The 115,343-nt window shown below is 33.3% G+C and carries 103 protein-coding genes (2 of these 103 running past the window's edge); 33 read left to right on the top strand and 70 right to left on the bottom strand.

Annotated features, from left to right (window positions below; all coding sequences use genetic code 11):
• The 8 genes from OZP06_RS01170 to OZP06_RS01135 all read left to right on the top strand — a co-directional run.
• Positions 1–385, top strand: the 3' portion of a protein-coding gene (locus OZP06_RS01170; protein WP_281239289.1) for a heavy metal translocating P-type ATPase metal-binding domain-containing protein. Its footprint begins 1,994 nt before the window's first position; 385 of the gene's 2,379 nt are visible here — the last part of the coding sequence; the start codon falls outside the window, past its left edge; the stop codon is at positions 383–385.
• A gap of 117 nt (positions 386–502) precedes the next feature.
• Positions 503–682 (top strand): cbb3-type cytochrome oxidase assembly protein CcoS, encoded by a 180-nt coding sequence (ccoS, locus tag OZP06_RS01165; protein ID WP_269223305.1) that lies wholly within the window; start codon positions 503–505, stop codon positions 680–682.
• Positions 683–744: 62 nt separating this feature from the next.
• Positions 745–2,922, top strand: a complete 2,178-nt coding sequence (gene ccoN / locus OZP06_RS01160) for a cytochrome-c oxidase, cbb3-type subunit I (protein ID WP_269223304.1) — start codon at positions 745–747, stop codon at positions 2,920–2,922.
• A 12-nt stretch (positions 2,923–2,934) separates the two neighbouring features.
• A complete protein-coding gene (locus OZP06_RS01155; RefSeq protein ID WP_269223303.1) occupies positions 2,935–3,102 on the top strand; it encodes a CcoQ/FixQ family Cbb3-type cytochrome c oxidase assembly chaperone in 168 nt (55 codons plus the stop codon).
• A 27-nt stretch (positions 3,103–3,129) separates the two neighbouring features.
• Entirely contained in the window at positions 3,130–4,068 is a 939-nt protein-coding gene (locus OZP06_RS01150; protein WP_269223302.1) for a cbb3-type cytochrome c oxidase N-terminal domain-containing protein, read from the top strand.
• A gap of 201 nt (positions 4,069–4,269) precedes the next feature.
• Positions 4,270–5,688, top strand: coding sequence for a cytochrome c oxidase accessory protein CcoG (gene ccoG / locus OZP06_RS01145; RefSeq protein ID WP_281324120.1), 1,419 nt, complete (start codon positions 4,270–4,272; stop codon positions 5,686–5,688).
• Between the two features lie 68 nt (positions 5,689–5,756).
• A complete protein-coding gene (locus OZP06_RS01140; RefSeq protein ID WP_269223300.1) occupies positions 5,757–6,215 on the top strand; it encodes a FixH family protein in 459 nt (152 codons plus the stop codon).
• Positions 6,216–6,325: 110 nt separating this feature from the next.
• Positions 6,326–7,027, top strand: a complete 702-nt coding sequence (locus tag OZP06_RS01135) for a sulfite exporter TauE/SafE family protein (RefSeq protein ID WP_269223299.1) — start codon at positions 6,326–6,328, stop codon at positions 7,025–7,027.
• Between the two features lie 210 nt (positions 7,028–7,237).
• On the opposite strand, the gene hemN is transcribed toward OZP06_RS01135, so the two are convergent.
• The 8 genes from hemN to OZP06_RS01095 all read right to left on the bottom strand — a co-directional run bounded on the left by hemN (position 7,238) and on the right by OZP06_RS01095 (position 17,300).
• A complete protein-coding gene (gene hemN, locus OZP06_RS01130) occupies positions 7,238–8,602 on the bottom strand; it encodes an oxygen-independent coproporphyrinogen III oxidase (protein ID WP_269223298.1) in 1,365 nt (454 codons plus the stop codon).
• Positions 8,603–8,725: 123 nt separating this feature from the next.
• Entirely contained in the window at positions 8,726–9,199 is a 474-nt protein-coding gene (locus tag OZP06_RS01125; protein WP_269223297.1) for a hypothetical protein, read from the bottom strand.
• A gap of 102 nt (positions 9,200–9,301) precedes the next feature.
• Complete coding sequence (locus tag OZP06_RS01120; RefSeq protein WP_269223296.1) at positions 9,302–9,649, bottom strand: hypothetical protein; 348 nt, start codon at positions 9,647–9,649, stop codon at positions 9,302–9,304.
• A 199-nt stretch (positions 9,650–9,848) separates the two neighbouring features.
• The gene (locus OZP06_RS01115) at positions 9,849–11,861 is read right to left on the bottom strand and encodes a DUF349 domain-containing protein (protein WP_269223295.1); all 2,013 of its coding nucleotides are present in this window, start codon (positions 11,859–11,861) and stop codon (positions 9,849–9,851) included.
• A gap of 254 nt (positions 11,862–12,115) precedes the next feature.
• Entirely contained in the window at positions 12,116–12,865 is a 750-nt protein-coding gene (locus OZP06_RS01110) for a shikimate dehydrogenase (protein WP_281239297.1), read from the bottom strand.
• Positions 12,865–14,262, bottom strand: a complete 1,398-nt coding sequence (locus OZP06_RS01105; protein ID WP_269223294.1) for a tetratricopeptide repeat protein — start codon at positions 14,260–14,262, stop codon at positions 12,865–12,867. The genes OZP06_RS01110 and OZP06_RS01105 overlap by 1 nt, the downstream gene beginning before the upstream one ends.
• Before the next feature lie 186 nt (positions 14,263–14,448).
• Positions 14,449–15,627 carry an aspartate aminotransferase family protein gene (locus tag OZP06_RS01100; RefSeq protein WP_269223293.1) on the bottom strand — a complete coding sequence of 393 codons (1,179 nt, stop codon included), beginning with the start codon at positions 15,625–15,627 and terminating at the stop codon, positions 14,449–14,451.
• A gap of 101 nt (positions 15,628–15,728) precedes the next feature.
• Positions 15,729–17,300, bottom strand: coding sequence for an OstA-like protein (locus OZP06_RS01095; protein ID WP_281240356.1), 1,572 nt, complete (start codon positions 17,298–17,300; stop codon positions 15,729–15,731).
• Positions 17,301–17,641: 341 nt separating this feature from the next.
• Between OZP06_RS01095 and OZP06_RS01090 the strand changes: the two genes are divergently transcribed.
• Entirely contained in the window at positions 17,642–19,513 is a 1,872-nt protein-coding gene (locus tag OZP06_RS01090; protein WP_281239298.1) for an alpha-amylase family protein, read from the top strand.
• A gap of 56 nt (positions 19,514–19,569) precedes the next feature.
• Here OZP06_RS01090 and OZP06_RS01085 read toward each other — a convergent pair whose 3' ends face one another.
• The 7 genes from OZP06_RS01085 to rsfS all read right to left on the bottom strand — a co-directional run bounded on the left by OZP06_RS01085 (position 19,570) and on the right by rsfS (position 25,149).
• A complete protein-coding gene (locus OZP06_RS01085) occupies positions 19,570–20,346 on the bottom strand; it encodes a superoxide dismutase (protein ID WP_281239299.1) in 777 nt (258 codons plus the stop codon).
• A gap of 13 nt (positions 20,347–20,359) precedes the next feature.
• Positions 20,360–20,626, bottom strand: a complete 267-nt coding sequence (locus OZP06_RS01080; RefSeq protein ID WP_269223291.1) for an acyl-CoA-binding protein — start codon at positions 20,624–20,626, stop codon at positions 20,360–20,362.
• Positions 20,626–21,279: a phosphatidylserine decarboxylase family protein gene (locus OZP06_RS01075; protein ID WP_269223290.1), complete on the bottom strand. Its 654-nt coding sequence runs from the start codon at positions 21,277–21,279 to the stop codon at positions 20,626–20,628. The genes OZP06_RS01080 and OZP06_RS01075 overlap by 1 nt, the downstream gene beginning before the upstream one ends.
• Complete coding sequence (locus OZP06_RS01070; protein ID WP_269223289.1) at positions 21,269–22,120, bottom strand: phosphatidate cytidylyltransferase; 852 nt, start codon at positions 22,118–22,120, stop codon at positions 21,269–21,271. Before OZP06_RS01070 ends, OZP06_RS01075 begins: the two co-directional genes overlap by 11 nt.
• Position 22,121: 1 nt before the next feature.
• Positions 22,122–22,724 (bottom strand): LUD domain-containing protein, encoded by a 603-nt coding sequence (locus tag OZP06_RS01065; RefSeq protein WP_281239300.1) that lies wholly within the window; start codon positions 22,722–22,724, stop codon positions 22,122–22,124.
• A 112-nt stretch (positions 22,725–22,836) separates the two neighbouring features.
• On the bottom strand, positions 22,837–24,762 hold the full coding sequence (gene ftsH, locus OZP06_RS01060; RefSeq protein WP_269223288.1) for an ATP-dependent zinc metalloprotease FtsH: 1,926 nt from the start codon (positions 24,760–24,762) through the stop codon (positions 22,837–22,839).
• A 15-nt stretch (positions 24,763–24,777) separates the two neighbouring features.
• Entirely contained in the window at positions 24,778–25,149 is a 372-nt protein-coding gene (rsfS, locus tag OZP06_RS01055; RefSeq protein WP_269223287.1) for a ribosome silencing factor, read from the bottom strand.
• Positions 25,150–25,244: 95 nt separating this feature from the next.
• Between rsfS and OZP06_RS01050 the strand changes: the two genes are divergently transcribed.
• Complete coding sequence (locus tag OZP06_RS01050) at positions 25,245–25,973, top strand: biotin--[acetyl-CoA-carboxylase] ligase (protein WP_269223286.1); 729 nt, start codon at positions 25,245–25,247, stop codon at positions 25,971–25,973.
• A gap of 52 nt (positions 25,974–26,025) precedes the next feature.
• On the opposite strand, the gene OZP06_RS01045 is transcribed toward OZP06_RS01050, so the two are convergent.
• Both OZP06_RS01045 and pyrE read right to left on the bottom strand, forming a co-directional pair.
• On the bottom strand, positions 26,026–26,418 hold the full coding sequence (locus OZP06_RS01045; protein WP_269223285.1) for an SRPBCC family protein: 393 nt from the start codon (positions 26,416–26,418) through the stop codon (positions 26,026–26,028).
• A 73-nt stretch (positions 26,419–26,491) separates the two neighbouring features.
• Complete coding sequence (gene pyrE, locus OZP06_RS01040; protein ID WP_269223284.1) at positions 26,492–27,133, bottom strand: orotate phosphoribosyltransferase; 642 nt, start codon at positions 27,131–27,133, stop codon at positions 26,492–26,494.
• Positions 27,134–27,140: 7 nt separating this feature from the next.
• Between pyrE and OZP06_RS01035 the strand changes: the two genes are divergently transcribed.
• Positions 27,141–27,746 (top strand): NUDIX domain-containing protein, encoded by a 606-nt coding sequence (locus tag OZP06_RS01035; protein WP_269223283.1) that lies wholly within the window; start codon positions 27,141–27,143, stop codon positions 27,744–27,746.
• A 4-nt stretch (positions 27,747–27,750) separates the two neighbouring features.
• Here the strand turns inward: OZP06_RS01035 and OZP06_RS01030 are convergent, their stop codons facing one another.
• Positions 27,751–29,481 (bottom strand): M14 family metallopeptidase, encoded by a 1,731-nt coding sequence (locus OZP06_RS01030; protein ID WP_269223282.1) that lies wholly within the window; start codon positions 29,479–29,481, stop codon positions 27,751–27,753.
• A 125-nt stretch (positions 29,482–29,606) separates the two neighbouring features.
• Between OZP06_RS01030 and OZP06_RS01025 the strand changes: the two genes are divergently transcribed.
• Together OZP06_RS01025 and OZP06_RS01020 are read left to right on the top strand one after the other, a co-directional pair.
• The gene (locus OZP06_RS01025) at positions 29,607–30,959 is read left to right on the top strand and encodes a DEAD/DEAH box helicase (protein ID WP_281324119.1); all 1,353 of its coding nucleotides are present in this window, start codon (positions 29,607–29,609) and stop codon (positions 30,957–30,959) included.
• A gap of 270 nt (positions 30,960–31,229) precedes the next feature.
• A complete protein-coding gene (locus OZP06_RS01020; protein ID WP_281239305.1) occupies positions 31,230–31,670 on the top strand; it encodes a hypothetical protein in 441 nt (146 codons plus the stop codon).
• A gap of 185 nt (positions 31,671–31,855) precedes the next feature.
• Here OZP06_RS01020 and OZP06_RS01015 read toward each other — a convergent pair whose 3' ends face one another.
• The 3 genes from OZP06_RS01015 to OZP06_RS01005 all read right to left on the bottom strand — a co-directional run bounded on the left by OZP06_RS01015 (position 31,856) and on the right by OZP06_RS01005 (position 34,141).
• Positions 31,856–32,434: an alkylphosphonate utilization protein gene (locus OZP06_RS01015; protein WP_269223279.1), complete on the bottom strand. Its 579-nt coding sequence runs from the start codon at positions 32,432–32,434 to the stop codon at positions 31,856–31,858.
• A 193-nt stretch (positions 32,435–32,627) separates the two neighbouring features.
• Positions 32,628–33,092 (bottom strand): pantetheine-phosphate adenylyltransferase, encoded by a 465-nt coding sequence (coaD, locus tag OZP06_RS01010; protein ID WP_281239306.1) that lies wholly within the window; start codon positions 33,090–33,092, stop codon positions 32,628–32,630.
• A 77-nt stretch (positions 33,093–33,169) separates the two neighbouring features.
• On the bottom strand, positions 33,170–34,141 hold the full coding sequence (locus OZP06_RS01005) for a D-alanine--D-alanine ligase (RefSeq protein ID WP_269223278.1): 972 nt from the start codon (positions 34,139–34,141) through the stop codon (positions 33,170–33,172).
• A 351-nt stretch (positions 34,142–34,492) separates the two neighbouring features.
• On the opposite strand from OZP06_RS01005, the gene OZP06_RS01000 reads away from it, so the two are divergent.
• Positions 34,493–35,110, top strand: a complete 618-nt coding sequence (locus OZP06_RS01000; RefSeq protein WP_281324118.1) for a PASTA domain-containing protein — start codon at positions 34,493–34,495, stop codon at positions 35,108–35,110.
• The gene (locus OZP06_RS00995) at positions 35,100–36,140 is read left to right on the top strand and encodes an RluA family pseudouridine synthase (RefSeq protein ID WP_269223275.1); all 1,041 of its coding nucleotides are present in this window, start codon (positions 35,100–35,102) and stop codon (positions 36,138–36,140) included. The genes OZP06_RS01000 and OZP06_RS00995 overlap by 11 nt, the downstream gene beginning before the upstream one ends.
• A 66-nt stretch (positions 36,141–36,206) precedes the next feature.
• On the opposite strand, the gene OZP06_RS00990 is transcribed toward OZP06_RS00995, so the two are convergent.
• From OZP06_RS00990 to OZP06_RS00980, 3 genes are all read right to left on the bottom strand, one after another.
• The gene (locus OZP06_RS00990; RefSeq protein WP_281324117.1) at positions 36,207–36,737 is read right to left on the bottom strand and encodes a hypothetical protein; all 531 of its coding nucleotides are present in this window, start codon (positions 36,735–36,737) and stop codon (positions 36,207–36,209) included.
• 186 nt (positions 36,738–36,923) lie between these two features.
• Complete coding sequence (locus OZP06_RS00985) at positions 36,924–38,339, bottom strand: adenosine deaminase (RefSeq protein WP_269223273.1); 1,416 nt, start codon at positions 38,337–38,339, stop codon at positions 36,924–36,926.
• 205 nt (positions 38,340–38,544) lie between these two features.
• Positions 38,545–39,822 carry an MFS transporter gene (locus OZP06_RS00980; protein WP_281324116.1) on the bottom strand — a complete coding sequence of 426 codons (1,278 nt, stop codon included), beginning with the start codon at positions 39,820–39,822 and terminating at the stop codon, positions 38,545–38,547.
• 437 nt (positions 39,823–40,259) lie between these two features.
• Here OZP06_RS00980 and OZP06_RS00975 point away from each other — a divergent pair, with 437 nt between their 5' ends.
• From OZP06_RS00975 to nagB, 13 genes are all read left to right on the top strand, one after another.
• Positions 40,260–40,871: a sigma-70 family RNA polymerase sigma factor gene (locus OZP06_RS00975; RefSeq protein WP_269223270.1), complete on the top strand. Its 612-nt coding sequence runs from the start codon at positions 40,260–40,262 to the stop codon at positions 40,869–40,871.
• Positions 40,872–40,999: 128 nt separating this feature from the next.
• Complete coding sequence (locus OZP06_RS00970) at positions 41,000–42,169, top strand: FecR family protein (RefSeq protein WP_269223269.1); 1,170 nt, start codon at positions 41,000–41,002, stop codon at positions 42,167–42,169.
• A 178-nt stretch (positions 42,170–42,347) separates the two neighbouring features.
• A complete protein-coding gene (locus OZP06_RS00965; protein WP_281324115.1) occupies positions 42,348–45,995 on the top strand; it encodes a SusC/RagA family TonB-linked outer membrane protein in 3,648 nt (1,215 codons plus the stop codon).
• 102 nt (positions 45,996–46,097) lie between these two features.
• Entirely contained in the window at positions 46,098–47,564 is a 1,467-nt protein-coding gene (locus OZP06_RS00960) for a RagB/SusD family nutrient uptake outer membrane protein (protein ID WP_281324114.1), read from the top strand.
• A gap of 179 nt (positions 47,565–47,743) precedes the next feature.
• On the top strand, positions 47,744–48,673 hold the full coding sequence (locus tag OZP06_RS00955) for a dihydrodipicolinate synthase family protein (protein ID WP_281324113.1): 930 nt from the start codon (positions 47,744–47,746) through the stop codon (positions 48,671–48,673).
• A gap of 7 nt (positions 48,674–48,680) precedes the next feature.
• The gene (locus OZP06_RS00950; protein WP_281324112.1) at positions 48,681–49,865 is read left to right on the top strand and encodes a galactose oxidase; all 1,185 of its coding nucleotides are present in this window, start codon (positions 48,681–48,683) and stop codon (positions 49,863–49,865) included.
• A 100-nt stretch (positions 49,866–49,965) separates the two neighbouring features.
• A complete protein-coding gene (locus OZP06_RS00945; protein WP_269223259.1) occupies positions 49,966–51,198 on the top strand; it encodes an MFS transporter in 1,233 nt (410 codons plus the stop codon).
• A 135-nt stretch (positions 51,199–51,333) separates the two neighbouring features.
• Positions 51,334–53,442: a GDSL-type esterase/lipase family protein gene (locus tag OZP06_RS00940; protein WP_281324111.1), complete on the top strand. Its 2,109-nt coding sequence runs from the start codon at positions 51,334–51,336 to the stop codon at positions 53,440–53,442.
• A gap of 96 nt (positions 53,443–53,538) precedes the next feature.
• Positions 53,539–54,726, top strand: a complete 1,188-nt coding sequence (locus OZP06_RS00935) for an AGE family epimerase/isomerase (protein ID WP_269223256.1) — start codon at positions 53,539–53,541, stop codon at positions 54,724–54,726.
• A 72-nt stretch (positions 54,727–54,798) separates the two neighbouring features.
• Positions 54,799–55,917, top strand: coding sequence for an N-acetylglucosamine-6-phosphate deacetylase (nagA, locus tag OZP06_RS00930; RefSeq protein ID WP_269223255.1), 1,119 nt, complete (start codon positions 54,799–54,801; stop codon positions 55,915–55,917).
• A 17-nt stretch (positions 55,918–55,934) separates the two neighbouring features.
• Positions 55,935–56,087: a hypothetical protein gene (locus OZP06_RS00925; RefSeq protein ID WP_269223254.1), complete on the top strand. Its 153-nt coding sequence runs from the start codon at positions 55,935–55,937 to the stop codon at positions 56,085–56,087.
• Between the two features lie 16 nt (positions 56,088–56,103).
• Positions 56,104–56,487, top strand: coding sequence for an EamA family transporter (locus tag OZP06_RS00920; protein WP_269223253.1), 384 nt, complete (start codon positions 56,104–56,106; stop codon positions 56,485–56,487).
• Positions 56,488–56,627: 140 nt separating this feature from the next.
• Complete coding sequence (nagB, locus tag OZP06_RS00915; RefSeq protein ID WP_281324110.1) at positions 56,628–58,565, top strand: glucosamine-6-phosphate deaminase; 1,938 nt, start codon at positions 56,628–56,630, stop codon at positions 58,563–58,565.
• Between the two features lie 82 nt (positions 58,566–58,647).
• Here nagB and OZP06_RS00910 read toward each other — a convergent pair whose 3' ends face one another.
• A complete protein-coding gene (locus tag OZP06_RS00910; RefSeq protein WP_269223252.1) occupies positions 58,648–59,163 on the bottom strand; it encodes a GNAT family N-acetyltransferase in 516 nt (171 codons plus the stop codon).
• A 161-nt stretch (positions 59,164–59,324) separates the two neighbouring features.
• Here OZP06_RS00910 and yaaA point away from each other — a divergent pair, with 161 nt between their 5' ends.
• On the top strand, positions 59,325–60,083 hold the full coding sequence (gene yaaA / locus OZP06_RS00905) for a peroxide stress protein YaaA (RefSeq protein WP_281324109.1): 759 nt from the start codon (positions 59,325–59,327) through the stop codon (positions 60,081–60,083).
• 283 nt (positions 60,084–60,366) lie between these two features.
• On the opposite strand, the gene OZP06_RS00900 is transcribed toward yaaA, so the two are convergent.
• The 27 genes from OZP06_RS00900 to OZP06_RS00770 form a co-directional block, all read right to left on the bottom strand.
• Positions 60,367–61,950, bottom strand: coding sequence for a DHA2 family efflux MFS transporter permease subunit (locus OZP06_RS00900; RefSeq protein WP_269223251.1), 1,584 nt, complete (start codon positions 61,948–61,950; stop codon positions 60,367–60,369).
• 251 nt (positions 61,951–62,201) lie between these two features.
• Positions 62,202–63,281, bottom strand: coding sequence for an HlyD family secretion protein (locus tag OZP06_RS00895; RefSeq protein WP_269223250.1), 1,080 nt, complete (start codon positions 63,279–63,281; stop codon positions 62,202–62,204).
• Positions 63,282–63,296: 15 nt separating this feature from the next.
• Entirely contained in the window at positions 63,297–64,616 is a 1,320-nt protein-coding gene (locus OZP06_RS00890) for a TolC family protein (RefSeq protein ID WP_269223249.1), read from the bottom strand.
• Complete coding sequence (locus tag OZP06_RS00885; protein WP_281324108.1) at positions 64,606–65,232, bottom strand: TetR family transcriptional regulator; 627 nt, start codon at positions 65,230–65,232, stop codon at positions 64,606–64,608. The genes OZP06_RS00890 and OZP06_RS00885 overlap by 11 nt, the downstream gene beginning before the upstream one ends.
• A 226-nt stretch (positions 65,233–65,458) precedes the next feature.
• On the bottom strand, positions 65,459–65,932 hold the full coding sequence (locus OZP06_RS00880) for a GyrI-like domain-containing protein (RefSeq protein ID WP_281324107.1): 474 nt from the start codon (positions 65,930–65,932) through the stop codon (positions 65,459–65,461).
• A gap of 10 nt (positions 65,933–65,942) precedes the next feature.
• On the bottom strand, positions 65,943–66,395 hold the full coding sequence (locus OZP06_RS00875; protein WP_281324106.1) for a GNAT family N-acetyltransferase: 453 nt from the start codon (positions 66,393–66,395) through the stop codon (positions 65,943–65,945).
• Between the two features lie 19 nt (positions 66,396–66,414).
• On the bottom strand, positions 66,415–67,176 hold the full coding sequence (trpA, locus tag OZP06_RS00870; RefSeq protein WP_269223247.1) for a tryptophan synthase subunit alpha: 762 nt from the start codon (positions 67,174–67,176) through the stop codon (positions 66,415–66,417).
• 56 nt (positions 67,177–67,232) lie between these two features.
• Entirely contained in the window at positions 67,233–67,553 is a 321-nt protein-coding gene (locus OZP06_RS00865; RefSeq protein WP_269223246.1) for a gamma-glutamylcyclotransferase family protein, read from the bottom strand.
• A gap of 187 nt (positions 67,554–67,740) precedes the next feature.
• On the bottom strand, positions 67,741–68,922 hold the full coding sequence (gene trpB / locus OZP06_RS00860) for a tryptophan synthase subunit beta (protein WP_269223245.1): 1,182 nt from the start codon (positions 68,920–68,922) through the stop codon (positions 67,741–67,743).
• Positions 68,923–68,945: 23 nt separating this feature from the next.
• The gene (locus OZP06_RS00855) at positions 68,946–69,560 is read right to left on the bottom strand and encodes a phosphoribosylanthranilate isomerase (RefSeq protein WP_269223244.1); all 615 of its coding nucleotides are present in this window, start codon (positions 69,558–69,560) and stop codon (positions 68,946–68,948) included.
• A 146-nt stretch (positions 69,561–69,706) separates the two neighbouring features.
• On the bottom strand, positions 69,707–70,492 hold the full coding sequence (trpC, locus tag OZP06_RS00850) for an indole-3-glycerol phosphate synthase TrpC (RefSeq protein WP_281239335.1): 786 nt from the start codon (positions 70,490–70,492) through the stop codon (positions 69,707–69,709).
• Between the two features lie 75 nt (positions 70,493–70,567).
• Entirely contained in the window at positions 70,568–70,936 is a 369-nt protein-coding gene (locus OZP06_RS00845; RefSeq protein ID WP_269223242.1) for a four helix bundle protein, read from the bottom strand.
• A gap of 13 nt (positions 70,937–70,949) precedes the next feature.
• Positions 70,950–71,942: an anthranilate phosphoribosyltransferase gene (gene trpD / locus OZP06_RS00840; protein ID WP_269223241.1), complete on the bottom strand. Its 993-nt coding sequence runs from the start codon at positions 71,940–71,942 to the stop codon at positions 70,950–70,952.
• Between the two features lie 73 nt (positions 71,943–72,015).
• On the bottom strand, positions 72,016–72,864 hold the full coding sequence (locus OZP06_RS00835) for a c-type cytochrome (RefSeq protein WP_269223240.1): 849 nt from the start codon (positions 72,862–72,864) through the stop codon (positions 72,016–72,018).
• Between the two features lie 30 nt (positions 72,865–72,894).
• Positions 72,895–73,461 (bottom strand): aminodeoxychorismate/anthranilate synthase component II, encoded by a 567-nt coding sequence (locus tag OZP06_RS00830; protein ID WP_281324105.1) that lies wholly within the window; start codon positions 73,459–73,461, stop codon positions 72,895–72,897.
• Positions 73,462–73,531: 70 nt separating this feature from the next.
• Positions 73,532–74,932, bottom strand: coding sequence for an anthranilate synthase component I family protein (locus OZP06_RS00825; RefSeq protein ID WP_281324104.1), 1,401 nt, complete (start codon positions 74,930–74,932; stop codon positions 73,532–73,534).
• A 323-nt stretch (positions 74,933–75,255) separates the two neighbouring features.
• On the bottom strand, positions 75,256–75,822 hold the full coding sequence (locus OZP06_RS00820; protein ID WP_269223239.1) for a YceI family protein: 567 nt from the start codon (positions 75,820–75,822) through the stop codon (positions 75,256–75,258).
• A 296-nt stretch (positions 75,823–76,118) separates the two neighbouring features.
• Entirely contained in the window at positions 76,119–77,396 is a 1,278-nt protein-coding gene (locus OZP06_RS00815; RefSeq protein WP_269223238.1) for a hypothetical protein, read from the bottom strand.
• Positions 77,397–77,665: 269 nt separating this feature from the next.
• Complete coding sequence (locus OZP06_RS00810) at positions 77,666–78,121, bottom strand: MarR family transcriptional regulator (protein WP_269224526.1); 456 nt, start codon at positions 78,119–78,121, stop codon at positions 77,666–77,668.
• Positions 78,122–78,287: 166 nt separating this feature from the next.
• Entirely contained in the window at positions 78,288–78,854 is a 567-nt protein-coding gene (locus tag OZP06_RS00805) for a YceI family protein (protein ID WP_269223237.1), read from the bottom strand.
• Between the two features lie 50 nt (positions 78,855–78,904).
• The gene (locus tag OZP06_RS00800; RefSeq protein WP_269223236.1) at positions 78,905–79,537 is read right to left on the bottom strand and encodes an NAD(P)H-dependent oxidoreductase; all 633 of its coding nucleotides are present in this window, start codon (positions 79,535–79,537) and stop codon (positions 78,905–78,907) included.
• A 12-nt stretch (positions 79,538–79,549) separates the two neighbouring features.
• Positions 79,550–80,005, bottom strand: coding sequence for a MarR family transcriptional regulator (locus OZP06_RS00795; protein ID WP_269223235.1), 456 nt, complete (start codon positions 80,003–80,005; stop codon positions 79,550–79,552).
• Positions 80,006–80,266: 261 nt separating this feature from the next.
• Positions 80,267–80,452, bottom strand: coding sequence for a DUF2892 domain-containing protein (locus OZP06_RS00790; protein WP_269223234.1), 186 nt, complete (start codon positions 80,450–80,452; stop codon positions 80,267–80,269).
• Between the two features lie 21 nt (positions 80,453–80,473).
• A complete protein-coding gene (locus OZP06_RS00785; RefSeq protein ID WP_269223233.1) occupies positions 80,474–80,779 on the bottom strand; it encodes a hypothetical protein in 306 nt (101 codons plus the stop codon).
• 56 nt (positions 80,780–80,835) lie between these two features.
• Entirely contained in the window at positions 80,836–84,081 is a 3,246-nt protein-coding gene (locus tag OZP06_RS00780) for an efflux RND transporter permease subunit (protein WP_281324103.1), read from the bottom strand.
• A gap of 114 nt (positions 84,082–84,195) precedes the next feature.
• Complete coding sequence (locus tag OZP06_RS00775) at positions 84,196–85,314, bottom strand: efflux RND transporter periplasmic adaptor subunit (RefSeq protein ID WP_281324102.1); 1,119 nt, start codon at positions 85,312–85,314, stop codon at positions 84,196–84,198.
• Between the two features lie 188 nt (positions 85,315–85,502).
• The gene (locus tag OZP06_RS00770) at positions 85,503–86,813 is read right to left on the bottom strand and encodes a TolC family protein (RefSeq protein ID WP_269223231.1); all 1,311 of its coding nucleotides are present in this window, start codon (positions 86,811–86,813) and stop codon (positions 85,503–85,505) included.
• A 360-nt stretch (positions 86,814–87,173) separates the two neighbouring features.
• Between OZP06_RS00770 and OZP06_RS00765 the strand changes: the two genes are divergently transcribed.
• The 4 genes from OZP06_RS00765 (at position 87,174) to OZP06_RS00750 (ending at position 98,895) form a co-directional block, all read left to right on the top strand.
• Positions 87,174–89,192 (top strand): histidine kinase dimerization/phospho-acceptor domain-containing protein, encoded by a 2,019-nt coding sequence (locus tag OZP06_RS00765; protein WP_281324101.1) that lies wholly within the window; start codon positions 87,174–87,176, stop codon positions 89,190–89,192.
• Between the two features lie 292 nt (positions 89,193–89,484).
• Entirely contained in the window at positions 89,485–92,784 is a 3,300-nt protein-coding gene (locus OZP06_RS00760; protein ID WP_281324100.1) for a PAS domain S-box protein, read from the top strand.
• Between the two features lie 545 nt (positions 92,785–93,329).
• On the top strand, positions 93,330–96,638 hold the full coding sequence (locus OZP06_RS00755) for a chemotaxis protein CheB (protein WP_281324099.1): 3,309 nt from the start codon (positions 93,330–93,332) through the stop codon (positions 96,636–96,638).
• 106 nt (positions 96,639–96,744) lie between these two features.
• On the top strand, positions 96,745–98,895 hold the full coding sequence (locus OZP06_RS00750) for a PAS domain-containing hybrid sensor histidine kinase/response regulator (RefSeq protein WP_269223224.1): 2,151 nt from the start codon (positions 96,745–96,747) through the stop codon (positions 98,893–98,895).
• 74 nt (positions 98,896–98,969) lie between these two features.
• On the opposite strand, the gene OZP06_RS00745 is transcribed toward OZP06_RS00750, so the two are convergent.
• The 18 genes from OZP06_RS00745 to OZP06_RS00660 all read right to left on the bottom strand — a co-directional run.
• Positions 98,970–99,875 carry an IS1595 family transposase gene (locus OZP06_RS00745; RefSeq protein ID WP_269222159.1) on the bottom strand — a complete coding sequence of 302 codons (906 nt, stop codon included), beginning with the start codon at positions 99,873–99,875 and terminating at the stop codon, positions 98,970–98,972.
• A gap of 128 nt (positions 99,876–100,003) precedes the next feature.
• On the bottom strand, positions 100,004–102,250 hold the full coding sequence (locus tag OZP06_RS00740; protein WP_281324098.1) for a multiheme c-type cytochrome: 2,247 nt from the start codon (positions 102,248–102,250) through the stop codon (positions 100,004–100,006).
• Positions 102,251–102,397: 147 nt separating this feature from the next.
• Positions 102,398–102,613 (bottom strand): hypothetical protein, encoded by a 216-nt coding sequence (locus tag OZP06_RS00735; protein WP_269223221.1) that lies wholly within the window; start codon positions 102,611–102,613, stop codon positions 102,398–102,400.
• 70 nt (positions 102,614–102,683) lie between these two features.
• Complete coding sequence (locus OZP06_RS00730) at positions 102,684–103,808, bottom strand: ABC transporter permease (protein ID WP_269223220.1); 1,125 nt, start codon at positions 103,806–103,808, stop codon at positions 102,684–102,686.
• A gap of 160 nt (positions 103,809–103,968) precedes the next feature.
• Positions 103,969–105,075 (bottom strand): ABC transporter permease, encoded by a 1,107-nt coding sequence (locus tag OZP06_RS00725; RefSeq protein WP_269223219.1) that lies wholly within the window; start codon positions 105,073–105,075, stop codon positions 103,969–103,971.
• 142 nt (positions 105,076–105,217) lie between these two features.
• Positions 105,218–105,958, bottom strand: coding sequence for an ABC transporter ATP-binding protein (locus OZP06_RS00720; RefSeq protein ID WP_269223218.1), 741 nt, complete (start codon positions 105,956–105,958; stop codon positions 105,218–105,220).
• Between the two features lie 147 nt (positions 105,959–106,105).
• The gene (locus tag OZP06_RS00715; RefSeq protein ID WP_281324097.1) at positions 106,106–107,002 is read right to left on the bottom strand and encodes an ABC transporter ATP-binding protein; all 897 of its coding nucleotides are present in this window, start codon (positions 107,000–107,002) and stop codon (positions 106,106–106,108) included.
• A 113-nt stretch (positions 107,003–107,115) separates the two neighbouring features.
• Positions 107,116–107,994 (bottom strand): HlyD family efflux transporter periplasmic adaptor subunit, encoded by an 879-nt coding sequence (locus OZP06_RS00710; RefSeq protein ID WP_269223217.1) that lies wholly within the window; start codon positions 107,992–107,994, stop codon positions 107,116–107,118.
• Between the two features lie 70 nt (positions 107,995–108,064).
• Positions 108,065–109,318: a TolC family protein gene (locus tag OZP06_RS00705; RefSeq protein ID WP_269223216.1), complete on the bottom strand. Its 1,254-nt coding sequence runs from the start codon at positions 109,316–109,318 to the stop codon at positions 108,065–108,067.
• Positions 109,315–109,908, bottom strand: a complete 594-nt coding sequence (locus tag OZP06_RS00700; RefSeq protein ID WP_281324096.1) for a TetR/AcrR family transcriptional regulator — start codon at positions 109,906–109,908, stop codon at positions 109,315–109,317. Before OZP06_RS00700 ends, OZP06_RS00705 begins: the two co-directional genes overlap by 4 nt.
• A gap of 158 nt (positions 109,909–110,066) precedes the next feature.
• The gene (locus OZP06_RS00695; RefSeq protein WP_281324095.1) at positions 110,067–110,261 is read right to left on the bottom strand and encodes a DUF6132 family protein; all 195 of its coding nucleotides are present in this window, start codon (positions 110,259–110,261) and stop codon (positions 110,067–110,069) included.
• The gene (trxA, locus tag OZP06_RS00690) at positions 110,258–110,560 is read right to left on the bottom strand and encodes a thioredoxin (protein ID WP_281324094.1); all 303 of its coding nucleotides are present in this window, start codon (positions 110,558–110,560) and stop codon (positions 110,258–110,260) included. Before trxA ends, OZP06_RS00695 begins: the two co-directional genes overlap by 4 nt.
• Positions 110,557–110,760 (bottom strand): hypothetical protein, encoded by a 204-nt coding sequence (locus OZP06_RS00685; RefSeq protein WP_269223213.1) that lies wholly within the window; start codon positions 110,758–110,760, stop codon positions 110,557–110,559. Before OZP06_RS00685 ends, trxA begins: the two co-directional genes overlap by 4 nt.
• 141 nt (positions 110,761–110,901) lie before the next feature.
• The gene (locus OZP06_RS00680; protein ID WP_281324093.1) at positions 110,902–111,759 is read right to left on the bottom strand and encodes a methyltransferase domain-containing protein; all 858 of its coding nucleotides are present in this window, start codon (positions 111,757–111,759) and stop codon (positions 110,902–110,904) included.
• 3 nt (positions 111,760–111,762) lie between these two features.
• Positions 111,763–111,966, bottom strand: coding sequence for a DUF2892 domain-containing protein (locus OZP06_RS00675; protein WP_281239362.1), 204 nt, complete (start codon positions 111,964–111,966; stop codon positions 111,763–111,765).
• A gap of 394 nt (positions 111,967–112,360) precedes the next feature.
• On the bottom strand, positions 112,361–113,776 hold the full coding sequence (locus OZP06_RS00670; protein ID WP_269223211.1) for an MBL fold metallo-hydrolase: 1,416 nt from the start codon (positions 113,774–113,776) through the stop codon (positions 112,361–112,363).
• A gap of 80 nt (positions 113,777–113,856) precedes the next feature.
• A complete protein-coding gene (locus OZP06_RS00665; protein WP_269223210.1) occupies positions 113,857–114,645 on the bottom strand; it encodes a sulfite exporter TauE/SafE family protein in 789 nt (262 codons plus the stop codon).
• A 239-nt stretch (positions 114,646–114,884) separates the two neighbouring features.
• Positions 114,885–115,343 carry the 3' portion of a Crp/Fnr family transcriptional regulator gene (locus OZP06_RS00660; protein ID WP_269223209.1) on the bottom strand. The gene runs 168 nt beyond the window's last position, so 459 of the gene's 627 nt are visible here — the last part of the coding sequence; the start codon falls outside the window, past its right edge; its stop codon occupies positions 114,885–114,887.

Here is a 115,343-nt window from a genome sequence, read left to right as displayed (position 1 = left end):
GGAGTTTATAAAAGCACTGCAAGAGCAAGGTAAAAACGTTATGATGGTTGGAGATGGGCTTAATGACGCTGGGGCTTTAGCGCAGAGTAATGTTGGGGTTTCAATATCAGAAAATGTCAATGTTTTTTCGCCTGCTTGTGATGCAATTTTGGATGCCAAAGAATTTGAAAAATTGCATTATTTTTTGAAATTATCAGAAAAAGCTATCACGACAATCAAAATGAGTTTTACATTGTCATTATTGTATAATGTTGTAGGACTTTCTTTTGCAATAACAGGAAATCTTTTGCCACTGGTTGCGGCGATTATTATGCCGTTGAGTACCATTACGATAGTGAGTTTTGTAACGTTAATGAGTAATTATTATTCTCGAAAAATAAAATAGTTTAACAGGGAATTATATCTTATTTTTTCATATTTTTAACATATCAGATTAAATATGATAATTGTCATTTTTTATAAAAAGTGATACCTATAATTTTGTTAACTTAATATTAATAATATGAGTGTTATCTATTTGCTTATTGCCGTTAGCATTTTTGTTGCCATTGGTTTTTTTATTGCATTTGTTGTAGCTGTAAAATCAGGGCAATTTGATGATGACTACACCCCTTCTGTGCGAATGCTTTTTGATGATGAATTGATTAAAACTTCCCAAAAGAAATCAGAAATTAAAAGTTAAATTACTCTTTAATCTTTTATAAATTTACCAATTTTAAACAACTTTAAAAACAATTATAAATTATGGAAATGGAACAATTTTATTACGACAACAAAATTGTAAAGAAGTTCATTTATGCTACCATACTATTTGGAGTGGTGGGGATGTTAGTAGGTCTGATTTTGGCCACAATGTTCCTTTTTCCAAACATGACCGAAGGTATTTCGTGGTTGAGTTTTGGTAGATTGAGACCTTTACATACTAATGCAGTTATTTTTGCCTTTGTTGGTAATGCAATGTTTGCAGGTGTATACTATTCGCTTCAACGATTGTTGAAAGCCAGAATGTATAGCGACTTTTTAAGTAACCTTAATTTTTGGGGTTGGCAATTAATTATAGTTGCAGCTGCTATTTCACTTCCGTTGGGGTATACTACTTCAAAAGAGTATGCTGAATTAGAATGGCCAATAGATATAGCTATTGCATTGATATGGGTAGCTTTTGGAATCAATATGATTGGTACCATGTTAAAAAGAAGAGAGCGTCATTTGTATGTTGCTATTTGGTTTTATTTAGCAACATTTATAACAGTTGCTGTATTGCATATTTTTAATAGTTTAGAATTGCCAATTTCTGCTTTAAAAAGTTATTCTGTTTATGCAGGAGTTCAAGATGCTTTAGTACAGTGGTGGTATGGTCATAATGCGGTTGCCTTTTTCTTGACAACACCATTTTTAGGTTTAATGTATTATTTTGTTCCAAAAGTTGCCAATCGTCCAGTATATTCTTATCGTTTGTCAATCATTCACTTTTGGTCTTTAATATTTTTATATATCTGGGCAGGTCCTCACCATTTATTATATTCTGCTTTACCTACCTGGGCACAAAATTTAGGAGTTGTATTCTCAGTAATGTTGATTGCTCCATCTTGGGGAGGTATGATCAATGGTCTTTTGACATTGAGAGGTGTTTGGGATAAAGTTCGAGAAGAACCTGTATTGAAGTTTTTTGTAGTTGCAATGACCGGTTATGGTATGGCTACTTTTGAAGGGCCAATGCTTTCTCTTAAAAATGTAAATGCAATTGCACACTATACCGATTGGATTATTGCTCACGTTCACGTAGGAGCGTTGGCTTGGAATGGTTTTATGGCATTTGGTATTATTTATTGGTTAATCCCAAGGATGACAAAAACAACTTTATATTCTACCAAATTAGCTAATTTTCATTTCTGGATTGGTACATTAGGTATTATATTGTATGCATTACCAATGTATTTAGCAGGTTTCTTACAAGCATCTATGTGGAAACAATTTAATCCTGACGGAACTTTAACGTATGGTAATTTCCTTGAAACGGTTACTCAAATTATGCCAATGTATTGGATGAGAGCTGTTGGTGGTACTATGTATCTTACTGGAATGCTGACATTGGTTTATAACATTATTCAAACCGTACGTGCGGGAGAAGAAGTAGAAGACGAATTGGCAGAAGCTCCAGCTTTACAAAGCATTAGTGCTGGAAGACTTAAAGGAGAGAAATACCATTCTTGGTTGGAAAGAAAACCAATTAAAATGGCGGTGTTTGCAACTATTGCAATCTTAATTGGTGGTATTATTCAAATTGTACCCACTATTATGGTAAAATCAAATATACCAACTATTTCTAGTGTTAAACCTTATTCTCCTTTAGAATTAGAAGGTCGTGATTTATATATCCGCGAAGGTTGTGTGGGATGTCACTCTCAGTCTGTACGTCCATTCCGTAGTGAAGTAGAACGTTATGGACCTCAATCCAAAGCGGGAGAGTTTGTTTATGATCATCCATTTTTATGGGGATCTAAACGTACTGGTCCAGATTTGTTAAGAGAAGGTGGGAAATACAATGACAATTGGCATTTTAATCACTTTTGGAGTCCGCAAAGTATATCTGCAGGTTCTATTATGCCTAGCTATAAATGGTTGTTTGACAATAAAGCATTGGATATTTCAATGACAGAAAAGAAAATGAAAGCAATGGTTACACTCGGTGTCCCTTATAGTGATGCTCAAGTAGCTAATGGATTAAAAGATTTAAGAACTCAAGCCATTGCGATAGAAGAAAGTCTAAAAAATGATCCTGACTTTGTAAAAAGTTATGAAGATAGCAAGAAAAAAGCAATTGCTAGAGGTGAGAAATTTGTACCAATGAATGAAAGAGAAATTGTAGCTTTAATCGCTTATATACAAAGATTGGGTACTGATATTAAAGTAAAACAATAATAGAGTAAAGATATGTTTGAACAAATAAAACACAATATGGAAACCATTTCGGGTGTCGAAATTTTTCCAATACTATCGTTACTTATTTTCTTTTCCTTTTTTATCGGATTGGGTATTTGGGTATATTCATATAAAAAAGAGACTATAGACGAAATAAGTCAAATCCCTTTAGAAGATTAAATTGTACAATTTAAAAATAAATAGATAATGAAAAAATTAGTTCCACCTTATATAAGAGTTCTTTTCATCTTTTTCATCGTTCTTGGAGCGATGGAGTATTTTATCGATTCAGGTGATCGTCCTGCTTTTGTTAAATATCCAATGGTTGCCGTCTTTTTGTTTGTGTTTCTTTTCCTTTTGATAGCAATTGAAACTACTTTGACTGCTGTAAATACCATCATGTATCAGTTAATGTCTGATGAGGAGAAAGCAAACAAGGCTTATGAAGATAGTTTAAGTTTAAAAGACAAAAGTTGGTATAAAAACATAATGCAACTTTTGACAAAAACAGTACCTGTTGAAGACGAAAAACAACTATTGATGGATCATGATTATGATGGAATCAAGGAATTAGATAATAATTTACCACCATGGTGGGTATATTTATTTTATGCTTGTATTGTTTTTGCCGCTGTTTATTTAGTTCGTTTTGAAATTTTGGGTGCACCTGATCAAGAAACTGAATTGAAAAATGAAATGGCTCAAGCTAAAATTGAAGTAGCAGAGTATATGAAAACAGCACCAGATTTGATGGACGAGAATTCAGTAACATTATTAACGGATCCTGCAGATTTAGATAAAGGTAAAGCGATTTTTGCAACTAATTGTGTAGCTTGTCATAGAGCTGATGCTGGTGGACAAATTGGACCTAACTTAACAGATGATCATTGGATATTAGGAGGTGGAATAAAAAATTTATTTCATACAATAACAAATGGAGGTCGTGACGGTAAAGGAATGATTGCATGGAAAGGAACTTTAAAACCAAAAGAAATTCAGGCAGTTGCCAGTTATGTTATTTCATTAAAAGGTAGTAATCCAAAAGATCCAAAAGCACCAGATGGTGAAATTTGGGTTGATGATAAAGCTTCAACTAGCGCTCCTGCAGCAGTTCCCGCGACAGATAGTACAAAAGTAAAAATATAAGTATTATAATTTAAAAGCTCTGTCAAAGTTAATAACTTTGACAGAGCTTTTATTCTATTAAATAGGATTATAGTAATTGCAAATTCATTGTAATTACTCAAGTTTCAACACTGATTTTGTATGTTATTTTTGTTGAAATTGGTTAAAATAGAATTTATGTATTGCATGAAACACTAATTATTTTAATAAAAAAAACAAAAAATGTCAAGTAATCTAGACGAATCTTTTAGAGACACAATAGGGACAATTGATAAAGAAGGACATAGAAAATATATTTATCCCAAAAAACCTTCTGGTAAGTTTTATGAATATAGAAAATGGGTTAGTTATTTTTTATTAATCATTTTAATAGCCAATCCGTTTATAAAAATTAATGGCAATCAGTTTATGATGTTCAATGTATTGGAACGTCGTTTTAATATTTTTAGTTTTCCATTTTGGCCTCAGGACTTTTATATTTTTGTTTTGTTTATGGTCATTGGGGTTGTTTTTGTAATTCTTTTTACGGTTATATTTGGGCGTATTTTTTGTGGTTGGATTTGTCCACAAACGATTTTTTTGGAAATGGTTTTTCGTCGAATAGAGTATTGGATTGAAGGCGACAGAGGAGCACAAATCCGATTGGATAAACAAGAATGGAATAGTGAAAAAATCGGAAAGAAAACCCTAAAATGGTTTGTGTTTCTGGTTATATCATTTATGATAGCCAATGTTTTTTTAGCTTATCTTATAAGTAGCGATGAATTATTTCGTTTAATTAAAGATGGACCTTTGTCTCATTCGAGTACCTTTATTTCTTTATTGATTTTTACGAGCGTTTTTTATTTTGTATTTGCATGGTTTAGAGAACAGGTTTGTATTATAGCTTGCCCTTATGGAAGATTACAAGGGGTACTGTTAGACAAAAAATCGATAAATGTGGTTTATGACTTCGTTCGTGGTGAAAAAGAGCAAGGAAGAGCTAAATTTAATAAGCAAGAAGATCGTGCAAAGACTGGAAAAGGAGATTGTATTGATTGTAAGCAATGTGTAAACGTATGTCCAACAGGAATTGATATTCGCAATGGCGTACAATTAGAATGTGTCAATTGTACCGCTTGTATTGATGAATGCGATTCTATAATGGAAAGCGTTGGTTTGCCTTTAGGACTGATTAGATATGCTTCGGAAGATGAAATAGAAACCAAAGCTAAATTCAAGTTTACCGCTAGAATGAAGGGGTATACTGCTGTATTGGTTATTTTAATTGGAGTGCTAACAGGGTTATTGTTTTTAAGAACCGAGGTTGAAGCTACTATTTTGCGTTTGCCAGGTCAATTATTTCAACACAAAGGGGATAATATTAGTAATATTTATACCTTTAAGATTATAAATAAAACAAATCATGATATTAATGATTTACATTTTGAATTGGTTGGTATAAAAGGTGCTTTAAAAGTTGTTGGAGTTCAAGAGTTAAAAGTTGCCAAACACGGGATGTCAAGTGGTACTTTGTTTATCGAAATCAGTAAATATTTATTGGAAAGTGATAGGACTACTGTAGAAATTGATCTTTATGAGGGTAATAAAAAAATAGAGACTACTCATACTAATTTTTTGAGTCCTCGAAGTTTTGATTAGACTAAACTACTAAGGGGAAATTAGCATGGGTAATAAAAAAGTAAAATAGAATTTTAATAAAAAATAGAATGAAAATTAATTGGGGAACTTATATCGTGATTGCTTTTGCTTTGTTCATAAGTTTTATTATGTACTTTGTTGTAAAGGTTCAAACGGATAGTAAGTATGATAATGATTTGGTTGTAGAAGAATATTACAAACACGATGTGCATTTTCAAGACGAAATGGTGCGCATCCAAAATGCTCATGATTTAAAGGTTAAACCTATTATTACGGTCAATACCAAAGGGGTTACAATTGTTTTTCCTGCAGATTTTTCTCCAAAAGAGATAACAGGAACTGTTGCTTTTTATCGTGCTTCTAATAAAAAGTTTGATTTTCAACTCCCACTTGTGTTTACAGATGCTGCATCAGTGTTTGTTTCTAATGATAAACTTATTGGTGGTGAATGGAACATTAATATGGAATGGAAATATAAAGGGAAATCATATTTGACTAAAGAGAAAGTTTATATAAAAACGCCCTAATCCCAGAATGATAAATTAATTACAGTAATTCAATAATTCAAAATATGATTTAGAGATTTGAAGATAGTATTTCACTTCATGCCTCTAACATCTAAACTTTTTACCTCAAAATGCTTTATACTGCCTTTTTATTTGGTTTAATCAGTAGTTTTCACTGTATTGGAATGTGTGGTCCTATAGCACTGATGCTGCCTGTTGCCCGAAATAATCCTGCTAAAAAAGTTATTCAAATTAGTATCTATCATTTGGGAAGATTGATGGCTTATGGTAGTATTGGATTGATTTTTGGAATGTTGGGTAAAGGATTCTTTTTGGCTGGTATTCAACAGCAATTATCAATTTTTATCGGAATTGCTATGATTCTTATCATTCTTATTCCCGAAAAATTATTGTCTAATTATAATTTTTCGAAGCCGGTTTTCAAAGTGATTTCTAAAATTAAGCAAAATCTGGGAAGTCATTTTAAGAGTAAAAGTTATAAATCACTTTTTATTATTGGTTTATTAAATGGTTTTTTGCCTTGTGGAATGGTTTATGTAGCCTTGTTTGGCGCAATTGCTATGCAAAGTGCTGGTTTTGGAGTCTTGTATATGTTGCTCTTTGGATTGGGAACTGTACCACTTATGAGTTCTGTGGTTTATATCAACTCGTTACTGACCATTTCTGTACGGAATAAAATTCAAAAAATTGTTCCAATCGTTGGTGTGATAATAGGAATTTTATTTATTCTTAGAGGTTTGGGGCTTGGGATTCCTTATGTCTCGCCTTCAAATATGAATTTATTTATACAAGAAAAAGCCAATTGTCATTAATTGGCTTTTTTTTTTGATTTTTTTTGGTCTTGAAAAGATAAATTGATCATCGTTTGCACTATTGCGTGAGGGATAGAGCAAGGCGCCATGCGCTCGTGATAGCCCGACCAGATTGTGCAAAGGGGCTGAATAAGCGGTATTGAATATATGCCCCTTTGCACAATGTGGTCACGCCCAAAATATTCTTGATGCAAAATTAATTGCCTTTCTTTAAATTGTCATAGAAAACAATGCAGTATCTGGTGCTTTTCGTTTAAGTCTTAAATCAAATGCCATACAGATATTTCGAACATATGGTTTCCCTTTTTCGGTAACTTGGATATTTTTATTTCCGATTATCAATAAACAGTCATTTTCCATTTCTTTGAGTTGTATAAGAATTTCTGGAATTTCTGGAAAATAGTTTGCTGAATCTGTCCAAGCGGTTTCAAAATGGCACATTAAGTTCAAAATATGTTTTCTGATGATAAGATCTTCAGATGTTAATAGATGACCTCTATAAACGGGCAGTTTATCCTTTTCTAGCATTTGGTAATAATCTTCTAAATTTTTGACATTTTGAGCAAAACTATACCAACTGTCACTTATTGATGAAACTCCTAAACCAATCATTAATTGAGTTTTTGAAGAACTATATCCCATGAAGTTTCTATGTAATTCTTTGTTTTTAAAAGATTGGTATAAGCTGTCTGATTTTAGCGCGAAATGATCCATACCAATTTCGTAGTATTCATTTTCAAAAAGTAACTCTTTTCCAATTTCGTATAATTTTCTTTTGGTATCGTCTTTCGGAATGTCTTCATCATTAAATCCACGTTGCCCATTGCCTTTTATCCATGGTACGTGTGCATAACTGTAAAAAGCCAATCGATCGGGTTGAAGGGAATTTGTTTTTTCGATAGTATCGATAATGTCATCAATTTCTTGAAAAGGCAAGCCAAAAATGATGTCATGTCCAATTGATGTATAGCCGATTTCTTTTGCCCAAAATGTAACTTTGGCTACATTATGAAAAGGCTGAATTCGATTTATTGCTTTTTGAACTTTTTGAGAGTAGTCTTGAACACCAAAGCTCACTCTTCGAAATCCTAAATCATACAATTTTTGCAAATGCGCATGAGTGGTATTATTCGGGTGGCCTTCAAAACTAAATTCATATCCTTCTGCTTTTTCGGCGAGAGCCAGTATTCCATTAATTAAGTCCTCTAAACTTTTTAACGAGAAGAAAGTCGGGGTTCCACCACCTAGATGAATTTCTTTGATCTTAGGTTTTTTGCCTAAAATTTCGCAATAAAGGGACCATTCTTTTAAAACGGCTTCTATATACGTATTTTCTACGTTGTGATTTTTGGTAATACGTTTATTGCATCCACAAAATGTACATAAACTTTCGCAAAATGGCAAGTGAATATACAAGCTGATACCTTCATTGTCGTTACTTTCTTGGAATGATTTTTTTAGAGTTTCTATCCAATTGTCATTAGTAAATCCTGACTCATTCCAATAAGGAACCGTAGGATAACTAGTATAACGTGGCCCGGGAACATTGTATTTTTGAATAAGTGAGGTTTTCATAAAAATCTGTTTTAGATATAAGTCAAAATTAGTGTGACTTTTTAAAGATTAAAATGATATTTATCATGTTAGTTAATAGCTAAATACAAACAAAGAGGTATTGTAGTGCCTCTTTGATGTTTTTTATGATATGGATTTATTGATTAAAGTGACCCATTTTTTAGCTAAATTTTGATCTTCATACAAGCAATTAAAATCGATATAATGGTTTTCGATGTTGTAAATTGGTATCAATTCTTTTTTCATTGTAGTTTTGTAAACTAGTTCAATTTCAATTTTTGAGGTGATATGTGTCTTTTCTTGTTTGTTTTCGATCATATTACACAAAAGAATATTTTTTAGATCTACAAAATAAGATGTTTCTTCTTTATAACTAAAATCTATAAACAGAAATCCTTTTTTCTTTTGATCGATGGCTAAAATCTTCTTGTTTTGTGTTTCAGTTAATTCAAAATTATAATAATTGTTTTGACTGTGTTGTTTCTTTATTTCTTTTATTTTTGCTCTGTTCACTATGTTGGAACGAAATACTAAAGTTAACGGAATACCTATTAAAACTGTAATTATAAGGCCTATTATGGTTACGGAAGTGTCCATGTTTTTATTTTTTAAAATTATATAATGATTTGTTCACCTGTTTCAATTAGAATCAGGTATAGTAAAAGTTTTTACTTATTAAAACGGAACCATAATATTAAATCACCAAAAATAATGGAATGGGAAGAGTAAAATTGAAACCTTTATGCATCTGTCAATGTCTTGGTCTGATAAAACTATATTAAGATTATTTCCTTTAGAACAGATGAAATATGGAGATACTAAATTGCAGTCATTTATTCCAATACGAATTCTGGTAGTATGACTTTGGTCTACTGAGCCTTTATCAATAGAGGGTTGAATGAAATGTGAAGAACTTAAACTTTCTTTATTAAAAGTAGTGCTATTATCGTTTTGAAAAGAGGGAGTATCGTATTGATTCGCACTGAATGCAAAATTGAACTGGATGAATAGTCCAATTAATACGGTAAATTTCCAGAAAGTTTTCATTTTGCAAATGTAGAGAATTGCTTTTTGATAGGGTTTTAGATTGTGATAAATGTAAGTTAAAGTTATGCGTAGTGATGGCTGTAATGCCACTTTATGTTTCAAGTTTTCTAATTTCTAGCGGTATTAACGGCATAAAAAAAGCCTCATACCATTGTGGTTGAGGCTTATTAATTGTATTTTTAATCAAGTAAATTTTAATCTACTCTTGATTTAAATTTCTTATTTGTTTTAGTTTTTCTTTCCAAACATCTAAACTTTCTTTGTGAATAGCAATGTTTTTTCGAACTTCTAGAACAATTGAATTTTCTTTTTTTGCGTTTCTAGTATTGGTAAAAAATTGAATGTTATTCTCTAATTGGAAAATTTCATTTTGTACTTCTTCGATTTTACGCATTAAGAAAATTTTCTCATTATCGAGTTTTCTAATATCATTGCTTTCTGACAGATGATCCATTCTGTTGGAGAAACGCATCATTTCGGTATCTTTTTTGCTTAGGCTTAATTTTTCGAATAAAGCATCTAGAATTTTATTAAACTTTCCTTCAATATGTCTTCTTGGGAAAGGAACTTTTCCAAAATTTTTCCAAGTTTCAATATGCAATTTGATGGCGTCTAAATCGGTCTTGTGGTCACCAGTTAATTGAAATTCTCTTAATGTATCCAGATAAGTTTTCTTTTTATCAAAAGCTTCAACTTCATCAACGTTTTCAATATTTTTGTGTTCTTTTAATTTATCGAAATAGTGATTACACGCTTCTCTAAATTCATTCCAAATTTTATCAGAATATTTTCTTGGTACATGGCCGATTTTTTTCCACTCTTCTTGAATTTGCTTCATGATAGGAGTAGTAGATGCAAAATCTTCACTTTCTTGTAATTCTTTGGCTTTTTTTACCAAAGCAATTTTTTTGTTTAGATTGTCGTTTTGATCTTTTTTGATATCCTTATAAAAAGAGTTTTTAAAAGTATTAAAATTTCTTACAGCGGTTTTGAATGCAGCCCAAGTAGTTTCATTAACTTCAGAAGGAACTTTACCAGCAGCAAAAAAAGCAGATCTTAATGCTTCAACTTTTTCGATTTGGGCCAACCATTGTGTGTGTGCATTTACTTTTTCGGTAGCTAAAACTTCTATTTTGGCAATGATTTCTTTTTTCTTTTCTAGATTTTCTAATTCAGTACCTCTTAAGTTTTCGAACAAAACTTCACGCTTATCATGCATTTTTTTTGTCAATTCACTAAATTGATTCCAAATTTCATCGCGAAATTCTCTAGATACAGGTCCTATATCTTCTTTCCAAATTCGATGTAAATCTTGCAATTCTCGGAATGCCTTGTTGATGTCTGCTTCGTGTAGCAACTCTTCAACACGAGTTATTATTTTTTGTTTAAGCTCTAAATTATGTTTGAAATCAATATCTCTGGCCTCTCTATCCAAGTGTAAATAATCATAGAAATTTTCTACATGAAAGTGATAGTTGTTCCATACATGATTGTATTTATCTTTTGGAATAGATCCTGCATTTTTCCAACGTTCTCTCAATTCATTAAAATGATTTAAGGTGTCTTTGATGTTGGCTTGAGGATTTATTAATTCTTTTAATTCTTCTACAATTGCCAATCGTGTCTCCAAGTTGGATTTCAAATTGTTTTGAAGACTTTTAAAATGAATATTTTTATTGTCTTTATAGATTGTATAATATTGATCGAACTTAGATTTTAAAGGGAAATGATACTGAAATTCTTCATTAGGGTCTTGATTTTCCTGATTGAATTCTTCTCTTTTTTCTTCGATAAGATGATTGTATTTTGCTAAAAAAGCTTTGCGAATTTCTTCAACATGATCTTTTATAGACATTACTTTTTCATTAGTAACCAAATTTTTCAATTCGTCAACTAATGTTTCCATTGGTAATGATTCATAATCAAGCATCGGAATATCATGGCGATTTTTCAGGGTTTCATCTTCACTTTCTTCCGCATTGGTCTCGGCAATAGCATTTAAAACATTTTGTTTTTCATTAATTGCGTCTTCATTAGTTGTTACTGCTTCAGCATCAGGATATACCGTATTTTCTTCTGCTGCAACATCAGTGATTTCACTTTCTTCAGTTACAGGAGTTTCAGATTGGATTGCTTCTTGCAACTCATTGGCCATTTTTCCGTCTGTCTCATTTTCTTGAAGAGACAGGTTTTCGTTCTTTTCTTCTAACATTTTGTAAATGTTTAAGGTTTCTATTTATTGAATGCGAAAGATAGTAAAGGTGTGTCAAAATTCAAAATAAATCGTTTGATTATAGTCTAATTATTGTGTAATTACTTTTTTTATGGTTGTATTTTGGTTATTTTCTGGTTTTAGGCCTTTTTATTTTATCTTGTTTTGATATTTTTGCTCAATGTGATCATGCAAAAGCCCTCAAATTGGAACTCCAATCTGAGGGCTTTTAGGCTAATTATAATGTGAATCTTTTATTTATTCCAAATCTTCCAGGCTTTTTCGGCCTGAAAAATAAGCATATCCAAGCCATTTTTAATTTGAGCACCATGTGCTTTGGCTTTGCTTAAAAATTGGGTTTCTGCTGGGTTGTATATTAAGTCGTAAGCAATGTGTTTTTCTGTAAAGTATTCATAAGGAATAATCGGAAATAAATCAACTTTTGGACTCGTTCCAACAGGTGTACAATTGATTATTATTTGGTAATTGTCAAATGTTGTTGCGTTGATACGTTGGTAGTCAATACAGTTTTCTTTGGCTTCTCGCGAAACAAAAGTATAAGCAATTTCCAATTGTTCTAAGGCAAAAGCTACCCCTTTTGAGGCGCCTCCAGTACCAAGTATTAAAGCTTTTTTGTGATGCGGCTGTAATAAGGGCTCTAAAGATTTTTTGAAGCCATAAAAATCGGTATTATAGCCTTTTAGTTTTCCTTTTTTGGTGAATTTTATAGTGTTTACTGCTCCAATTTGTGTTGCATTTTTGGATAATTTATCCAAAAATGGAAGTATGGCTTCTTTGTAAGGAATAGTGACATTGAGACCGTTAAGATCTGTGTTATTTTTTCTTAATTCAGTAAAATAATTAATTTCAGGAATATCGAAGTTTTCATAAGTGCAACCTTCAAAATGTTCTTTACTGAATTTATCAGTAAAATATCCTTTTGAAAAAGAATAACTGATATTACGACCTAGTAAACCAAAACGTTTTTTTAAAACTTCAACCATTATTGTTTTTTATGTTTTTCAATATAATTTTGTACCATTTTTTTCTCCCAAACCACAGGGAATAATTCTTGCAATAAAATCATATTTTCTGTATTCAAGCGCAAAGCATTGCTTAAATGGAATTTTGCTTTGATATTTTTTGAAAGCATAAAATTCAATCCAGCCAAACGATATTCAATTTCATTTTCTTCCGGAAAGTACTCAGATGCCTGAAATAAAGTTTGGATGGCGCTTTCAAATTCACCTAAAAATTGAAGAATATCCACCCAAAACAACCAAGTATCTAGTTGGTAGTCACCAAATTCTACTGCTTTTCTGTATCCAAATTCGGCTTCCTCAAAGAAGTTCATTTGTTTGTTTATTGCCGCATATCGCTTCCAGTACATTTTGTTTTGATTGTCTATTGCCAAGGCTTTATTAACAAAAAACAATGCTTTTTGAAAGTTTTTTTGGCGTACATAAAAGTCGGTAATTGCAATCCACCCTTTGTCAAGAAGAGGGTCTTCATGTACGGTTTTATTAAAGTATTTTAATGCCAATACTTTGTTGCCTAGCTTTTCATAGCACTTTCCTATTCGGAGCAAAGCATACGATGTGGCATCATCCAATTCGATGGTGCGGTTATAGCTCTCTATGGCAAGATCATATTTTTTTAGGCGTTCCAAAGCTTTGGCTTTTTCCATAAAAGCACCAAGGAATTCATCATCAATTAATGTGGCATAATCAAAAGCTCTAATGGCATTTTCATGTTCTTTTACACCATAATACAAGCGTCCCAATTGATGCCAAGCAATCTCACTGTATGGATTCTTGTCAATGTATTTGTTTAAATAAACGATGGCGTCTTGATTTTGATCCAAAAATTCAAAACAATACACTACATTGTATAAAGCGGATTGATCTTCAAAATCTTCTTCAAGACATTTGATGAAACTTTCTTTAGCCAATTCGAGATTGTCCATGAATAGATATTCCATACCAATTAAATTGTATACATCAGCATAGTCATCGGTATATTTTAAAGCGATCTTAAGCATTTCAACTGCTTTTTCATGCTGATCTCTTTTGGAGCAAATATTTGCTTTCTGGATGTATATTTCTTCGTTGGTAGGTTCAATTGCATACAACTCGTTCAATAGTTTTTCGGCAATTTCGAGTTTGTCATCATAAATAAGCATTTCTACTTGAACTAATTTTAGGCCGCTGGATCTTGGATGTTGTTCCAGAGCTAGCTTTAAAGCTTTTTTGGCCAATGCAGACTTGCCCATATCGAGATAATGAAGAATGATTTCTTCAAATTCTTCGGAGTCAAAAAAGAGCACTTTGTTGGTTTTCAACATGGACTCAAATTTGGATAGGGATAAGTTATAATCTTCTTCTTCGTTGCTTAATTGCATACTGTGTGTTTTTAAATTATCCTAGATTAAAATTAGGAAAACGTATTGTTGTTATGAGGAAGAAATTTATATGTTGTGAACAATTTAATTAACAGTTTTATAATGCCAATATCAATTTCAATGGCAATTTTTAAATATATTTAAATTTATTTAAAGTTTAAAATCAGCACTCTGCATTCTAAAATCTTAAACCATCTCGTTCATTACTTCAAGAATAATAGCACAACCTTCTCGAATTTCTTCTTCTGAAATGGTTAATGGCGGTGTAATTCGGATGGCACAACCTTCAAAAAGGAGCCAAAATAATATTAATCCTCTATCTTGACATTTTAATATCACTTCATTTGTGATCTCAGCATTGTCAGTCATGGCCGCTAGCATCAAACCTTTTCCTCGTATTTCTTTTATCAAAGGATGTACCAAAAGGGTTCTAAAGAGTTTTTCTTTCTCTAAAGCTTCTTGCATTAGATTGGTTTCAGTTAATTCTTTCAAAGTTGCCAAACAAGCTGACGCAATGACAGGGTGTCCTCCAAAAGTCGTAATGTGTCCTAATTTTGGATTTTCGGTCAATAAATCCATCATGGCTGATGAAGCAGTGAATGCACCCACTGGCATTCCACCACCCATTCCTTTTCCCATAACCACGATATCTGGAACGACATCATAATTCTGGAAACCTAATAATTTTCCTGTTCTCCCAAAGCCGGGTTGAATTTCGTCAAGAATCATCATTGCGCCTACTTCGGTACAACGAGCTCTTACTTTTTTTAGAAAATCATTTTCGGGCTCAATAAAACCAGCTCCTCCCTGAATAGTTTCAAGAATGATTCCAGCGGTTTTTGTTGTTATTTTTAGTAAATCGGCTTCATTGTTAAAGGTAATGAAATCAACATCGGGAAGTAAAGGACGAAAAGCCTGTTTGCGTTCTTCAAAACCCATAACGCTCATTGATCCCATGGTGTTTCCATGATAGGCATTATGGCATGATATAAGCTGGCTTCTTCCTGTAGTTCTTTTGGCAAGTTTTAAAGCTCCTTCGATGCCCTCTGTACCCGAATTGACTAAATATGTTTTGTCTAATGGAGCAGGTAGGAGAGAGGCCATTAATTTGCAATATTCAACAGCTGGGCTTTGCGAATATTCGCCATAAACCATAACATGCGAATATTTGTCCAATTGATCTTTTATGGCATCATTGACTCTCTTGTTTTGATGGCCAAGCGTACAAGCTGAAACTCCCGCCACAAAGTCTAAATATTTTTTGTTGTTGGTATCGTATATATAAGAACCAATTGCATGCGAAACCTCCATACCCAAAGGATAAGGTGAAGTTTGTGCTTGGTATTTAATAAAATCGGGATTCACTTTTTTGAAGATTTAAGGTTTGAAAAGTTTAAATAGTTTAATGAGAGGACTGAATACTGTGACTGACCACTAAAAACTGACCACTGACCACTGCTCACAGATTACTTCTTCGATTTCTTCTTGTCATAATTCAACGTTTCTTTACGAATTTTCATAGGAATATTTTTCTTAGCGCTGTCTTTTATCGTGGCCTCAATAACTTTGAGTTCTTCGGCATTTTCTTCTTCGCTAAAAACATCATCTTTGGATTTTATCCGTTCCTCTCCTCGCCAATTAAGACCCCGAAGCGTTCTCGCATTTTCTGGCAATTCTGATTCTGGATAAATATCACCATCAACTTGATTGAAAAACGTAATAGTTTCTATAGCAGTTTTGTCAAAAAGAATATTTATTTTGCTGCTAACATTTTTGTTGATACCAATAAGTTCGTTGGCGTCATTTCGCATATAATAAATCACTTCGGTGTTTTTTATAATATCCACATCATGCAGTTTTCCATCTTGGAATTTTCCAAATAAATTTTGCCCTTTTACCTGATTGAATCCTGTTCCAATAGTATCTTTAGAGACTATAAAAGTGTTATTGAGTACTTTTAGCGAATCTAGCTTTTGAGTATTATTGTCACCAATTAAGTGCATTAAATCACCTGTAATTTGGCTTTCGCCATTCCATAATATTGGGTTCCCAATTAATTTTGTTAAGGCTGTTTTGGAACTCGAATGAATAGAATCGCATTTTCCACTCATATCTGTTTTGTAAAAGCGAACATTATTAAAGGCTCGAATAATTCGGTTACCTTCTTTGCCTGTTACCATTAGTTTTTTTCCATGAATATAAACGGAGTCATTGTCTACAAAATTTACGGCCAAAGCTCTTTTGGTTACAAACATCGAGTCTTTCTTTTTGTATAATTCGGCATAATGCCCTCGAATAACTCCTCGATTGATGGAGTCCGTTATTTTGACATTTCGTGTAGCAGAGGCAAATTCTTTGTTTCGATCATAATACAGACTATCTCCTTTTATCACCCTATCATCATATCGTATGTAGGATTTGTTTAGAAAATGAGCTAGATTTTTTTTGGTATCATAAAAACCTTTTTCGGTATAAATATAATTGGCTTTACTGGTAATGGTTGAAGGACCAAAAAGATAAGAATGCCCCGAATTACTGTAATAATCCAAATGATTGGATTTGATTTCGTAGGTTTTATTCGTAAGAGTCACAGCAGTCAAAAACTGAAATTTTTTCTGAGCCACATAATACCGTCCAGACTTACTTTTTAGTGTGTTGTCTTTGTTAATTATAGTTCCTTGTGTATTGTAAAATACTTCTTGAGTGTTTCTGTCAAAATTAATAGTGTCTGTTGCTAATGTTGCATCAGGCGAACTCATTACAGGATTACCTGTAGCAAATGCTTTCTTTAATTCGCCACTGTATTCAGCATAGTTACTATTCAAATAAAGTGTGTCTCCTTGTACTAATTGTACATTTCCAAAAGCTTTTAAATAATTTTCTTTTTGAAAAAAATAGGCTTTGTTACAAGTTAAAATTACACCATCATGGCTCACTCTTACATTTCCTGTAAGTAAAAGAGCATCTGGTGCTTTTTGTTGGTCTACATCTGCAAAGTCAGACTGTTCAATTTGAATTTTTTTAGGAGTTTGTGCCATGATTAATTGGGCACAAAGGAATACTAAGCTATAGGTTATGAAATTTAGATATTTCTTCAATGGTTTTAAATTTTTTGTAAATTTATAAAAAAGCAGGCAAACGCTTTATATATTAGGATTTATTTATAAAAGTTTAGCCTTTGAATTATTTAGGCAACTTTGAAAATTATTTATAAACAATGCGAGTTCCTATTACGTTGTAGTCATTTGTAAATCATTTAATCATTTTTAATCAATGGTTTTTTCTACTATTTTTTTTGAAAAAATCATTAAATTTATGGATTGATATTATTTTATAGAATGTCAATTGTATATTTTTAATTTTTTATAATTTAAAGGAAATGATAACGAAAAAAATAGTAATTGCTGGACTAAGTATTATGCTTATAGCAACTGCCTGTAAAACCAAAGATTTAAAAATGAGTGCACAAAAAAAAGAAACCGTTTCGGAAAACAAAGCTGTAGTTTATCAAGTTTTTACTCGGTTATTTGGAAATAAGAACACAACAAATAAGCCTTGGGGGACAATTGAAGAAAATGGAGTCGGTAAATTTAATGATTTTACAGATAAAGCATTACAGGAAATAAAGGGGTTGGGAGTTACTCATATTTGGTATACTGGTGTTCCTCATCATGCAGTTATTCGAGATTATACTTCTATTGGGATTTCTAGTGACGATCCTGAAGTAGTAAAAGGTAGAGCGGGTTCTCCTTATGCTGTAAAAGATTATTACAATGTCAATCCTGATTTGGCTGTCAATCCGGAAAATCGATTGAAAGAGTTTGAAGAATTAATAAAACGTACTCATAATGCAAATCTTAAAGTGATTATTGATATAGTTCCTAATCATATTGCTCGCAAGTATGAAGGGAAAAGTAATCCAAAGGGAGTAAGGGATTTTGGTGCCGATGATGATGTAACTGTTGAATACAAAAGAGATAATAATTTTTATTACATCCCAAATACTCCATTTCAATTGCCAGATGGGGACAAACCTCTGAATGGTGAAAGCAATCCGTTAATAGATGGTAAGTTTGATGAAAATCCAGCGAAATGGACTGGAAATGGTTCTCGTATGGCTAAACCGGATAAAAATGATTGGTATGAAACAGTTAAAGTAAATTATGGAATTCGTCCTGATGGAACCAAAGACTTTCCTGAGTTGCCAGCTGGTTATGATAAAAAATCAAACAAAGAACATTTTGATTTTTGGAAAGACAAAAGTGTTCCTAGTTCATGGATAAAATTTAGAGATATTGCTTTGTATTGGACTGCCAAAGGAGTAGATGGTTTTCGTTATGATATGGCTGAAATGGTTCCTTACGAATTTTGGAGTTACATGAACTCAGCAATCAAAAATGTAAATCCAGATGCTTTCTTAATGGCCGAAGTTTATAATCCGAAAGAATATCGCAATTATATTCATTTGGGTAAAATGGATTATTTGTATGATAAAGTTGAAACATATGATAAATTAAAAGATATTATTCAAGGGAAAACTCCTCCAGACGGGTTATCATATATCCAAAGTGGTCTTGCAGATATTGATGTACACATGTTAAAATTTTTAGATAATCATGATGAACAACGTTTAGCAAGTCCCGAATTTGCAGGTTCTCCCGAAAAAGGTAAGCCAATGATGGTGGTTTCTGCTATGATTACTTCGGCTCCTATTATGATCTATTTTGGCCAAGAAGTAGGAGAGGCGGGAAATGAAAATGGTGGGTTTGGATCTCATTCTAGAACTTCTATTTTTGATTATGTTGGTGTGCCAAATCATCAAAGATGGATGAATGATGGTGCATTTGATGGTGGTAAATTATCTCAAGGAGAAAAAGATTTACGTGATTTCTACAAAAGGTTATTGAATTTTTCTGCCAAAAGCGCTGCAGTGATGGGGCAATTTCAAGATTTACAAGAAGTAAACCGTCAAGCTAATTTGGGATATGATCCAAATCATATTTATTCGTTTGTGCGTTGGTCAGACAGCCAAAAATTAATTGTGCTTACTAATTTTTCTTCTAATAATTCAGGAAGTTTTGAATTGAAAATCCCATCGGATATTATTAGTAAATGGAATTTAAAAGAGGGTAGTTATACTTTAAAAGACCAATTGTATGAAAAAAGTACAATTCAATTGCAGGTTGTAAATGGTGAAGGAAAAGCTTCTGTTAACATTAAACCATTAGAATCTTTTATTTATCAATTATAAAGTTTTTAAACTCAAAAAAAAAGCTGATACTTAAAATATCAGCTTTTTTTTTATTATTACTTTTTGAAAGTAGCTTTGTAATTTTCGTTTACTTTATCCCAATTTACTATATTAAAAAAAGCATCGATATAATTTTTCTTTTTATATTGGTAATCTAAGAAATAAGCATGTTCCCAAAGATCAATTCCTAAAATTGGCGTTCCATGAAATCCAATTACAGGTGCATATGTCATAAGAGGATTGTCCTGATCTTGAGTAGTAGATAATTGTAATATTCCTGTTTTATCGACAACCAACCAAACCCAACCCGAACCAAAATGTTTGTATGCAGTTTCTTTGAAAGAAGTTTTAAAATTCGAAAAAGAACCAAAATCTTTTATAATCTTAGAGGCTAATGTATCTTTAGGTTCTCCGCCAGCTTTTGGTCCAATAGATCTAAAATACAAGCTGTGGTTGTAATATCCTCCCGCATTGTTACGAATCACGGGGTCATTTATGTCTAATTTGTTTAATATTTCTTCTACAGTAAGATTTTCTTTATCTGTTCCCATTACAGCTTTGTTCAAACTATTGGTATAATATAAATAGTTTTTATAATGGGATTCCATAGTCAATGCTGATAATTCAGGAACCAAAGCGTCATATCCAAAAGGAAGCTTTTCCAATTGAAATGAGCCTTCATTTGCTTTTAGATCATTTGGATTGCCAATTGTAACTTTTTCTTGTACCGTTGGCAAAGGAACTTCTACAACTTCAGTTAATTTTTTTTCATTACAAGAAATTAAAACTGAAATAAAAAGCAAATTAGCTAGTATAAAAGTGTTTTTTTTCATGAATATAATACGATTACTTAATTAGGGAATGAATTAATTCTATGTATTGTTTTTTTGCTTCGTCTTGTGTTAGATGACTAATTTGAATCCAAGCATTAGTTTTGAAAGCATTCCTTAAATCAGAATTATCAGAAACGTTAAATTTAGTTTTGTCAAATGTAGCATGCTTGTAAAAGGCATAAAGGCGTAGCTGAACATCTTGTGGTAGAGATGCTTGAGTCATAAAAGAAGCAATTTCAACGGCTTCTTGAAATTGTTTATCTAAATCATTTTCAATCATTAAGATTTCATTGCAATTATTGTTTTCCCTCCAATTGCTTTTTGATTCAATACTACATTAATTGGAGTCCCTAATGGTAAAAAAATATCAACTCTTGATCCAAATTTTATAAATCCAGCATCAGTTCCTTGTACAACTTGCATGCCTTCTTGCGCATAATTTACAATACGTCTGGCCAATGCACCCGCAATTTGACGATACAATATTGCACCAAAAGTTTTGTTTTCAATAACAATGGTAGTTCTTTCGTTCTCTTCACTTGCTTTTGGATGCCAGGCAACTAAGAATTTACCAGGATGATATTTGCTAAATTTTACAATTCCGCTTATAGCATAGCGCGTTACATGTACATTTGTAGGTGACATAAAAATTGATACTTGTAATCTTTTGTCTTTAAAAAATTCTCCCTCATATACTTCTTCTATTACAACTACTTTTCCGTCAACAGGTGCAATAATATGATTTTCATTTATTTCAACAGAACGTTTTGGGTTTCTGAAAAATTGTAAAATGATTACTAACAACAAAAGTGTTACTATTTCAATTGACATTTTAATCCATTCGGTTTGAATGAATTTATCTGATACTAAAAAAACGACAGCAGTAAAAATGGTGCCTAATAAAATACTTTGAGTTCCTTCTTTATGAAACATAATTTAAAATTTGATAAAATAAAAATATTATTGGTGCTACAAAGATAACACTATCTAATCGATCTAAAATGCCTCCATGTCCTGGCATTATGTTTCCGCTGTCCTTTTTTTCTGAAATACGTTTGAATTTAGATTCAACTAGATCTCCAATTGTTCCGAAAATCCCAACAATTAAGGCAATTATGATCCAGATAAAGGTGTTTTTTTCTGGAAGCATTAAAAAGTATTTGGATATAAAATAACTCGCTATTATTGCAAATCCTATTCCGCCCAAAAAGCCTTCGATGGTTTTTTTAGGTGAAATTCGTTCAAATAGTTTGTGTTTTCCGATAGATTTGCCCACTATGTAAGCAAAAGTATCATTTGTCCATATCAAAATAAAAATACTTATAAGTATGTTTGGATTGTATCCTTTTATTCCAAAAGGTATTTTTGTTATTATAATAAATGGAAGAACGATATAACCAATTAAATAAGCAAATTTAGAAAAGGAGTCTACTTTTAAGTTTGTATTGTCAAATAGAAATACTATGCATTTCAATGAAACTATTAGTGATATAATAAGGACTGCCAAATCAAAATTTTTACTGTAACGTAGTAAATAAAATAAACCATCTTGATTTGTTGCTACAGCAATTTTATAAAAAAATAGATAAAATACATTAGCAATTGCAATTGGAATAATTTTGTTTAAGTGTACTAAGTTGCAAAATTCCATTACTGCAATTAATAAAAAAACTCCAAATAGAATAAAAAAAGTTTCTATAGAGTATTGTATTGAAGCTATAAGGAGTAAAATGTAAATAGCTCCTGATATTGATCTTTTTAGTGTTTCGTTCATTTTAAAGATCTTCTAAAAGCAATAAATATAAATTTTTGGCCGAGCTACCATATTGAGTAAAATCTTCCTCTTTCGCTTTTTCAAAATATTTTATTGTAGTAATGTTTGTTGGATATTCAGTCAAGTATTTTTTTCGAATAGCACTTAGTCCATCGCTTTTTCCTTCTACTATTTGACTGGTTTTTGCCAAAATAATTATATTTGATGGCAAATCATTAGGTTTTTTTTGTTTGATTTGGTTGGATGAAAATAAAACAGAACCTTCTTCTGCTACCAAATTTTCACAACTAGATAGAATGAATTTTGGATCTATATTTTTACCATAAGTAAGTTTATTCTCGTCTAGTAAAAAGTATAAATGTGGTTCATAGCATAAAGCTTCACATTCGAACCAATCGTTTTCTTCAAGTATATTTTCAAATTGTTCTTTTACTTCATTTAAATTTTCACAGTATAAAAATTTCCCTCCATTTTTTTTGAAATTATAGATGAATTGTTCGTCCAACGGAGAATTGATATCTGGATTTGGTCTATTTGAATTACTTTCTCTTGCTTCGTCAGAAGAGGGATTATTCGAACCAAATAATTTTTTAAAAAGATTCATAAATTTGTTAATAATCGTTTTGTGTTACTTGAAAACGTTCAAAGATAAAAAAATCTTAATTCAAAACAGGATTTTGAATTAAGATTTTAAAAATTTGTGTTTTTTTGTAAATTTAAGAGACTACTTCACCTAAGTTTTTATCGAAAGTTCTCTTTCCAAAAATGGTTTCTAAATCGTCTTTGAAAATAACTTCTTTTTCGATTAATATAGCTGCAAGTTCTTCAAGTTTGTCTTTATTTTCTTCAAGTATATTAATGGCTCTCTGGTATTGGCTTTCGATAAGGTCTGAAATTTCTTTATCAATTACTCTGGCAGTTTCATCAGAATATGGTTTTGAAAAACTGTATTCACTTTGTCCACTTGAATCATAATAGGTAACGTTACCAATTTTGTCATTTAAACCATAAACGGTTACCATAGCACGAGCTTGTTTCGTTACTTTTTCTAAATCGCTCAAAGCACCTGTTGAAATTCTGTCAAATGTTACTTTTTCAGCAGCCCTTCCTCCCATTGTAGCACACATTTCGTCAAGCATTTGATCCGTACGAACGATTAGACGTTCTTCGGGTAGGTACCAAGCTGCTCCTAAACTTTGGCCACGAGGTACAATTGTAACTTTTATCAATGGTGCTGCATGTTCAAGCATCCAGCTTACAGTGGCATGTCCTGCTTCGTGTATTGCAATTGCTCTTTTTTCTTCTGGAGTGATAATTTTGTTTTTCTTTTCCAATCCACCAACAATACGGTCAACTGCATCTAAGAAATCTTGTTTATCAACTGCGTCTTTATTATGTCTTGCTGCAATTAAAGCCGCTTCGTTACATACATTGGCAATATCTGCGCCAGAAAAACCTGGAGTTTGTTTGGCTAAAAATTCAGTATCAAGTCCTTCAATTTTTTTCAAAGGAGCAAGGTGTACTAAGAATATTTCTGCTCTTTCGCGAATATCGGGTAAATCAACAAAAATTTGTCTATCAAAACGTCCAGCACGCATTAAAGCTTTGTCTAAAACATCGGCTCTATTGGTTGCAGCCAATACAATTACATTTGAATTGGTGCCAAAACCATCCATTTCTGTTAGTAATTGATTAAGGGTATTCTCTCTTTCGTCATTACCGCCAGACATATTACTTTTTCCTCTAGCTCTACCTACTGCATCAATTTCGTCAATAAAAATAATCGCTGGAGATTTTTCTTTTGCTTGTTTAAAAAGGTCGCGAACTCTAGAAGCTCCAACACCTACAAACATTTCAACAAAATCGGATCCTGATAATGAGAAGAAGGGAACCTGAGCTTCGCCAGCAACTGCTTTGGCTAATAATGTTTTTCCTGTACCTGGAGGGCCTACAAGTAATGCACCTTTTGGTATTTTACCTCCTAAATTCGTGTATTTTTCTGGATTTTTCAGGAATTCAACAATTTCTTGTATTTCTTCTTTAGCACCTTCTAATCCTGCAACATCTTTAAAAGTTGTTTTGATATCTGTTTTTTCGTCAAAAAGTTTCGCTTTTGACTTTCCAATATTGAAAATTTGTCCACCACCACCACCTGGGCCGCCTGACATTTTTCGCATGATAAAAATCCATACTCCAATAATTATAATTATTGGTAGCAAGCTTACCAAAAGATCAGTCCAATTGCTTTTTTGTAAAAAATTAAAATCTTTTAATTTTCCTTCAGCAACTGCTTTTTCTAATTTGTTTTGAAAAATTTGGTCGTTTCCTATGTCAAATGTATAATGTGGACCTTTATTGGGTCTTCCTAAAACGTCTTTGGAAATTTTTTTATGTTCTACTTCTTTTAAAGCTTCAGTATTTAAATAAACTTCCGCTTCATTTTTATTGTAAACAATTACTTTCTCAATTTGTCCTTTTTCTAAATAGGAATTAAATTTAGACGAAGTTAATTGAGCGGGTTCTTCAAAACTAGAGCCACCTGTTATAAAACTTATTCCTAAAAACACTAAAAGTATTGCAGTGTAAATTAACCAAGGACTTATTTTAAATTTATTTGAATTTGGATTATTCTCTTTAGCCATTAGAAGATTATTTCTTTAATATTTATTTTCGATTTTGGTGATTTTAGCATCACCCCAAAGACTTTCGATGTTATAATATTCACGAATGTGTTTTTGAAAAACGTGTACTACAATGTGAACATAATCCATCAAAACCCATTCGGCTACATCAGATCCTTCTACATGCCAAGGTTTATCCTTTAAATCCTTTGATACTATTTTTTGAACGGAATTGACAATTGCATTCACTTGTGTGTTTGAGTTACCATTGCAAATAACAAAATAGTCACAAACTGCTGTGTCTATTTCTCTTAAATCTAAAATATCGATGTCATTTCCTTTTACTTCTTCTATCCCTTTAATGATGTTAGCCAATAGAGCATCATTGTTTATAATCTTTTTCGCCATTTAATTTTTTATATAAGTTTGTAAAGTTACCATTTTTTGTGATTAATTTTGAACCTTAACATAATATTAAATTATGTTTTCAAAAAATGATATATATGAAGCTAATCAAACTCGATGCCATAGATTCTACAAATGAATTTCTAAAAGGATTATCTAGTACAGAAGATATACAAAATTTTACTGTTGTAACTGCAGAAAATCAATTGAAAGGGAAAGGCCAAATGGGATCGGTATGGGAATCGGAATTAGGTAAGAATTTAATAATGAGTGTATTGGTTAAGGATTTCTTGAGGGATAATGAATCCTTTTTTAATTTGAATGTTGTTATTTCGCTTTCAGTAATTCGAGCTTTAGAAAAAATAAATATTCCCGAATTGAGTATAAAATGGCCAAACGACATTATGTCAGCTAATAAGAAAATTGGTGGCATATTGATAGAAAACAGTATAAAAGGGGATGGTGTTATAACATCTATTGTTGGACTTGGGCTGAATATAAATCAAGTGCAATTCGATGATTTGCCTAGAGCTTCTTCACTAGCTTTGATTTGTAATTTATACTTTGACAAAGAAGTTATTTTATTTTCAATAATTGAAGAAATGGAAGCTATGATAGCTGAATATTCCCAAATCGATCTTTTATTATGGGAGGAATATACAAATAAACTCTTTAAAATTGGTGTTCCTGCTGCTTTTACCGATGAAAATGAAGTTAATTTTATGGGAATTATAAAAGGAGTTTCGGAAATTGGAAAGCTTCAAATACTATTGGAGGATGATGGTATATTTGAATATAATCTTAAAGAAGTTCAAATGTTGTATTAAGTATTGTTGAATCGGTTAGTCGTTTAATCAACTAACCGATTCAACAAGTGAATTATAGTTTTGTCATGTTATTTGCTAAAGTTTCAATGAATTTACTGATTGGTCCTTTTATCATCATTGCCATCATAGCATTAAATTCTCCATCAAAATCCAATTTAACTGCACTAGATTGCTCAGAAAGACTATCAATGTTAGCTACCAAAGTAAATGGTAATTTATCACTTGCAGCACCTAGAACAATTTTGTTTGGAGCAATTTTTTCTTTCATTTTTAATTTGATTTCAGGCATACCTTTTAATCCAAAAATAAAAGCATCTTCTCCTATAACTTCAAATTTTGCAATATTATCTGGCATTAATTTTTCGAAGTTTTTTACATCACTCAATAAATCAAATAACTCTTGACTTGGTTTCTCAACTGTAACTTTTGGACTTTCTAAGTTCATAATTATATTTAAATTTTGTTATTCTATTTTTTTAAACCCAAAATTTGCAATCTTATTTTCTGCATTTTAAATTTTAAACACTCCAAGTCGAAGGGCTTACATTCCATTCTCTTAATGTTTCTTCTTCTTTTTCTGTAATATAACTCTTAGTAACGGCTAAATTTAATAAATTTTGATAATTACTCAGTGTATATAAATCAATATTGGCATTTTTAAAGTTTTGGTCTGCAACATCAAAACCATAGGTAAATATTGCTGCCATCCCTTTTATTACTGCTCCTGCTTCCCGCAAGCCTTCAACGGCAAGAAGACTACTGTTTCCAGTACTTATTAAATCTTCTATAATTACTACGCTTTGTCCTTTTTGTAAAAAACCTTCTACTTGGTTTTGACGTCCATGTTTTTTTGGTTCTGGTCGTACATATACAAAAGGTAATCCCATACTTTCTGCAACAAGCATTCCAATTCCAATTGCACCAGTAGCTACTCCTGCAATTACATCTGGTTTTCCAAATTGTTTTTCAATGTTTTTTGAAAATTGGTCTCTGACATAATTTCTTATGGCTGGAAACGAGAGGATTAAACGATTATCGCAATAAATTGGCGATTTCCATCCAGAAGCCCATGTAAAAGGATTTCCTGGATTCAATTTAATTGCATTTATTTGCAAAAGCAATTCGGCTGTTTTTTCGGCTGTATCTTTATTAAAAATCATAATACAAATGTATAAAGTTTTTGTTAACGACAAACCACTTTTTTTGACAAATCAAATTTCGAAGGAAACTGATTTTCAACTTTTCTTGCTTGATAGTATTGACATTGAGCAAGTTGTAATAAAAATGTTCCAAAATAAAATTAAGAAAGCTTATCTCTATCATCCTGATGAAAGTGTGATAATGAAAACTTTGAAAGCGAAAATTCCTGTAAATAAAGCTGGAGGAGGGTTGGTTTATAATAAAAAGGGTGAAGTTTTATTTATTTTTAGAAACGGAAAATGGGATTTGCCAAAAGGAGGTTCTCAAAAAGGAGAACTAATAGAGGATGCAGCTACGCGAGAAGTAGAAGAAGAAACTGGTGTAAACGGATTAGTGGTTGGTGAAAAACTACAAAAAACGTATCATGTTTTTAAAAGAAATGGTAAATATAAATTAAAAATCACGCATTGGTTTGTGATGCATACTGATTTTGAAGGAACTCCAGTAGGTCAAATTGAGGAAGGTATAGAAAAAGTAGCTTGGCTAAATCCAGATCAAATAAAAGAAGCTTTAGAGAATTCGTATGAAAATATTAAACTCTTATTTGAAGCTAAAATTGGAAATAGCGAGTAGTCGATTATTGGATTATTCTATAAACAGGATATTGTAAATGAGCTTTTTCGTAATATTTAGAATGTTTATAAACCCAATCCAGTTGGCTTTCACTGTTTTTTGCAAAAGCGGGTTCATTTTTGATTTTTTCTTCTAGTGCTATTTTTAGATTCGGATTTTCTTGGATAAGTTGTGCGGCTAAATATTCAAAAACATATTCCGAATACCCTTCTTTTTGTTGTAAAATGGTATCAAAAAAATTCCAATTGAAGAAAGAATCAACGGCTTCTGGTTCTAGAGTTTCCAGTAAATATTTAACGGCTTTTTGTTCAGTGGGGAAAATATAATCTCCTTTGGCAAAAGCTATTTTTTCAATAGTTGTCGTTATTTTTGTATTTCTATGAGGATAATGCCCTTCGTAGGCTTGACTTGAAGTTTTATAATCGGCAATTATAGAACTTTCTATGGTTATAATGGTGTCATTCTTCAATTGCGAGTATTTGCAATTATTGTTTTTTAATAAATCAATAACATTCCAATAGCCTTTCGGGATAATATAGGCATTGGGAATCTTTACCTCTTTTACCGATTTGTATTCTTTGATATACGGTACGTTTTTTTGATACGGTTTAGTTCTATCGTAAAACAAACGTTGTCCAGTTGTTACTTCACTTTTTTTAAAGGAAGCTTCAAAACCTGAAAACAAAAAGGTAGTTGCCTTGGAACTGTCAATTTTCCATTCTATTGGGTATGATTTTTTCGGTTGAAATTGTTCTTCGTTTTTGAGTCGCAATTCTTTTATTTTTTTATAGTTCAAATCCGTAAAAGCTATTGTACTTAGCATGTATTCGTAGGTCGCTTTTACACGATCTGCATATTTTTTGAGCATATGGGTCTCAACAACAAACCCTATTGTGTTAAAAAGAGAAGTATAACCTGTTGTGTATCTTGGTGTGTCTGAAAATTGTACAAAACCATTGTCGGGCGTTTCCTCAAATGCATTGACATAAGGAGTTGTTGGAATTTGTTTTTTTTCTAAATCTTTTACAATATAAGGCATCATCTCTGAGTTCATATAATCTCCCAAAACAGTGCCTAATTTATTGTGTTGCGTCATGATGTAGGTTAATTTGTATTGATAATCAGCTCCATTACTCACATGGTTGTCTATAAAAATATCTGGATTTATTTTGTGATAAATGGATACAAAACTCTTTGTGTTTCGAGTGTCCGATTTGATCATATCGCGATTTAAATCATAGTTTCTAGCGTTGCCTCTAAAGCCATATTCTTCTGGTCCTTCTTGATTGACTCTTGAGGTTGAATTTCGATTTAAAGCACCTCCAATATTATAAATGGGTATGGTTACTATAACAGTATTTTGTGGTATTTTTATGCTGCCTAAGGCTAAATCTCTAAATAATTGCATAGTTGCATCAATACCGTCAGGTTCTCCCGCATGGATGCCATTATTGATTAGTAATATTGCTTTGTTTTTTTGAATCGTTTCAAAATTAAATTTTTTATCAGGGTTGAAAGTAATCATATATAAAGGCTCTCCGCTATCTGTAAGTCCCATTTTATCCATTTTTATAGTAGAAAAATCATGTGACAAAACGGTGTAATAAGCAATTGTCTCTTGATAATTAGCCGATTGGTTTCCATTTCCTTTTTCGAATATAGTGCTGTATTTAGTGTTGTTTTGGGCGAATGAAGTAAGGTAGAAAAATAGTATAGTTAAGTTGAGAAATTTCATTTTTGGGGTTTTTAAAATAAAAAATCAAATGTAATTAATTTTGATTCATCTGTAAATTAAAAGCAGAAATACTAAAAACTCAAAATTCATAACTCATAATGCATAATTCGTTTTACCTTTGCAAAATGAATAAGAAACACCATTCCAACAATATATTATTGAATTTAGGTATCGAAAGCCTAAACGAAATGCAAGAAGTTGCCCAAGATGTCATTCTAAATGACAATAATGTTTTACTGCTTTCTCCAACGGGTTCTGGAAAAACATTAGCTTTTTTGCTTCCCATTTTCGAAATGTTACAGCCCGAAATTCTATCGGTTCAATGTTTGATTCTAGTTCCTTCTCGTGAATTAGGGTTGCAAATAGAACAAGTATGGAAAAAAATGGGAACCGATTATAAAGTAAATGTTTGCTACGGTGGACATTCTATTGATACTGAAATCAAGAATTTGAGTAATCCGCCAGCTGTTTTAATAGGAACCCCAGGCCGAATTGCCGATCATATTGACAGAGGTACTTTTCGATTGGACAAAATTCAAACTTTAATTTTGGATGAATTTGATAAATCTTTGCAATTGGGTTTTCACGAGCAAATGTCTTTCATTATAGGAAAACTATCTAAACTTAATAAACGTGTTTTGGTCTCGGCTACTTCCGATATTGAAATACCAAAATATACTAGAGTTGTTAATCCAACAATTTTGGATTTTATTCCAACCGAAGACGAACAAGAAAGTAACTTAGCTACCAAAATGGTCGTTTCAAAAGAAAAAGATAAATTAGGTAGTTTGTTTAACCTAATTTGTTCTTTAAAATCACAGTCGGCTATTGTTTTTTGTAATCATCGTGATGCGGCAGAACGCATTAGCGACACTTTGAACGAAAAAGGAATTTATGCTACTTATTATCATGGTGGTATGGATCAGGATGAGCGGGAACGATCATTAATTCAATTTCGCAATGGAAGTATGAGTTATTTGATTACTACAGATTTGGCTGCTCGAGGTCTTGATATCCCAGAAATGAAGCATGTTATTCATTATCATTTGCCATTAAAGGAAGATGAATTTACCCATAGAAATGGACGTACAGCACGTATGCTTGCATCTGGAACTGCGTATGTGATTGTACATGAGAGCGAAAAAAAAATGGATTATTTGGATTATGGTATGGAAATATTGAATGTTGAAAAAACAACTGCATTGCCAAAACCTCCCGAATTTCAAACCATATATATCAGTGGGGGAAAGAAAAATAAATTGAATAAAATTGATATTGTAGGGTTCTTTTCCCAAAAAGGAAAACTTGAAAAAGGAGATTTAGGGTTGATTGAAGTAAAAGATTTTATTTCATTTGCTGCCGTAAAATTTAATAAAGTTAAGGATTTGCTTCATGCTGTTAAAGATGAAAAAATGAAAGGAAAGAAGTTTAAAATTGAAGTAGCCAGAAAGGTTATAAAGAAAGAGGAGGAGAATTAGACATTAGATTTCTGTGCTTTCTAGATTTTTATTGAAAAAATATATAAGTTTTGAGAATCGTTAAGAGTGTTTTTTACTTTTAGCGATTTTTTTATGAATAAAAAATTACTTTAAATACAAATAGTATGCGCTATGATAAAATTTACAAACAAATTATGAAATTTAATGTTGATAAAATGTTTTTATCTAAATAGAGTTAATTTTATTTATTATTAAGTTTGCTGACAAATACTTACCTATTAAAGTATATTAATAAACCCCAAATAAATTATGAAAAAAATTATTGCAATTGCTGTTTTGTTGATTAGTTCTGTTGGCTTTAGTCAAATTAAAGTTGTAGAAACTGTACCAGTTGAAAAATTAGGTAGAATAAATAATGATTTTTATGTTCAAAAAGTAGGTGACGAGTATACCTTTTTTTTCAAAACAACTTCTATTGATTTAGAAGAGATCTCTTTGAAGAATTTTACATTCAAAAATGTAGATAATGCCTATCAAAGTCTTTATGGTATCATTTTAAATGGATTTAACGCTAGTCCTATAAATGATATTAAATTAGAATTGCCTAATAATTTTGTTTGGTTGCATTATATTGTAAGCTCTGATAAAACGACAGTGCAGTTTATGGTTTCAAATAAAGAAGCATCGTCTACCAATGTTTCTGAGTCATTGACTAAAGAGCAAGTTGATAAATTGTTTCAAAAAAGCTAAAAATTAGTGTTCAGTGTTCCGTTTATTAGTGTTCACTGAAAAAAATAATCAGGACTCAATTTTTTAGTTAACAGTAAAAAAAGTGTCCTAAAAAAAAAACGTTAACAGCAAATAGCATGCTGTTAACGTTTTTTTTTTTTGATTTAAAGAGATTACTTATCACTCTTTTACTTATCACTTGATTACTATATTTTCTTCACGTATTGTGTGATAATTACAATTTGTTGACCATCTACTTTTCCTTCAATGTATTCTGCATTTTCGTGGTCCAAACGGATGTTGCGTACCGAAGTACCTTGTTTAGCAACCATACTAGATCCTTTTACTTTTAGATCTTTGATTAATATAACAGAATCTCCATGAGTCAAAATAACGCCATTAACATCACGGTGGATGATTTTGTTTTCATCATCTTCTCCTTCTCCTGTAGCTTGTGCCCATGCCAAAGTGTCTTCGTCAAAATACATTTGCTCCAATAATTCTTGTGGCCAACCATTTTTGCGCAAACGGCTTAACATTCTCCAAGCTACAACTTGTACAGGAGTGTGTTCGCTCCACATGCTGTCGTTCAGACATCTCCAGTGGTTTAAATCTTCATGACCTGGATTTTCAATTTGGTCGATACAAGTAGCACAAGCAAAAATGCTTTCGTCCAATCCGCCTTTCTTGGTCGGTAATACTTGGTATTCTTTTAAGTTTTCGGTGGCAGCACATAATTCACATTGGGAACCGCTGCGTTTATTTAATTCTCTTTCGAAGCTCATTATAAGGTGTGTGTTATTTTAGGTTGCGAAATTACAGCTAATTAGTAGGTTTCGCAAATTTATGTTTTTCTCTGATATCCGTTTTCCTTAGTCTCTTTTCTATTTTTAATTTTAGAAAATTAGAATCATGAATTTCTCCTATTTTAAAATAGTCTTTTATTTGTATTAATTCAACAACAGAAAAGTCTGAAAACTATTTATGCAATTTAACCCTTACAGCTTCGGGAACCAGCATTTCGTATTCGCCATAGTTTCGGATAACATCTCTCACGATGCTAGAACTGATGTATGAAGTTCGTGCAGCAGTCAATAAAAATACGGTTTCTATTTTGGATAACCGTCTGTTGGTGTGGGCGATTGCTTTTTCGAATTCAAAATCGGCGGGGTTTCGTAGACCTCTAAGTATAAAGTCGGCTTTTACTTTGTGACATAAGTCGATGGTTAAACCTTCGTAAGTGATAACGGTAACTTTGGGTTCATTTTTGAATGTTTCCTCAATGAAACGCTTTCTTTCTTCGAGCGTAAACATGTATTTTTTTTCGGCATTGACCCCAATGGCAATTACAATTTCATCAAAAAGCGAAATGCCTCTGTTGATGATGTCTTCGTGGCCTAAGGTGATCGGGTCAAACGATCCTGGAAATATGGCTTTTTTCATTTTTTTTTAGTTTCTAAGATTCTGAGTTTCTAAGATGCTAAGTTTCTAAAAACTTAGCATCTCAGTGACTTAGTAACTTAATTAAGCGCTAACTCAATTGCATTTGTGAATAAATCTTCCAATGAAATTCCAGCGGCTTTGGCTTGTTGCGGAATCAAACTTTCGGTGGTAAGACCAGGAATGGTGTTCATTTCTAGCATGTGTGGTTCTCCGTCTACAATGATAAATTCGCTACGTGAGAAACCTTTCATTTTGAGTACTTCGTAGGCGCGTTTGGCTATTTCTGCTACTTTTTGAGTCATTTCATCTGAGATTCTCGCAGGTGTAATTTCTTGAGATTTCCCTTCGTATTTGGCTTCGTAATCGAAGAAATCATTCTCGGAAACAATTTCGGTTATAGGTAAAACAGTAATTTTTCCTTTGTAATTGATTACTCCAACAGAAACTTCGGTGCCGTCAAGAAAGCTTTCTATGATGATTTCATTGTCTTCTTTGTAGGCAACTTCGATGGCTATTGGCAATTCGGCAGCGGTTTTTACTTTTGAAATTCCGAAGCTTGATCCTGCTTTGTTGGGTTTTACAAAACATGGGAGACCTAATTTTTCAACAATTTCGTTAGTATTGATGATGTCACCTTTGTTTAGATAATAGGAAGTGGCTGTTTTTATTCCGTATGGTTTTAATACGGATAATAAATCGCGTTTGTTGAAGGTTAATGCGGCTTGGTAATAATCACAAGCGGTTTGTGGAATGTTTAACAATTCAAAATAAGCTTGCATCAGTCCATCTTCGCCTGGTGTTCCGTGAATGGCATTAAAAACACAATCAAAAGTTTGTTTGCTTCCGTTTATGTTTACCGAAAAATCATTTTTATCGATAGGGAATTCGGAATCGTTGGCATCTACATAAACCCATTTTTCTTTGAAAATATGAATGCGAAAGGCATTGTATTTGGTTTTGTCTAAGAATTGATAAACTACGTTTCCGCTAATGAGTGAGATCTTGTATTCGCTGGAATAGCCGCCCATGATGATGGCAATGTTTTTCATATTTTTTTGTTTTTTTGCCACTAATTTTACAAATTTCACGATTTTTTTGAAAGTGTAATACTGTGATTTTAATTTTTAAATGCTAAATATTGTTTTGAAAATGAATTCCCTAGCCCTGATGGAAGCGGTTTCCTTTTGTGTAAAAAAACTAATTTTTCCTGGCAGAAAAGAGCGACCAAAGGAAGCTCCTTTTATGGCTTTGGAAAAATGTTTTTTTTAGCAAAAGATACAAGCGTACAGCAGGAATAGCTCCTTCTGTAAACAATGCTCAGAAGGACAAATACTATTAAACAAAATTATCATTTTTTTTGAAACGAAATAGCTTTATCTTTGCGGGAAATAAAAATATTTATGAGCTTAAAAAAATATCTTACGAGTCGTGTATTTTTTGGACAAGTGGCGATTGCACTTGCTATTATTGCAGTTTTGGCCTATTTGTTTATGCATTGGCTAACATTTACAACCGATCATGGGCATGAAATAACGGTTCCTGATTTAAGAAAATTGACTGAGGAGCAAGTCGAAGATAAGCTAGATGAATTGGATTTGGATTATGAGCTTTTGGATAGTGTCGATTTTAGAGGAGATTTTCCAAAATACAGTGTAGTAGAGCAGGATCCGATGCCCGGGACTAAGGTTAAGGTTGGAAGAAAAGTATATATTAAAATCAATTCTTCTGGGTTTTCGTCTGTTCGAATTCCAGATTTAATTGAAAAAACATATCGTGAAGCAGTACCAACGCTTAAGGCACTGGGACTTGAAGAAGGAACTATTACGTATGTTCCGAATTTAGGAAAAGACATGGTTCTGGAAATGCGTTACAAAGGAAGAAATTTGAAAGTAGGAGACAGAGTCTTGAAAGCATCAAAAATTGATTTGGTTTTGGGCGATGGAAAAGAGAGTTATCAAGAAGAAGTAGTGGATAGTACCGCTGTTCCAACAACAGAAACACCAACGAATGGACAATAACAGTGAACCAATAGACGAGTTAGACGAAGAATTATTTGAACATTTTAAGTTTGAAGTTCCCAAAGGTCAAGCGATTTTACGAATAGATAAATACTTGATGGGTTTAATTCAAAATGCCACACGAAATAAAATTCAGAACGCAGCCACAGAAGGTAATATTTTTGTGAATGATGCGCCTGTAAAATCCAATTATAAAGTAAAACCCTTTGATGTGGTTCAGGTGATGTTGTCGCATCCGCCATTTGAAAATAGGGTGGATCCAGAGGATATTCCGCTTAATGTTGTATATGAAGATGATACTTTGTTGTTAATCAATAAAGAGCCTGGGATGGTAGTGCATCCAGGGCACGGAAATTATACTGGAACTTTGGTGAATGCGCTGGCATTTCATTTTGAGAATTTACCAATGAACAGTAGCGAACGTCCAGGATTAGTTCACAGAATTGACAAGGATACTTCGGGATTGTTGGTTATTGCCAAAACTGAAGCAGCGATGACGCATCTGGCCAAACAATTTGAGGCTAAAACATCTGAAAGAGAATATATTGCGTTAGTTTGGGGAAATGTAGCTGCTGAAGAAGGTACGATTGAAGGAAACTTGGCGAGACACTTAAAAGACCGCATGCAAATGGCCGTTTTTGCAGATCCCGAAATTGGGAAACCTGCCATTACACATTATAAAGTATTGGAACGTTTTGGTTATGTAACCTTGATTTCCTGTAAATTGGAAACGGGAAGAACACATCAAATTAGGGCACATTTGAAACACATTGGCCATCCACTTTTTAATGATGAACGTTATGGCGGTCACTTGATTTTGAAAGGAACTACGTTTACTAAATACAAACAGTTTATAGAGAATTGTTTCAAAGCTTTACCGCGTCAAGCTTTGCATGCTAAAACGTTGGGTTTTGTACATCCTACTACAGGAGAAATGATGCGTTTTGATACAGAATTACCTCAGGATTTTCAGGATTGTATAGAGAAATGGAGAGGATATTCAAAATCACATCATGCAGAAGAAGATTAATAAAAACTAAACATAAAAAAAACCTCATTTTTGAGGTTTTTTTTATGACTTTATTTCAAGATTACTTTATTTTCCTTCTTTAATTAACAGTGCTTCTTTTTGAAATTTATAATTTCCTGCATCCTCTTTATTGAATTTGAAAACGATATCATTTTCATCGGTTTCGTCTTTTATTTTAAAGATAATTGCTTTTATGGCAGTTTTTGTTAACCGATCAATATTTTTAATTGGGATGGTAATATTGCCTTTAAAAGTACCTTCGTTTTCTAAAGAAGGTCTTGCATTAATTATTGAATAATCGAGAAATACAATAGTAACATAAATATCTTTGTTTAAAGAGTTTATGATTTTTTCATTTAGGTCAAAAATTAGATTGTAGCTTGTGTTTTTTTTATCATCAGAAAATTTTACATATTTTTCTAAATAAAATTTTAAAGCCCCATATTTATTGGCAGTTAGCGTAGGAAGACCATTTTCGTAGTTGATGTAATATCGAGTTAGATTATCGTCTACTTTTACAGAAGATACTTTTCTATTTTGTGCAAAAGCGGTTATTGATAGTATTGAAAATAGTGAAATTAGGACAAAGTTCTTCATATAATTTTTTTTAAGATTTTTTAATTTTTATTAAATAAATAATACAATTGCAAAAATACGGACAATATTTGTGATGGTTTTCTTAAATTGAGTTAAAAATATAAAAATAGGGTTAAAAAAATACTAAATGAAAAGTAATGTTAAGTTGTTTTTGAATGTAAGAACGTTGTAATTGGATTACTAAAATTAATTTTTAAAATTATTTTCAAAAGTCTCAAATCGATTTTGCAAGTCCTGTACTACTTGTTTTTTTACAGTAGGATCTTGAATAAAACTAAAGTTGATACTGTTATAAACAAATTGTTTGATATCCGTATAGGTGATGGTTTTGTATCTTTTGGCTAATAATACATATTGTTCTGTCATGTTGGTTCGTAATATTCCTGCGTCATCGGTACTAATAACAATGGGAACGCCAAATTCTTTGTATAATAAAATTGGATGACGGTTTTCTTTAACTTTTAAGATGAACTCATTACTGGTAAGATTGATTTCAATTGGAATGCTATTTTTGGCCATATAACGCATTAAATCATAACTTTTTTCTTCATAAGCCATATCAACTCCATGTCCGATTCTATTGGCTCCAGCCGTATATACTGCTGCATTGATATGCCAAGTTAATTCTTCGGGACGAACCATTCCTAAGGTAAGTTCACCAGCATGCATTGCATATTTTACTTTTGGAAAGCGACTGTGGCAATATTTGAACATTAGCATGTGTAAACCATAATCTTTCATAGAAGTTTCGCCATCTTCGGGAGAAACTATATTCACTCCCGCCATCAGGGGACTACTGTCGGCAGACATAAAAGCAACCACTAAATTTTTGAATAAATCTACTGGTTCCATGAAACGCAATACAAAATTTTGGTAGCGCATTGTGAATTGATTGTCGTCTATTTTTAGGTCTTTGTGAAGTTTGGCTACGAAGTTTACATTAAAATCAGTGGCGTATTTCTTGGCATCTTTTTGAATGAAAATAGTATATAAAGAATCCAAGGATTGCATAACGGCTTTTTCATTTTTGGCTACCATCATTTTTCGTAAATGAAGGTTGTATTTGGTTAATTCAGATGTGTTTATGGAACATGGAATGGTTGATAATTGCGTTTCGATATAGCTTACATTTTCTTTGATGGCTCTGTTTTTTAGCTCCAATAAACCTGCTCCAAAATTGTTTTTTGTAGCGGTTTCAAACTTCATAAAAGATTCAAAAAATAATTTATCCGATGGGTAATCCACATTATTATAATCTTTGACAGACCATTTTTGTATTATTTTTTGTTTGTAAATATCTAATTCTCCATTTTTTTGTAAAGTCGAAAATAATACCCAGTCAGTTCCAGTTTGTTTTTCTTGAGAAACAGCCATGGTTTGAGTATTGAGAAAAAAATCTTCGGTGATAGCATGCGCTATTAAAGGTTCTGCATAAATAGACCCAGAATAATGGTGATGTAGGTCGCCTCCTTTAGGCATTTGAGCAAAAAAAGCGGTAAGTTCGGCTTCGTTATTTCTAATTTTTTCAAAATACTGATCTGCCGATTGTGCATATCCTACTTGGAATAGGATGTAAAAAAGAAAGGTGAAAAATATCTTCATGGTATAAATTTCGCTCAAATATAATTCAAATTTAATTGAAATAAAAATTGGTAATTCTAAAAAAAGAAAACCATTAAGAAATTAAGATCATTAAGCATTAGTCTAAATGAATTTTAATTTCTTAATAGTTTAAAAAAAAAGCTAAAATTGAATGTGTAGTTATGTTTGTAAATCAATAATTTAATAATGAAAATTGCTCTAATTATTAAATAAAAGTTTCGTCATTGCTTTCGGTAAAATCCAAATCAGTATGAAATGTTTCTTTCATTTTCCAAAGCGCTAATAAAGAAATTATTGATAGTAATGAGCCAACAATCATTCCTGATTTAAGGATGTCACCGTCTAAAAGATTATCTCTAAAAAAGCTATAAATTAAAATTATTAATGGAAGAGATCCCCGAACAAAATTAGGAACTGTGGTAGTTACAGTTGCTCTGATGTTGGTTCCAAATTGCTCCGCTGCAATGGTAACGAATAAAACCCAATATCCTACTGAAAATCCCATAGTAAAGCATAGTATGTAGAAAGTAGATACCGAAATAGCATAAGCATTCAAATAAACAAAAACCATTAAGAGATTGAAAATCAAAAATAAAGCCATTATTTTTTTTCGACTTTTTAGCCATTGGCTTAATAACCCGCTGGCAATATCTCCAAAAACCAAACCGGTGTAACAAAAAGCGATTGCTTTTCCTGCCATGATGGTTTCGGCTTGTTGTACGCCTAGAGCTTTTGCAAATTCTGGTGAAAAAGTAATCAGAACACCTACTAGAAACCAAATTGGAATGCCAATAATAATGCATTGAAGGTATTTTAAAAAACGTTTTTTATGGGTAAATAAAGACAAGAAGTCACCTTTCGTTTCTTTGGTTTGTTGTATCTGCTTGAACATTCCAGATTCGGTAATGCTGATTCTTAAAAATAGCAACAAAATACCTAGGACACCTCCAGCATAATAACACAAACGCCAATCCTGAAAAATTTGATATACCAAATAAGCGGCCACTGCACCAGAAACGCCTACTGAAGCTACAATCATTGTTCCATAACCTCGTTTTTCTTTAGGTAATGATTCGGCTACCAAAGTAATTCCTGCTCCAAGTTCTCCGGCAAGTCCTATTCCTGCAATCAACCTCCAAAATGCATAAGCGTCAACGGTTGTTACCATTCCGTTGGCAATATTAGCTATCGAATAAATTAAAATAGAGCCAAATAAAACGGATATTCTTCCTTTTTTATCACCTAAAATTCCCCAAAGAATACCGCCAAATAACATTCCAAACATTTGCATACTAATGATGTATTCACCTTGATTTCGGATGGCATCACCTGTAATTCCTAAATCTTTTAAACTGTCTGTACGAACAATTCCAAAAAGTAATAGATCGTAAATGTCAACAAAATAGCCTAGTGCTGCCACAATTACGGCGGCATTGAGAATGGATTTAGAATTTTTTTTTAATGGTGGTATAGTGTTAATCATTAGTATTTGGTCTTTTTGGTATGTGTCAGTAATAGATTAGAATGTGCATTGTTGCTCAAGATAAAAAAAATTTTAAAAGTTCCGAATTAAATTTTTGTAAAAGGAGCCGAATGACTGCTTTGTTTTTAATTATCGATTCAAATATAATTGACTTGATTCTGTTTTGCAACTATTAGGATTTTATGTGTTATTTTTTTGAATAAATAGAATCAAAAAATCAGGGTTTGTGGTTTTTTCAAGGTTATTGATCTGTTGATTTTATTGATTATAATATTGAATATGCTTCTTTTTTCTCTCAAATAAATTAAATATTTCACTATTTGTTGTTAATTTATTAAAATATTAAAATATTTTTTTTTGAATAATAGAGTTGTAGGAGGTTTTTTTTGTTATGTTTGTTGCAATTAATTTAAGAAATTGAGTTACCCCAAAACTTTATGAATTCTCCATTAATGACTTCAGATGAATCCCTTATTTTATTAAAAGTAGCTTCTGGCAATGAATTTGTGTACTCTCGTCTTGTTGAAAAATATTGGCAAAAAGTGCTGCAACATGCCTTAAGTTTTGTAAAATCGTATCCTGTAGCCGAAGAGTTAACCCAAGATGTATTTATACAAATTTGGGAGAAAAAAGAAAAGTTGTCCGAAGTTAACAGTTTTGATAATTATCTTTTTATTGTAAGTAGAAATTTAATTATAACTCATATTCGTCGAAAATTGGTAGAAACAGAATCTTTTAAGGGAGAAAAAATCCAAGAAATGTTTTTGAAACCAGATGAACAATATGAGTTTAAAGAATTGACTAGTATCATTAATGAAGGTGCCAATCTTTTGGCAGAACCTAGACGTACTATTTTTTTATTAAGCCGTTTAGAGGGAAAAGATGCTGATTTTATTAGTGAAGAACTGGGACTTTCCAAAAGAACCATTCGTTGGCATTTGCTAGAAGCCTTGAACTTCCTAAGAATCTATCTTCACAAGCATTATGGCATTAAAATGTTGTTCTTATTTTGTATAGGACGATATTTGTTTATTGCTGTTATTTTATGATATTTTTTATACTCTAAATATTTTTTTTACTTTTTTTTAAAATTTTATTCATTTTCATTGCCGCTTTGGTGAAGTATTCTCGTCTTTATATTTGAAGGACATCCTTACAAGGCTTAAATCTTTTCGTTATGTATCAAAAAGAAGTGTTTAAAGAACTTATGTATCAATTTGTTTCAGGTGAAATATCTCTTGAAGGTAAAGCACAGTTATTAAAAATGATTGATGATCCTCAATATGCAGATGATTTAGATTTTATACTTCGTGAAAATTATGAACGTATTGGACCTGTTAAAGCAAATCCAGAATCAACACAACAATTTATCCAATCTCTCACAAAGAAAATAAATACAATAAACGACCTGGTTGCAGAAGAAGCTGATTCTACATTATTTAATTGGAAAAAATTATTGGTCGCTGCAAGTATTGTTTTGGTTATGGGACTTGGTTATGTTGCATTCAATCGAAATAAAGTTTCAACAGCAATAGCAAATATTGATAAGAATGTTATTATGCCTGGTAGATCAGGTGCAATACTAACTTTGGGAGATGGTTCTCAAATTGTTTTAGATAGTGTTGCCAATGGAGTTCTAGCCAATCAAAGCAATACTGCCGTTGCCAAGAAAGATGGTGAAATAATTTATACCGAAGGAAGTAATGCTCGTGGTGTAATAAATAAAATGATGACTCCAAGAGGAAGACAATTTAAATTAGAATTATCAGATGGCACAAAAGTTTGGCTTAATGCTTCTTCTTCTATTTCATTTCCAACTGCATTTGCCGCCAATGAAAGAAAAGTATCAATAGTAGGAGAAGTTTATTTTGAAGTTACCAAAGATAAACATAGACCTTTTAAAGTAACAGTTAACGATGTAGAAGTACAGGTTTTGGGGACTCATTTTAATGTTAATGGTTACGATGATGAAGGTGAAATCAAAACTTCGCTTATTGAAGGTAGTGTATTAGTGGGCAAAAAAGATCAAAAAGTACTTTTGAAACCAGGTCAGCAAGCCAATATAAAAAAATCAGGTGGAGTTAAGGTAAAGGCCCTTGATAATTTTGATGAAGTATTGGCTTGGAAAAATGGTATGTTCCATTTTGATAATGCAAGTCTCGAAACGGTATTACGCCAAATAAGTCGTTGGTATGATGTAGATGTAGTTATGGATAAAGGAGTTGTTTCTAGAAACTTTGAAGGTGAAATAAATAGAGACCTAGAATTATCACAAGTATTGAAAATTTTAGAGGGAAATAATGTTCATTTTAAAATAGAAGGCAAAATTTTGAAAGTAATACCATAAAAAAAACAAATCAGGGAAACCTTTTTTATAAAAAATTTATTTGTGATCCAATAAAAAAGCCAGCAGATGTTGGAAGCATCGCTGGCTTGTTCCTTAGTAAAAAGGAACTATGACTGGAAAAACAGATAAATAGACCAAGCGAGGAAAATTTATTTTTAACCAAAATCATTACAAAAGTATGAAATTATTACCAAAAAGCAAGTCGAGAAATTCTTGGCTAACCCCTAAATTCTGGAAAGTTATGAAATTAACGTCCATATTGATAATTGCCCTTACGCTAAATGTATCGGCAGCAGTATCTTCACAAACAATAACTTTCTCTGGAAAGAATGTAACAGCAAAAAAAGTACTCTCTGTTATTAAAGAACAAACAAATTATGTTTTTTTCTACGATGTTACTATTTTAAAAAATGTAAAACCAATTTCAATTGATGTTAAAAATGCTTCAATCGAAAAAGTATTGCAAGAAGCTTTCAAGGGTGCTCCTGTAAAATGGATTATTCAAGGCAAAACGATTTCTTTAATTCCAAAAATGGATAATTCTGTAAAAAGAACATCAATTGCGCCAGTTAACCGAAAAATTAAAGGTAAAGTTTTCAATGAAAAAGGGGAGTCTTTACCAGGAGCAAATATATTGGCCAAAGGAACAACTATAACAGCATCAACAGAACTTGATGGGACTTTTGAAATTGAAATTCCAGATTATGTGACCGTATTATTGGTTACATATATTGGGTTACAAGATCAAGAAGTTAAAATTGTAAGTGATGAAGATCTAAGAATAGTTTTAAAAGAAGTTGGGCAACAAATGAATGAAGTACTTGTTGTGGGTTACGGATCTCAAAATAGAAGAACAGTAAGTACATCAGTTTCTAAATTAGATAAAAAAGTATTAGAAAATATACCCTATTCTAATGTTACTCAAGCACTACAAGGTAATGTAAGTGGTGTTGTTGTTCGCACGGCTTCAGGACAACCAGGAAAAGCATCAAGTATTATAATTCGTGGTGGTACCTCTATTGATAATCCAGGAGGAGCAACTCCTTTGTATATTGTTGACGGAGTAATACGTTCTCAGATAGATGATATTAACTCAGCCGATATTGCCTCGTTACAAGTATTAAAAGACGCTGCATCAACTTCCATTTATGGTGCACGTGGATCTAATGGTGTTGTTATTATTACAACCTCTACAGGTAAAGTTGGGAAAACAAAAATTTCCTATAGTTATTCGTCTCAATTCAGTCAAATTGCAAAAAAATATGATTTTTTGGGGGGAGAAGACTTCATTCGTTTGTCTCGTTTAGGTGTTAAAAATGCTGCCGATATTATGGGTGGAACACGTCCTAATGCTAGAGATAATCAATTAATAGGAGCAACTCCTTATGGTACGGGTAATAATTTGAATAATAATACACCGTTTGCCACATTATTAAAATCAAGTTTATCCGCACAAACAATTGCTACTTTGCAAGGCGAAGGTTGGCAAGAAATGGTTGATCCTTTGAATACATCGAATACAATTATGTACAAAAGTACCAATTGGAATGATGTTTTGTTTCAAAATGCTTTGACGCAAAATCATAATTTAAATTTTAGTGGTGGTACAGAAAAAGGTCTTTTTGATTTAAGTTTAGGATATTTAAAAGGAGATGGAGTTACTATTTATACCGGTTATGAGAGATTTACCGCAAAGTTGAATGCGTCTTTTAATTTGACTGATAATTTTACTTTAAGTGGTAAAGTTTTATATGCTAAATCGAATAACAATCAAGTGGTAAGTAATAGTGTGGTCTTTAATAGATATTTGGGAAATGCACCTACAACAAAATTTTTATTGGAAGATGGTAGTTTGGCGCCAGGCCAAAATAATATAAACGGAAATCCATTATATCAAATGGGTAAAGTAAAAGGGATTAATGAAAATGAAAAATTACAAATGTCTTTTGATGGAGATTTGAAACTTTCAAAAGATTTAGTTTTTACACCTTCAATGTCTTTATATAGTGAAAATGCTTCTGGAAATGTTTTTCAACAGGCATTTTTGAGCGGAAGTACAGGACTAGTTGACAATACTCGAACAGCTTCTCAAGTAAATAATCGTTTGTTTCAAACACAATTTGAAGGGGTTTTTACGTATACGAAATCGATTGATGCCGTAGGTAATTTTCAAGCAAAATTAGGAGCTTCAAATTACGAAAGAACAATAAAAGCATTTAATGCTTCGGGTAAAGGAAGTCCTTCCGATTTAGCTCAGACTTTAGATTCATCTCCAATTCCAGTTTCCGTTTATGCGAATAATACGAAATTGGTTATGAATGGTGTTTTCGGACGTTTGAATTACGATTATAAAAACAGGTATTTATTTACAGGATCTTTTCGATATGATGGTGCTTCTAGTTTAGGACCAAACAATAAATACGGTTTTTTTCCTGGGATATCTGTAGGATGGAATGCGCATGAAGAAGAATTTTGGAAAGTAATGCCAACAGTGGTTTCATCATTCAAATTGAGAGGAAGTTTTGGTGTTAATGGAAACTTAGGTACTTTGGGTGATTTTCAAGCAGGAGGATTATATGCAGGATCTACAAACGGAATTGCCAATAATTATAATGGTCAATCTGCAATTATTAACTCACAAATCGCAAACCCTGGCCTAAAATGGGAACAATCACAAACTAATAATATTGGTTTTGATTTGGGTATTCACGAAGACAAGATTAGATTAATTGGAGATTTTTATAACAAATTAACGTCGGATCTATTAACCAATTTGACTTTGCCTTCTAATAGTGGATTTTCAACAGTTTTGACTAATCTAGGAGGTTTAAGAAGTAAAGGATTTGAAATGGAATTGGCTACTACGATTTACAATCAAAATGATTTAAAAATTAATGCTGGATTCATTATATCACACAATACGAATGTTATTGAGACCCTTCCTTATAATGGGAATTTAAACAACAGAATTGGTGGAACCCAAATTTGGGATGCTGCCAGTGGATCTTATGTATATGTAGGTGGGTCACAAGAAGGACAAAAAATTGGAGATTTTTATGCTCATAAACAATTATACATTCTTCCTACTCAAGCTGCTGCAGATGCATATAATGCGACAACAAAAGATACTTATGTAACAAAAACAAACGCCGCTGGTGGAAATCCTAATGGAATTAAATTTCCTGGAGATGCTGTTTTTGAAGATACCGATGGCAATAATATTATCGATAGTAGAGACAGAAAATACATGGGGAATATGTTTCCTAAATATGTAGGAGGTATTAATTTTGATGTGAGTTATAAAGGTTTTTCATTAGTGGTTAGAACAGATTATTCATTAGGAGCTACAATATATAATGAAGCCAGAGCTCGTTTTGTTGGTCAATTTCAAGGGAATTATGGTTTACTGGCCGAAAGTTTACAATCTTGGCAAAAAGAAGGAGACATTACTGATGTACCTCGTTACCGTTGGGCTGATCAAACCAATCAAAACAATTTATTTAGATCGGAAGCTAGTGGAGCAGCTTATAACACAAATATGTTTCAAGGAAATAGTCGTTATTATGAAAGTGGAGATTATTTATGTTTAAGAGAAATCACTTTAGGATATACTATTCCAACTTCTTTTGCTAATAAAGTACGATTAGCATCGGCACGTTTTTATGTAACAGGAAGTAATCTTTATTATTTTACTAAATATACAGGTTTAAGTCCTGAAGTTCAAGGTATTGATGGAGGTTCTAGCCAAGGTTTAAATTCAGCTGGAGCTACAGGTACATATCCAGTACCAAGAAACATAATATTTGGATTAAATGTAAGTCTGTAAATTTTAATAATAAACATCATGAAATCGCCATGATATTAAATTCAAAAATTGGTAAGTAGAATGGCGATACCATATTCCTTTAAAAAACAAATATTATCTATTATGAAAAATAAATATATATTATATTCAATCCTATTTGCATGCATCTCACCGCTATTTAATTCTTGTGCAGATGATTTAAACTTAGTATCAGAAAGTGTAATTACTTCAGATGCTTTTTGGAAAACTGAGGATGATGCTAAAGCAGCTGTCAATGGAATGTACATTAATTTTAGAACACAAACCCAACAAAATTATTATTTATTAGGAGGTGCTCGAAGTGCAGAAATTAAAGCTGGGGTTCAATCACCGTTGAATTTAGCGAATTATTACAACAACAATCTTACTGCACAAAATGTAGATGTAGATTGGGGTGGTTTGTATACTGTTGTACAACAGGCTAATTTGATTATAAAGTATGTTCCTACTATTCCGTTTAGTTCAACTACTTTAAATGAGCAAAAACGCTACATGGCTCAGGCGTATACAATGAGGGCTTTGGCTTATTTTATTATGGCGCGTTCTTGGGGTGGTGTTCCAATTGTTACTACACCAACAGAGAATACGAATCAAAATGAGTATATCGTTCCTCGTAACAATTTGGCCGAAACTTTTGCATTTATAAAATCGGATATTGAATTGGCATTGGCTAATTTTCCAGATGCGAACAATAATAAAGTACAATTATCAAAATCAGCTGCATATGCATTAAAAGCGGATGTGAATTTATGGACTGCCAAGCAATTAGGAGGCGGAGCTGCAGATTTGAATATAGCGTTGGATGCCATAAATGCAATTGCTGCTGGTCCTGCTTTATTGCCTAATTTTAAAGATGTATTCAGTTATACAAGCAAAGGTAATAATGAAATACTTTTTGCGGTTCGTTATTCATTAACCGATGTTACTTCAAATTTATCGGATAACTGGAACTCTTTTATGTACGTTGGTCCTTCAGATTATCCTGGAGCGACTACTGCAGCTGCTACTGCAATGTTTGGGACACTAGGTTCCGGTTCTGGAAATGCGGGTATTTCAAGAGTACAACCTGATCCATCTCGCTTTAATTTTGCGGCAACCGATGTTAGAAAAGATGCAACTTATTTGACACTTAGAAATACTGCAAATACAGCAGATGTTGTTACTGGATTAATGAAATTTAATGGTACTGTAGATGGTACCCTTAGAAGATTTACCAGTGATATCATTATTTATCGTTGGGCAGATATTTTGTTGATGAAAGCTGAAATCAAAAACGGTTTGGGTCAGGATCCTACTGCAGAGATGAATCAAGTGATGCAAAGAGCAGATGCTACTGCTGTATTTACTAATTCTTCTCAAGCAGCTAATGATGATGTTATTTTAAAAGAGCGTCTAAAAGAACTTGCTTTTGAAGGTAAAGCATGGTGGGATTTAGTTCGTTTTAATAAAACGGCGAATGTTCCATCTATGACAGGGAAACAAGTACTTTTCCCAATATCTCAAAATACAATTAACTACAATCCAAAAGTGACTCAGAATCCTGGGTACTAATTTAGATTAGAATTTTACTGTTAACTGATTGAGTCGAAAATTTAAAAATTTTCGGCTTGGTCAATTAACACCTATAATTTAACGAATAAACATTATGAAATCGCCATGATTCTAAAAATTCAAATTAGAATTAAGAATGGTGATACCATATTCCTTTAAAAAACAAAAAGTATCTACACATGAATATACAACATTTACAAGGACTTATAGCTGCACCATTTACTCCATTTGACAGCAACGGAAAATTAGACGTTAGTTTAATTCCACCCTATTATGCATTTTTAAAACACAACAAAGTTACTGGAGCTTTTATAAATGGATCGACAGGAGAAGGGGTTTCTATAACCCTTGAAGAAAAAAAAGCCATAGCGCAAGCGTGGGCAGATTGCACGAATCACGATGATGATTTCAAAGTAATGGTATTTTTGGGAGGGACTTGTCTTTCTGATTGTATCGATTTAGCCAAACATGCTTATGAAATTGGTTTATATGCTGTATCGCTTACTTCTCCCTTTTATTTTAAACCAGCCAATGTAGATATGCTCGCTCAGGCTTGTATTATGGTTGGAGAAAGTGTGCCAAATATGCCTTTTTATTACTACCATATTCCAGTTTTAACAGGGGTTAACTTACCAATGTTTGATTTAATTCAAGCCTTAGATGGCAAACTGGACAATTTTGCTGGCATAAAATATACTCATGAAGATTTCATGGATTTTCAGAGTTGCATGAGCTATAAAGACGGAAAATATGATATGCTTTGGGGACGTGACGAAAACATGTTGTCTGCTCTAGTATTGGGAGCCACGGGAGCTGTTGGAAGTACTTTTAATTATGCGGCACCTTTATATTATGAATTGATTGATGCCTTTAATACCAATGATTTGTTTACCGCTCGTATTTTACAGCAAAAATCAATAAATATGATTCGTTTATTGGGTAAATACGGAGGGATATCTGTAGGGAAAGCCTATATGAAAGTTACGGGATTGAATTTAGGTGAATTTAGATTACCAGTCAAAAATATGAGTTCGGATCAGTTTGAGGATTTCAAAAAGGATGTGGATAGCTTAGATTTTAATAGTTTCAAATCAAATCTGCCAAGCTAGTTTATAAATGAAATCAATAGAAAAGTTATTATTTTTTCTAATTCCTTTATTTTTTATGATGTCAATAACAACAACAGTCAATTCTCAAATAAAAGATTTTAATACCATCGAATGGAAAATTGGTGCGTATTTGCAAAATAATGAAGGAAGCAAGTCTCTTGGCTTTGCTGGAGCCATAAATGGGGTACATAAGAATGTTTTAATTGTGACTGGAGGAGCCAATTTTCCTGATAAAATGCCTTGGGAAGGTGGGGCTAAAAGATATTCTGATGCTATTCATGTATTGCAAAAAAGAGACGCCAATTTTATTTGGAATAAAAAAATAAAAACAAAATTACCAGAACCCATTGCCTATAGTGGAGTTACTTCAACTAATTTGGGAGTTGTTTATGTAGGGGGTGAAAATATAAATGGTCTTTCGAATAAGGCATACATCTTAAAATGGAAACATTCCAGAAATGATGTTGAAATACTTTCATTGCCAGAATTCCCTTTGGCTATGGCCAATATCGCTCTAACCCATATCGGAAATGTGATTTATGCAATAGGAGGAGATGAAGCAAAAAACTCTTCCAATCTTTTTTTTAGTTTGGATTTAAATGTTATAAAACCAGAATGGAAAGCATTACCCAATTTACCCATAGCATTGGCAAATGCAGTTGCTGTGGTTCAAGATACAAATGAAGGTACAGCCATTTTTGTAATTGGAGGAAGAACTAAAACGGCAACAGGTATCAGTGATTTACACAATACTACTTTTGTTTATAATATCCAAAAACAAGCGTGGAGAAGTGCAGCAGCTATTTCAGACGGAACAAATACTACCAATTTTTCAGCTGGTGCTGCTGTTGCATTAGGAACGCATTCGATATTGATTCTTGGTGGGGATAATGGACTAGTTTTTCATAAAATAGAAACCTATTTATCCCAAATAGCACAATCAAATTCAAAAGAGGAAAAGGAAAGACTTATTGCAGAGAAGAATGTACTGAACACCCAACATCAGGGTTTTTTTAAAGGGATGTTGTTGTATAACACACTATCTGATACTTGGACAAAAGTAGGGGAGTTGCCATTTTTGGCACAAGTTACGACTACTGCAGTGCTATGGGATAATGAAATTGTACTGTCTAATGGTGAAATTAAACCAGGAATACGAACGCCTAATGTTATGATAGGAAAAATAAAATAATCAATTCAAATCTTACACTTTTATAGCTAGACAAAAAGCTTTGTTGTTTAAAATAAAACAGGCAGATTGCGCTAGAATAAAAACTATTTACATACAAATTATGAAGAATTCAAAATATTATCCTTGGATAGTAGTGGGCTTGCTGTGGGTTGTTGCATTGCTTAACTATATGGACAGACAGATGTTGGCCACCATGCGTCCCTCAATGGAAACAGATATTCCAGAATTGATGTCGGGAGAGAATTTTGGTCGCTTAATGGCCATATTTCTTTGGATATATGCTTTGATGAGTCCAATATCTGGTATTATAGCGGACAAATTGAATAGAAAATGGCTAATTGTTGGTAGTTTATTTGTCTGGTCAGCAGTTACTTATGCAATGGGTTATGCTGTCAGTTACAATCATGTGTATTGGTTAAGGGCTCTTATGGGAGTAAGTGAAGCCTTGTATATTCCTGCCGGATTGTCATTAATTGCCGATTATCACCAGCAAAAATCCCGATCACTTGCAATAGGGATTCACATGACAGGGCTTTATATAGGATCGGCTTTGGGTGGGTTTGGCGCTACAATTGCCGCAGCCTATTCATGGCATACCACTTTTCATTATTTTGGATTAATCGGGGTTGTCTACGCTATTGTCTTGGTCTTTTTTCTTTTTGAGAAAAAAGTTTCGAATCATCAAAACATAAAGGATAGTAAAGAAAAAAGTTCAGTTTTAAAAGGATTGGGATTGTTATTTACCAATATTTCATTTTGGATTATTTTATTCTTTTTTGCTACTATTAGTTTACCGGGTTGGGCTACTAAGAATTGGTTGCCAACATTATTTTCGGATAATTTAGGAATTTCAATGGAACAAGCAGGACCATTGGCAACAATCACTATCTCAATGTCTTCTTTATTGGGTGTTATTTTTGGAGGTATATTATCTGATAAATGGGTTTTAAAGAATGTTAAAGGAAGAGTTTATACAAGTGCTATTGGACTAAGTTTAACGATTCCGGCCTTACTATTAATTGGTTTTGGAAATTCTCTTTTTCATGTTGTAAGTGCAGCTCTTTGTTTTGGGATAGGTTATGGAATGTTTGATGCTAATAATATGCCAATACTTTGTCAGTTTGTATCCTCAAAATACAGAGCTACTGCTTATGGCGTTTTGAATATGACTGGAGTGGGCTGTGGAGCGTTAGTGACTTCAATATTAGGAAAATATGCAGATGAAGGTGCGTTAGGAAATGGTTTTGCCATGATGGCTGGTGTTGTTTTTATGGCATTATTGGTTCAAATTATTTTTCTGCGACCTGAAGTAAACGATTTTACTGATGCCTAAATAATTAAGGATAAAATATAGTTTTTAAGTTTTTTCGAATGGAGTTATTTGGTTGTTTGTTTATCTGCTGAGGTGAATTTAAACGTTCACCTTGGCCGATATTTTTAAATGTTTGTCATTGTATTATTTAAAGTTATGAAGAGTTTTAAAAAAGATATTATACTGTTGCTATTTTCTGTTGCGCTATTGATACAGAATAGATTGTCTGCACAAACTCCTTTGATAAAAGTAGCTTGTATGGGGGATTCTGTTACAGCGGGCTATCTTTTTGCAAACCCAAAAACGGAATCTTATCCTTCTCAGTTGCAATTAATGTTGGGAAATAATTTCGAAGTAAAAAACTTTGGATTTAGTGGCGCTACTCTATTAAAAAAAGGGCACAAACCTTATTATAAAACAAAAGAATGTGCCGAAGCTATAGCTTTCGCTCCCGATATAGCTATTATTCATTTAGGATTGAATGATACAGACCCAAGAAATTGGCCCAATTATAAAGAAGATTTTGACGCCGACTACACTTGGTTATTGGATACGCTACGGAAACAAAATCCAAAGGTAAAATTATTTATTTGCCGAATGACACCAATTTTTAATGAGCATCCGCGCTTTAAATCGGGAACTAGAGATTGGTATTGGGAAATACAAACACAGATTGAAAGAATTGCAAAAGCAAATCATGTTAGGCTTATTGATTTTCATGAAAAATTATATGCTCGTCCCGATCTATTTCCAGATGCATTGCATCCTGTCAAAGAAGGAGCAACTATTTTGGCACAAACCGTTTATGGGAATATTACAAAAGATTTTGGCGGACTTACTTTAGCTTCCGTTTTTTCGGATAATATGGTATTGCAACGCAATCAGCCCATTGTAGTTTATGGAACAGCCAATGGAGAGGATCGTGTTGAAGTTTTATTTAGGGGCCAGAAACAATTGGTTACTACCGATTCAAACGGAAAATGGAAGGCTATTTTTCCTGCAATGGCAGCTGGTGGACCATATCAATTGAGTATTCAAGGGGAAGGGAAGACTATTGTCATTAAAAACATACTGATTGGAGATGTTTGGTTTTGCTCCGGACAATCGAATATGGCTTTTCCGCTTCAAATGTCTGAAAACGGTTTGGCCGAAGTAAAAACGGCAATTGCTAATTCGAAACTTCGCTTGTTGAATTGGAAAGCGATACAAGAAACAAATGATATGGCATGGGATTCTGTCACTTTAGCCAAAACCAATCAATTAAAATTTTTCTTAGGAAATTGGGCTATTTGTGATTCTACATCGGCAAAAAAATTCTCAGCAATTGCCTATTATTTCGGTAAAAATATTATGCAAGAAGAAAATATCCCTATTGGTTTGATTGAAGTTGCAGTAGGGGGCTCTCCCATAGAGTCTTGGATTGACAGATACACATTAGAACATGATGATAAAGAAGTTGATGTATTGACTAACTGGCAAAAATCAGATTTTATTATGCCTTGGGTTCGGGAACGTGCTGGCGTAAATTTAAAAAACGCCACTAATCCCAAACAACGTCATCCGTACGATCCTTGTTATAATTTTGAAGCAGGGGTTTCCGCTTTTGTTCACTTTCCAATCAAAGGCGTTCTCTGGTATCAAGGAGAAAGTAATGCTCATAATGTTGGTTTGTATGAACATCTTTTGCCAGAAATGGTTAAAAGTTGGCGTAATGCTTGGGGAACTGAATTTCCTTTTTATTATGTGCAATTATCAAGTACCGATCGACCTTCTTGGCCTGAATTTCGAGAGATGCAATACAGATTGCAAAGCCAAATTCCGAATAGCGGAATGGCAATAAGTATGGATTATGGTGATGAAAAAAATGTGCATCCCATAAAGAAAAAAGAAGTTGCAGACCGTCTCGCCCGATTGGCATTGCATTATACTTACAAAAAATCAATTGCTGCCAATGGACCATTTGCAGTAGAAGCAAAACAAAAAAAGGAAACCATTTGGATATCATTTGCTTCAGCGAAACAATTAAGGACCTCGGATAATAAACTAGTAATTGGGTTTGAATTAGTAAATGATAAAGGACAACATTTTGAAACTTCGGCAATAATAGTCAATAATAAAGTAGTCATTACTGTTCCAAAAGAGGAAAATATTAAAACGGTTTTATACGCTTGGAAACCTTTTACATTGGCCAATTTGGTAAATGAATCAGGATTACCCTGTTCTACTTTTAGATTGGAAGTGAACCCTTTAGAAAATAAAAAATAAGGCAAGAAAGATAATTAGATATACAAAAATAATGATGAGGTCGATAGAAAAGTAGGATTGCAATCCATTTCAATTGATCTATTAATTCAAAAAAATATGAGCTATTCAAATACAGAACTTCAGAATTTAAAAGAGTTTTATCAAAATCAGCTGTTAAATGATACGTTGCCTTTTTGGTTCCCCCGTTCAATAGATACCGAATTTGGAGGTTATTTATTAATGCGTGATCAAGACGGTAGTTTAATCGATGATGATAAAGCCGTATGGATTCAGGGACGTGCAGCATGGTTGTTGGCTACACTCTACAATACGGTTGAACCCAAAGCGGAATGGCTTGAGGGATCAAAGTCTGGAATCGATTTCCTGAACAAGCATTGTTTTGATACCGATGGACAGATGTTTTTTCATGTGACTCGTGAGGGTTTGCCGATTCGTAAAAGACGCTATTATTTTTCTGAAACTTTTGCGGTAATCGCTATGTCGGCTTACGCAAAAGCAAGTGGTGATGAAACTGCTGCCGAAAAAGCCCGTTTTTTATTCGGAAAGTGTATCGAATATGCTACAGTTCCTGGTTTGTTAGCGCCTAAGTTTACTCCAACCAGACCTTCCAAAGGGATTGGCGTTCCCATGATTATGATGAATACGGCACAGCAATTAAGAGAAAATATTGGCGATCCGCGCTGCGATGAATGGATAAGCAAATGGATTGCCGAAATAGAACGTGATTTTGTAAAAGAGGATATAAAATGTGTGATGGAGCAAGTTGCACCAGATGGATCTATAATTGATCATATCGATGGACGTACCCTGAATCCAGGTCATGCTATTGAAGGAGCATGGTTTATTTTGCATGAAGCAAAATATAGAAATAATGATCCTCACTTAATTGCTCTAGGATGTAAAATGTTGGACTATATGTGGGAACGCGGTTGGGATAAAGAACATGGTGGGATTTTGTATTACCGTGATGTCTATGATAAACCCGTACAAGAATATTGGCAAGACATGAAGTTTTGGTGGCCTCATAACGAAGTGATTATTGCAACTTTATTGGCATATACCATGACAGGGAATGAAAAATATGCCAAATGGCACAAAATGGTTCACGATTATGCCTATGGAAAATTCCATGATACAGCCAACGGCGAATGGTTTGGATATTTGCATAGAGACGGGAGTCTTGCCCAAACTGCAAAGGGGAATATGTACAAAGGACCTTTTCATTTGCCTCGTCAAGAATGGTATTGTCTTCAGATCTTGAATGAGCATTTGAAAAACATATAGTTTTTGCCTCTTAGGAATGGTCGTTAGAGTAGTATAAAAAAGAATAATTAGATTAAAATGCAATTTTAAAAAATGAAGCAAGCAATTATAAACGGAATTTTACATACTGGTGATGAAATACTCAATAACAGTGTTGTCGTTATCGAAAATGGTGTTATTCTTTCCGTTCAAAATGAAATCCCAAAGGATATCGAAATTATTGATTTAAAAGGAAGCCATCTTTCGGCAGGATTTATAGACATTCAAATCAATGGTGGGGAAAAGCAGTATTTCAGTCAATATCCTACAGAGGAAACGATTCAAGATATTTACGATTCCAGTTTAAAATATGGGACAACCCATACGCTTCCTTGTTTGATATCATCATCAAGAGAAACGATTCTGCAAGGGATTGAAGCCATTCGGAACTATCAATCAAAATACAAAAATGGAGTTTTGGGGTTGCATTTGGAAGGACCATTTTTAAACCCATCAAAACGCGGTGCACATAGTTTGGACCAAGTTCGTAGACCAACTAATTCGGAGTTAGAGGAGATTATCCGTTATGGCAAAGATGTTATAAAAGTAATTACCATTGCTCCAGAATGCTTTTCGGAGGAACAACTGGATATGCTTACAGATAGTGGCATTGTGATTTCGGCAGGACATTCGACAATGACGTATAAAGAAGCGCAATATTATTTTTCTAAAGGAATACATTTAGTGACTCACCTATTCAATGCGATGACTCAGTTTGGGCATCGAGAACCAGGTTTGGTAGGTGCCACATTCGAAAACGAAGCGGTTTATGCTCCCATAATTTTAGATGGTGCACATTGTGATTATGCCGCGGCAAGATTGGCTTATAAATTAAAGAAAGATAAATTCTTTTTGATTACGGATGCCGCTTTTTTAGGACGTAAAGTTACCAATTTCAAATGGGAGAATTTTGATGCCCATCTGGAAAACGGTTTCTATCGAAATGAGGAAGGTAATTTGGCTGGAGCCAGTATTTCGATGGAAGAAGCGGTTCGAAATGCTTATGAAAATTTGGAGGTTTCCATAGATGAGGCCATAAAAATGGCAACTTGTAGAGTGGCAAGCGCAATTAAAATGGAAGACAAATTGGGGAAAATAAAACCAGGATATCCGTCTAGTTTTGTTCGTTTTAATGATAATTTTTCGAAAGTAGAATCATTGATTTTTCAATAAAGAGAAAAGAGTTTATTTTGAATAAAACAAAGAATAAAGCTAAAAGATTGTTAAGTGAGGTTACGTTTAAAGAAGGAAAAATTAATTTTGCAGGAATTGCTTTTGCTTTTCTATGGTCTTCGGTATCAACAGCAACCAAAATTGGATTAGAATCGGCTCAACTTTTTTAGACTTCTATTTTATTCGTTGGGAACGATTTATTATTCTCGGGTACATTGGAATGATTTGTCCATTTTGACAATCAATGGCTGGCAAACTATTCTTGGAGGTGTTTTTTTATCTCCAGTATTGTGGGCAACTTATCAATCGGATAAAAATGTTTTTGATGCTTCTTTTTGGACTTCGGTATGTTGGTTGGCGATTCCAGTTTCAATAGGTGCAGTTCAGTTTTGGCTGTGTTTATTGAAAAATAATCCAATAAAAGCATGCTATTGGCTTTTTTTATGTCCAATATTTGGATTCCTGATTGCCCGTTTGATGATGAAAGAACCTATTTCGATCTATACCGTTTTTGGCGTTGCTTTTGTTATTTGCGGATTATATATTGTTCAGAAGAAAAACAAATTATAAATTTAATACTTAAAAGTTAACATCTAAAGGTAACTCTATATTAAAATTAAGTAATAAGAAACAAAAGAAGTATTTTTTACATTTATTCAAAATTTGAAAATTAGTATAAAAAAATATTTAAAAAATAAAAAATTAATAAAATGGCAACTACATTAGAATCAAAAAGAGACATCAGTTATAAAACAGCTGGACAGTTTGAAGAAACACGTTTTGAAAAAATTCACAACGAAATTTTTAAAAATTCATCTGAAGCTTCACTGGTTGTCGCTCAAGAAATTGCAAGTTTAATTCGTTCTAAACAAGGAAAAAAGGAAACATGTGTATTAGGATTAGCAACGGGTTCTTCCCCTATAAAAGTGTATCAAGAATTGGTTCGCATGCACAAAGAAGAAGGGTTGAGTTTTGCTAATGTGGTGACTTTTAACTTAGATGAATATTATCCGATGCCAAAGGAAAGTAATCAAAGTTACCATTACTTTATGCACCAACATCTTTTCAATCATGTTGATATCAAACCAGAGGATGTGAATATTCCGGATGGAACTGTAGCAATCGAAAATTTAAAACAGTTTTGTATTGATTATGAAATGAAAATTAAAAATGCGGGTGGTTTAGATTTTCAATTGTTAGGAATTGGACGTACAGGACATGTTGGTTTTAATGAGCCAGGTTCTCATATCAACTCTGGAACTCGTATTATTACTTTAGACCATATTACAAAAATAGATGCCTCCAGTGACTTTAATGGAATTGGAAATGTTCCTAAAAAAGCGATTACTATGGGAGTTTCAACAATCCTTAGATCCAAAAGAATTGTGTTGATGGCTTGGGGACAAAACAAAGCTTCTATTATTAAAAGAACGATTCAAGGGGATATTAGCTCTGAGGTTCCTGCTACTTTTTTGCAAAATCATACCAATACCACTTTTGTGTTAGATGAAGGTGCAGCCTCTGAATTAACAAGGTTAGAGACACCTTGGTTGGTTGGAGAATGTATTTGGACACAGGAATTACAAAGTAAAGCGATTGTATGGTTGTGCCAAAAAACAAATCAATCGATTCTTAAATTAACGGATAGAGATTACAACAACAACGGAATGTCAGATCTTTTGGCTTCCGGAAGCTCAGCCTATGACTTGAATATCAATATGTTTAACGTGTTGCAACATACCATTACAGGATGGCCGGGAGGAAAACCAAACACCGATGATACCTATAGACCAGAACGTTCTACTCCTGCTAAGAAAAGAGTAATTCTATTTAGTCCACATCCAGATGATGATGTTATTTCTATGGGGGGTACTTTTGCTAAATTAATTAAGCAAGGTCATGATGTGCATGTGGTGTATCAAACTTCTGGAAATATTGCCGTTACGGATGATGAAGCGCTGAAATTTGCCGAAGTATGTAATGATTTTATAGGTGAAAATAAAACTGGAATAGATTTTAAATTGGTGATTGACACTATTAATGCAAAGACGCAAGGTCAAATGGACTCTTTGGAAGTGCGCAAATTAAAAGGTTTAATTAGAAGGAGAGAATCTTTTGCAGGAGTACGATACATTGGGCTGAATGATGAAAATGTTCATTTCCTGGATATGCCGTTTTACGAAACAGGATTGGTTCAAAAAAGTCCATTAGGTGTTGATGACATAGCTATTGTAAAAGATATTATTGCCAAAATAAAACCACACCAAGTGTTCGCTGCCGGCGATCTTGCAGATCCACACGGTACGCATGAAGTCTGCTTGAATGCCATTTTTGCAGCTATGAAGGAATTAAAATCAGAACCGTACATGAATGATTGTTGGTTGTGGTTGTACAGAGGTGCTTGGCACGAATGGGATATTCATGATATTGACATGGCTGTTCCTTTAAGTCCAGACGAAGTTTTGACTAAAAGACAAGCCATTTTATGTCATCAATCTCAAAAAGACAGAGTAATGTTTCAAGGAAATGACTCTAGAGAATTTTGGGTACGTGCGGAAGATCGTAACAAAAATACCGCTAAATTATATGATGATTTAGGTCTTGCTGAATATGAAGCGATCGAAGCTTTCAAACGTTTCGACTATTAAAAAAAAGTTTCTCTATAACTAAACCAATCGTGTAATTATACGATTGGTTTTTTTGTAAATTGTAAATTGAACTGAAAATATTTTATTTGATTTCGAGTTTCATTAATAAATCGGTTTGTTTATCATCACCTAATACAAAAACATGTTTGTCAAAAGTGATAAAACCATTTTTGGCATAAAAGTGTAAGGCTCTGTGATTTTCTTCCCAAACGCCTAGCCAAATAAAATCGACAGCTAATTGTTTGGCAATTTTGATAGCTTCGTCCAATAATAATTGCCCAATTTTTTTGCCATGAAAAGCTTGTAAAACGTAAATGCGTTGAATTTCTAAAGTAGGTTCTTCAAAATATTCAGTTTGTGCATCTCCTAGGTTTATTTTTAAATAACCAATAGGTTTATTATCAATATACACCAAGTAAAAAGGGGATTTAGGATTGCTGATTTCTATTGTTAATTGGTCTTTACTGAAACTTTCCTGAAGGTATTTCTCGATATTTTCGGGAGTATTTATAGCAGCAAACGTTTCTATAAAAGACAGTTTGCTGATGTTTTGTATAGCAATAAGATCGTCTAAATTGGCCTTCTTGAAATCAATCATTTTGAGGGGGTATTTTTAATTATTTCAAAAATACAAAAAAATAAATTTGCTTTATTTCAATTATCTATGAGTGTATTAAACAATTCAATTCGGAGTTTCTGTATTCTGGTTTTCAATTTGTACTTTTGAAAACACTAAAGAATACGAAAGTACAAACACTTATGAAAATAGTTATTTCTCCTGCCAAATCCTTAAACTTCGAAAAAGAATTACCTACAACACAGTTTACTGCATCTTCTTTTTTGAAAGAATCGAGACAAGTTCACCAAGTTTTAAAGAAAAAAACACCCAAGGAATTATCAGATTTGATGTCAATTTCAGATAAATTGGCCGATTTGAACTGGCAACGCAACCAAGATTGGAGTACACCATTCACTCCAGAAAATGCTCGACCTGCCATTTTTACTTTTGATGGAGATGTATATACTGGATTAGATGCATATTCGATTCCAATAGAAAAGTTAGGACAACTTCAGGATCGTTTGCGAATTTTATCGGGTTTGTACGGATATTTAAAGCCATTGGATTTAATGCAACCCTATCGTTTGGAAATGGGAACAAAATTACCCATTGGCGAAAGCAAAAATCTATATGAGTTTTGGAAAAAAAACATAACTGTAGCCTTAAACAAAGAATTACAAAAAGATGAATTATTTATCAATTTAGCAAGCAATGAATATTTTTCGGCTGTAGATGTCAAAGCCTTAAAAGTACCGGTTATTACCCCGGAATTTAAAGATTATAAAGATGGAAAATTAAAAATAATTAGTTTTTTTGCCAAGAAGGCTAGGGGATTGATGGTGCGTTATATTATAGATACTAATGCACAAACTATTGAGGACTTAAAGGGATTTAATTATGAAGGCTACCTATTTGACGCTAATTTATCCAAAGGGAATAATTTGATTTTTACGAGATAAAGTTCGGATTTTAATTTGAATAGATGATATAAAAAAAAGCTACGAATCTAACTAATGATTAGTGAAATTCGTAGCTAAATTTTTTTAATCTTGGCTAAAAAACGAAATCCCTCCCTTTAGCCCCGATAGGAGTGAAAATCCTTTTGTGCCTCCCGAAAGCTATCGGGAGGCACAAAAGATTGAAGCGGATAGCGGGACCAATGCCAGCTAAAATGGCCTAATCTTTCTGCTCCAAATTTTTATATTCTAAATTCTGCCTTCTGCAACCTGAATTCTAAAATTCCTAATGCATTGCATCTGCTGGATTCACCTTATTTTTTCCTTTTTTTATCAAAAGAATAAAAGGAATACAAACTAAAAATAATAGCCCAAGATACATAAAGATATCCATAAAAGACAAAACAGAACTTTGTGTCATTACCTTAAATTCTAAAACTTTATAGGCTTTTGCCAAGGCTTCATTGGCACTGTATCCTTTTGCCATAAAACCCATTTGCAATTGATGTACTGCTTGTTGTACTTCGAATGAGGTTTTATCTAAGTGTGAAACCAGATTGACACGGTGTTCTTGATTGAATCGTGATATATAAGTGGTAATAATAGCAATACCAAAAGAACCTCCTAATTGTCTCATCATTCCTGTAAATGCCGCTCCTTCACCAATGTGTTTTCCTTTTAAGGTTGATAATGATAAAGTGGTTATGGGTACAAATAAAAGTCCCAATCCAACTCCTCTAAGGATTAACGGCCAAAACATATGCTCCACTCCAGTGTCTGGTGTTAGTACGCCACGCATTAAAAAAGTAAATAGAAAAAACACAAAAAAACCAACGGCTACCATATAAGCTTGCGGGATCCCTCTTTGAATCATTTTACCAATAAAAGGCATCATAATACCGGTTGTTATCGAACTCGGAATCAATAATAATCCGGCATCTGTAGCACTCCAGCCCAAAACCGATTGGGTGTAAATTGGAATAATAAAGGTAGAACCATACAGACCAAAACCAAGGATGAAACACATTATGGTTCCAATTTTTAGATTATTATCCTTAAAAACTTTAAGGTTTACTATGGGATGTTTATAGGTTAGTTCTCTCCAAATAAACAACAATAATCCAAATACGGAAACAACACTTAGAAACACAATTAGCTTGTCATTGAACCAATCGTCTTGTTGGCCGTGTTCAAGTACAAATTGCAAGGATCCGATGAAAGAAGCCAAAAATACAATTCCCCACCAATCCACTTGATTGGCTTTGAGTTTGTCACCATATTTTGGACTTTTGACAAAAATAATTGTTAAAAAAGTTGCAATAATTCCAAGTGGAATATTGATATAAAATATAAAAGGCCAAGAAAAATGATCCACAATATAACCACCCAAAGGCGGGCCTAATGTTGGTCCAACAATAACTCCCATTCCATAAATTGCTTGTGCCATTCCTCTTTTGGCAACAGGGTAACTTTCCGTAATAATTGTTTGTGCCGTTACCAATAGAGCACCTCCACCCAATCCCTGTATGAATCTAAAAGCTACAAGTTCCCATATATTGGTGGCGTTTCCGCACAAAAAGGAAGCTACCGTAAAAATGACAATCGAGGTTGCAAAATAATTACGACGGCCAAATTGTTGTGACAACCAACTCGTCATAGGGATAACAATTACGTTTGCAATAGCATACGCAGTAATTACCCAAGCCACATCCGTTAAGGTAGCACCTAGGCTGCCTCGCATATTGTTTAAAGCTACATTAACAATCGTAGTATCCACAATTTCGAGCATGGCACAAAGCACGCAGGTAATTGTAATAATGACTCTTCTAAAGCCGTATTCGACTAAATCGTCTTCTTCGTTTTGTACCATTTTGGATTTTTAAAATATAATGGTTTAAATTTTTTGTTTAGCACTACTTCTAACAGCATTATAATTTGGGCGTGACCCTCCGTAAAAACTACGGGTCGGGCTTTTCGTTCCCGCTTTTTTTTATCCCGAAAAAATACGGGATAAAAAAAGAGCTCCACTGCAATCCCTCACGCAAACCAGCAGGAAATCAAGTAAATTGCTGTTAAATCTAGAATTATACTATTTTTTTAAAATTAGTTTCCTGAAATTTATTAATTCAAATGAACATCTACTTCGGCATTCATACCAGGACGAAGCAATTTTATTTTTTCAGGATCATTAGAGGTATTCAAGCTAATTTTTACAGGCAATCGCTGAATCGTTTTTACAAAATTTCCCGTTGCATTGTCTGGTGGAAGTAACGAAAATCGTGATCCAGTTGCTGGAGAAAATGAAGTAATGCTTCCTTCAAAATTATAATCTGGATAGGCATCAACTTTTACAGTAACTTTTTGTCCAATAACCATTTTGTTCAACTGTGTTTCTTTAAAATTGGCTACAACCCAAGCTTCACTGTTGTTGATGATATAAAACAACGATTGACCCGCTTGAACCAATTGCCCTGGCTGAATGTCTATTTTGGAAATCTGACCATCTATTGCCGCTGTAACAACGGTGTAGGTCAAATTCAGTTTAGCTACTTCTAATAATGCTTTTGCTTTCTTAATATTAGCTGCAGCAACTTCTGTTTGTTTGTTAGAAACTCTTGATTTTGCTTCATAAACAGTTTTCTGGAAAGAACTTGCTTTTTCTTGTTGTTGCAAGATCTGAACTTGGTTCTCCGCTTCTTGTTTGGCAGCTAGCGCTTGTTCATATTGTTGTTTCGTAATCGAATGATTTTTGTATAAATTCTCATAACGCACATAATCACTTGTTGCTCTTCCCAATCTAATTTTGGCAGTCTTTATATTTCCTCCAGCAGATTGTACATTAGCGTTTGATACCGCAACACTTGCCATAGCACTCCCAATGTCTTCTTTGGCCGATTCAAAACCACCTTCAGCACCTAAATAGGCGGCATTTGCTTCTTCAATTTTCAATTGATAATCTCTTTTGTCAATAGTAAATAAAGTATCTCCTTTTTTTACATAGTCATTGTCTTTTACATATACTTTACTTATATATCCCGAAACTCTAGGGATTATTGGGTTCATATTTTTTTCAATTTGGGCATCATCCGTTTCTTCGTGTGTTTGAGAATGAAGGTATTTTGAAATTCCGTAAGTTCCTCCAGCAAGGATTAAAACCAATAGGATTATAATGAATTTTTTGTTTGTTTTTTTCTTTTCCATGATTATTGGTAGTGGTTATATTTTTGAAAGATTGAAGGTTTGTGATAGTTGACCTGTTGCCGAAAGCAATTCGTAGTATTTCTGAATGACATCTACTTTTGCAATTGTCTCACTAATTTTTGATTTCAGTTGTTCTACGTCGGCTTCCAGTAAATCATTGGTGTCCGAAAGTCCATTTTCGTATTTGTCTTTAACAATTCGATAATTTTCCGTAGCTTGTTCAACAGCTTGGTTGTAAACTACATCTTGTTTTTGTGCCAAATCATAATTGGTAATGGCTTGTTGTACTTGTATTCGGATATTGTCTTTTAATAATTCTTCAGAGTTTTTTACTTCAAGTGCTTTGCTTTCTGCAATTTTTACCTGAGTTCCATTTTTGATAATACCACTGATATCGTATGATAATCCTACTCCAAAAAACATGGCATTTTCTAATGTAATAATGTTGTTCAAATTTAACGCAGCATATCCTCCAACCAAAGCAACATTTGGATAATAATCTCCTTTGGCCATGCTTACATTGTATTGAGTGGCTTTTTCTTGATATTGTATTGCTTGTAAATCTTTTCGGTTTTCAAAAGCAGGTTGTTCATCCGATGGGACTGAATTCTTTGGAAAGTTAATTAAATCATTTTCTTGAACTTTTATTTTAGTCTCGGTTGGTAATTTCAACAATGTTACCAAATAGTAATTAATGATTGTTTCATTATTTATTGCTTCGTCCAAGGACAACTGAATTTTTGAAACCTGAAGCTGAGATTTCAATAGATCGTTACGGGGAATAATGCCGTTTTTTTCTAGGGCAGTAAAATCAGTTACTCTTTGTTCTGCACTTTTTTGATTTTCCTTTAATAACTCAATGGTTCTTTGTGTTTTGTACAAATTGGCATAATAGTTTATCACTCTCATAGCGATATCTTCTTTGGTTTTCGAAGCCATTGCATTTTCAGCTTGGAATAGATTATCCTGAAGTTTGATGCCATTTTGAATTTTCATCCCTGCAAAAACAGGTACTTTTAAACTGGCTTGGCCAATTAGTAATTGATCAGGTGCAGGAAGTGCTTTTGCTCCTGCATTAAACTGTAAATCAACAGTTGCTTCAGTTAAACGAAGGTATTGACCGGTAATTTTTAAATCAGGATATTGATTGTTTTTAACCGATTGTAATTCTTGTTTTTTGGTTTCCACTTTAGTATTGGCTAATGAAACCTCATTGCTTTTTGTCCAAGCCAATTGTATGGCTTCTTCCAACTTTAAGTTGGTTTTCTCTTGGGCATTTATGGATGTAATCCCAAAGAAGAATCCCCCAATGAATATTATAGAACTAACTTTCATAGGTCAAGAGGGCTTTAATGGTTTGTTGTATGTGCATTGTTAGAGTTGTTTTTATATAGGTATTGTATTTCTCTTCGGTGTTTAATTCTAATAAATTTTCATAAAAAGGTTTATTCATATGAAAATGAAAATAGGTACCAAGAATGGTAGGTGTGATTAGCGGAACTATTATATCTTTTCTAAAAAAACCTTTCTCTTGCCCATCTTGGATAATGGCTTCGAGTGTTTTTAGATTTCCTTTTTTTAACTCGGTAAATGCCTCCATATTGATTTCTCTCTTTTGAGAGGAAAACTCGAAATGAACAATTTTATAAATGCATCTGTTGCCGTTGATTTTATAAATATAAAGTTCAATAAGTTTATTTATTTTTTCAGCAGGATTTAAATCTTCCAGAATTAAATTATCCAATTGTAATTTAATATCTGTTGCACGGTAAATGATGAGCGACTCTAGAAGTTGTTCTTTGGAACCAAAATAATAGGATATCATTGCGATATTTATTTTGGCTTCTTTGGCAATATCTCTAATCGATGTGCCATCAAATCCTTTTTCGGCAAATCCTTTTTCGGCTACTTGAATAATTTGAATTTGTTTGTCATTAAAGTCAGTTTTCAATGCTTAATTTTTTTATTTGAGGCGAAATTAAACAACTGTTTAAATTAAACGATTGTTTAATATATTTTTAACATTATTTTAACGGTTTAAAAAAGGCTGTGATTCCCTATAAATTCATGATCCAGTCTAAATTATGGAAGAATTCAATTTTGAAATAGAAATATTTTTAAGATCTTTTTTAGAAATAATTATGGCAAAATGCTGGAGGTTTATTTTTACTAAATTATTATAATTTCTCCTTAATTGGAATCCAAATTTCTTCTTCTGAGTTGGGGTCTCCTTTTTTGTATTTTGCGCCCAATATTTCAAAATGGGGCCTGTGGTCTAAATTGTATTTTGAGTTGGGAATCCAATTGGTAAAGATATAATCAAAAATTGCGGTACTATGCCCTTTATGTTCGAAGACTGCATAAAGTCCACCCGTTAAAATGAACGACTCCATTTCGGGGGGGATGTTTTCAAAGCGAGTTACTTCAAGAGTAGCCCATTTCTCAAAATTAGCATTGGGTTTGAAAGCATCAAAATAAGCAATATCATAAACTTGAACCGCTAATAAATCGGAGCTTTTACTGTATAGAATTTCATTACGTCTTGGCATAAAACTTTGCCATAATTCAGAAGTTTTATTATTGACAAGTGACATTTGTAATCGTTTGCCAATTAATTTCTTTTCTGATAAAACTTCAATTCTTGGGTTCATTGTTAATTATTTATTGAATGAATTTTTTTAAGCAAATACTGGTTTTAACATTTTTATATTGATCATAATTTGGGATTATCTCATAACCCGATTTGTGATATAAAGAAATGGCTTCGGGATTGTTTGTTCCAGTTTCCAGAACACAACTGCTAAAATGGAGTTCACAGGCCCAGACTTCTAAAGCTGTCAAGACCAAACTAGCAATGCCTTTTCCTCGAAAATCGGGATGAACGAACATTCTTTTTATTTCAACAGTATCCGAATCAAATTCCTTGAAAGCACCACAACCAATAGCAACATCATCCTGATAACAAACGATAACATGATTGATTTTATCGAGTGTATTGTGCTGAGCGTAAAAATCATGATCTTCACCGTCTTTAATTCTTAAAACTTCATCAAGTAAAACGACAAGGTTTTGAAAATCGATGTTTTCGGAAGTTGTTCGTATTTTGGTTGTCATTCCGTTTTGCTTAAATTATCTATCGAATCGCTTTCACAAACTCTGCAATTTTACCAGTTCCATTCTCAGTCAAATGGGTGATAAAGGCACTTCCAATAATGGCTCCTTTGGCAAACTGAGTCGCTTGATTAAAGGTTTCCGCATTGTTGATTCCAAATCCAATCACTTGTGGATTTTTTAGATTCATATCTGCAATGCGTTTGAAATAATCTTCTTGGATACTTCCAAAACCAGATTGAGATCCCGTTACACTCGCCGAGCTCACCATATAAATAAATCCATCCGAAACGCTATCAATAAAACGAATGCGTTCTACAGAAGTTTGTGGTGTAATCAAGAAGACATTGATTAATCCGTATTTCTCGAAAGTGGCTTTGTATTGGTCTGCATAGACATCAACTGGAAGATCGGGAATGATTAAGCCATCGATTCCTATTTCGGCACATTTTTTACAAAAATTCTCCACTCCATATTGCAGCATCGGGTTGAAATACCCCATAATCACCAACGGAATTGTTACGCTTTGGCGAATGTCTTTCAATTGGTCAAATAAAATTTGTGTGGTCATTCCGTTATGCAACGCTTGGGTAGAACTCGCTTGAATGGTTGGTCCATCTGCCAAAGGGTCACTAAAGGGCAATCCAATTTCGATCATATCGACACCATTTTTCTCTAAATCTTGAATGATTTGTACGGTGTCATTCAAATTAGGATATCCAGCTGAAAAGTAAATGGAAAGTATCTTTTTATCTTCTTGTAATTTTTGATTTATTCGGTTCATTTTTATATGTTTTTTCAGATATTACATCTGTTTTTTTGAATTTTTAGTGTACTAATTTATATTGCTAAAGTATAAGCCCACGCTTTTTGATTGGATTGCAATTGTACTTCAATGCGTTTATAATGTTTTCCTTCGTAAAGATCGGCTTGATGAAGATCATTCATTGTAACTTCGTATAAAATTCCACTAATGGTATCGTTTGAATCTTCGGTTTCCATAATGATAGGGTAGTGTACTAATCCAAATTCTTCTTCAATTTGAATTTCACTTAGTTCATAACCAATTAATGTCTCTGGAGTACCTTGCAGAATACGTCCAAAAAGATTTTCTTGAACGTCTGTATCTTGTAAAGTTCCGTAAGTGAATAATTTTTGCATAGATTCTATTTTTTGGAAATGTTAATTGTACCTAAATTTTATATGTTTGTCGAATGCGTGTTAGGGATGGAAGCGGCATCTCCCGATTTAGAAAAACAAGGCTTTTTTGCCGTAGTTTTTGTTAATCGGGAATATAGCGTACAGCCCGACCCGACCTTTTCGGGAGGGAAACACCCCAATTATTATATTATAATTTGAAATAATCAATATAAGTGTTTAAGTCTTTGTCTCCTCTTCCTGAAAGATTAATGACTACGATATCATCTTTTTTGAACTTCATCTCGTCGAGAACGGCAAAGGCATGGGCACTTTCGATGGCTGGAATAATACCTTCCATTTTAGAAAGTTGTAGCCCCCAATCCATAGCCTGCTCATCGGTAATGGAGATGAATTGCGCTCTACCCGAAGCAAACAAATGCGCGTGCATTGGGCCTACACCTGGGTAATCGAGTCCAGCCGAAATGGAATACGGTTCTGTAATTTGACCGTCTGGAGTTTGCATCAAAAGGGTTTTACTTCCGTGAATGATTCCAATTTTTCCCAAAGCGGATGTAGCGGCACTTTCACCTGAATCTACTCCTAAACCAGCAGCTTCGACAGCTATAATATTTACATCTGGATTGTCGAGAAAATGATAATAGGCACCTGCAGCGTTGCTACCACCACCTACACATGCAATCACATAATCTGGGTTTTCACGACCTTCTTTTTCCAGTAATTGTTCTTTGATTTCTTTTGAAATAACCGATTGAAAACGTGCCACCATATCGGGATAAGGATGTGGTCCCACGACTGATCCGATGATATAATAGGTGTCAACTGGATTGTTGATCCAATCGCGAATGGCTTCGTTAGTAGCGTCTTTCAAGGTTTTAGACCCCGAAAGCGCTGGACGAACTTCGGCGCCGAGCATTTTCATTCGAGCCACATTGGGTGCTTGACGCTTGATGTCAATTTCTCCCATGTAGACGATGCATTCTAACCCCATCAAGGCACAAACGGTTGCTGTTGCCACACCATGTTGACCCGCACCAGTTTCGGCAATGATACGTTTTTTGCCCAATCGTTTGGCTAATAAAATTTGCCCAATGGTATTGTTGACTTTGTGTGCACCTGTATGACACAAATCCTCTCTTTTTAGATAAATTTTGGTGTTGTATTCGGCCGATAAACGTTCTGCAAAATACAATGGAGTAGGGCGACCTACATAATCTTTTAATAGTGCATCAAACTCTGCTTGAAACTCAGGATCTGCTGTTATTTTTAAATAATTTTGACGCAGTTCTTCTACATTTGGGTATAACATTTCGGGAATGTAAGCTCCTCCAAATTCACCGTAATAGCCTTTTTCGTTGACGTTGTAACTCATTTTTTTTATTTTAAATGATGAATTTAAATTTTAAATGCATCGATTATTTCAATTTTTAAATCTTTCAATCTTTTGATATCTTTCAGTCCTGGTTCAATTTCAAATTTACTGTTTATATCGATAGCATAAAGCGGTAAATTGGTTTTCGAAATTTCCTTTATGTTTTTTATTTCTTCGATTCCGATTCCACCACTAAGGAAAAACGGTTTTGAGGATGGATAGTTTTCTAATATTCGCCAATCGAAAGTGATTCCGTTCCCGCCAGGTAATTTTCCTTTGGTATCAAAAAGAAAATAATCACAAACGGATTCGTAGGGTTTTAAAACGCTAAAATCAAAATTTTCATCAGCCGAAAATACTTTGATAATTTCAATTACAGCACCAGATTTAGCTTTTAATTCGGAACAGAATTCAACCGATTCCTGACCGTGTAATTGAATGGCTTGCAAATTGTATTTTGCTATTTTTGTTTCAATTATGGAAATATTTTCATTGACAAAAACCCCAACTTTTTTAATTGATTTTGGTAAATTAGGCATATCTCCGTCAAAATAGCGAGCCGATTTTGGCCAAAATATAAATCCCATATAATCGGGTAGGAGTGAACCTACTTCGAGTATATTGTCGGGGTATTTCATGCCACAGATTTTAATACCACAGCCCCCCAACCCCCGAAGGGGGAGTTCTTGAGCGGATGTTGGTTGCAAATTTGTATTGGTCTGTTTTTCTGAAGATGATTGCATAATGACTAATATTTATTAGTTGCTAATTCCCCCTTCGGGGGTTAGGGGGCTATTTTTTTTATAAATTCCGTTGCTGCTTTTCCTGCATTATCGGTTTTCATAAAGTTTTCTCCAATCAAGAATCCTTTGTATCCGTATGGCTTTAATTCATTTATCGCTTCGACTGATGAAATCCCGCTTTCGGAAACTTTTACAAAATCATTCGGAATTTTTGAGGCCAATTCTTTGCTGAAATCCAAACTTACTTCGAATGTTTTTAGGTTTCTATTATTTACACCAATCATATCTAATGTTGGCATAATCGATTTTTCTAATTCTTCTAAATTATGAACTTCCAATAATACTTCCAATCCTAAACCTTTGGCAAATTCAGATAATGATTTGATTTCGTCTCTAGTCAAAACGGCTGCAATAAGCAAAATCAAATCGGCTCCGTGAGCTTTGGCTTCTAAGATTTGGTATTCGTCTACTATAAATTCTTTTCGCAAAAGCGGAATGTTTACAGAAGCTCTTGCCAAAAGTAAATCGTCTAGAGAACCTCCAAAATATTTTCCATCCGTCAAGACTGAAATCCCGCAAGCACCGGCACTTTCGTATCCTTTTACAACTTCTTCCACAGTGAAACTATAATTAATTTCAGCTTTGGAAGGGGAACGACGTTTGTGTTCTGCAATGATTCCAGAGTTACTGTCTCTTAAGTTTTGACTTAAAGAAATTGTTTTTTTACCAAAGAAAACTGAAGCTTCCAATTGTGAAACTGGAATAATGGATTTTTTGAGAATAACTTCTCTTTTTTTGTCAACTATTATTTTGTCAAGTATGTTCATTTATTTTGATTTAAAGATTGAAAAATTTAAAGATTAAAAAATTTAAAGATTAAAAAAATCCAATCTAAGTAAAAATTAGTCTTTGATTTTAGTATTTAAATATTTTATAAAGTTTGATAAGTTTTGTGATATTTCGATACTTGTTTTATAACTTTCTTCAATTTCCATAGGGGTACAAAAACCAAGTTCACGAGATACTATTAACATACTTCGCACTTCTGCACAACTTCCTTTTGAAATTTTCAAATATCGGATTAGTTGCTTATTGTTATTGTATTCTGAACCTTCTGCGATATTTTTGGTAATAGAAATAACTGCTCTTTTTATTTGGTCCTTAAAACCAAACTCTTTTTCAAAATATTTATTTTCTAATAATTTAAAAATCAATTTGGCTAATTGAATTCCCTTTTGGTAAACTTCAAACTCTTCAAATGATTTTGTCATAATCTTTTAATTTTTAAATTATTAAATCTTTCAATTTTTTCAAAGCTAGAAAACCTTTTCCGGATAATAAACTTTCTTTCGCTATTTGAAATCCTTCTAGAGTAGAGCATTTTGTAACAGTAGCAATCGCTATTCCTGCATTGGCACAGACTACATTGTTTTGGGCTTCATTACCTTTTCCAGAAATGATATTCATAAACATTTCTGCCGATTCTTCGATGGTTTTACCACCTTCAATTTCGTTTTGTTCCAAAAGAGGAACACCAAAATCAGTAGGATTTAGCATTCTTTCTTGTGTACTGGTTATCATTTTTGTAGGGCCAGTCAAAGAAACTTCATCATAACCATCTAAAGAGTGTAAAATGGTGAAATTTACAGGGGTGTTTTGGTATAAATAACTATACATTCTGGCCAATTCGAGATTGAATACACCTACCAATTGGTTTTGTGGAAACGATGGATTTACCATCGGCCCCAACATATTGAAAAAGGTTTTAACACCCAATTCTTTTCGAATAGGGCCTACGTTTTTCATTGCAGGGTGAAACAAAGGAGCATGCAAAATAGCAATCCCTGCTTTGTCGATGCATTTTTCAAGAAAATCATTGTCGTTACTGAATTTTACGCCCAATTTCTCCATCACATTACTCGAACCCGAAATGGAAGAAACTCCATAATTTCCATGTTTAGCGACTTTTATTCCCGCTCCGGCAGCAACAAATGAAGCTAAAGTCGAAATGTTGAAAGTGTCTTTTCCGTCACCTCCAGTACCGCACAAATCGATGGTGTTGTAATCGGACAAATCTACTCGAATGCACAATTCCAAAAGCGCTTCCCTAAATCCCGCTAATTCTTCGATGCTAATGCTTCGCATCATATAGACGGTCAAAAATGCTGAAATCTGACTTGGATTGTAACTCCCACTGGAAATATTAACCAATACATTTTTGGCTTCTTCTTTCGAGAGGATCTCGTGATTGATTAGTCTGTTTAATATATTTTTCATTTTCCTCCCCCAGCCCCCGCCGCGGCGGGGGAGTACCTATTGGGGTAAATAGGGTTTTAATTAATCAATTTAATTATTTTGACTGAACACTGATTACTTTTTTCTTGGACATGTATTTCAAATAATAAACAATTTCTTCAGATTGTTGTTTGGTAATTCCTAATGTTGGCATTTTTACTTTGTTTCTGAAAGCAGCTGGATTTGCAATGTAATCGACCAATTCGGTTTCTTTCCAGTACTCGGTTACACTTTTGGGATAATTTAGTTCCGGTCCCATTTCGCCTCCTATTCCGTTTATGGCGTGACAGGTGATGCATTGTTTTTGAAATAGTTCAAAGCCTTTCATTGCTTTTTCCTCTTCTTTTGGTTGTAACGCTTCGATATTTTTATTTTTTGACACAAAGTGAAATTTAATTACATTATACGGCCATTTGTATTCTTGATTATCTGATGAAACTGAATCGTAAACCAAATAAAACGGGTCGGCATTCATTTCGTTTCCGTTTTTTATAATCTTTTCCCAATTGGAACCTTTTGGTGCATCAACATCTTTGAATGCCAAATAGGGTTTCGAATTTAAGAATAATTCTAAAGGCATTTCGGGTTTGTAACCATCGATGCATTCAAAAACAATTAGCGTATTTTTCACATCAACTTTTGATAAATCAATTTCATTTTTTAAAAGTTCTAATGCGTTTACAACATGATATTTCTTTGTTTTATGATAAACGGGATCATTAACAATTGTAACAACAGTATCTTTTTCTAGTTTGTTTTTTGCCTTTATAGCCAATAAATCCAAAACAATTTCGGGTTGGGCATTAACTGTCTGTTCTATTTTTTGCTCTTTCTGCTTGGTGCAAGAAAGAAACCAAAAAATAAAAAGGCAAGAAATTAAAGAATTGATTTTAACTGTTTTCATACTTTTTGAATGATTACTAATCAATGAACGCTAACTTTTTACCCAGTTTTCCAATATCTTTTTCCCGTTTGGAGTCAATACACTTTCTGGGTGGAATTGAACGCCTCGTACATCATACGTTTTGTGTCTTAATGACATTACTTGACCATTCTCATCGAATGAAGTGGCTTCCAAAACATCCGGTAAATCGGTGTCAACTACCCAAGAATGGTAACGGCCAACTTCAAATTCGTTCCCTAATCCTTCAAATAAAAGTTCATCATCAACAGATGTTTTAACCATTGAAGCCACACCGTGATAGACTTTGTCTAAGTTGGATAGTGTTCCTCCAAAAACTTCTCCAATGGCTTGTTGTCCTAGACATACCCCAAAGATACTTTTGGTAGGGGCATATTTTTGGATAACGGCTTTCAATAATCCAGCTTCGTCTGGTATTCCTGGTCCAGGGGAAAGTAGAATTTTGTCAAAAATTGCTATTTCATCAATATCAAATTCATCGTTTCTGTAAACGGTAACTTCACAATCTAAATCTTCCAGATAATGCACTAAATTATAAGTGAAACTATCGTAATTGTCTATGACTAGTATTTTTTTCATTTTATTTAATGATTTAAAGATTGAAAAATTTAAAGATTAGTAATTTTTCAATCATTCAATTTTTTAATTTTTAAATTTTCTCTGCCAAATCCAACGCTTTATTCAACGCTAGTAATTTATTGTAAACTTCCTGCATTTCGCTTTCTTCGTCTGAACTTGCTACAATTCCAGCACCGGCTTGGGAGTGCAATTGGTGATTTTTGCTAAGAAAAGTTCGAATCATAATTGCGTGATTAAAGTTACCCTCAAAATCCATAAAACCAATGGCTCCACCATAAAAATTACGATTCGTTTTTTCGTAATCTTCTATCAATTGCATGGCTCTGTGTTTGGGTGCTCCGCTCAACGTTCCTGCTGGGAAAGTGTCGGCTACGACTTGCATAGTTGTGGCCTTTTCATGCAAATGCCCGGTCACTTTGGAAACCAAGTGGATAACATGAGAGAAAAACTGCACTTCTCTGTATTTTTCTACATTCACATTATGTCCGTGTCGGCTTAAATCATTTCGAGCCAAATCAACTAACATCACATGTTCGCTATTTTCTTTTTTGTCTTCGGATAAATTTTTGGCCAGAACGGCGTCTTTCTCATCATCACCAGTTCTTTTGAAAGTACCAGCAATAGGATGAATTTCGGCTTTGCGATTTTTGACGATAATTTGTGCTTCGGGTGATGAACCAAATATTTTGAAATCGCCATAATCAAAAAAGAATAGGTAAGGGGATGGATTGATGCTTCTTAAAGCTCTATACACATTGAATTCATCACCTTTGAAACCTTGGGTAAATCTTCTGGATAAAACCAATTGAAACACATCTCCGCGGAAACAATGCTTTTTGGCCAAAGCCACATTTTGTTTGAATTCTTGGTCTGTTAGATTCGAAAAACCTTCGCCTTCTTTGGAGAATTTATACGAGGCAATGTTTCTGGATTGTAACAGTTGTTCAATTTCAGATATATTATTTTTTCCCTCCAGACTGTGACAGAAAATATACGCTTCGTTTTTGAAATGGTTGATGGCAATGATATTTTGGTACACGGCATAATACACATCGGGAATCGAATTGCTATTTTCTTTTTTGGCGATGGTTACTTTTTCAAAATAACGTACAGCATCATAAGAAATGTAACCAAATAAACCATTATTGATGAATTTAAAATCGGTTTTATCAGACTTAAATTGTTCCGAAAAATCTTGGATGATTGCCGGAATATTGGTGTTTGCATCAATAGCAATAGTTTCCGAAGTTCCATCAGGGTATTTTTTAAAGACGGTTTCGTTTTCTATTTTTATCGAGGCAATTGGATTACAACAGATATAAGAAAAACTGTTATCATTACCGTGATAATCGCTACTTTCTAATAATAAGCTGTTTGGGAATTTATCTCTAATTTTAAAATAAACGCTAACCGGTGTTATCGTATCGGCTAGGATTTGTTTGTAGTTGGTTTGTAGTTTATACGTTTTCATGCTTTATGTTGCTTTTTGTACAATGTTTTTTTTATTTGGTTTGCCCTCTTTTTTCTTCTCCCTCTCCTTCGTGGAGGGTCGGGGTGGGGAACAAAAAAAAAGGCCTGTCGTGATGACAAGCCTTTTATATTTATAGTTCAAATAATACTATAGGAGCTTAGTTCACGACGACTGACGTAAATTGTTCCACCACCAAGTATTGTTTGTTATTGTTTTCATGTTTTATTTTCTTGTTTACAAATATATAAATGATATTTGATTTGACAAAAACATTAAATCAAAAAAAAAGTTTATTTTTTAATGTTTTTGTTAAAATTGTAAAATTAGTAGACCAGAACTACATTTAACTCAAAATCATCATAAATGGTTTTATCGCCTAAATCGTCAAAGAAACTTCCGGAACCGTATTTGATATCATATTTGGTACGGTTTATTTTCAATTCAGCTGTTGCTTTATTATTTGTAACAACCAAATCAAATTGTATGGAGTTTGTAATTCCTTTAATCGTCAAATCGGCATTGATGAGGTAGGTGTTGTTTCCTTTATTGGCTACACTTTTAAAGACTAATGTCGAAGTGGAGAAATTTTCAACGCCAAAAAAATCTTCGGATTTCAAGTGGCCTTCTAATTTTAGTTTAGAACCTCCTTTTTGATCTGTATTGGATAAGGATTTCATATCGGCAGTAAAACTTCCTCCAGTTACTTTTTTGTCTTTGAAAATAAGGTAACCGTCTTTGAAATTAATCGTTCCTTCGTGTTGACCCGTGATTTTCTTTCCTACCCAATTAATGATGCTTTTGGTGATATCAATTTTACTGGTTTGTGCTATTCCTTTTTGAAATGAAAAAAGAATTACAATCGCGATGAATACTAATTTTAATCTTTTCATATTATTTATAATTAAGTTAATTAAACGATGAAGAGTTAATAGATGTATTTATTTCAATAGTATAAAATTGAAAACTTTGAAATTAATTAATACGGTTTTTGAATTTTTAAATGGGATTAGTAAAGGTACTTTAAATATCTAAATAACAATAGGTGTCAGTTTAATAATTAATTATGAAAATTAAAATAATCTCTTTAAAGTGTTTAAAATCAGATTAAAAATATATTTAGAGCTGGCATTTTTATAAAAAAGCCTGATAAAAATTATCAGGCTCGATTTTATACTTTTGGTAAGAATTATTTTGAACTGGCAAAAGCTTCTGCTTTTTTTATTCTAAAATCAGGTAGATCTTTGATATCGGGTTGAATGTATAATTCTGATTCATATAAACCCGTTAAAACTAAAGAAAAAGTATCTAAATTGTACCAATTTAATAGATCAGGATTTAAAGTTTCATTTTCACTTTGTACAATACCTTTGCAACGGTTGATCTGTATGTTTTGTAAGTTTATTTTTGCTAGATTTGCAGCAACAGCCCCAATTTTACTATCTAATAATACAGCAGAACTAAATCCATCAACAATACTGTTGTTTAAGTTAAAATAGCTTCTCTCTTTTATATAAACAGCTTCTCTCACTAACCCTTGATTATTGTCTTCTGTATTGATAAGAGTCATGTTATTGGCTATAACTTTAGTCAATTTTTTTGTCATATCCGTGTTTTCAATTTTATCGTATGAATCAATTTCAAAACAACGGGAACCTGATTTGTCAGATGAATAAGGGTTGCGAATTGCTATACTGTTCGATATAGTACATTGTACACCTTGCGTGTAATCAAAATCATCATCTGTAGCTCTTAAAGAAACTAAATGGTTGAAAATTACATCTCCGCCATAACACTCAAAAGAATCGTCATTTGAGAAGCTAATTTGTATAAAATCGAATTTTGTACCTTTTCCAACGCCTGCTAAAGATAATCCATTTAATTCTTTTAAGGCATTTATTTTGTGTCCTGAAAATTCAATTCGAACATATTTAAGAACTCCCGAGTTGCTATTAACATCTTCGCCACCATAAAAACCTAATGTCGAATCAAAATTAAAATCTAAGAAACTAGATCCGCCTAACTTATTTATTGGAGCATCTCCTAAAATTACAATACCTCCCCAATCCCCAGGTCTTCTTGCAGAAATACTATTACTCGAAGTAAAAACAATTGGTTCTGTAGAAGTACCCTCGGCCATTATTTTTGAACCTTTGGTAATTACAAGTGTTCCGCAAGATTCTTTGTCTCCGCGAATTACAGTGCCAGGTTCAATTGTCAATATAGCTTTATTGGTTATGTAAACGGTACCTATAAGTTTGTAAGTATTGTTTTTGGTGAGTTTTAGATCTTTATCTATTATTCCAATTAAACTTATGTTAGTCTCTTTATATTCGTGTTTAGATGGTTTGAAGTTAGTCCAATTGGTTAACCAATTATCGGTACTATTAATTCCTATTATTTGTTGAGCATTTAATGTTGTAATTGAAAATAAAATAAGGATAACAATGATAAGTTGTTTTTTCATAACGTTTAAGATTGTAGGTTTTTTTTTTGAATTCTGTTAGTGTTTTAGTTTTTTATTCAAAATTACCTTTTCAATGGTTTAAGCGTATTTTCTTAATATTAACTCTATATAATCTTTGAGTTAAGGATTTAATTGCATCCTTTTTTATTGTTTAGAAATAAGGGTAATGTAAATTAATACTCAACACTTTCAATTTCTTGAAAGTGTTGAGTATACGTGTAATAGTGTCTTTGGACAGTAGTTTTATAGTTATTTTATAAAGATGTTGTTTATTTTATTCTGTATTTTTCTAATAAAGTATTCAATTGAATTAATTCTTCAATACTTAAATTTTTGGCAAATAGTTCTTCGTGTTGTTTTACTTTTGGATCCAATTCAGATAGTAAATCCAAACCTTTCTGAGTAATTAAGACCTCGATTTTTCTGCGATTATTTGGACACACATTTCGAGTTACCAAATCTTTTAATAATAACTTGTCAACTAATCTTGTGGTATTGCTTGTTTTGGCAATCATTCTTTCTTGTATGACACACATATTGGCAGGTTGTCCTTTTTGGCCTCTTAAAATTCTCAAAACATTGTATTGTTCTTCTGATATATCGTACGGTTTTACGATTTCGTTGAAACTATCTGAAATTACGTTTTGGGTGTACATTATATTAAGGAAGACTCTTGTTGAAGTGTTATATTCAACCTTGCTTTTTAACTCCTCTTCTATTTTCATATTTGTAGGTGTTTCAATTGTTTGTACAAATTTATATTTATTACTCATGAATCTGTTTACAAGCTTGTAGTTTTTTTGTTCCTCTGAAATTAATGAATTTATTTAAATATAAAATAAAAAAGCCAACAATTTCTTGTTGGCTTTACGTTCTTAGTGGTATTTGTAATTAAAATTTCAAGTTCACTTTTAATTCGAATTCATCATAGATTGCTTTATCTCCAATGCTTTCAAAGAAAGATTTTGAATTGTATTTGATGTCGTATTTAGTACGATCTACATTTAAAGTTGTTGAAGCAGTATCTCCATTTACAGTTATATCAAAAACAACTGGTTTAGTAATTCCTTTGATAGTTAAATCAGCTGTTACAATATAAACGTTAGCAGATTTTGTTCCTATTTTTTTGAATACTAAAGTTGAAGTTGGGAATTTTTCAGTACCAAAGAAATCTTCTGATTTCAAGTGACCATTTAATTTACCTAAATATTCTCCAGTTAAATCTGTAGCTGTCAAAGTTGTCATATCCACAGTGAAAGTTCCTCCTGTTAGTACATTTTTCTTGAAAACCAATGCACCACTTTTTAAAGCTACAGTTCCTGAATGTTCACCTGTTACTTTTTTGGCAAGCCAGTTAATGCTGCTTTTAGAAACATCAATTTTTTTAGTTTGAGCTGTTGCTGCAGCTGTAGATAATGCTACTACGAATGCTAAGGCAATTAATTTTAAGTTTTTCATTTGTAAAGTGTTTAATTTATTTGAATTGATTTAATTTGAATTAGTAATTTTTATAAAGTAATAAATAAGTCTTCTTGTGATTTTCTAACTTTTTTGTAATATTGGGTAGCATCTTCTTCATGACGATATCCTACAGTTGCAATAAGTGATGCATTAAGATTTAATTTGTCTAATCCTAAAATTTCGTTTACTTGTTCAGGAACAAAACCTTCCATTGGCGTCACGTCAATTTTTAATTCAGCAGCAGCGTTTAATAAATTCCCTAAGGCTAAATACGTTTGTTTTGAAGTCCACACATTTTTAACTGCTGGATCCAAAGTTGAAATTTTAGATTTCATAAAATCACCGTAACCCGCAAGTGCTTCAATAGGAGTTTCTCTTGTGATGCTCATTGAATTTAGTAATTCATTAATAGCATCATCGCCAATATTGGTGTCATTTGCAAAAATGATCAAGTGAGAAGCATCAACAATTTGTGATTGTCCCCAAGCAGCAGGTTGTATTTGTGCTCTTAGTTCTGGGTTTTCAACAATAATTACTTTGTAAGGTTGCAATCCATAAGAGGATGAACTCAAGCGAATTGCTTCTTTAAGTGTATTTAAGTCTTCTGCTGAAACTTTTTTTGTAGCATCAAATTTCTTTGTTGCATATCTCCAATTTTGATTTTCTAAAAAATTGCTCATAATATTAATTGTTTATTTTGTTCTGTATTTTTCTAATAAAGTATTTAATTGTTCTAATTCTTCGACGGCTAAATTTTTTGCAAATAATTCTTCGTGTTCTTTTACTTTTGGATCTAATTCGATTAATAAATCAAGTCCCTTTTGAGTAATTAACACTTCGATTTTTCTTCTATTATCAGGACAAACATTGCGGGTGACCAAATCCTTTAATAATAATTTATCCACTAGTCGTGTAGTATTACTTGTTCTAGCCAACATTCTTTCCTGAATGACACACATATTTGCAGGATCCCCTTTTTGTCCTCTTAGTATTCGTAAAACATTGTATTGTTCACTTGAAATGTCATAAGGCTTTATGATTTCATTAAAACTTTCGGTAATAACATTTTGAGTGTACATGACATTCAAAACTACTCTTGTTGATTTGTTATAGTCAACCGTACTTTTTAATTCATCTTCAATCTTCATATTCGTACTTGTTTTATTTGTTGATACAAATGTAGTGTGTTTTATATTTGTATATACAAATGTTTAAGTTAATTTTTTGTTAAAAATAATAAATCGGCGGTTTTGTGTTTTTTATTATAATGGCTTGAACCCAATTAAATAGGGCATTTAAGTATAAAAATCGATTAATCAGTTCTAATGGACGATAGGTTAGTTTTAATTATAAAAAAAGCCAAAACAGTACAGTTTCGGCTTTTTTATAAAATTGATGTAGCTTCTTTTTTAGTCTTTCACTCCCAGTTTACCAAGAATATCATCCATCAAACACCATTTGGTTATAGAAGATTGCAGTAAATTGGCACCCACAAAGGCCGTAAACCACAACCAATTTTGATTGACATAAATGCTTAATACTATACTTGCTATAATAAAGGTTCCAGCAATACCTCTTACGATTCTATTTTTCATTTTTCTAATTTTAAATTTTGACTAGTTTGTTTTTTCAATGTTTAATACTGCCACATGAATTGTAGATTTGGACTCTTGAATTGTATTGAATTCTTTTACAAATTGACAAAATACGTCTAATTTTTCGGTAGCTATAAAAACGTGAAAAAGTACCGATTGAGTTTCATTCATTTCACTTCCAAACCAATTGGTGTCAACAGCTTCTTCCGAACTATTCTTGAATCCTTTTACATCTTGATACGAAAAAGACTGTACTCCAGATTTTTTAAGTAATTGCTTGATGTCTTTTTCAAATTCTTTTACTGCGGTTATAAGTAGTAGTTTCATAAAATATAAGCCCCACCTGACCTCCCCAGTGGGGAGGAAATTGGAGTCGTTAAAAGTTAGACATTATTTTGTTTTGAGGTTTCTGACTCCCCTCCCTCGGAGGGGTTGGGGGAGGCTTCCCATTTTTTTCTCTCAGTTATGTAATAAATCAAAGGCACAACCAGCAATGTCAATACTGTAGAAACAATGGCTCCAAATACTAATGAAATCGCCAAACCTTGAAAGATTGGGTCAAACAAAATAATGGAAGCTCCAATAACTACGGCACCTGTGGTCAATAAAATAGGAGTAGTACGTACCGCTCCAGCCTCAATAATAGCTTGTTTCAAGGGTACGCCTTCGTTCAGTCGGATTTCGATAAAATCGATAAGCAACACCGAGTTCCTCACCATTACTCCAGCCAATGCAATCATTCCGATAAAAGAGGTTGCGGTGAAATAAGCATTCAGCAACCAGTGGCCAAACACAATTCCAATTAGCGAAAGCGGAATGGCCAACATCATCACCATAGGCGTTTTGAAGTTTTGGAACCAGCCCACAATCAGCATATAAATAATCACGATAACCACCATGAATGCCACACCCAAATCACGGAATACTTCCAAGGTAATTTGCCATTCGCCATCCCATTTTACGGTAAAATCACTTTCGTCTGTAGGTTGTTCCATATAAAGTTCGTTGACTTTATACCCTTTTGGCAATTGCATTTTGGCTAGTTTTTCATTCATTCCCAAAATAGCATATACGGGACTTTCTAATGCTCCAGCCATATCCGCGGTTACATAAACCACGCGTTTTTGGTCTTTTCGATAAATGGTTTTTTGCAAAGTGTCCATTTCTACTTTTACCAAATCACTCACTGGAATCATATTTCCTTGACTTCCTTTGATTTTTAGATTCTCAATGTCTTGTAAACTCGTTTTGTCTTTGTCGTCAAGCGAAAGAACAATCCCCACATTATCATTGGAATTTTCATCATACAAATTCGAAACCGGATATTCTTTCAATAAATACGTGAGGTTGCCGACCACTTGTTGCGGTGCAATACCATTTAGCATCGCTTTTTCTTTGTCTATTTTCAGTTTGTATTCCGTTTGATTGTCCTCAACCATCCAGTCAACATCCACAATATCAGTAGTTTTTTCAAGAATTGATTTTACTTGATGTGCTACTTTTATTTGATCTTTATAATTAGGCCCATAAATTTCGGCCACCAAAGTCGATAAAACAGGTGGTCCTGGCGGAACTTCAATGATTTTTACATTGGCTCCATATTTCTTGGCAATTTTTTGAATCTCAGGACGCATTTCTCTTGCAATAGCGTGACTTTGTAAATCACGGTCTTCTTTGTGCAATAAATTCACCTGTATGTCGGCCATATTGCTGCCACCGCGTAAATCATAATGGCGCACCAAGCCGTTGAACGTAATCGGTGCCGATGTACCAATATAATTTTGATAATCTACTACTTCCGGTTTTGTCGAAAGATATTGTGCAATTTCTTTGGTAACTGCAGCTGTGCGTTCCAGCGTAGTTCCTTCGGGCATATCAATCACCACTTGAAACTCGTTTTTATTATCGAATGGCAACATTTTTACGACCACCGACTTGGTAAAAAACATGAAAATAGAGCCGAATAACAACACCACTGTTACGGCTACCAGAATGCGTCTTTTGGCACTGCTTTCCAAGAAAGGACGTTCCAGTTTGCTGTAGATTTTATACACCCAACTGGTTTCAATTCCTTCAGATTCTTTGTGTTGTTGTTCTTCTTTTTCTTGCAATAAATGATACCCCAAATAAGGCGTAACTGTCAAGGCTACAAACAATGATAACAACATCGCAATCGAAGCTCCAATTGGCATCGGACTCATATAAGGTCCCATCATTCCGGATACAAACGCCATAGGAAGTATCGCCGCAATTACGGTAAACGTTGCCAAAATCGTTGGATTTCCTACCTCATTGATCGCATAAATTGCCGCTTGTTTGAATGGCAGTCGTTTCATTTTGAAATGGCGGTGCATATTCTCGGCAATAATAATACTGTCATCGACCACAATTCCCACCACAAATACCAAGGCAAAAAGCGTGATTCTATTCAGCGTGTAGCCCAATAAATAATAGGCAAAAAGTGTCAAAGCAAACGTCAATGGAACCGAAAAGAAAACCACCAATCCACCGCGCCAGCCCATGGCCAACATTACCAAAAGCGTCACGGCAATAATTGCAATTCCTAAGTGCAATAACAATTCACCCACTTTATCCGAAGCCGTTTCCCCATAGTTACGGGTTACTTCAACGTGAACATCGTTTGGAATTAAACTCTTTTTTAACTGTTCTACTTTGGCAATAATTTTTGCCGATATTTTCATCGCATCTGCACCTTTTACTTTTCCTACAGAGATCGTCACGGCAGGATATTCGGATTTTGCGGTTTTGAATTTTTCGTTGGCTTTGCCATACCCAAACGACACGTAACTTTTAACCGTAGCGGGCCCATCTTGTACTTTGGCAACTTGCTTTAAATACACCGGAAGGTTTTTGTTGACACCCACCACCAAGTTTTCTACATCCTCTGCATTCGATAAAAATTGTCCCGTGGTAACCAAATATTCTTTGTCCGTATTGACAAAACTACCCGATTGTGAACTGCCATTATTCGCCTGAATCATTTGCATAACGCCCAAAGCATCCACGCCATTTTCGGCCATTTTATCTTTGTCCAAAATCACTTTCAGTTCGCGATTGTTTCCGCCAATTTCCTTGGTAATGGCCACATCTTTTACTTTTTCAATTTCCGAAGTCACTTCTTCGGCAAGCTGACGCAATTGAAAACCGTCTTGTTTTTCGCTCCAAAGTGTGATACCCAACATCGGCACATCATCAATCGAACGGGTTTTTACCATTGGTTTGTACACGCCTTGCGGAAACATATCTTCGTGTTTCGCCAACTCGTCATATAATTTCACATACGAACGCTCCACATCCTGACCCACAAAAAATTGTACAATCAACATCGCCTGACCATTCATGGCCATACTGTGCACGTGTTCGACCCCTTTGATATTCGAGATTACTTTCTCCAAAGGCTTGATCACACGACTCTCTACTTCGGCGGGGTTAGCACCAGGATAACCCACCATTACGTCGGCCATCGGAACATTTATTTGTGGTTCTTCCTCCCTTGGGATTAGAAACGAGCTGTACACTCCTATAATCATCAAAGCGACCATCAACAGTATAGTTAACTTCGAATTGATGAAAAAATGGGCTATTTTACCTGAAATTCCTTCTTGCATAATATTTTTTGTTTTGCCCCCTAACCCCCAAAGGGGGAATTATTAGTGGATGTTATTACAAAATTTTATTTTTTTACGTCTATTCTCCTCCCCTTGGGGGAGGTTGGGAGGGGCTTACTGAATACTTACCAAAGCTCCGTTATACAATTTCCCATCAGCCGAAACGATATATTGCTCATTTGCCGATAATCCAGACAAAACTTCTACTTGATTACCAAAGTTTTTACCAATGCGCAACCATCTTAATATGGCTATGTTTCCAGTTCCAACGGTGTAAATTCCAGTTAACTGTCCTTGTTGCACCAAAGCACTTTCGGGAACCAAAACTTTTTCGTTTGTTTTTGTTTGCTTCGCCTGTTCGCTATCGCTCGGGTGCATGGTATTGGCAACAGGAAACTGAACGTTTACGAACATTCCAGATAAAACAGTATTATTAGTTTTGTCCAAATTGATTTTTACCAAATATTGTCCACCCGTATTTTTTGCGGATAGACTCACTTCGCTTACTTTTCCGGTTAAGCTTTCGTTAGACGATTTTACCAGTACTTTTACAGCCATTCCCTTTTTGATAGCAGTAATGTCACTTTCAGAAACCATAGCCGTTACTTGTAATCTCGATGCTCCTTCGATACTTACCAATGGCATTCCCGGATTGGCCATGTCTCCTTCTTTTACAAAAGTATTGGTCACCACACCCGAAAAAGGAGCGGTGATATTCGAGTAGGAGAATTGCGCCATTACTTCATTTCGCATTTCTTTGGCTCCTTCTAGACCTGCTTTTGCCATTTCGTAACGAGCCGTCATATCATCTAATTCTTTTTGCGAAGCGCTCTGTTGTTTGAATAAATTCACAAATCGATCGTAATCTTTTTTGGCATTGTTATAGCCAGCTGTTGCTTGTAGAATACTCGCGTCCACTTGCGCTTTTTTGGCTTGCAAATCGGTGCTATTGATGCTTACTAATAATTGTCCCGCACCGACTTTTTGTCCCACTTGAACGTGAAGTTTGGTTACATAACCCATCATTCTAGTGCTCAAATTGGCGGAGTTTTCGGCTTCAATTTTTCCACTGGCCGTTACAAATTGCCCGTTGTTGTTTTCAGACGCACCGCTTACTTTTACCGTGATAGCAGGTTCTTTGGCAATGGATTCTTTCTTTTCTCCATTACAAGAGGAAAGCAGTAAAACAAATAGGGGAGTGATTATTGCTGATTTAAATAAGATGTTCTTCATTGTATATTTTTTATAATTGAAATTTATTTTAAAAGTATGTTTGTTATAGTATTAATATAAAAAGTGAAAGATGTTTATACCTAACAGGTAAAAAAAACCTGTTAGGAAACATAATCCTAACAGGTTTTTATTAACCTGTTAGGTGTCATAATTGACTGAAAAATGAAAACATATTGATATTGAACTATTTATTTTGTCAAAAACTGCAAGTATTCCTGTGTGTAATTGTATTCAAAAACGGCTTGTAAATACTCCAATTCTTTTTGATACATCTGTGTTTCTGTGAGCAATAAATCCGTCGTTTTTTCAAGTCCTTGCGTAAAACGATTGCTTCTTATTCGGTACGCTTCTTTGGATTGTTCCAAAGCCAGTTTTTCTAAATTCACTTTGTTTTCGGCATCTCTAAGTTGTCTGTTGGCTTTGCTCAATTCCATTTGGCTTTGGGCTTTGTATTGTTGTGTTTCAATTTCCGATTTTTGAAAATCAGCTTTGGCTTTTTCCATTTTCCCAATCGATTTATACCCGTCAAAAGCATTCCAAGACAATTGCGCTCCCACTACATAGCCATTTGAATTGGATCCGAAAATTTCTTGAGCGTACATTTCATAACTTCCGAAAGCGTTCAATCTGGGTAAGAAATTCATTTTACTGGATTGGTACATTTTGCCATAGGATTCGGTTGTTTTGTTCATCGCCTGAATGTCTTTTCGATTATCGGATAGTGAAGTGTTGAATGCGTCAATTATGATGGCATTATCCAATTCTTCGATTGGTTTGTATACTTTGTTGGCGGTACCTTCATCTAATAAGAAAGCCAAATAATCCGAAGCGTTTTGCACGTTACTTTTGGCGTATTGCAATTGATTTTGAACTTCATTGACGCGCACTTGCATCGATAATAAATCGGTTTTTTGCAAAATTCCCTGATTGAAATAATTTTGTATCAATTTCAAATTGGCTTCTGCCGTGGCATTTGCTTTTTCAATCACTTTAACGGCTTTGTAACTCATTTGCAACTGCATAAAAGCCTTATTGATTTCGAGTTCCAAATACTCTTTGGTTCTTTCGGTTTGCAATTGATAGGCATTCATTTTGGATTTGGCTGCTTGTCGTCCATACAATCCATCAACATTGATAAGCGGTTGTAAAATATCAATCCTAGTTGCAAAATTTTGAGTTTGTGACGGATTGTTCAGTTTTGCGGGATCAAAGTCGGATGGTGTTAAAATCCCCTGATTCAATTTGGATCCAAAAGCCATCAGCGGATTGGTCGTTGCCATCGAAGTATGTGAAGCAGAAATATTCGGCAAGAACAACGAATTTGATTGGCGATAATCAGCCTGAGCCGATTTGAAATCTTGGTTAGCCATTTTGATTTGCAAATTTTTGTCAACTGCTTTTGCCCAAATCTCTTTTTTAGAAATGGCTATTGTATCTTGACTATATCCAAAATGGGTGATTGAAAAAATTCCCAGTAGTATAAAATTGATTTTTCTCATAATTGATTTTTCTTAATTATGGAGCAAATATAGAAGGATGAAAAACCGTGGTCAGTAACAATTGTCACAGAGGATTTTTGAAAAGAGTAAAAGGATAGATATTGTTTTGTTTTTATTGAAGTTTGTGTTTTATAATTTGTCAAAAATCCCTATTATCAATAAATTATATTTTTGAACATAATTTATGGAATGTAAATAATTGTAAACAAAAACTTAAAAAATAATGTTAGATGACGTTATTTTTTATTAAATAGTTGTAGTTTTTGTTCTTTTTACAAAAGAAATTTTTTTTTCTAAAAGACAATGTTATATTTATGATCTCAATAGAGCTCTAATGGTGTAATTACTTAATTTTTACCAATGAAAATAGCAATACAGGATTTTACTTATGAAGAATTACTCCAAAAAGTAAAGGAGCAAGAATTGTTAATTCAAGAATTAAAAGAAGAAAAATATTCAATAACCAATTTTGAGTATTTTGTAAATGAGTCACCCGATTTAGTTTGTATTGCTGATAATAATGCCTATTTTAAAGTTGTAAATGATGCTTTTGTAAACATTTTAGGCTACTCAAGGAATGAGCTTTTGTCAAGACCTTTTCTAGAATTTATTTATCCAGATGATTTAGAAAAAACTTTTAAAGAGATTAAGTTGTTATCCCTAAAGAATCCTACAATAGATTTTGAAAACCGATACATTAAAAAAAATGGACAGTTGGTTTTTTTGGAATGGAGAGCCAATTTGAATATTTCCAATAATTTGATTTATGCTATTGCAAGAGATGTAACTGATATGAGAAAGACGCAAGAAAAATTACTTTCTAGCGAAAAGTCGCTTAATGAAGCTCAAAAAATTGCGAAAATAGGAAGTTGGGATTTTAATTTGACAACCCAAGAACTCAATTGGTCCAATGAATTGTATAAAATATTTGAAATTGAAAAAAAAGATTTTGAGCCAAACCTATATGGTAAATACTTATCGCGATTTTTAGAAGATGATATTGAAGTATTGAACAAGAATATTTACAATACAATTACAAATAAAATTCCTTATGAAATGGAGCATGGTATTGTATTGGATAATAATAAAAAAAAATGGGTTTTTTGTACTGGAATTCCAATATTAGACAACCAAAATAATGTTGTTGCATTAAAAGGTGTTGTTCAAAATATTACGCAAAAGAAATTAATTGACGATACCATAAAAGCAAAAGAAAAAGCCGAAGCTGCAAGCATTGCAAAATCAGAATTCTTGTCTAATATGAGTCATGAAATTAGAACGCCACTCAATGGAATTGTAGGTTTTACTGATTTGCTTTTGAAAACAAAATTGGATAAAGATCAATTGCAATATTTGAAAACCGTAAACGAATCGGCAAATACTTTGATGGATATTATTAATAATATTCTTGATTTTTCTAAGATTGAAGCCGGTAAAATGGAATTAAATTTTGAAGAAATTGATATTTTCGAATTGTCTAGTCAAGTCATTAATTTGTTTAAGTATGAAGCCAATCATAAAAAAATTGATTTAATACTTCGTATTGATACTAATGTTCCTCAATATATATTGGGTGATTCATTTCGTCTAAAACAAATTTTAGTTAATCTTTTGAGCAACGCAATGAAGTTCACCGCTACAGGTCACATAAAATTGATTTTGAGCCAAGAAGAAGAATTTGATGCAATATCAAAAATTAAGTTTTCGGTAATTGATACAGGAATCGGAATCAAAATTCAAAATCAAAATAAAATTTTTCAATCTTTTGTTCAAGCAGATAATACCACTACTAGGCGTTATGGCGGGACAGGATTGGGATTGGCAATTTCTAATCAACTTTTAGCTTTAAAGAAAAGTGAGCTTAAACTAATCAGTTCCTATGGTGTAGGAAGCGAATTCTTTTTTGCAATACTTTTTAAAAAGATTAACAAAAAAGAAGGTAATATGATAAATGAGGAACTTAAACCAATCACAGAAAAAGAGAATATCCCCTTTAACTCGCTCTCAAGTTATAAAATTTTAATAGCTGAGGATAATAAAATAAACATGCTTTTAGCAAAAACATTGATAAAAAAAATGTTGGGAAATTGTGTTCTTATTGAAGTTACAAATGGTTTTGATGCGGTTCTAAAGGTAAAAGAGGAAATGCCAGATCTAGTGTTAATGGATATCCAAATGCCAATTCAAAACGGATATGATGCCACATCAGAAATTAGGAAACTCTCTGCTTTTAAATATTTACCAATTATTGCATTAACAGCAGGTGTTTTGAATGGCGAAAAAGAAAAATGCATGGAATACGGCATGTCTGATTATTTAACAAAACCTATTATTTTTAATGAGCTAGAAAAAATTTTAATGAAGTGGCTCAAAAATTAATCCATTACGATTTCTTTATACAATTTGATGAATTATCTTCTACTAAGAAAAGCTAGTAGGAGATTTTTTTTTTTGGTATTAAAATGGATTTAGCATTATAATACTTTAGCAATTAGTGTTTTGTGTTAAATTTATTTTATATCTTTAATTTGATGTTTCTTCTTTTCAGTTTTGTCTTTAATTCAATTTTATTTTTTCTTTATGAAATGAGCATTTCTGTAAAATTGGCTGCAAACACCAATGAAGATATGCTAATTACATATGACCGATAAAAATCAATAAATATCTACATATGAAAAAAACTATACCATCCGTTGCAGAATTATTGGAAAAAGTAAAAAAACAAGAGCAAAAAATTTCTTTACTTCAAAGAAAAGTGGAGATAAATTCTATTTTTGATTTTTTTACCAAAGAAACTTCCGATTTTATTTGTGTCACAGATTTGAATAGTTTTTTCAAAGAATATAATCATGCTTTCTTTAAAAAATTAGGTTATACCAAAAGAGAATTACTACTTGATAGTTACATCAAATATATACATCCTGAAGATGTTTCCAAAACTAGAGAAGTTCTTCAGTCTCTTATAAAAGGGAAACGATCAATGAGTTTTGAAAACAGAATTCTCTCCAAAAATGGCGAATGTATTCATATTCATTGGACATCCATTTTTAATCCAGATAAAAATTTAGTTTATTCTATTGGAAGAGATATTACTGAAATTCGTACCATTCAAGAGAAATTAATTGCCAGTGAAAATTTATTGAACGATGCTCAAAAATTGTCTAAAATTGGGAGTTGGGAGTTTGATTTGACGACAAATAATCTAATTTGGACCAAAGAATTGTATCATATATTTGAAATTTCTGAGATCCCTGCTGATAATTTATATGAACAGTATTTGGAACATTTCTCTAATGAAGACCGCGAATTGCTTAATAGTTTGATTGGTGAATCAATGAGAAACAAGAAACCTTATGAAATTACTCATAAGGTCATGTTGAGTAATAATAGATTCAAATGGGTTTACGGAACTGGAATTCCTATACTAAATGAAAAAGGAGAAATCATTGCTTTGAGAGGTATAGCTCAAGATATTACTGAAAAAAAACGCATTGAAAGTGAAATTTTATTGAAGAAAAAAGAAGTTGAGGCTATAAAAGAAAAAAAACGAGAACAAGAAAGTAATGCCAAGTTTAGAAACTATGTTCAAAATGCTCCAGATGGTGTCTTTGTTGCTAATGAAAAGGGTTTTTTTTTAGAAGTAAATTCGGCAGCAACCAAAATAATGGGGTATTCCCAAAAGAAATTACTAAAAATGTCGATAAATGACATTATACATCCAGATTCATTAGGGAAATTAAAATTGTGTTTTGAAACCCTTTTTTTGACTGGAACTTCAAACGATATAGTGACCTATATTCATAATAACGGGGAAATTCGGTATTGTTCAATTGATGCAGTAAAGCTTTCCGAAAAACAAGTTTTGTTGTTTGTAAAAGATATAACAGAACGTATTCATACAGAAGAAGCTTTGAAAGTAAAAGAAGAACGTTTTCGAGTTTTGGTAGAAAATGCGCCAGAAGCACTTGTGGTTATTGATCTGCAAGAGCAAAAATTTATCAGTGTAAGTCAAAGTGCACTACCATTGTTTAAAATGACCGAGGAAGAACTTTTAGCTATCGGACCAGTTAATGTAAGTCCAAAATACCAACCCAATGGGCGATTATCTACTATAATGGCCAATGAATTATTTGATGAGACTCTGAAAGGAGGGAAGCCTTCTTTTGAATGGACTCATATCGATAGTGAAGGGAACTCTATTTTTTGTGAAGTGCGATTAGTGCGTTTACCTGCAGAGAATAAAGAATTTATTCGAGCCAGTATTTTTGATATTTCCGAAAGAAAAAAAGCCGAAGAAAAACTTAAAGAAAGTGAACTTTTTCTAAAAGAAACCCAAATCATTGCTGAACTTGGTACTTATAGTATAAATATGTATACAGGTAATTGGACACGAACAGATTTATTAAATACAATTTTTGGAATTGATGCCGAATATGAATTGAATTCGGAAACCTGGTTAGCACTAGTACATCCTGTATGGCGTGAAAATTTAGTAACTTATTTTAACGAAGAGGTATTAACCAAAAAAGAACAATTTAATAGAGAATATAAAATTGTTAGAGTAAATGACAATGAAGTGCGATGGGTACATGGAATAGGAACTTTGAAATGGGATGATGAAAATCAACCAATGGAAATTGTTGGCACAATTCGAGATATTACGGATCATAAACTGCTGGAACTTGAATTGATAAATGCCAAAGAAAAAGCCGAACAAAACGAAAAATATCTCTATGTAAAATATTTAGAATACGAAGAAATAAATGAACAATTAAAGCAATCGAATAAAGAACTCAAAAAAGCCAAAATTCTTGCGGAAGAAGCTAATAAAGCAAAGTCGGAATTCTTGTCTAATATGAGTCACGAGATTCGTACTCCTTTAAACGGAATTGTAGGTTTTACAGATTTATTAATGAAAACCAACCTCGAGAAAAATCAATTGGAATATATGTCAACCGTAAATGTTTCGGCCAATGCATTAATGGAGATTATTAATGATATACTTGATTTTGCCAAAATAGAGTCCGGAAAGTTAGAATTGCATACAGAAGAAGTTGATCTTTTTAGACTATTACATCAAGTAATCGAGTTGTTTAAACACCAAGCTAATTTAAAAAACATAGATTTATCGCTGACTATCGAAAAAACTGTTCCGCAATTCATTTATGCCGATTCAATTAGATTAAAACAAATATTAGTCAATCTAATTAGCAATGCCTTGAAATTCACTTCTTTTGGTCACATCCGATTAGATGTGGAGCAAACTAAATCAAGCAAAAATAATTCAACAATAAAATTTTCTATCAAGGATACTGGTATAGGGATAAAACAATACAATCAAAAGAAGATTTTTAATTCATTTGTTCAAGAAGACAACGCCACTTCCAGAAAATTTGGTGGTACAGGTTTAGGGTTGGCTATTTCCAATTTACTTTTGGAATTAATGAACAGCAGTTTGGAATTAACTAGTAAATACGGTGATGGAAGTGATTTTTTCTTTCATATAAATTTCAAAAAAGCCAATGCTTTAAAAGAGGTTTATGTTGAATTGTCAGGACCTCGTAAAATTCAAAAAATTATGAATCCAAAAAATTTAGAATCACTTCGTATTTTAATAGTTGAAGACAATAAAATAAATATGTTTCTAGCCAAAACCTTAGTGAAAAGAATTGTTCCAAATGCTGTTATTTTGGAAGCAACGGATGGTCAAGAAGGACTAGAGCATTTTGAGATTAACAAACCTGATTTAATTTTAATGGACATTCAAATGCCAATAAAAAATGGATATGAAGCTACTGTCGAAATTAGAAATCATAAATCAGGAAAAAACATACCTATAATAGCGCTAACTGCCGGAATTATGGTTGGAGAAAAGGATAAGTGTTTAGAGTATGGAATGAACGATTATGTTTCAAAACCAATTGTAGAATCTGATTTAGAAGGAATATTGCAAAAATGGTTACCCAAATAACATTTTTGAATACACAGTTTTTGTTAATTAATTCTGTAGTAATGGAGTACCTTTTTCTGAGCCAAATAGTCAATATAAAATAGGCCAATAGTTTAATTTTGGATTAATTTTTATTTACTTTTTTTAAATAGTCTTTTTCTATTATTTATATAATAAAATAAGGCAAAACTTTAATTTGTTTAAGATTAATAAAATTTTATTTGTAAATTTATTAATTATTTTAGATAAAATTAAGAATTGTTTATTCTTTGTGTAATAGCGTAATAAAGCTACTTTTGCATCACTTTTATTAAATTAGAAAGCTAAATATATTTTTGAAATAGTAGGCAAACGGCAAATATAATCTATTAAAAAAAAAGGTGCTGAAAATGTTCAAAATCAAAATAAGCTAAAAAAGTTTCGCAACATTTTGGATAGTACTGTTGATGTACTAAATTTGATATTTTCACAAATTTGGCTTTTTTAGAGTAAAAGGTGATAATAAGAAAGATAAAATGTATTTGTATTAAATGCTGTCAGGAGGTTCTGATAATTATAAAAATATAATGAAAATAATAGAAGGGGATCCAGTTTTAGAGGGAGATAAAAAGGGTTTTTCGCAAGTCCAAAATAAGATTTTGGATGGCACTGAAAGCAATGATTTTCCTATTGTAGGAGTAGGAGCGTCTGCAGGTGGTCTTGAAGCATTTGAACTTTTTTTAAAAAATTTGCCTAATGATACAGGAATGGCATTTGTAATTATTCAACATCTAGATCCCAATTACAAAGGAATATTACCTGAATTATTGCAACGTAGTACGCCCATGAAAGTGCTTCAGGCGAGTGATGAACTCAGAGTAAAACCCAATCACGTATATGTAATTCCGCCCAACAAAAGTTTATCGATATTAAAAGGAAAATTGCATTTGTTCGATCCTGTTGAAACCCGAGGATTGCGATTGCCTATAGATTTGTTTTTTCGTTCGTTGGCTCTAGATAAATTAGATAAAAGTGTTGGTATTATTCTATCTGGAATGGGATCAGATGGCAGTCTAGGTTTAAAAGCCATTAAGGAAAAAAACGGACTGGTTTTGATTCAAGAACCTACTTCTGCAAAATTTGATACAATGCCTCGAAATGCCATAGAAATGGTTTTGGCAGATATTATTGCTCCTGCAGAAGAGTTGGGAGAGAAATTAATCTCACTTTATAGATATATTCCTCCCGTTACAAAGATTACCAATATTGATCATAAAAGTAAAAGTCATCTCGATAAAATTATCATATTGCTTCGTGAAGGAACTGGACATGATTTTTCTTCCTATAAAAAGAATACATTAATGCGTCGTATAGAAAGACGGAAAGGAATTCACCAAATAAATGAAATACAAAACTATGTACGGTTTTTGCAGGAAAACCCAAAAGAGGTTGAATTGCTTTTCAAAGAACTTTTAATTGGAGTTACCAGCTTTTTTAGAGATACTTTTGTTTGGGAAAAGCTAAAAACAACCATTCTTCCTGATTTAATAAAAGAGTTGCCAGATCGATATGTATTAAGGGCTTGGATACCAGCTTGTTCAACAGGAGAAGAAGCGTATTCATTGGCAATAGTTTTTAAAGAAGTTTTGGAAGAATTTGGGAATAAAAAAGGGCTGTCTTTACAGATATTCGCAACAGATTTAGATGTAGACGCAATAAATAAAGCGCGTCGAGGTATTTTTAGTTCTAGTATCGCTATTGATGTTTCCTCCCATCGAATAGCAAAGTTTTTTTCTGTCACAGGCGATGGTTTTCGAGTAAATTCTTCTATTCGTGAAATGCTTATTTTTGCTCCCCATAATATTATAAAAGATCCTCCTTTTACGAAACTCAATATTTTGATGTGCCGTAATATGTTAATATACATGGAGCCTAACTTGCAAAGAAAGTTGTTTGATTTGTTTAATTACAGTCTTCAACCCGGTGGAATTTTGTTGTTGGGTTCTGCTGAAACTCTAGGGCGAAATAATCAAGGATTTGATATACTTGATTCTAAATTAAAATTTTTTAAACGTACTCATTCTCCAATAATGACTGAACTAACCGATTTTCCAAGCTCATTTTCATATAATAAGAAAGAAATTAAAGAAGTAAATACAGCCCCAAAAGAAGTGGAGAATATTCAGAGCCTTGCAGATCAAATTTTATTAAAAAACTTTATTCCTGCTAGTGTTATCGTAAACGAGAAAGGAGATATCCTATATATTACCGGTAAAACAGGAAAATATCTTGAACCAGTTGCCGGCAAAGCAAACTGGAATATTCATGTTATGGCTCGAGAAGGCTTACGTAACGAATTACCTGTAGCCTTTCGTAAGGCGATGCAAAATTATGATCCAGTTATTCTTAGAAATATAAAGATTGGAACAAATGGTGATTTCAACTATGTAAATGTTACAATTCAACGTATTGACGGACCTAATTTTATAAAAGATTTGGTGATGATTGTTTTTTCAGACGTTTCGGTAATGATGGAACAAGGGGATGAAAAGTTGAAAAAAGGAAAACTGTATATTTCTGGAAGACATAGAGAATTAGAAGCTGAACTCAAGCAGAGTAACGAAGATTTGCAGAATTCCCGTGAAGAAATGCAAACCTCTCAGGAAGAATTGAAATCAATCAATGAAGAACTACAATCAACAAACGAGGAACTGCAATCTACCAATGAAGAACTAACAACTTCAAAAGAAGAAATGCAAAGTCTTAATGAAGAATTGCAAACCGTTAATGCTGAACTTCAAAGTAAACTAAGTGACTTTGAACAAGCAAATAACGACATGAAAAATTTGCTAAACAGTACCGAAATTGCAACGCTGTTTTTGGATAAGGAATTGAATATACGTCGTTTTACAGATTCGGTTACTGAAATATTTAAGCTTCGACAAACCGATACCGGAAGACCTTTTACCGATTTAGTAACCAATTTGCAATACCCAGAAATGGGGGCGCATGCAATAGAAGTGATTAAAAAATTATCTCCCATTCAAAATACAATTCCAACAAATGATGGAAGATGGTTTTCGGTTAGAATTATGCCTTACCGTACGTTAGACGATCGAATAGATGGAATTGTGATCACTTTTACCGATATTACCACTGCTAAGCAAGCAGAAGAAACATTAGTATTTGAGAATAGATACAGACGTCTCTTTGAGTCAGCAAAAGACGGAATTCTTATTGTGGATGCCGAAAGCGGAAAAATTATTGACGTAAATCCATTTTTAATCGAAATGTTGGGATATTCCTATGAACAGTTTGTAGAAAAAGCAATATGGGAAATAGGATCATTAAAAGATATTGTTGCCAACAAGGAAAAGTTTTTGGAATTGCAACTAAAAGAGTTTGTTCGGTATGAAGATTTGCCACTTGAAACGGCTGACGGTAGAAATATTAATGTTGAATTTGTCAGTACTTTGTATTTGGTAAACGACAGTAAATTAGTTCAGTGTATTATTCGGGATATCTCGGATCGCAAGGCAGTGGAAGAAGCATTGGCTTTTTACGAAACTCGATACCATCATCTTTTTGAATCTGCCAAAGACAGCATCTTTTTTTTAGACCAAGAAACAGGTAAAATTACTGATTTGAATCTGTCATTAATTAATTTACTTGGACGCCCCAAAGAAGAGTGTATAGATAAACCCATTTGGGAGATGAATTTCTTTAAAAATATAATAAAAAGTAAAGATCAATTTATTGCATTGCAACAAGAAGAATTGGTCACATATCAAAATGTACAAGTTGAATTTGATAATGGACAAAATTTAAATGTCGAGTTTACAGCAAATTGCTATTTAATTAATGAAAAAAAAATTATTCAATGTGTCATAAGGTAGATTGCTGATTTCAGGAATTAAATACAAATAGGTGTAAAAAGTGAGCAAAAGCGGAATATTAATTTATATCAAGAATAAATGTAGCATTAAATAAAGAATATTGGCCATGAAAAAAGCGGTAAAAAGTTCTGGAAAAGCAGTAAACATTAGGCAAAAAACAGAAGAATTGCAAAAGCAAAAGCAAGTAAAATCGAACTGCACCCTTTCTGAAGCAGAGACTTTAAAGCTCATTCATGAACTTGAAGTACATCAGATAGAGCTTGAAATGCAAAATGAGGAACTTATATTGGCAAAAGAACAGGCTGAAACTGCTATAGAGAAATATACAGAGTTATATGATTTTGCGCCTTCAGGATATTTCAGTATTTCTAGAGATGGTAGAATTCTTGCTATTAATCTAACAGCCTGTCGAATGCTTGGCAAGGAACGGTCTAGAATAATCGATAGTCAATTTGGTTTTTTTGTTACGGATGATTCAAAACGGGTTTATACTGTTTTTCTGGAAGCAATATTCAAAAATAAAACCAGTCAATGCTGTGAAGTTGACCTTTCTATTAACGGTAAAGTTTTCAATGTTTATCTTACAGGGATAGTTGCCGAAGAGGGAAATAAAAGTAATATAACCATTGTAGATATTTCTCAACTTAAGAAGGTAGAAGAATCTTTAAAACACAGTAAAGATCGATATATTAAACTTTTAAACATTCTTGATTCTGGTGTTGTTGTTCATGCTCCAGATGCATCAATACTCATAAGTAATCCAAAAGCAAGTGAATTATTGGGTTTGAGAGTCGATCAAATGAAAGGGAAATTAGTGATGGATGCTGACTGGAAATTTTTGGATGAAAATAAAACAGTTTTATCCTTAGAACAGTATCCTGTAAACCAAATTTTATTCACAAAACACTGCATTAAAAATTTCGTTATGGGGGTTCAAAGGCCAAAATACAATGATGTTGTGTGGCTTTTGATAAATGGTTTCCCAGTTATAGACTCCAATGGGGAAATCGTGGAAATTGTCATTAGTTTTAATGATATTACCGAAATGATACTTTTGAAAAACGAATTGACAAAAGCAAAGGAACAAGCAGAAGCTGCAAACAAAGCAAAATCAACTTTCTTGGCTAATATGAGTCATGAAATTAGAACACCATTGAATGGTATAATTGGGTTTACTGATCTAATAATGAAAACAAATCTTGATCAAGACCAATTGCAATATGTTGAAATTATAAATGAATCGGGTATTAATTTGATGGGAATCATCAATGATATTTTAGATTTTTCTAAAATTGAAGCTGGAAAATTAGAATTGAATGTTGAGGAAATAGATCTATTCGAATTAGTAAATCAAATAGTGGTTCTTTTTAAACATCAAGCCAATTTAAAAAATATAGATTTAATTCTAAATATAGGTTCCAATGTACCTCAATTTATTTTTGCAGATGCCATACGATTAAAACAAATAATTATCAACTTGATTGGGAATGCCTTAAAATTTACCAATCAAGGACAAATCAATATTGATGTCGAAGAAATTGCTTCTAATGAATCTTTTTCAACTCTCCATTTTTCAATAAAAGATACTGGGATTGGAATTAAAAAACACAATCAAGAAAAGATATTCAATTCATTCGTACAGGAAGATACTAGCACAACAAGACGATTTGGAGGTACTGGTTTGGGATTGGCTATTTCTAATCAATTGTTGGCATTGATGAAAAGTACATTACACTTGAAAAGTGAATATGGGTATGGTAGTGATTTTTATTTTTCAATTGAATTTAAAAAATCAATTTCTGAAATTAAAAAAACTATATTACCCGAAGTTAATAACAGGGAAGAAATTATATTGGAGAGTTCATGCCCATTAAAAATTCTAGTTGTCGAAGACAATAAAATTAGCATGCTTTTGGCTGTTAAACTACTCAAAAAATTATTCCCCAATAGTATGGTAATTGAGGCTTCAGATGGTAAAGAAGCATTAAAACAATATAAGAAAGAAAAAGCAGATGTTGTTTTGATGGATATTCAAATGCCTAAAAAAAATGGTTATGAAACTACTGAAGAAATAAGAAAATTAGACGTCGCCGAAAAGACACCAATAATCGCTTTAACTGCCGGTACCTTAGTCGAAGAAAAGGAAAAATGTTTGCAATACGGTATGAATGGTTATATCTCTAAACCCATAAATCTCTCTGATCTGCGTGATGCTTTAAAAAAGTGGGTAAAAGTAAAACCATTGGAACTAGACTAATTAAAATAGATTTTGTAAAAAATAGAAAATCAAAAAGGAATACATTTATTTTTATTTTGATTGTCCGTTTTTAGTCATAACCCTGTAATACTTGCTATTACTAGCCTATCGAATAATTGTTCCTCAAAATATCTTCTATTAAGCTTGTAGACGAACTCATTTAGGTACAGTTGAAGATATTTGCCTTTAATTTTATGATAATTTCCTAGAAAATTCCTTTTAGCATTACTAATTGCAATATGCACCCACTTTAAAGTTTCCGTAGTTGTTTCTTTATTCGATTTTTCAGTAATATGAATTTCCACGTAATCTGCAATATCTATATATGATGTGCTTTTGTCTGTAAAAAGAATACTTTTTTCCGAAATGGATTCCTGAATTGTTTGATTTATCAGTTCTGATGTGTGATCAGTCAAAACTTTTGCTTTAAAATACCTGCATTGATTTGATTTTTTACCAGTTTCAATATCTTCTAAAACAGTCGACTCAGCCATAATTGCAACGTTAGATTTACCAACAGCACCACGTCCACGAATTCCTTTTTCTTGTTCTATTTCGGTAGATTCAATTGTAAAATATCCTTCATCAAATTCAATCATCCCTTCCAAAGTATAACGCGCATCTCTATTGCCCATTGCTTTTCGCAACTTATGAACCATAGACCAAACCGGTTCGTATCGCTTCAATCCCAATTGTTTTTGAATTTCTTTACTTGAAAAACCTTTTTTAGTTGCCGTTAATAAGAACATGGTTTTGTACCAAATCAAAAATGACAAATTAGAGCTTTGCATTATCGTACCACTTCGTAATGATATTCTACTTCTACATTTTTTACACTCATAACTCCATCTGCTTTTTATCCAAAAATGTTCTTTGCATCCGCATTTACATTGAACTCCGATTTTATCTCTTTCCTCTTTAAAATGAAGTCTACAAGATTCTTCACTCCCGAAATTTGCTGTAAAACTGAATAAATTCATCGCTTTTTTTTATCAAATATAACACTTTTTATTAATTATGAGTGATTACGGACAATCAAATTTTTATAAAGAATTATGTTTAGTACTGCTTCAATTGTAATTAATTGGAAAATTATTTTAATGCAAAACTATTTTTGTATCCCAAAATTTCTAAACAGCTCTTGGTAATTTGGATTAGTTGCGTCCATCTGATATAATTGATAAGCCGTTTGTTGTGCTTTTAACTTATTACCCGTTTGTATATAAACAAAAGTAAGTCCATAATACAAATCGGGTGTGCTGGGACTAAATTTAATTCCTTTTAAGAAAATAGCTTCTGCTTCTTTATATTTTTGATTGGCATTAAGCATTAATCCATAATTATAATACACTCTTGGATTTTGAGATTTAAGTTCTACTGCTTTTGCAAAAGATTTTTCGGCAGCGGGTTTGTCATTCATTTCGTTATACAATAAGGCTAAATTGTAATAAATGCGTTCATTGTTTTTGTCATTTGCCAAAGCTCTTTTTAGCATTTGCAATGAGGCGTCATTTTTTCCAACAGCATTGTATAATGAGGATAAATTGAGTAATGCATAATTCATCTGATTGTCTTTTTTAAGCCCTTTTAAATAAAAAGATTCAGCGTTTTTATAATCTTGTAACTTTAGATAATAATCGGCAATCATTATATTTCCAACAGAGAAATCAGTTTGATACCGAAGGTAGCTCAGTAATTCAGTATTAGCTGCTTCAAAAGCATTTATATATTGACTAGGAATTTGGTCTTTTGGCAGTGTTATGAAAAGATCTGCAGCTGCAATACGAACTGCTCTTACTTTATCAGACAATAAAGGAGCTACTTTTTCAATCCAATTCGCTGGAGGAAAATTTGTCAAAGAACGTAACGCTCTATATCTTACTTGTGCATCTTTTTGGTCCAAACAAGTCAATAAAGTATTTAAACTTGTTTGGTTTGTGATACTTCCCAAATAAAATGCTGCTGTAGCTTTAATAATATTGGGCGTTTTTTTGTCAATTATTAATTTGGTAAGATGCGGTTCACTTTTGGAATCCTGTTTGCTCCCAGGTATCAAATCATCTGCAAAATGATACTTTCGATTAGGACCATACCATTTTACAACAGCTTCTGCCAAAGCTTTTTCTGATTTGTCTTTATGACAATTACTGCATGCATTTGGAGTGCCATATTGAACGGAAAGATCAGGGCGTGGCACTCTAAAACTATGGTCGTGTCGCAGATCATTTCCCATGTATAATTTTCCGGGCATGTGACAGTTTACACAGGAAGCACCTTTTGTTTCCATAGTATGAAAAGTATGTTTTGGTGTATCATATTTTGTAGCTACATGACATTGAGTACAAGTTTGATTGCCAATAATTTTTAATTTGGTACTATGCGGATTATGACAATTACTGCATTTAATCCCTTTACTAAACATTTTACTTTGTAGAAATGAAGTGTAAATATAATCTTCGTCATCGACTTGTCCATCGGCATGGAAATACTCGGTATCCGGAATTTGAGGAATATAATTGTCCATAATTTCAGGACTGTCAATATGTTTTGGACTGATTTCGGAGGCTCGCACATGACAAGGAGCACAGGTATTGATTTGTTCCAATTGCCCTGATTTTTTTCCTAATTTCATAAAACTGCCTTTCACTTTCTCACCCGATTTGTAATCGTCGCTGTTTACATAACCAAAGTGTTTTTGTCCCGCTCCATGACAACTTTCGCAACTTACATTGATGATACTATAACTGGTTTTGTAGGTATCCGTTTTCGTATCGTAATTTTTGTGCAAGTTGGTCGAATGGCAGGTAGCGCACATGGTGTTCCAGTTTTGGGCATTTCCTGTCCAATGCAACCAATCATGCGAAGGTATTTTTTGGCCAGCATATTGATTGAACCATATTTTTTTATTGACATCCCAACTCAAACGAGGAACTTGCATTCTTCCACCAGGAAAAAAAACTAAATATTGTTGTAACGGTTTGTATCCAAAGATATAGATTACCTCAAAATCATGGTTTTTACCATCATCTCCTTCGGTATTGATGAAGTATTTAGAGCCTTTTTTATAAAATTTACTGGTGACACCATCAGCAGTGAAAGTCACATTGTTGAAATCCCCTTTTACAGTTGAATCATTAGCAGGAAGCATCGACATATAATGATCGGATTGTTTCCATTGCTGGTGCTCATTAGCATGGCATTTTATACAGGATTTGTCTCCTATAAAAGCATTGTTAAAAGAGAGAACTTCGGTGTAATCATCATCTTTTGAACTGTAACTTTTTACAATAAAAAAACTAAAAATTCCAAAGATAACAAGAAGAATTAAAACAACTATTGATGATTTTTTAAGCATGAAGGATAGTTTGCTCAAAAATATAGAATTATCAAATAGTAGCAAAGCGGATTTTAATGAAAAATCAACTGAAAATGAGATGTTTTAAAAAAAAAAGAGTGTTTGCAGGTACAAACACTCTTTACGGGTCATTATAAATTAATTACATTACGCTTTCTTTTCAGCTTTTGCAGCACAACAAGCTTTTTTTGTTTTGTCACAAGCTTTCTTTTCTTCAGCAGTACAATTTTTATGGTCTTTTGTACATGCTTTTTTTGTTGTACTTTCTGTTTTAGTTGTTGTTTTTGGTTTGGTTTCTTGAGCATTAACATTCATTCCAATTGAGAATAATGCTACAGCTAAGAGGGTTACAATGTTTTTCATATTAATTTATTTTTATAGGTTCTTGTTTTTTGATGATTCAAATGTATTTTTTATTTTTAAAAAATGGATATCAATTAACTTTTTTATAACTAAAAATAGCTAAAGTATTTAGAATAATGGCATAACCAGTTATGATTGAAAATTGAGTAGTAATATCCGAAAATGTAGCGCCTTTGAGCATTACCATTCGGATGATTTCTACAAAATACCGAATGGGATTAAATAACGTAATGTTTTGCGCCCAATTTGGCATACTCTCAATGGGTGTGAATAATCCGCTCATTAAAATAAAAATCACCATAAAAAACCAAGCTATAAACATGGCTTGTTGTTGGGTATCAGTATGGTTGGATATGAATAATCCGATGCCTAAAATAAGCAATAAATAGACAGATGTAAAGGCATATATTAATACCAAACTACCCAACATAGGGACATTGAAAACGAGTTTTGCAATTAATAAACCTATACTTAAAATTACCAAACCAAGGACCCAAAAAGGGAATAATTTGCCTATAATGAATTGGTGTTTTCGGATTGGAGTTACATTAATTTGCTCCAAAGTACCGATTTCTTTCTCCCGAACGATATTCATGGATGACAGAAAAAGGGTAATCATGGTGACCAATAATACCAAAATTCCAGGCACCATATAGGTTTTATAGTTCAACGTGTTGTTGTACCAAAAGGAAGGAATGGTGGTTATATTTTGTGGTGCAATCAATGAACCATCATTATAATGCAAAAGTTCGCTCTGGATTTTTTGGTTGTACGTTCCGATGATTTGCGAGATATAGACATTTTCAACTCCCGCCGAAGCTCCGTCAATAGCATTGATGCTTACGGAGAGCGTTGTGGTTTTATCAGTGATGAGGTTGCGTTCAAAATGGGTTGGAATTTCGAGGATGATATCGACGTTTCCTTTTTGCATTTCGAGATTGGCTTCTGATTTGGTGTCGAATTGGTTTACTATTTTGAAGGAATTTGAGGCTTGAAATTTACTGATGAGTTCCCTTGAAGCGGCAGAATGGTCGTGGTCGATATAAGAAAATTTGATGTTTTGAACTTCAAAACTGGCGGCGTTGGATAATATTAAGAGTTGAATTAAGGGTAAAACAAATATAATGGGAAGCATTCCTTTGTCTCTAAAGATTTGTCTGAATTCTTTTTGGATGATGAATAGGATTGTTTTCATTTTGAAGTTTTTTACAGTGATGTTTTTTACAGTGATGTTTTTTTACCGCAAAGGCGCAAAGGCGCAAAGAGGAAAGTGTTTTCAATGCTAAAGTATAAAGATTTCAATTTTTTGATTTCTTAGTCAATTCTCTCTGCTCTATATTCTTTTTTCTTTTTCACTATTCCAGTCTAATTTTATATTTTTTGACGCTTACTGCTATAAAAAACACTGTCATGCCAATCAGAATTAAGGTCTCTTTCCAGATGGTATAAATGGTGGCTCCTTTGAGCATGATGGCTTTGATAATGATGATGAACCACTTGGCGGGTATGATGTTACTCATGATTTGGAGTGGTAGCGGCATACTCGAAATGGGGAATATAAACCCCGACAATATGATTACAGGAAGCATTAATCCCGCTAACGAAAACATCATGGCGGTTTGTTGTGATTGAGCAATCGTAGAGATTAAAATCCCTAGTGACAATGCTGTGATGATGAATAAAATGCTTTCTAATGCCAATAAAAGCAAACTTCCTTCAATGGGCATTTTGAAGACAAAAACGCCCAAAAGTAAAATGATTGTCGCATTGATTATCGATAGAAAAATGTATGGAAAAACTTTACCTATAACGACTTGAAAGGGTTTTATGGGCGAAACCAAAAGGACTTCCATAGTGCCCATTTCTTTTTCGCGTGTAATCGAAATGGAGGTCATCATGGCCGAGACCAACATTAAAATCACCGTCATCACGCCGGGCACAAAAGTAAAAACACTCTTGAGTTCGGGGTTGTAATAAAGTTGGGTTTGGGTTTGGATTTGATAAACAGGTTTACTGTTTTTGTTGGCCTGCTGCGAATAATTTTGCAAAATGGCATTGATGTAATTGGTGATGGTGTTGGCCATATTGGGGTCGGTGGCATCGGTGATGACTTGGACTTTGGCTACTTTTTGATTTTGCAGGTTTTGAATAAAGTCTTTTTCGAACACCAATACAGCTTTTACTTTTCCGGTTCTGAAAACGCTTTCTATTTGGGTTTCATGAGTGATTTGATTCTGAATTTTGAAATATTTGGATGCACTTATTTTATTGATTATTTGTTGGGTTTCGGTGTCTTTGGATTGGTCGAAAATAGCAATATTGACATTGTTGATTTCATTGGTAATCGCAAAGCCAAAAAGCATGATTTGAACCATCGGCATTCCGAAAAGAATAAACATAGTACGTTTGTCCCGAAAAATGTGGTAGAATTCTTTTGTTACAAAACCGATGAATCTTTTCATTTTTTTTAAAATTGTTTAAAAGTTTAAAAGTTTAAAAGTTTAAAAGTTTTTGAACCATTAAGATATTAAGTTTATTAAGTTGCTCCCTTTCTTAATTTTCTTAATCTCTTAATGGTTTAATCTTTTGTTCCCCCTTCGGGGGTTAGGGGGCTTCTACATTTCTGGCGAGTTTCAGGAATACATCATTCATAGAATCGACATTGTATTTTTGTTTTAAATTTTTCGGACTGTCGAGGGCTTCTATTTTTCCTTCGACCATAATCGATACTCGGTCACAATATTCGGCTTCATCCATATAATGCGTGGTGACAAATAGTGTGGTACCTTTGTGTGCTTCGGCGTAAATCATTTCCCAGAATTGCCTTCTTGTTATGGGGTCAACACCTCCTGTGGGTTCGTCCAGAAAAACTATTTTGGGTTCGTGCAGCAATGCAACCGAAAAGGAAAGTTTTTGTTTCCAACCTTGCGGCAAGGATTTAACCAACTTATTGGCGACTTCCTGTAGTTCTAGATCCTGAATTAATTGAACTGTTTTTTCTTTGATTTGAGCACGGGACAAGCCATAGATTCCGCCAAAGAAAGTGATGTTTTCTTTGATAGTCAAATCGTCATACATCGAGAACTTTTGACTCATATAACCAATGCTTTTTTTGACCATTTCGGCATGGGTTTTCACATCAAATCCAGCTACGAGAGCTTCACCCGAACTGGGTTTCGAAATTCCGATAAGCATTTTCATAGCCGTTGTTTTTCCAGCTCCATTGGCACCCAGAAAACCGAAAATCTCTCCTTTGTACACATCAAAAGAAATACTGTTGACTGCGGTGAAACTGCCAAACTCTTTGGTGAGGTTTTTTACGGTTATAATTTTTTCTTGGTTCATTTTATATTTTTTTTGCCACAGATAACACAGATTAACATAGATTTTTTTTAGGCATAAATCACACAGATCTATAAAATTATTTTTTTCAAATAAGATTCAGCACAAAGTTAATCTGTGTAAATCTGTGCAATCTGTGTTTAACCTTTTTTACAAATCCATAAAAACATCTTCTATGGTTGGTTTTATGATTCGGATTGCTACCTCTATATGTTTTTTTTCTTCTAAATAATTCATTAATGCATCAGGATCAAATTCTGTTTCCTTGTCAGTATAATGAATCGATTCCCCAAAGGCATAAACGCTGTACTGACTCGGATAATTTTTTAAATCGAGTAGGAGCTGATATGTGTTTTTGGCTCTCACATCATAAATGGTTTTCTCGTATTTCTCGATGATGTTTTGAGGGGAATCAATTTTTAAGATTTGTCCTTTTTGGATCAAAGCAATTCGGTCACACAAAGCCGCCTCGTCCATGTAGGGTGTTGAAACCAATATCGTAATTCCTTTTTGTTGCAATCGCTTAAGCATTTGCCAAAATTCTTTTCGGGAAACGGGATCTACTCCAGTTGTAGGTTCGTCCAGAAATAGAACTTTTGGTTTATGAATTAAAGCACAACACAAAGCCAGTTTTTGTTTCATTCCACCCGAAAGCGCACCAGCTCTTCGGTTTTTAAAAGGTTCTATTTGAATGTAAATATCTTTGATCAAATCGTAATTTTCTTGAATGGTGGTGCCAAAAAGGGTCGCAAAAAAAGTCAGATTTTCTTCGACGGATAAATCTTGGTACAAGGAAAATTTACCCGGCATATAGCCCACACAATTCCGAATGGATTTGTACTCTTTCACAACGTCAAAACCCGCTACGGATGCAGTTCCTTCATTGGCAAAAAGCAGCGTGGTCAATATCCTGAAAAGTGTCGTTTTTCCGGCGCCGTCAGGACCAATGAGGCCAAATATTTCCCCTTCACTTACTTCAAAAGAGAGGGTATCAACGGCTTTTATCTTGTTGTACGACTTGGAAATATTTTGGACGGTGATGCTCATTTTTTTGGAGGAAGTTTAAATGTTTAAAGTTTAAAGTTTTTGAACCATTAAGGGATTAAGCTTAATAAACTTAATTTCTTAATGGTTTAATTTTTGTTTTCCCTTCTCAAAGGTTAGGGGGTTATCCACATTTCGGCAGGCATTCCTATTTTAAGACTTCCATCATTTTTCACTTCGACTTTTACGGCATAAACCAAGTTGACTCTTTCTTCTTTAGTTTGAATGATTTTTGGCGTAAACTCAGCTACCGATGAAATCCAAGAAATGGTTCCCGGATACGATTTCATTACGCTTCCATTATCAATTTTTACGGTTACTTTTTGATTCAGCTTTATTTGAGGAAGTTGTGTTTCACTAATGTATACCCGTAAAGTCATTAGACCAAGATTGGCTATTTTATAAATTGGTTTTCCAAAGGAGGTAATCTCATTGGGTTCGGCATATTTTGCCAAAACGGTCGCCTGAATGGGATTGATTATTTTACTTTTTTTAATTTGGTCATTTGTCTTTTCAATTTGAACATCAAGCGAAGCAATTTCGTTTAGAATGGGGGTATTTTGGGTTTGAACCCCTTTTATTTGCTCCTTTATAACCGCTATTTTTCCTTCTATTTCATCTACTTGGCGTTTGGTGGCGGCGTTTTCGGCAAACATATTCTGAACCCTTTTTTGTTCTATTAAAGTGGTTTTGAGTTGTGCTTGCAAAACATCTATTTGTGATAAAACATTGGCCGATTTAGAATACACCGTTTCTTTTGAGGCCAAAAGTTGTTGTTTGTTGTAATGCAATTGCGTAGTATCGACCAATCCTACCAAAGTATTCGCCTGTATTATGTCACCTTCTTCGAGATTTAAATACTCCAGTTTTCCATTGGCTTCAGCCGAAATGGTAACTTCAGTTGCTTCAAAATTGCCATAACCATCGGCTTTGCTGTCGTTGCTATTGCACGAAAATAGACTTGTTAAGAGTAATATTGTAATTAGATGTTTCATTTGCTTAAAGATTTATTCGTTTGTAACACCTTTGTCAAAGTTTTAAACTTTGACAAAGGTTGTAGACTTACTAAAGGCTTCCTTTTGTAACTTGATAATTGGCTTTGGCGAGTTCCAATTGTATTTCGTGAATTTTTTGACTGTTTTTGGCTTCAAACAAATTGGTAAATTCGGTCAAATATTCGGAGGCGGTAATGACGCCGTTTTTTAATTGTGAACTGGCCGATTTTTCTACATATTCTCGTAGTGTGATTATTTCGGTATCGGTTGCAATGTTGGCTTCTGATTTTTGAATTTCAGCACTGATTTCCTGTAATTGAATGTTGTTATTGAGCAAGAAAGTTTCTTTTTCGGTAGCGACAATGTCAGCGGAAACGGACAGTGCTTCCTTTTCGGATTTCGATTTATTCCAATCAAATACATTCCAATTGGCTTTTAAGCCAACCATAAGAATAGGTTCAAATGAATTTTCAACCATATTCAATCCTGGATTTCCATAACCAGCTATTCCAAAGGCGTTTAATTTGGGTAGATTGTTTTTGGCAACTATGCTTTTTGAAGCTTCTATTTGCTGGTGTTGCAATTCGAAATATTTTAATTCAGGACGATTTATTGCAGTATTGGTTTCAGTAGCAATTATTGGTTTTTCTAAAATAGTTGTTTCTGAAATATTTGAATAGGTTATGGAAGAAAGATTCTCGAATAGTTTTTTCTTATCGAATTGAATTTCTGAAAGTTGTTGTTTTATTTTTAAATTTTCGGCTTCTAATACTTTTTCGGAAGCTGGTAAAATGGCACCAAATTGAATGCCCGATTTCACCTCTTTTATTTTGGAATCCAATTGTTTTTGTTTAGTAATCAAAAGATCTTTTCGCTCTTGCAAAAGTAAAATAGAAAAAAACAACTGATTGATTCTAGATTTGAGTTGGTATAAATTGACCTCGACTTGTTGTTGCTGGGTTTTGGTTTGCGCTTCTTTGAGTTTGGTATTAGCATCAATCAATCCACCATTATACAACAACTGATTCACATCAAGAGTGGCTTTGTATTGGTCTTTATTTAGGGGGCTTACAAAAGGGTTTGGGATTTCGGTCACTTGATTTTGGTAGGTTCCCTGTGCATTTATATCAATTTTTGGAAGTTTACCAGTTTGTATAGCATTGACCTCATAATCGGATTTTTGCTGTAACAAATCGATTTGTTTGGCTGTTGGATAATTTTGACGCACCAAAGAATAACAATTTTCCAATGTCATTTTTTGCTGTGCTTGTGCAAAAAAGGATACTAGAAATAGAAGGGTAAAGGTATATGTTGAAGTTCTCATTTTTTTATCGAATTAATAATCGTTTCTGCTATGCTCGTTTTTCGTTCCTCCATCATTTCGTCGAATTCAGTTTCTGAAAGCTGAATAATGCCTCGTACCATCATTTTGGCTGCAAAAGGAAAAACGGTCATTGAAAAAATATCCAATAGAAGTTGTTTAGGGTTCATTGGTTTTATAATTCCGCTGGCTATTTCTCTTTCTATTTGGGCTAATAATGGAGTAGGGTTGGGACGGTTTTTATGATTTAGAAATTTCAGTACGAATTCGGGATTGTTGTTCATTTCCTGAATGACAAATGGTGGTAAGTAGGGATTGAGAATGACGAACGATATATAGCTATGGGTAAATTTTCTAATTTTTTCAAAAACCGTAGCCTCTGAATTAAATATCTCATTAATCTGTGGTGCCAGTTGAGAGAAAGCATTCATGAACACCGCTTCAAAAAGCAATTGTTTGTTTTTATAACAATAATGCAACATGGCTTTGTTAATACCAGCTTCATCCGCGATTTCTTGCATGCGAGCGCCAGAGAATCCTTTTTTTTGGAACACTATTCTGGCGGCATTGAATATTTTTTCTTCGGTTGTCATTGTTTCTAACTATATGGTTTAACCATTTGGTTAACAAAGATAGGTAAAAAAAGTATTTCGGGTTGAAATACTTTGTGATTTTTTTTGACACAGATTACACAGATCACCACTGATTAATTTGTGCTAATTTGTGAAATTAGTGGCTAATATTTTTTCATCTATTTTCTTTCTTCTTTCACAAATATATTAAACAATAATCCACCTAGTAAACTGCCGTAAAGTGTCGAGTTTACCGGTTTTGATGTTATGGCACAACTGCCCGATGCACATCCCACGAAGTGATAATACAAATAGCCACCCATGGCACCAATGACAATTCCGATGCCCGTGATAATGATCGCTTTCTGGGTCATGAGTTGCTTTTTTCTACAATTACTTTAATTAAATCAGTAGCGCTCAAAACTCCTGATTGTCTCCATAATTGCTTTCCGTTTTGGAAAAGAATCATAGTAGGTACTCCGCGAACTTGGTACTGCGAAGCGATTTGTTGATTCTTATCCACATCAATTTTGATGATCGAAATGCGTTCACCCAAATTGTCTTTGACTTGTTTTAAAATGGGAGCCAATGTTTGACAAGGCCCGCACCAAGTGGCAAAAAAATCAACCAAAACTGGTTTGTCGGATTGAATAATGTTGTTGAAATTGCTCATTTTTTGGTGTATTTATTTCTGGGAATGGAGCAACCATTGGGTCCACAGCCCGTATTGAAAATTGCTTGAACAAAGAAAAACAGTCCGAAGGCTATAAAAAACCATTCGTGTGTGTAGTAAGCCTGTGCAAATAAGAAAACAGCAAAAGCCAAACGAAAAATTCGCATAACGTGCCAGTTACTAAATAGTAATTCTTTCATTTTTTAGGTTTATAAAAAGTTTAAATTGTTTGAAATCCTACAAGGTTTCAAAAACCTTGTAGGTATGTTTCTTGTTTTCAATATACTTACAAGGTCAAAAAAAGAACTTGCAGGAAAGCTGGTTCTGAATGGTCTCCTGCTTTAACTTGATAATTTTTTTATTTTCAATAACTTTTGTCCAATTTTATATTTGACATCATAAGCAATTTCTTTTTGCAAAGTTTCTAAAGCTATTTCAGTTTTGCTTACGAGTAATACTTCAGCATAATTACTGCTCATGCTTACATTTAAAACACCTTCCAATTGCTTAAATTTTTCGGTAACCGTATTTTTGCAACCACTACAGGTAATTCCTTCGAAGGGATATAAATTGACAAGCACTTCATTATTTTTTTGCAATTCAATGAATAATTCAGAACCCGTTCTTGGCGTGGCAGAATCTTGACAAACTTCCATTTTTAGAAAATGAAAACTGGCATTAAAAAGCAATTTATATTCTTCTAGGCTTCCGCCAAAAGGTGGGCCATTTTCAAAAGCACGATTGAATAATAATCCAATAATTTTGCCTTTTTGGGCAAGCAGCTGGTGCATTTTCCAAACGTATTTTTGGCGCATGGTGGGTGGCAAAGCGCAAAAGAAGGTTTGTTCGATTATTAAGTCGTATTCGCCTTGATGTTCAAAAAAGTCACCCAATACAATGTTGATGTTGGGATTGTCTTTGAATTTGTTTTTTAGGTTATCGACCAATGTTGGTGCGATATCAATGACGGTAACATTTTTAAAACCTTTTTCAAGAAGATAAACCGCTTCATGAGTATTTCCGCAGCCGGGTATTAAAATTCGACTGTTTTTATTTTCTAAAGTATTGATGTAATGTTTTATGGGGGGAGATACTTCGCCAAGATCCCAACCTGTTGAATTGGCTAGGTATTGATTGTCCCAATAGGTTTGATCCAAAGGTTTTTCACAAGATAGCACGCAGCATTTTAGTTCCTCCATAATTTATATTTTTTTTCGTGTATTTAATCCAAAAGGCAAGTACAAAGGGCAAATTCCAATAAAACTGGTTAAAACAAATACTACTGCTAAAGCAAGAAGAACGTATGCGAGTGTGCCACTTATGATTCCGGTGTATGTTAAAACAGTTAAAATAATTGCTATAAATAATCGCACCAACTTGTCTGTAGAACCCATATTTTTTTTCATAATAAATTGTTTTTTTTAATGATTTTATTTTTTTCTTAGTTGTAAAACAGGTAATTAAAGTTACGTATAAAAATCTTTCTCTGAAAATATTTTAATTGAAACAAAATTGTTTCGATTCAGTGATGCCGTTAGAGCAATGGCATTAAATTAAGGTTCAAATATTAAAACGGAAGCTGATTTTTGACAACAAAGGCAATAGTTTTTATAAAATCGATAATCGATAATGGTTAATTTTCACTCTAAAATTTCTTAACGTAACGTTTTTTTTGCGTGAGGGATAGGAGCTAGCTACCAAAGTAGCGCGGATAGCCCGACAGCAGTAGGGAAATGGGCCGAATAGTTAGTGTAATAAGTTGGCCCATTTTCCTACTGGTGGCACGCCCTAATTGTTCTTTTATTTCAAAATTTTACTTTGGCAGACAAAATCGGTTCTTGGGATATCTGTTTTTGCAATGGCATTGAAACCACCTTCAATCTCGGTGAAATTTCTAAATCCTCGAGACTGCAAAATGGAAGCGGCAATCATGCTGCGGTAACCGCCGGCACAATGCATGAAAAAGTGCTCTTTTGGATCGATATCTTTTATCCAATCATTGATGTTTGCCAGGGGTTTGCTGTAGGCATCTTCGATATGTTCAGCACTGTATTCGCTTTCTTTTCTAATGTCAATGATTTTGCTTTCACCAATTTTCACTTGCGTTTTGAATTGGTCTGCATCGATTCGGTTTATGGTGTCTATTTCTTTTTCTGCTTTTTTCCAAGCTTCAAAACCACCTTCTAGATGTCCCAATAAATGATCAAAACCAACGCGACTCAATCGGGTTACCGTTTCTTTTTCTCTTCCTACTTCGGTAACTAAAATAATTGGTTGTTTGACATCGGCGATCAATGCGCCTACCCAAGGGGCAAAATCGCCATCTACGCCAATGTTTATGGATTGTGGTATAAAACCTTTGGCAAAATCACTGTTGTTTCGAGTGTCTAGGATTAAAGCGGCAGTACTTTCTGCTATGGTTTCAAATTCAGCTACAGTTATACCTTTTAATCCAAGGTCTAAAACATTCTCAAAACTAGTGTATCCTTTTTTGTTCATGGCAACATTCATTCCAAAATAAGCTGGAGGAGGGAGCAGACCGTCTGTGACTTCATTGATGAATTCGGCTTCGGTCATATTGGCTCTCAGTGCATAGTTGGTAGCTTTTTGATTCCCAATTGTTGATACTGTTTCTTTGCTCATGTTTTTACCACAGGCACTTCCTGCGCCATGGGCGGGATATACGATTACATCATCAGCAAGAGTCATGACTTTGTCTCTTAAGGAATGGAAAAGTAATCCTGCCAATTGTTCTTGAGTCATTCCAGCAGCTTTTTGGGCCAAATCAGGTCTTCCTACATCGCCAATGAATAAAGTATCTCCAGAGAAAACAGCATGGTCTTTTCCGTTTTCGTCGACTAGCAAATAAGTAGAACTTTCCATAGTATGACCAGGAGTGTGCAGTACTTTTATTTTGATATTTCCAATTTCAAAAATTTGATTATCTGTTGCAACAATGGCATCAAATTCTGGTTTTGCGGTTGGTCCATAGACTATTGCAGCTCCAGTTTCTTTGCTTAAATCCAAATGACCCGAAACAAAATCGGCATGAAAATGGGTTTCGAAAATGTATTTCAATTTGACTCCATCACGTTCGATTCTATCCAAATAGGGTTGTGTTTCTCTAAGTGGGTCAATTATTGCCGCTTCCCCATTAGAAGTGATATAATACGCTCCTTGTGCTAAACAACCTGTATATATTTGTTCAATTTGCATGATTTTTTAATTTTAATGTGATACAAAGTTAATCTCGATTTTCGAAAAAGTTTGTGATAATTGTTACTTTTAACTAAAGTTTATTTCAAGATGGTTTCTTTAATGATAATGTAGATTCCCATGACTAAAATAAACCAGCCAAAAACGGGCTTAAGCTTGTCTCCATCTACTTTTTTGGATAATTGAGTACCAATAAGCATTCCTATAAATGCAATAGCTGAAATTGTAAATAAGAAAGGATAATCAATGGGTGTGCCAATGTATAAATCACCAATAAAACCGATGGAAGAATTAACAAAAATGATTAATAATGAAGTTCCAACAGCTTGTTTCATTGGTAAATTGGCAAAAAACAATAGTGCTGGAATAATTAGAAATCCACCGCCAGCCCCTAAAAATCCAGTTACGATTCCGACTATAGAACCGATTAGTGCTAATTGCCAGTAATTGGTTCCTACAGATTTTATGTTTGAATTGGATTTTCGAATCATTGAAAACGAAGCTGCCATCATCAAAACGGCAAAAATAATCATGATTAGAAAATTTTTGGTGACTTGAAAATCATTTAGAGTAAAAAGTACATTCGGGATCTTTAGAATAATTACTTCTCGGATGATTAATATGGAGATAACAGAAGGAAGAGCAAAAAATAATGCGGATTTGACTTTGAGATTTCCCATTCGGTAATGGCTGAAACATCCTGATAAAGCAGTAATTCCAACAATAAATAAGGAATAACTAGTAGCCAATTTTGGATCAATTTTAAATAAATAAACCAATATGGGAATGGTCAAAATAGAACCACCACCACCAATTAGCCCTAGAGAAAGACCTATTATTATTGAAGCCAAATAACCGAAGTATTCCATATTTTGTTTTTATTTACTGCAAAGATGCGGAGACTATTTTTGATATAAAGTAACTTTTATCACATTTAGAAGTCAGAAGTCAGAAGTCAGAAGCCAGAAGTCAGAAGGCAGAATGCAGAAGTTAGAATGCAGAAGTCAGAAATCACTATTCACTATTCACTTCTCACTATTCACTATTCACTATTCATTATTCACTATTCACTTCTCACTATTCACTACTCACTATTCACTACGCATAACTACATCAGTATTTCAATTTGGTTGCGATGCAGAATAACTAAACCTCTTTGTTCCATTTTTTTGAGTAATCTCGAAATCACTTCGCGGGAAGTATTCAAATCTGAGCCAATTTCTTGATGTGAAAGTTTAAGTTCTTTGCAACCACAGGCTTCGACTTGGCGTTTTAGGTAAAATTCCAGACGTTCGTCCATAGCTCTAAAAGCAATGCTGTCAATGACTTCAAGAACTTCTTCAAAGCGATTGCGATAAGTACCTATCACAAATTCATACCAAGATCGATGTTGCATCATCCATTTATCCATCAAAGATAAAGGTACCATTACCACCTCAGAGTCCTCAACAACTTTGGCCATAATTTGGCTTTTTTCATTCTTTGCTGCACAAACCATCGATAGGGCACATGCTTGGCCAGGTTGTAAATAATACATAAAAAACTCTCCGCCATCGTCATCTTCGCG

Source organism: Flavobacterium sp. IMCC34518 (assembly GCF_027111095.2).
In the GTDB taxonomy this organism is placed as follows: domain Bacteria; phylum Bacteroidota; class Bacteroidia; order Flavobacteriales; family Flavobacteriaceae; genus Flavobacterium; species Flavobacterium praedii.
The sequence above is the reverse complement of the archived record's forward strand: the minus strand, read 5'-3'. Positions and strand labels throughout refer to the sequence as shown.

Coding starts and splice junctions, on each gene's coding strand:
- ccoS (WP_269223305.1), top strand. CDS start 503: ATGAGTGTTATCTATTTGCTTATTGCCGTTAGCATTTTTGTTGCCATT.
- ccoN (WP_269223304.1), top strand. CDS start 745: ATGGAAATGGAACAATTTTATTACGACAACAAAATTGTAAAGAAGTTC.
- OZP06_RS01155 (WP_269223303.1), top strand. CDS start 2,935: ATGTTTGAACAAATAAAACACAATATGGAAACCATTTCGGGTGTCGAA.
- OZP06_RS01150 (WP_269223302.1), top strand. CDS start 3,130: ATGAAAAAATTAGTTCCACCTTATATAAGAGTTCTTTTCATCTTTTTC.
- ccoG (WP_281324120.1), top strand. CDS start 4,270: ATGTCAAGTAATCTAGACGAATCTTTTAGAGACACAATAGGGACAATT.
- OZP06_RS01140 (WP_269223300.1), top strand. CDS start 5,757: ATGAAAATTAATTGGGGAACTTATATCGTGATTGCTTTTGCTTTGTTC.
- OZP06_RS01135 (WP_269223299.1), top strand. CDS start 6,326: ATGCTTTATACTGCCTTTTTATTTGGTTTAATCAGTAGTTTTCACTGT.
- hemN (WP_269223298.1), bottom strand. CDS start 8,602: ATGAAAACCTCACTTATTCAAAAATACAATGTTCCCGGGCCACGTTAT.
- OZP06_RS01125 (WP_269223297.1), bottom strand. CDS start 9,199: ATGGACACTTCCGTAACCATAATAGGCCTTATAATTACAGTTTTAATA.
- OZP06_RS01120 (WP_269223296.1), bottom strand. CDS start 9,649: ATGAAAACTTTCTGGAAATTTACCGTATTAATTGGACTATTCATCCAG.
- OZP06_RS01115 (WP_269223295.1), bottom strand. CDS start 11,861: ATGTTAGAAGAAAAGAACGAAAACCTGTCTCTTCAAGAAAATGAGACA.
- OZP06_RS01110 (WP_281239297.1), bottom strand. CDS start 12,865: ATGGTTGAAGTTTTAAAAAAACGTTTTGGTTTACTAGGTCGTAATATC.
- OZP06_RS01105 (WP_269223294.1), bottom strand. CDS start 14,262: ATGCAATTAAGCAACGAAGAAGAAGATTATAACTTATCCCTATCCAAA.
- OZP06_RS01095 (WP_281240356.1), bottom strand. CDS start 17,300: ATGGCACAAACTCCTAAAAAAATTCAAATTGAACAGTCTGACTTTGCA.
- OZP06_RS01090 (WP_281239298.1), top strand. CDS start 17,642: ATGATAACGAAAAAAATAGTAATTGCTGGACTAAGTATTATGCTTATA.
- OZP06_RS01085 (WP_281239299.1), bottom strand. CDS start 20,346: ATGAAAAAAAACACTTTTATACTAGCTAATTTGCTTTTTATTTCAGTT.
- OZP06_RS01080 (WP_269223291.1), bottom strand. CDS start 20,626: ATGATTGAAAATGATTTAGATAAACAATTTCAAGAAGCCGTTGAAATT.
- OZP06_RS01075 (WP_269223290.1), bottom strand. CDS start 21,279: ATGTTTCATAAAGAAGGAACTCAAAGTATTTTATTAGGCACCATTTTT.
- OZP06_RS01070 (WP_269223289.1), bottom strand. CDS start 22,120: ATGAACGAAACACTAAAAAGATCAATATCAGGAGCTATTTACATTTTA.
- OZP06_RS01065 (WP_281239300.1), bottom strand. CDS start 22,724: ATGAATCTTTTTAAAAAATTATTTGGTTCGAATAATCCCTCTTCTGAC.
- ftsH (WP_269223288.1), bottom strand. CDS start 24,762: ATGGCTAAAGAGAATAATCCAAATTCAAATAAATTTAAAATAAGTCCT.
- rsfS (WP_269223287.1), bottom strand. CDS start 25,149: ATGGCGAAAAAGATTATAAACAATGATGCTCTATTGGCTAACATCATT.
- OZP06_RS01050 (WP_269223286.1), top strand. CDS start 25,245: ATGAAGCTAATCAAACTCGATGCCATAGATTCTACAAATGAATTTCTA.
- OZP06_RS01045 (WP_269223285.1), bottom strand. CDS start 26,418: ATGAACTTAGAAAGTCCAAAAGTTACAGTTGAGAAACCAAGTCAAGAG.
- pyrE (WP_269223284.1), bottom strand. CDS start 27,133: ATGATTTTTAATAAAGATACAGCCGAAAAAACAGCCGAATTGCTTTTG.
- OZP06_RS01035 (WP_269223283.1), top strand. CDS start 27,141: ATGTATAAAGTTTTTGTTAACGACAAACCACTTTTTTTGACAAATCAA.
- OZP06_RS01030 (WP_269223282.1), bottom strand. CDS start 29,481: ATGAAATTTCTCAACTTAACTATACTATTTTTCTACCTTACTTCATTC.
- OZP06_RS01025 (WP_281324119.1), top strand. CDS start 29,607: ATGAATAAGAAACACCATTCCAACAATATATTATTGAATTTAGGTATC.
- OZP06_RS01020 (WP_281239305.1), top strand. CDS start 31,230: ATGAAAAAAATTATTGCAATTGCTGTTTTGTTGATTAGTTCTGTTGGC.
- OZP06_RS01015 (WP_269223279.1), bottom strand. CDS start 32,434: ATGAGCTTCGAAAGAGAATTAAATAAACGCAGCGGTTCCCAATGTGAA.
- coaD (WP_281239306.1), bottom strand. CDS start 33,092: ATGAAAAAAGCCATATTTCCAGGATCGTTTGACCCGATCACCTTAGGC.
- OZP06_RS01005 (WP_269223278.1), bottom strand. CDS start 34,141: ATGAAAAACATTGCCATCATCATGGGCGGCTATTCCAGCGAATACAAG.
- OZP06_RS01000 (WP_281324118.1), top strand. CDS start 34,493: ATGAGCTTAAAAAAATATCTTACGAGTCGTGTATTTTTTGGACAAGTG.
- OZP06_RS00995 (WP_269223275.1), top strand. CDS start 35,100: ATGGACAATAACAGTGAACCAATAGACGAGTTAGACGAAGAATTATTT.
- OZP06_RS00990 (WP_281324117.1), bottom strand. CDS start 36,737: ATGAAGAACTTTGTCCTAATTTCACTATTTTCAATACTATCAATAACC.
- OZP06_RS00985 (WP_269223273.1), bottom strand. CDS start 38,339: ATGAAGATATTTTTCACCTTTCTTTTTTACATCCTATTCCAAGTAGGA.
- OZP06_RS00980 (WP_281324116.1), bottom strand. CDS start 39,822: ATGATTAACACTATACCACCATTAAAAAAAAATTCTAAATCCATTCTC.
- OZP06_RS00975 (WP_269223270.1), top strand. CDS start 40,260: ATGAATTCTCCATTAATGACTTCAGATGAATCCCTTATTTTATTAAAA.
- OZP06_RS00970 (WP_269223269.1), top strand. CDS start 41,000: ATGTATCAAAAAGAAGTGTTTAAAGAACTTATGTATCAATTTGTTTCA.
- OZP06_RS00965 (WP_281324115.1), top strand. CDS start 42,348: ATGAAATTATTACCAAAAAGCAAGTCGAGAAATTCTTGGCTAACCCCT.
- OZP06_RS00960 (WP_281324114.1), top strand. CDS start 46,098: ATGAAAAATAAATATATATTATATTCAATCCTATTTGCATGCATCTCA.
- OZP06_RS00955 (WP_281324113.1), top strand. CDS start 47,744: ATGAATATACAACATTTACAAGGACTTATAGCTGCACCATTTACTCCA.
- OZP06_RS00950 (WP_281324112.1), top strand. CDS start 48,681: ATGAAATCAATAGAAAAGTTATTATTTTTTCTAATTCCTTTATTTTTT.
- OZP06_RS00945 (WP_269223259.1), top strand. CDS start 49,966: ATGAAGAATTCAAAATATTATCCTTGGATAGTAGTGGGCTTGCTGTGG.
- OZP06_RS00940 (WP_281324111.1), top strand. CDS start 51,334: ATGAAGAGTTTTAAAAAAGATATTATACTGTTGCTATTTTCTGTTGCG.
- OZP06_RS00935 (WP_269223256.1), top strand. CDS start 53,539: ATGAGCTATTCAAATACAGAACTTCAGAATTTAAAAGAGTTTTATCAA.
- nagA (WP_269223255.1), top strand. CDS start 54,799: ATGAAGCAAGCAATTATAAACGGAATTTTACATACTGGTGATGAAATA.
- nagB (WP_281324110.1), top strand. CDS start 56,628: ATGGCAACTACATTAGAATCAAAAAGAGACATCAGTTATAAAACAGCT.
- OZP06_RS00910 (WP_269223252.1), bottom strand. CDS start 59,163: ATGATTGATTTCAAGAAGGCCAATTTAGACGATCTTATTGCTATACAA.
- yaaA (WP_281324109.1), top strand. CDS start 59,325: ATGAAAATAGTTATTTCTCCTGCCAAATCCTTAAACTTCGAAAAAGAA.
- OZP06_RS00900 (WP_269223251.1), bottom strand. CDS start 61,950: ATGGTACAAAACGAAGAAGACGATTTAGTCGAATACGGCTTTAGAAGA.
- OZP06_RS00895 (WP_269223250.1), bottom strand. CDS start 63,281: ATGGAAAAGAAAAAAACAAACAAAAAATTCATTATAATCCTATTGGTT.
- OZP06_RS00890 (WP_269223249.1), bottom strand. CDS start 64,616: ATGAAAGTTAGTTCTATAATATTCATTGGGGGATTCTTCTTTGGGATT.
- OZP06_RS00880 (WP_281324107.1), bottom strand. CDS start 65,932: ATGAACCCAAGAATTGAAGTTTTATCAGAAAAGAAATTAATTGGCAAA.
- OZP06_RS00875 (WP_281324106.1), bottom strand. CDS start 66,395: ATGACAACCAAAATACGAACAACTTCCGAAAACATCGATTTTCAAAAC.
- trpA (WP_269223247.1), bottom strand. CDS start 67,176: ATGAACCGAATAAATCAAAAATTACAAGAAGATAAAAAGATACTTTCC.
- OZP06_RS00865 (WP_269223246.1), bottom strand. CDS start 67,553: ATGCAAAAATTATTCACTTACGGAACTTTACAAGATACAGACGTTCAA.
- trpB (WP_269223245.1), bottom strand. CDS start 68,922: ATGAGTTACAACGTCAACGAAAAAGGCTATTACGGTGAATTTGGAGGA.
- OZP06_RS00855 (WP_269223244.1), bottom strand. CDS start 69,560: ATGAAATACCCCGACAATATACTCGAAGTAGGTTCACTCCTACCCGAT.
- trpC (WP_281239335.1), bottom strand. CDS start 70,492: ATGAACATACTTGACAAAATAATAGTTGACAAAAAAAGAGAAGTTATT.
- OZP06_RS00845 (WP_269223242.1), bottom strand. CDS start 70,936: ATGACAAAATCATTTGAAGAGTTTGAAGTTTACCAAAAGGGAATTCAA.
- trpD (WP_269223241.1), bottom strand. CDS start 71,942: ATGAAAAATATATTAAACAGACTAATCAATCACGAGATCCTCTCGAAA.
- OZP06_RS00835 (WP_269223240.1), bottom strand. CDS start 72,864: ATGAAAACAGTTAAAATCAATTCTTTAATTTCTTGCCTTTTTATTTTT.
- OZP06_RS00830 (WP_281324105.1), bottom strand. CDS start 73,461: ATGAAAAAAATACTAGTCATAGACAATTACGATAGTTTCACTTATAAT.
- OZP06_RS00825 (WP_281324104.1), bottom strand. CDS start 74,932: ATGAAAACGTATAAACTACAAACCAACTACAAACAAATCCTAGCCGAT.
- OZP06_RS00820 (WP_269223239.1), bottom strand. CDS start 75,822: ATGAAAAGATTAAAATTAGTATTCATCGCGATTGTAATTCTTTTTTCA.
- OZP06_RS00815 (WP_269223238.1), bottom strand. CDS start 77,396: ATGAAAAAACAACTTATCATTGTTATCCTTATTTTATTTTCAATTACA.
- OZP06_RS00810 (WP_269224526.1), bottom strand. CDS start 78,121: ATGAAAATAGAAGAGGAGTTAAAAAGCAAGGTTGAATATAACACTTCA.
- OZP06_RS00805 (WP_269223237.1), bottom strand. CDS start 78,854: ATGAAAAACTTAAAATTAATTGCCTTAGCATTCGTAGTAGCATTATCT.
- OZP06_RS00800 (WP_269223236.1), bottom strand. CDS start 79,537: ATGAGCAATTTTTTAGAAAATCAAAATTGGAGATATGCAACAAAGAAA.
- OZP06_RS00795 (WP_269223235.1), bottom strand. CDS start 80,005: ATGAAGATTGAAGATGAATTAAAAAGTACGGTTGACTATAACAAATCA.
- OZP06_RS00790 (WP_269223234.1), bottom strand. CDS start 80,452: ATGAAAAATAGAATCGTAAGAGGTATTGCTGGAACCTTTATTATAGCA.
- OZP06_RS00785 (WP_269223233.1), bottom strand. CDS start 80,779: ATGAAACTACTACTTATAACCGCAGTAAAAGAATTTGAAAAAGACATC.
- OZP06_RS00780 (WP_281324103.1), bottom strand. CDS start 84,081: ATGCAAGAAGGAATTTCAGGTAAAATAGCCCATTTTTTCATCAATTCG.
- OZP06_RS00775 (WP_281324102.1), bottom strand. CDS start 85,314: ATGAAGAACATCTTATTTAAATCAGCAATAATCACTCCCCTATTTGTT.
- OZP06_RS00770 (WP_269223231.1), bottom strand. CDS start 86,813: ATGAGAAAAATCAATTTTATACTACTGGGAATTTTTTCAATCACCCAT.
- OZP06_RS00765 (WP_281324101.1), top strand. CDS start 87,174: ATGAAAATAGCAATACAGGATTTTACTTATGAAGAATTACTCCAAAAA.
- OZP06_RS00760 (WP_281324100.1), top strand. CDS start 89,485: ATGAAAAAAACTATACCATCCGTTGCAGAATTATTGGAAAAAGTAAAA.
- OZP06_RS00755 (WP_281324099.1), top strand. CDS start 93,330: ATGAAAATAATAGAAGGGGATCCAGTTTTAGAGGGAGATAAAAAGGGT.
- OZP06_RS00750 (WP_269223224.1), top strand. CDS start 96,745: ATGAAAAAAGCGGTAAAAAGTTCTGGAAAAGCAGTAAACATTAGGCAA.
- OZP06_RS00745 (WP_269222159.1), bottom strand. CDS start 99,875: ATGAATTTATTCAGTTTTACAGCAAATTTCGGGAGTGAAGAATCTTGT.
- OZP06_RS00740 (WP_281324098.1), bottom strand. CDS start 102,250: ATGCTTAAAAAATCATCAATAGTTGTTTTAATTCTTCTTGTTATCTTT.
- OZP06_RS00735 (WP_269223221.1), bottom strand. CDS start 102,613: ATGAAAAACATTGTAACCCTCTTAGCTGTAGCATTATTCTCAATTGGA.
- OZP06_RS00730 (WP_269223220.1), bottom strand. CDS start 103,808: ATGAAAACAATCCTATTCATCATCCAAAAAGAATTCAGACAAATCTTT.
- OZP06_RS00725 (WP_269223219.1), bottom strand. CDS start 105,075: ATGAAAAGATTCATCGGTTTTGTAACAAAAGAATTCTACCACATTTTT.
- OZP06_RS00720 (WP_269223218.1), bottom strand. CDS start 105,958: ATGAACCAAGAAAAAATTATAACCGTAAAAAACCTCACCAAAGAGTTT.
- OZP06_RS00715 (WP_281324097.1), bottom strand. CDS start 107,002: ATGAGCATCACCGTCCAAAATATTTCCAAGTCGTACAACAAGATAAAA.
- OZP06_RS00710 (WP_269223217.1), bottom strand. CDS start 107,994: ATGAAACATCTAATTACAATATTACTCTTAACAAGTCTATTTTCGTGC.
- OZP06_RS00705 (WP_269223216.1), bottom strand. CDS start 109,318: ATGAGAACTTCAACATATACCTTTACCCTTCTATTTCTAGTATCCTTT.
- OZP06_RS00700 (WP_281324096.1), bottom strand. CDS start 109,908: ATGACAACCGAAGAAAAAATATTCAATGCCGCCAGAATAGTGTTCCAA.
- OZP06_RS00695 (WP_281324095.1), bottom strand. CDS start 110,261: ATGACCCAGAAAGCGATCATTATCACGGGCATCGGAATTGTCATTGGT.
- trxA (WP_281324094.1), bottom strand. CDS start 110,560: ATGAGCAATTTCAACAACATTATTCAATCCGACAAACCAGTTTTGGTT.
- OZP06_RS00685 (WP_269223213.1), bottom strand. CDS start 110,760: ATGAAAGAATTACTATTTAGTAACTGGCACGTTATGCGAATTTTTCGT.
- OZP06_RS00680 (WP_281324093.1), bottom strand. CDS start 111,759: ATGGAGGAACTAAAATGCTGCGTGCTATCTTGTGAAAAACCTTTGGAT.
- OZP06_RS00675 (WP_281239362.1), bottom strand. CDS start 111,966: ATGAAAAAAAATATGGGTTCTACAGACAAGTTGGTGCGATTATTTATA.
- OZP06_RS00670 (WP_269223211.1), bottom strand. CDS start 113,776: ATGCAAATTGAACAAATATATACAGGTTGTTTAGCACAAGGAGCGTAT.
- OZP06_RS00665 (WP_269223210.1), bottom strand. CDS start 114,645: ATGGAATACTTCGGTTATTTGGCTTCAATAATAATAGGTCTTTCTCTA.